Origin of the sequence: Photorhabdus sp. S10-54 (genome assembly GCF_963878145.1) — a bacterium.
In the GTDB taxonomy this organism is placed as follows: domain Bacteria; phylum Pseudomonadota; class Gammaproteobacteria; order Enterobacterales; family Enterobacteriaceae; genus Photorhabdus; species Photorhabdus kayaii.
The window spans coordinates 1-101,723 of sequence record NZ_CAWNXG010000017.1 but is presented as its reverse complement, the minus strand read 5'-3'; the positions used below and the strand labels follow the sequence as shown (position 1 = coordinate 101,723).

Annotated in this window: 87 protein-coding genes and 4 pseudogenes; 31 read left to right on the top strand and 60 right to left on the bottom strand. The window is 39.8% G+C overall.

The window, feature by feature from the left end; all coding sequences use genetic code 11:
- Positions 1-443: 443 nt before the first annotated feature.
- The 4 genes from AACQ83_RS11770 to AACQ83_RS11755 all read left to right on the top strand — a co-directional run bounded on the left by AACQ83_RS11770 (position 444) and on the right by AACQ83_RS11755 (position 6,069).
- Positions 444-1,397 carry a methyltransferase gene (locus AACQ83_RS11770; RefSeq protein ID WP_112877850.1) on the top strand — a complete coding sequence of 318 codons (954 nt, stop codon included), beginning with the start codon at positions 444-446 and terminating at the stop codon, positions 1,395-1,397.
- A gap of 579 nt (positions 1,398-1,976) precedes the next feature.
- The gene (locus AACQ83_RS11765; RefSeq protein WP_112877849.1) at positions 1,977-2,930 is read left to right on the top strand and encodes a methyltransferase; all 954 of its coding nucleotides are present in this window, start codon (positions 1,977-1,979) and stop codon (positions 2,928-2,930) included.
- Positions 2,931-3,546: 616 nt separating this feature from the next.
- The gene (locus tag AACQ83_RS11760; RefSeq protein ID WP_112877848.1) at positions 3,547-4,500 is read left to right on the top strand and encodes a methyltransferase; all 954 of its coding nucleotides are present in this window, start codon (positions 3,547-3,549) and stop codon (positions 4,498-4,500) included.
- A 612-nt stretch (positions 4,501-5,112) separates the two neighbouring features.
- Positions 5,113-6,069 carry a methyltransferase gene (locus tag AACQ83_RS11755; RefSeq protein ID WP_112877847.1) on the top strand — a complete coding sequence of 319 codons (957 nt, stop codon included), beginning with the start codon at positions 5,113-5,115 and terminating at the stop codon, positions 6,067-6,069.
- 281 nt (positions 6,070-6,350) lie between these two features.
- On the opposite strand, the gene fdoI is transcribed toward AACQ83_RS11755, so the two are convergent.
- Genes fdoI through fdnG form a run of 3 tightly spaced genes read right to left on the bottom strand, consistent with a single transcriptional unit; the run spans position 6,351 to position 10,976 of the window.
- The gene (fdoI, locus tag AACQ83_RS11750) at positions 6,351-6,992 is read right to left on the bottom strand and encodes a formate dehydrogenase cytochrome b556 subunit (protein WP_112877846.1); all 642 of its coding nucleotides are present in this window, start codon (positions 6,990-6,992) and stop codon (positions 6,351-6,353) included.
- On the bottom strand, positions 6,989-7,918 hold the full coding sequence (fdxH, locus tag AACQ83_RS11745; protein ID WP_112877845.1) for a formate dehydrogenase subunit beta: 930 nt from the start codon (positions 7,916-7,918) through the stop codon (positions 6,989-6,991). The genes fdoI and fdxH overlap by 4 nt, the downstream gene beginning before the upstream one ends.
- 10 nt (positions 7,919-7,928) lie before the next feature.
- Entirely contained in the window at positions 7,929-10,976 is a 3,048-nt protein-coding gene (fdnG, locus tag AACQ83_RS11740; protein ID WP_146747896.1) for a formate dehydrogenase-N subunit alpha, read from the bottom strand.
- 181 nt (positions 10,977-11,157) lie between these two features.
- Between fdnG and fdhD the strand changes: the two genes are divergently transcribed.
- Positions 11,158-11,988 (top strand): formate dehydrogenase accessory sulfurtransferase FdhD, encoded by an 831-nt coding sequence (gene fdhD, locus AACQ83_RS11735; RefSeq protein WP_112877842.1) that lies wholly within the window; start codon positions 11,158-11,160, stop codon positions 11,986-11,988.
- Positions 11,989-12,095: 107 nt separating this feature from the next.
- Here the strand turns inward: fdhD and AACQ83_RS11730 are convergent, their stop codons facing one another.
- A complete protein-coding gene (locus AACQ83_RS11730) occupies positions 12,096-12,860 on the bottom strand; it encodes a transferase (RefSeq protein ID WP_112877841.1) in 765 nt (254 codons plus the stop codon).
- Between the two features lie 915 nt (positions 12,861-13,775).
- On the opposite strand from AACQ83_RS11730, the gene AACQ83_RS11725 reads away from it, so the two are divergent.
- The 5 genes from AACQ83_RS11725 to AACQ83_RS11705 all read left to right on the top strand — a co-directional run bounded on the left by AACQ83_RS11725 (position 13,776) and on the right by AACQ83_RS11705 (position 21,468).
- A complete protein-coding gene (locus AACQ83_RS11725) occupies positions 13,776-14,696 on the top strand; it encodes a carbohydrate kinase family protein (RefSeq protein WP_112877840.1) in 921 nt (306 codons plus the stop codon).
- A gap of 47 nt (positions 14,697-14,743) precedes the next feature.
- Positions 14,744-15,961 carry an MFS transporter gene (locus AACQ83_RS11720; RefSeq protein WP_112877839.1) on the top strand — a complete coding sequence of 406 codons (1,218 nt, stop codon included), beginning with the start codon at positions 14,744-14,746 and terminating at the stop codon, positions 15,959-15,961.
- A 210-nt stretch (positions 15,962-16,171) separates the two neighbouring features.
- Complete coding sequence (gene fic / locus AACQ83_RS11715; RefSeq protein ID WP_112877838.1) at positions 16,172-17,284, top strand: protein adenylyltransferase Fic; 1,113 nt, start codon at positions 16,172-16,174, stop codon at positions 17,282-17,284.
- 465 nt (positions 17,285-17,749) lie between these two features.
- Positions 17,750-20,731, top strand: coding sequence for an N-6 DNA methylase (locus tag AACQ83_RS11710; RefSeq protein WP_112877837.1), 2,982 nt, complete (start codon positions 17,750-17,752; stop codon positions 20,729-20,731).
- Entirely contained in the window at positions 20,728-21,468 is a 741-nt protein-coding gene (locus AACQ83_RS11705) for a hypothetical protein (RefSeq protein ID WP_112877836.1), read from the top strand. The genes AACQ83_RS11710 and AACQ83_RS11705 overlap by 4 nt, the downstream gene beginning before the upstream one ends.
- A 435-nt stretch (positions 21,469-21,903) precedes the next feature.
- Here the strand turns inward: AACQ83_RS11705 and AACQ83_RS11700 are convergent, their stop codons facing one another.
- Positions 21,904-22,767: a YicC/YloC family endoribonuclease gene (locus AACQ83_RS11700; protein ID WP_112877835.1), complete on the bottom strand. Its 864-nt coding sequence runs from the start codon at positions 22,765-22,767 to the stop codon at positions 21,904-21,906.
- 126 nt (positions 22,768-22,893) lie between these two features.
- On the opposite strand from AACQ83_RS11700, the gene rph reads away from it, so the two are divergent.
- The gene (rph, locus tag AACQ83_RS11695) at positions 22,894-23,607 is read left to right on the top strand and encodes a ribonuclease PH (RefSeq protein WP_112877834.1); all 714 of its coding nucleotides are present in this window, start codon (positions 22,894-22,896) and stop codon (positions 23,605-23,607) included.
- Positions 23,608-23,691: 84 nt separating this feature from the next.
- Positions 23,692-24,333 carry an orotate phosphoribosyltransferase gene (gene pyrE, locus AACQ83_RS11690; RefSeq protein ID WP_112877833.1) on the top strand — a complete coding sequence of 214 codons (642 nt, stop codon included), beginning with the start codon at positions 23,692-23,694 and terminating at the stop codon, positions 24,331-24,333.
- A gap of 59 nt (positions 24,334-24,392) precedes the next feature.
- Here pyrE and slmA read toward each other — a convergent pair whose 3' ends face one another.
- The 3 genes from slmA to coaBC form a co-directional block, all read right to left on the bottom strand.
- The gene (slmA, locus tag AACQ83_RS11685; RefSeq protein ID WP_112877832.1) at positions 24,393-24,992 is read right to left on the bottom strand and encodes a nucleoid occlusion factor SlmA; all 600 of its coding nucleotides are present in this window, start codon (positions 24,990-24,992) and stop codon (positions 24,393-24,395) included.
- Between the two features lie 117 nt (positions 24,993-25,109).
- Positions 25,110-25,568: a dUTP diphosphatase gene (dut, locus tag AACQ83_RS11680; protein WP_112877831.1), complete on the bottom strand. Its 459-nt coding sequence runs from the start codon at positions 25,566-25,568 to the stop codon at positions 25,110-25,112.
- On the bottom strand, positions 25,546-26,763 hold the full coding sequence (gene coaBC / locus AACQ83_RS11675; protein WP_112877830.1) for a bifunctional phosphopantothenoylcysteine decarboxylase/phosphopantothenate--cysteine ligase CoaBC: 1,218 nt from the start codon (positions 26,761-26,763) through the stop codon (positions 25,546-25,548). The genes dut and coaBC overlap by 23 nt, the downstream gene beginning before the upstream one ends.
- 196 nt (positions 26,764-26,959) lie before the next feature.
- Here coaBC and radC point away from each other — a divergent pair, with 196 nt between their 5' ends.
- The 7 genes from radC to AACQ83_RS11640 all read left to right on the top strand — a co-directional run bounded on the left by radC (position 26,960) and on the right by AACQ83_RS11640 (position 33,180).
- Positions 26,960-27,652: a RadC family protein gene (gene radC / locus AACQ83_RS11670; protein WP_112877829.1), complete on the top strand. Its 693-nt coding sequence runs from the start codon at positions 26,960-26,962 to the stop codon at positions 27,650-27,652.
- Positions 27,653-27,891: 239 nt separating this feature from the next.
- Complete coding sequence (gene rpmB / locus AACQ83_RS11665; protein WP_011148921.1) at positions 27,892-28,128, top strand: 50S ribosomal protein L28; 237 nt, start codon at positions 27,892-27,894, stop codon at positions 28,126-28,128.
- An 11-nt stretch (positions 28,129-28,139) separates the two neighbouring features.
- Complete coding sequence (rpmG, locus tag AACQ83_RS11660) at positions 28,140-28,307, top strand: 50S ribosomal protein L33 (protein WP_010847629.1); 168 nt, start codon at positions 28,140-28,142, stop codon at positions 28,305-28,307.
- A gap of 297 nt (positions 28,308-28,604) precedes the next feature.
- Positions 28,605-29,726, top strand: coding sequence for a glycosyltransferase family 4 protein (locus AACQ83_RS11655; protein WP_112877828.1), 1,122 nt, complete (start codon positions 28,605-28,607; stop codon positions 29,724-29,726).
- Between the two features lie 188 nt (positions 29,727-29,914).
- A complete protein-coding gene (locus tag AACQ83_RS11650) occupies positions 29,915-30,925 on the top strand; it encodes a glycosyltransferase family 9 protein (protein WP_112877827.1) in 1,011 nt (336 codons plus the stop codon).
- On the top strand, positions 30,906-32,024 hold the full coding sequence (locus tag AACQ83_RS11645; RefSeq protein ID WP_112877826.1) for a glycosyltransferase family 4 protein: 1,119 nt from the start codon (positions 30,906-30,908) through the stop codon (positions 32,022-32,024). The genes AACQ83_RS11650 and AACQ83_RS11645 overlap by 20 nt, the downstream gene beginning before the upstream one ends.
- On the top strand, positions 32,005-33,180 hold the full coding sequence (locus AACQ83_RS11640; protein WP_112877825.1) for a glycosyltransferase family 4 protein: 1,176 nt from the start codon (positions 32,005-32,007) through the stop codon (positions 33,178-33,180). The genes AACQ83_RS11645 and AACQ83_RS11640 overlap by 20 nt, the downstream gene beginning before the upstream one ends.
- A 33-nt stretch (positions 33,181-33,213) precedes the next feature.
- Here AACQ83_RS11640 and rfaL read toward each other — a convergent pair whose 3' ends face one another.
- Complete coding sequence (gene rfaL, locus AACQ83_RS11635; protein WP_240000782.1) at positions 33,214-34,431, bottom strand: O-antigen ligase RfaL; 1,218 nt, start codon at positions 34,429-34,431, stop codon at positions 33,214-33,216.
- 119 nt (positions 34,432-34,550) lie between these two features.
- On the opposite strand from rfaL, the gene mutM reads away from it, so the two are divergent.
- Positions 34,551-35,360 carry a bifunctional DNA-formamidopyrimidine glycosylase/DNA-(apurinic or apyrimidinic site) lyase gene (gene mutM, locus AACQ83_RS11630; protein WP_112877823.1) on the top strand — a complete coding sequence of 270 codons (810 nt, stop codon included), beginning with the start codon at positions 34,551-34,553 and terminating at the stop codon, positions 35,358-35,360.
- 73 nt (positions 35,361-35,433) lie between these two features.
- Here mutM and coaD read toward each other — a convergent pair whose 3' ends face one another.
- Genes coaD through waaA form a run of 3 tightly spaced genes read right to left on the bottom strand, consistent with a single transcriptional unit; the run spans position 35,434 to position 37,967 of the window.
- The gene (gene coaD / locus AACQ83_RS11625; RefSeq protein ID WP_112877822.1) at positions 35,434-35,916 is read right to left on the bottom strand and encodes a pantetheine-phosphate adenylyltransferase; all 483 of its coding nucleotides are present in this window, start codon (positions 35,914-35,916) and stop codon (positions 35,434-35,436) included.
- On the bottom strand, positions 35,916-36,689 hold the full coding sequence (locus AACQ83_RS11620) for a glycosyltransferase family 2 protein (RefSeq protein ID WP_112877821.1): 774 nt from the start codon (positions 36,687-36,689) through the stop codon (positions 35,916-35,918). Before AACQ83_RS11620 ends, coaD begins: the two co-directional genes overlap by 1 nt.
- Positions 36,690-37,967, bottom strand: a complete 1,278-nt coding sequence (waaA, locus tag AACQ83_RS11615) for a lipid IV(A) 3-deoxy-D-manno-octulosonic acid transferase (protein ID WP_112877820.1) — start codon at positions 37,965-37,967, stop codon at positions 36,690-36,692.
- A 229-nt stretch (positions 37,968-38,196) separates the two neighbouring features.
- Here waaA and rfaQ point away from each other — a divergent pair, with 229 nt between their 5' ends.
- From rfaQ to AACQ83_RS11595, 4 genes are all read left to right on the top strand, one after another.
- Positions 38,197-39,261 carry a putative lipopolysaccharide heptosyltransferase III gene (gene rfaQ / locus AACQ83_RS11610; RefSeq protein ID WP_112877819.1) on the top strand — a complete coding sequence of 355 codons (1,065 nt, stop codon included), beginning with the start codon at positions 38,197-38,199 and terminating at the stop codon, positions 39,259-39,261.
- The gene (locus AACQ83_RS11605; RefSeq protein ID WP_112877818.1) at positions 39,258-40,391 is read left to right on the top strand and encodes a glycosyltransferase family 4 protein; all 1,134 of its coding nucleotides are present in this window, start codon (positions 39,258-39,260) and stop codon (positions 40,389-40,391) included. The genes rfaQ and AACQ83_RS11605 overlap by 4 nt, the downstream gene beginning before the upstream one ends.
- The gene (locus tag AACQ83_RS11600; RefSeq protein WP_112877817.1) at positions 40,388-41,491 is read left to right on the top strand and encodes a glycosyltransferase; all 1,104 of its coding nucleotides are present in this window, start codon (positions 40,388-40,390) and stop codon (positions 41,489-41,491) included. Before AACQ83_RS11605 ends, AACQ83_RS11600 begins: the two co-directional genes overlap by 4 nt.
- A 267-nt stretch (positions 41,492-41,758) precedes the next feature.
- The gene (locus tag AACQ83_RS11595) at positions 41,759-42,730 is read left to right on the top strand and encodes a polysaccharide deacetylase family protein (RefSeq protein ID WP_112877816.1); all 972 of its coding nucleotides are present in this window, start codon (positions 41,759-41,761) and stop codon (positions 42,728-42,730) included.
- A gap of 202 nt (positions 42,731-42,932) precedes the next feature.
- Here AACQ83_RS11595 and rfaC read toward each other — a convergent pair whose 3' ends face one another.
- From rfaC to rfaD, 3 genes are read right to left on the bottom strand one after another with little or no spacing between them, the layout of a single operon-like run.
- Complete coding sequence (gene rfaC, locus AACQ83_RS11590) at positions 42,933-43,901, bottom strand: lipopolysaccharide heptosyltransferase RfaC (RefSeq protein ID WP_112877815.1); 969 nt, start codon at positions 43,899-43,901, stop codon at positions 42,933-42,935.
- Positions 43,901-44,950 carry an ADP-heptose--LPS heptosyltransferase RfaF gene (gene rfaF, locus AACQ83_RS11585; protein ID WP_112877814.1) on the bottom strand — a complete coding sequence of 350 codons (1,050 nt, stop codon included), beginning with the start codon at positions 44,948-44,950 and terminating at the stop codon, positions 43,901-43,903. The genes rfaC and rfaF overlap by 1 nt, the downstream gene beginning before the upstream one ends.
- A gap of 10 nt (positions 44,951-44,960) precedes the next feature.
- Positions 44,961-45,899 (bottom strand): ADP-glyceromanno-heptose 6-epimerase, encoded by a 939-nt coding sequence (gene rfaD, locus AACQ83_RS11580; protein ID WP_112877813.1) that lies wholly within the window; start codon positions 45,897-45,899, stop codon positions 44,961-44,963.
- A gap of 233 nt (positions 45,900-46,132) precedes the next feature.
- On the opposite strand from rfaD, the gene kbl reads away from it, so the two are divergent.
- A complete protein-coding gene (gene kbl, locus AACQ83_RS11575; RefSeq protein ID WP_112877812.1) occupies positions 46,133-47,329 on the top strand; it encodes a glycine C-acetyltransferase in 1,197 nt (398 codons plus the stop codon).
- Positions 47,330-47,338: 9 nt separating this feature from the next.
- Positions 47,339-48,364 carry an L-threonine 3-dehydrogenase gene (gene tdh / locus AACQ83_RS11570; protein ID WP_112877811.1) on the top strand — a complete coding sequence of 342 codons (1,026 nt, stop codon included), beginning with the start codon at positions 47,339-47,341 and terminating at the stop codon, positions 48,362-48,364.
- A 133-nt stretch (positions 48,365-48,497) separates the two neighbouring features.
- On the opposite strand, the gene AACQ83_RS11565 is transcribed toward tdh, so the two are convergent.
- Positions 48,498-49,409 carry a divergent polysaccharide deacetylase family protein gene (locus AACQ83_RS11565; RefSeq protein ID WP_240000781.1) on the bottom strand — a complete coding sequence of 304 codons (912 nt, stop codon included), beginning with the start codon at positions 49,407-49,409 and terminating at the stop codon, positions 48,498-48,500.
- Between the two features lie 4 nt (positions 49,410-49,413).
- Complete coding sequence (envC, locus tag AACQ83_RS11560; protein ID WP_112877809.1) at positions 49,414-50,721, bottom strand: murein hydrolase activator EnvC; 1,308 nt, start codon at positions 50,719-50,721, stop codon at positions 49,414-49,416.
- 481 nt (positions 50,722-51,202) lie between these two features.
- Here envC and AACQ83_RS11555 point away from each other — a divergent pair, with 481 nt between their 5' ends.
- The 4 genes from AACQ83_RS11555 (at position 51,203) to cysE (ending at position 54,074) form a co-directional block, all read left to right on the top strand.
- Entirely contained in the window at positions 51,203-51,640 is a 438-nt protein-coding gene (locus AACQ83_RS11555) for a rhodanese-like domain-containing protein (RefSeq protein WP_112877808.1), read from the top strand.
- 69 nt (positions 51,641-51,709) lie between these two features.
- On the top strand, positions 51,710-52,186 hold the full coding sequence (secB, locus tag AACQ83_RS11550; protein ID WP_112877807.1) for a protein-export chaperone SecB: 477 nt from the start codon (positions 51,710-51,712) through the stop codon (positions 52,184-52,186).
- A complete protein-coding gene (gpsA, locus tag AACQ83_RS11545; RefSeq protein WP_112877806.1) occupies positions 52,186-53,208 on the top strand; it encodes an NAD(P)H-dependent glycerol-3-phosphate dehydrogenase in 1,023 nt (340 codons plus the stop codon). The genes secB and gpsA overlap by 1 nt, the downstream gene beginning before the upstream one ends.
- 44 nt (positions 53,209-53,252) lie before the next feature.
- Entirely contained in the window at positions 53,253-54,074 is an 822-nt protein-coding gene (gene cysE, locus AACQ83_RS11540; RefSeq protein ID WP_112877805.1) for a serine O-acetyltransferase, read from the top strand.
- 98 nt (positions 54,075-54,172) lie between these two features.
- On the opposite strand, the gene AACQ83_RS11535 is transcribed toward cysE, so the two are convergent.
- The 39 genes and pseudogenes from AACQ83_RS11535 to cpxR form a co-directional block, all read right to left on the bottom strand.
- Positions 54,173-54,871, bottom strand: coding sequence for a class I SAM-dependent methyltransferase (locus AACQ83_RS11535; protein WP_112877804.1), 699 nt, complete (start codon positions 54,869-54,871; stop codon positions 54,173-54,175).
- Between the two features lie 163 nt (positions 54,872-55,034).
- The gene (locus AACQ83_RS11530; protein WP_112877803.1) at positions 55,035-55,223 is read right to left on the bottom strand and encodes a hypothetical protein; all 189 of its coding nucleotides are present in this window, start codon (positions 55,221-55,223) and stop codon (positions 55,035-55,037) included.
- Between the two features lie 265 nt (positions 55,224-55,488).
- A complete protein-coding gene (gene trmL, locus AACQ83_RS11525; RefSeq protein ID WP_112877802.1) occupies positions 55,489-55,977 on the bottom strand; it encodes a tRNA (uridine(34)/cytosine(34)/5-carboxymethylaminomethyluridine(34)-2'-O)-methyltransferase TrmL in 489 nt (162 codons plus the stop codon).
- Between the two features lie 218 nt (positions 55,978-56,195).
- Positions 56,196-57,215 (bottom strand): UDP-glucose 4-epimerase GalE, encoded by a 1,020-nt coding sequence (gene galE, locus AACQ83_RS11520; RefSeq protein ID WP_112877801.1) that lies wholly within the window; start codon positions 57,213-57,215, stop codon positions 56,196-56,198.
- 206 nt (positions 57,216-57,421) lie between these two features.
- Entirely contained in the window at positions 57,422-58,879 is a 1,458-nt protein-coding gene (gene wbaP, locus AACQ83_RS11515; protein ID WP_240000780.1) for an undecaprenyl-phosphate galactose phosphotransferase WbaP, read from the bottom strand.
- Positions 58,880-58,966: 87 nt separating this feature from the next.
- On the bottom strand, positions 58,967-60,400 hold the full coding sequence (locus tag AACQ83_RS11510; protein ID WP_112877799.1) for a phosphomannomutase: 1,434 nt from the start codon (positions 60,398-60,400) through the stop codon (positions 58,967-58,969).
- A complete protein-coding gene (locus tag AACQ83_RS11505) occupies positions 60,393-61,829 on the bottom strand; it encodes a mannose-1-phosphate guanylyltransferase/mannose-6-phosphate isomerase (RefSeq protein WP_192881015.1) in 1,437 nt (478 codons plus the stop codon). The genes AACQ83_RS11510 and AACQ83_RS11505 overlap by 8 nt, the downstream gene beginning before the upstream one ends.
- 17 nt (positions 61,830-61,846) lie before the next feature.
- On the bottom strand, positions 61,847-63,010 hold the full coding sequence (locus AACQ83_RS11500; RefSeq protein ID WP_112877798.1) for a glycosyltransferase family 4 protein: 1,164 nt from the start codon (positions 63,008-63,010) through the stop codon (positions 61,847-61,849).
- A complete protein-coding gene (locus AACQ83_RS11495; RefSeq protein ID WP_112877797.1) occupies positions 63,003-64,049 on the bottom strand; it encodes a glycosyltransferase family 4 protein in 1,047 nt (348 codons plus the stop codon). The genes AACQ83_RS11500 and AACQ83_RS11495 overlap by 8 nt, the downstream gene beginning before the upstream one ends.
- A gap of 13 nt (positions 64,050-64,062) precedes the next feature.
- On the bottom strand, positions 64,063-65,331 hold the full coding sequence (locus tag AACQ83_RS11490; protein ID WP_112877796.1) for an O-antigen polymerase: 1,269 nt from the start codon (positions 65,329-65,331) through the stop codon (positions 64,063-64,065).
- Positions 65,332-65,921: 590 nt separating this feature from the next.
- A pseudogene (locus tag AACQ83_RS11485) lies at positions 65,922-66,892 on the bottom strand (IS630 family transposase).
- Positions 66,893-66,946: 54 nt separating this feature from the next.
- Complete coding sequence (locus AACQ83_RS11480) at positions 66,947-68,029, bottom strand: glycosyltransferase (protein ID WP_112877795.1); 1,083 nt, start codon at positions 68,027-68,029, stop codon at positions 66,947-66,949.
- 242 nt (positions 68,030-68,271) lie between these two features.
- Positions 68,272-69,120, bottom strand: coding sequence for a glycosyltransferase (locus AACQ83_RS11475; protein ID WP_112877794.1), 849 nt, complete (start codon positions 69,118-69,120; stop codon positions 68,272-68,274).
- 624 nt (positions 69,121-69,744) lie between these two features.
- The gene (locus tag AACQ83_RS11470; RefSeq protein ID WP_112877793.1) at positions 69,745-70,314 is read right to left on the bottom strand and encodes a hypothetical protein; all 570 of its coding nucleotides are present in this window, start codon (positions 70,312-70,314) and stop codon (positions 69,745-69,747) included.
- Between the two features lie 1,089 nt (positions 70,315-71,403).
- On the bottom strand, positions 71,404-72,420 hold the full coding sequence (locus AACQ83_RS11465) for an NAD-dependent epimerase/dehydratase family protein (protein ID WP_112877792.1): 1,017 nt from the start codon (positions 72,418-72,420) through the stop codon (positions 71,404-71,406).
- Positions 72,417-73,277 (bottom strand): NAD-dependent epimerase/dehydratase family protein, encoded by an 861-nt coding sequence (locus AACQ83_RS11460; RefSeq protein WP_112877791.1) that lies wholly within the window; start codon positions 73,275-73,277, stop codon positions 72,417-72,419. The genes AACQ83_RS11465 and AACQ83_RS11460 overlap by 4 nt, the downstream gene beginning before the upstream one ends.
- A gap of 30 nt (positions 73,278-73,307) precedes the next feature.
- Entirely contained in the window at positions 73,308-74,621 is a 1,314-nt protein-coding gene (rfbH, locus tag AACQ83_RS11455; RefSeq protein WP_112877790.1) for a lipopolysaccharide biosynthesis protein RfbH, read from the bottom strand.
- A gap of 124 nt (positions 74,622-74,745) precedes the next feature.
- A complete protein-coding gene (gene rfbG / locus AACQ83_RS11450; protein WP_112877852.1) occupies positions 74,746-75,816 on the bottom strand; it encodes a CDP-glucose 4,6-dehydratase in 1,071 nt (356 codons plus the stop codon).
- A 5-nt stretch (positions 75,817-75,821) separates the two neighbouring features.
- Positions 75,822-76,598: a glucose-1-phosphate cytidylyltransferase gene (gene rfbF, locus AACQ83_RS11445; protein WP_112877789.1), complete on the bottom strand. Its 777-nt coding sequence runs from the start codon at positions 76,596-76,598 to the stop codon at positions 75,822-75,824.
- 11 nt (positions 76,599-76,609) lie between these two features.
- Positions 76,610-77,587 (bottom strand): FAD-binding oxidoreductase, encoded by a 978-nt coding sequence (locus tag AACQ83_RS11440; protein ID WP_112877851.1) that lies wholly within the window; start codon positions 77,585-77,587, stop codon positions 76,610-76,612.
- Between the two features lie 1,055 nt (positions 77,588-78,642).
- Positions 78,643-78,825 (bottom strand): hypothetical protein, encoded by a 183-nt coding sequence (locus AACQ83_RS11435; protein ID WP_112886943.1) that lies wholly within the window; start codon positions 78,823-78,825, stop codon positions 78,643-78,645.
- A 37-nt stretch (positions 78,826-78,862) separates the two neighbouring features.
- Positions 78,863-79,822: a DMT family transporter gene (locus tag AACQ83_RS11430; protein ID WP_112877788.1), complete on the bottom strand. Its 960-nt coding sequence runs from the start codon at positions 79,820-79,822 to the stop codon at positions 78,863-78,865.
- Between the two features lie 433 nt (positions 79,823-80,255).
- Positions 80,256-82,130: a polysaccharide biosynthesis protein gene (locus tag AACQ83_RS11425; protein WP_112877787.1), complete on the bottom strand. Its 1,875-nt coding sequence runs from the start codon at positions 82,128-82,130 to the stop codon at positions 80,256-80,258.
- Between the two features lie 9 nt (positions 82,131-82,139).
- Positions 82,140-82,751, bottom strand: coding sequence for a sugar transferase (locus tag AACQ83_RS11420; protein ID WP_112877786.1), 612 nt, complete (start codon positions 82,749-82,751; stop codon positions 82,140-82,142).
- Positions 82,752-83,909, bottom strand: a complete 1,158-nt coding sequence (locus AACQ83_RS11415) for a DegT/DnrJ/EryC1/StrS family aminotransferase (protein ID WP_112877785.1) — start codon at positions 83,907-83,909, stop codon at positions 82,752-82,754. It abuts the gene before it with no gap.
- Positions 83,910-83,919: 10 nt separating this feature from the next.
- Positions 83,920-84,930: a glycosyltransferase family 2 protein gene (locus AACQ83_RS11410; protein WP_112877784.1), complete on the bottom strand. Its 1,011-nt coding sequence runs from the start codon at positions 84,928-84,930 to the stop codon at positions 83,920-83,922.
- Positions 84,931-84,966: 36 nt separating this feature from the next.
- A complete protein-coding gene (locus tag AACQ83_RS11405; protein WP_240000779.1) occupies positions 84,967-85,113 on the bottom strand; it encodes a hypothetical protein in 147 nt (48 codons plus the stop codon).
- Positions 85,106-86,344, bottom strand: a complete 1,239-nt coding sequence (locus tag AACQ83_RS11400; RefSeq protein WP_112877783.1) for a glycosyltransferase family 4 protein — start codon at positions 86,342-86,344, stop codon at positions 85,106-85,108. Before AACQ83_RS11400 ends, AACQ83_RS11405 begins: the two co-directional genes overlap by 8 nt.
- On the bottom strand, positions 86,341-87,411 hold the full coding sequence (wecB, locus tag AACQ83_RS11395) for a non-hydrolyzing UDP-N-acetylglucosamine 2-epimerase (RefSeq protein ID WP_112877782.1): 1,071 nt from the start codon (positions 87,409-87,411) through the stop codon (positions 86,341-86,343). The genes AACQ83_RS11400 and wecB overlap by 4 nt, the downstream gene beginning before the upstream one ends.
- A gap of 5 nt (positions 87,412-87,416) precedes the next feature.
- Positions 87,417-88,505, bottom strand: coding sequence for a glycosyltransferase (locus tag AACQ83_RS11390; RefSeq protein ID WP_240000778.1), 1,089 nt, complete (start codon positions 88,503-88,505; stop codon positions 87,417-87,419).
- Positions 88,506-88,516: 11 nt separating this feature from the next.
- Entirely contained in the window at positions 88,517-89,389 is an 873-nt protein-coding gene (locus tag AACQ83_RS11385; RefSeq protein ID WP_240000777.1) for a hypothetical protein, read from the bottom strand.
- A 346-nt stretch (positions 89,390-89,735) separates the two neighbouring features.
- Positions 89,736-90,845 (bottom strand): D-glucuronyl C5-epimerase family protein, encoded by a 1,110-nt coding sequence (locus tag AACQ83_RS11380; RefSeq protein ID WP_112877779.1) that lies wholly within the window; start codon positions 90,843-90,845, stop codon positions 89,736-89,738.
- 1 nt (position 90,846) lies between these two features.
- A complete protein-coding gene (locus tag AACQ83_RS11375; RefSeq protein ID WP_112877778.1) occupies positions 90,847-92,070 on the bottom strand; it encodes a lipopolysaccharide biosynthesis protein in 1,224 nt (407 codons plus the stop codon).
- Positions 92,071-92,075: 5 nt separating this feature from the next.
- Positions 92,076-93,146 (bottom strand): DegT/DnrJ/EryC1/StrS family aminotransferase, encoded by a 1,071-nt coding sequence (locus AACQ83_RS11370; protein ID WP_112877777.1) that lies wholly within the window; start codon positions 93,144-93,146, stop codon positions 92,076-92,078.
- Positions 93,147-93,160: 14 nt separating this feature from the next.
- Positions 93,161-93,748: an acyltransferase gene (locus tag AACQ83_RS11365; RefSeq protein WP_112877776.1), complete on the bottom strand. Its 588-nt coding sequence runs from the start codon at positions 93,746-93,748 to the stop codon at positions 93,161-93,163.
- 18 nt (positions 93,749-93,766) lie between these two features.
- Positions 93,767-94,816: a Gfo/Idh/MocA family protein gene (locus tag AACQ83_RS11360; protein ID WP_112877775.1), complete on the bottom strand. Its 1,050-nt coding sequence runs from the start codon at positions 94,814-94,816 to the stop codon at positions 93,767-93,769.
- 14 nt (positions 94,817-94,830) lie between these two features.
- Positions 94,831-96,141 carry a nucleotide sugar dehydrogenase gene (locus AACQ83_RS11355; RefSeq protein ID WP_112877774.1) on the bottom strand — a complete coding sequence of 437 codons (1,311 nt, stop codon included), beginning with the start codon at positions 96,139-96,141 and terminating at the stop codon, positions 94,831-94,833.
- Between the two features lie 392 nt (positions 96,142-96,533).
- A complete protein-coding gene (cpxA, locus tag AACQ83_RS11350; RefSeq protein ID WP_112877773.1) occupies positions 96,534-97,904 on the bottom strand; it encodes an envelope stress sensor histidine kinase CpxA in 1,371 nt (456 codons plus the stop codon).
- Positions 97,901-98,596 carry an envelope stress response regulator transcription factor CpxR gene (gene cpxR / locus AACQ83_RS11345; protein WP_112877772.1) on the bottom strand — a complete coding sequence of 232 codons (696 nt, stop codon included), beginning with the start codon at positions 98,594-98,596 and terminating at the stop codon, positions 97,901-97,903. Before cpxR ends, cpxA begins: the two co-directional genes overlap by 4 nt.
- 157 nt (positions 98,597-98,753) lie before the next feature.
- On the opposite strand from cpxR, the gene cpxP reads away from it, so the two are divergent.
- Positions 98,754-99,248 carry a cell-envelope stress modulator CpxP gene (gene cpxP / locus AACQ83_RS11340; RefSeq protein WP_112877771.1) on the top strand — a complete coding sequence of 165 codons (495 nt, stop codon included), beginning with the start codon at positions 98,754-98,756 and terminating at the stop codon, positions 99,246-99,248.
- A 217-nt stretch (positions 99,249-99,465) separates the two neighbouring features.
- On the opposite strand, the pseudogene AACQ83_RS11335 reads toward cpxP, so the two are convergent.
- From AACQ83_RS11335 to AACQ83_RS11320, 4 genes and pseudogenes are all read right to left on the bottom strand, one after another.
- Positions 99,466-100,077 (bottom strand): annotated as a pseudogene (locus tag AACQ83_RS11335) (phage integrase).
- Between the two features lie 227 nt (positions 100,078-100,304).
- Positions 100,305-100,578: pseudogene (locus tag AACQ83_RS11330) on the bottom strand (ISKra4 family transposase); the annotation flags it as partial.
- A 102-nt stretch (positions 100,579-100,680) separates the two neighbouring features.
- Positions 100,681-100,956 (bottom strand): annotated as a pseudogene (locus tag AACQ83_RS11325) (type II toxin-antitoxin system RelE/ParE family toxin).
- A complete protein-coding gene (locus AACQ83_RS11320) occupies positions 100,949-101,191 on the bottom strand; it encodes a type II toxin-antitoxin system ParD family antitoxin (RefSeq protein WP_112877769.1) in 243 nt (80 codons plus the stop codon). The pseudogene AACQ83_RS11325 and the gene AACQ83_RS11320 overlap by 8 nt, the downstream one beginning before the upstream one ends.
- Positions 101,192-101,723: the final 532 nt, after the last annotated feature.

Here is a 101,723-nt window from a genome sequence, read left to right as displayed (position 1 = left end):
ATCTGGTATCTTTCTGTTTCGGTCAGTTGTGTATAGGCCATAGTGCATTTTCCTTTGGCGAGAAAGATGCCTACTATAGCAACTGACCGCCCTTCTGAAAAATTGCACTTATTAGTCGAATCTGCCATTGATAACTATATTAAACGATTCTATTTTATCTTGGAAATTTCTGAGAAGAGTTAATTGTGATCTTTGTCATTTATTTTTGTCGAATTTAATATAGTCTGATAGTTAACAATTCTGTTTAAAAATGCGTTATTAAAGTAAGTTGAACAATGGGAAAATAAGGAGAGTGGAATTTTTATTATCTCACTATGAAAAGGTAACAAAGCTAATAATCACATATTAGTTATCGAAATATCCAATTATTCATTATGGTATTTAATGTACTTTAGATAAAACACTTACTCTATTTATAAGATAAAGACATAAAGGATAACTCAATGCTAGCCGAACTTATTACATCATATAGAAAATCAGCCGCAATCTACGCTTTTGTTGATACCGGCTTATCTATTCACTTTAGAAATGGAGCTTATGTAGATATAGACGAACTTTCCCGTCAATGTGGTATTGATTATTCGCGACTTGATCGATTATGTGATTTCTTAATTGAAATTGGGGTATTGGTTAACCACGGTCATAAAGTCACCCTTTCTGATGAATGCAGTGCACTTGCCGATCCTGAAAGTATGGAGTCATTAATTGTAAAATGGGAACTGAGTCCAGATTGCTGGAACGCTTGGTCAATGTATCCAAGATCTTTACTTGAAAATGATGGAAAACCGGCATTTGAAATAACGCATGGAAAATCATTCTTTGAATATTTAGCTAGTAATAAATTACTCAAAGTAAATTTTGATTCTTCAATGTCAAAAATCTCAGATAACATCATTGAAAAGATACTTGATATTTATGATTTTAGCCAGTACGACAGAATATTAGATGTTGGAGGAGGAGAAGGAAATCTTTTGGTTAAAATGGGCGAAAAGATAAAAGGAAAACATTACGCTGTATTAGATAGATATGATAAGATTCCTGTTTTGGAAAATATAGATTTTATCGATGGGGATTTTTTAAAATCAATTCCATCTGGTTATAATTTATATATTTTAAAGAATATTATTCACGATTGGTCTGATAAAAATGCAATATTAATTTTAGAAAATTGCCGTAAGGCAATGGATAATGGTTCAACTGTTTTATTGATAAGTTATACGAAGAAACCACAATCTAAGGTGTTGATATATTTAGATATGTTAATGGATGTAATATTTTCAGGAAAAGAGCGTTATTTGACGGAATTAGAGCATTTGGTTAACCAGGCAGGATTGGTTATTAAAGATGTTAAAGATATCGATGAATTATCTTCAATTATCCAGCTAGGGGTAAAATAATTTAAATATAATTATATGGATATTGTTTCTCTGAAAATATATATAATAAGTATGTCGTGTAAATATTTGATGACATACTTTTTTATATCAGTAAAATATATGAATATTAAAGTGTAAATAAAAATAATTTAAATAGCATAAATAACAATATTAAATCATTTTATTTGATTTTTAAAACCCCTTAAAAGAGTTAATTGTAATCTTCATCATTTCTTTTTATCATGTTTAATATCGTCTGATAATTAACAATTTCAACCCTAAAAATACATAACCAAAGTAAGTTAACCAATTGGAAAATAAGGAGAATGATATCTTCATTATATTACCAAGAAAAGATAGTAAAGTTAATGATTTCATTCTGGTTATCAGAATACCTAATAAATCATCAGGTATTTTCTGAATTTTAGATAAAACAATTCATCTTTTTATACCCTATGGATTTCAAGATGCATCGCGACGGCAAGGGAGTGAATCCCCGGGAGCATAGCTAACTATGTGACTGGGGTGAACGAGTGCAGCCAACAAAGAGGCAACTTGAAAGATAACGGGTATATAAGATAAAGATATAAAGGATAACTAATGCTAGCCGAACTTATTACATCATATAGAAAATCAATTGCCATCTATACTTTTGTGGATACAGGTTTGTCTGTTCACTTTAAAAATGGCACTTATATGGATATCAACGAACTTGCCAGCCAATATGGTATTGATTATTCTCGACTTAATCGATTATGTGATTTCTTAATTGAAATCGGGGTATTGGTTAGCAGCAATGATAGAGTTGCACTTTCTGAGGAATGTAGTGTGCTTGCCGATCCTGAGAGTATGGAATCATTAATTGCAAAGTGGGAATTTAACTCAGATCTTTGGAATGCTTGGTTAATGTACCCAAAATCCTTACTTGAAAATAATGGTAAATCGGCATTTGAAATAGCGAATGGAAAACCATTCTTTGAGCATTTGGATAGTAATAAATTGCTCAAGTCAAAATTTGATTCCTTAATGTCAAAAGATTCAGATAAAATGATTGAAAAATTATTTTATATTTATGATTTTAGTCAACACGATAAAATATTAGATGTTGGAGGAGGAGAAGGGAATCTTCTGATAAGAATGAGTGAAAAGGTAAAAGAAAAACATTACGCTGTATTGGACAGATATAATGCACTTCCTGATTACGACAATATAGATTTTATAGATGGAGATTTTTTTAAATCAATTCCGGCAGGTTACGATTTATATATTCTAAAGAATGTTATTCATGATTGGCCTGATAATGACGCAATACTCATTTTAGAAAATTGCCGAAAGGCAATGGGTAATAATGCAACTATTTTATTAATAACCTTAATGAAAAAACCACAGTCTAAAATAATTAAATATTTTGATATATTAATGGATGTATCATCTTTAGGGAAAGAGCGTAACTTAACGGAATTCGAATATTTGGCTAACCAAGCAGGGCTGGTCATTCAAGATGTTAAAGATATCGACGAATCATATTCAATTATCCAACTAGGTGTAAAATAAATTATAGATAATAGTGGAGCTTCACCAAATATAATGATATGGATATTGTATGTCTGATAACTCTATAACAAGTATGGCATTAAAATATTTAATGCCATATTTTTATTCTATATCAATAAGATATTGAAATAGAATTTGGATTTAAATGTTGATAACAAGGGTAGTTTAATAGCTAAAATATCAAAATTAAATTATATTTCCTTATTTGATTTTAAATTATTCTGAAAATATTTAATTGTGATCTTCATCATTTATTTTTATCAAATTTAGTATAGTATAATAATTTGTTTCTAAAAATGGATAATTAAAGCAAGTTAATTGATTGGAAAGTAAGGGGAATAAAATATTTATTATTTCATAGGAAAAAGATAACAAAAATAATAATCACAATTTGGTGAAAATATGTTGTTGAAATACCTAGTTAATCGTCATGGTATTTCCCGAGTTTTATATAAAACACTTCATTTCTTTATTAGATATACCCAATGGATTTCAAGATGCATCGCGACGGCAAGGGAGTGAATCCCTGGGAGCATAGGTAACGATGTGACCGGGGTGAGCGAGTGCAGCCAACAAAGAGGCAACTTGAAAGATAACGGGTATAAAGGATAACGCTATGCTAATCGATCTTATTACATCATGTAGAAAATCAAACGCAATTTATGCTTTTGTTGATATGGGTTTGTCTGTTCACTTTAAAGATGGAGCCTGCGTAAATATCAGCGAACTTTCCCGTCAATATGGTCTTGATCATTCTCGCTTTAGCCGGTTATGTGAATATTTAATCAAAATAGGGGTATTGGTTAGCCGCAATGAGGGAGTTGCACTTTCTGAGGAATGCAGTGCACTTGCCGATCCTGAAAGTATGGAATCATTGATGATAAAGTGCGAAGTTAGCCCAGAATACTGGAACGCTTGGTCAATGTATTCAAAATCCTTATATGAGAATAATAACGAAACGGCATTTGAAATAGCGCATGGAAAACCATTCTTTGAATATTTGGATAATCATGAATTGTTCAGATCAAATTTTGATTCTTTTATGTCAAAAAACTCGGACAAAATAATAGAGAAAATACTTGATATTTATGATTTTAGTCAACATAACAGAATATTAGATGTTGGAGGAGGAGAAGGAAAGCTTTTGGTAAGAATAAATGAAAAAATAAAAGGAAAACATTACGCTGTATTGGACAGATATAATGAAATTCCTGTTTTAGAAGATATTGAATTTATAAAAGGAGATTTTTTTAAATCAATTCCATCTGGTTATGATTTATATATTTTAAAGAATATTATCCATAATTGGTCTGATAATAACGCAATACTAATTTTAGAGAATTGCCGAAAAGCTATGGATGATAATGCAACTGTTTTGTTGATAGGCACGGTGAAAAAATTAAAATTAGAAATAATTGACTCTACGGATATATTAATGGATGTACTATTATTAGGAAAAGAGCGTTATTTGAATGAATTAGAAGATTTGGCTCACCAAGCAGGGTTTGTCGTTAAAGATATCAAAGATATAAATGAAAAATATTCAATTATAGAGCTAGGTGTAAAATAAATTACAGATAATTATGGAACTTCACAAAAAATAGTTATATGGATATTGTGTCTCTGAAAACAGGTATAACAAGTATGGCATCAAAATATCTGATTCCATATTTCTAGCTTATATTATTGAATTAAACTTAGTGCCTATCCCAATAGGACTATTGGGATAGGCTGTTAATTAACAATGGGTAGGATATGACTACCTTTCATTGATGATCTTTGAAGAGGAACTCATTGACGTTTTTTTCCTGTTGCTGAAATAGTACGTTTAAAAAATACCTTATAGTTTTTCAGGTTTTATAATTACTTCTTCTATAAATGAATGTAAATAGTAATATATATACTACGTGATTTTTTTATATTTAATTATCAATAATTCTGAGAAGAGATAATTGTGATCTTTGTCATTTCTTTTTATCCAATTTAATATAATCTGGTAGCTTGCTTTTAACAATACGGAAGCAAAGTGAATTGTATCTTTACATGAAAAGGTAACAAAGTTAATAATTACATTTTGTTTTAAATAGGTTGTTGCGATATCCAATCTATCATCATGCTATTTCTTGGATTTTGGATAAAATACTTAATTTTTTCATAATATACAGATATAAAGGATGGCTCAATGCTAACTGAACTGATTGCATCAAATAGAAGATCAGCTGCAATTCATGCTTTTGTTGATACCGGATTATCTACTCACTTTAAAGATGGAGTTTATGTCGATATAAGCGAGCTTTCCCGTAAATCTGGTGTTAATTATGCTCGGTTTAGTCGATTATGTGATTTCTTAGTTGAAATGGGAGTATTGGTTAGTAACGATAATAAATTCAGGCTTTCTGATGAGTGTCATGTTTTTGCCGATCCTGAAAGTTTTGAGTCATTCATGATAAAGCTTGAAATTTGCTCATATTACAGTAACGCTTGGTTAATGTATGGAAAATCCCTATTTGAAGATGATGGCAAATCGGCATTTGAAATGGCACATGGCAAGCCATTCTTTGAATATTTGGATGGTAACAAGTTTCTCAAATCAAATTTTGATGCTTTAATGACAAGACTCTCAAATTTAATCGTTGAGAAGTTACTTGGTATTTATGATTTTAATCAGCACAATAGAATATTAGATGTTGGAGGGGGAGAAGGGAAGCTTTTAGCAAGAATAAGTGAAAAGGTAAAAGGAAAACATTACGCTGTATTGGATAGATATAATGAACTTCCAGTTTCTGATAATATAGATTTTATCAATGGAAATTTTCTAGATTCAATTCCATCGGGTTATGATTTGTATATTTTAAAAAATATTCTCCATAATTGGTCCGATAGTGATTCAATACTTATTTTGGAGAATTTCCGCAAAGCAATGGATAAAAATTCATCTCTATTATTGATAAATATGGTGAAAGAGCCAGAATTTTCTAGATCTTTCGATATATTAATGGATATGTTATTTTTAGGGAAAGAACGTAGTTTTGCTGAATTCGAATATCTGGCTAACCAAGCTGGACTTATCGTTCAAGAGACTAAAGTTATAGATCAATCATATTCACCATATTCATTTATCAAACTACGGATAAAATAAATTGTAGGAACTACAGATTATTCCCAAAGATGATTATATCATATTGTGTTTTTGAGGAGTGGATATATAAAATAAAGCATCAAATTTTTTTGATGCTTTTTTAGATTAAAGAGATATATAGATTAAAATAGAAAGTGAATTTAATTTAAAGATTGATGATAAAATAATAAATTAAATAAAAATATTAAACCTAATATTTAATCATTTTTTGCATTATTCGTACTTAATCAACAATAAGCAGGATATGATTATCCTGCTTTGATGATTATATTCGAAACGCATTAACGTTTCTCTTCTTGTTGTTCCTGTTTCATTACTTCACGATACCAACGTGGGTGATGTTTCTTCGCCCATCCACGGGTTACCCAACCTTCAATCATTGCCCGAAGAGTTCCTTTCACCCAGAATGCCGCATAAGCGTGAATCATAATCGTCAAGATTAAACCAATAGCTGACATTGAATGAATTAGAAGCGCAATTCGAATTATCGGAATAGAGAAGAGATCAGCAAAATAGGGGCGCCAAATAATAACACCACTGACAGCGAGTAATATCAGGAAAATACTGATAGACCAATAAATCCCTTTTTGACCTAAGTTATACTGACCAATATCACCTGCTTCCTCATTTTTTACAATCTTGTGGATGTTTTTTAGCCATATAATGTCATCTTTGTCGATAAAGTTATGTTTAAAATACCTGAAAAACATAAAGATAAATAAAATAAACATCGCTGAACCGACAAATGGATGCAAAATCCGTGACAATTGCGGCGTACCGAAGATATTCATCAGCCAGTTAAAAGAGGGGAAAAAGAATCCTAATCCACTAATGGCGGTAAATAGAAAACAGAGCACCACCGCCCAGTGGTTTACTCGCTCAACCGGTGAGTGGCGGATAATAATATCTTTCCTGCCTTTCATCGCTGCTCCTTCCCATTGGCTGATTTCTGTGAAAGCTCGGTATCACGACGCGCATTTTCCTCGTCTTCTTCCGTTACCCGGTTCGGACCAATTCCCACATAATGGAAGAGGCTGGCAGCGAATGTGGCAGCAAATCCCACTGCGGCCAGCGGTTTCCAGATACCTTTCCAGAAGGTGACGGTCGGGCTAATAGCGGGATTGTCCGGTAGGCCATGATATAGCTGTGGCTTGTTAGCATGGTGCAGTACATACATCACATGGGTACCCCCAACACCATCAGGATCGTACAGACCTGCATTCTCATAACCGCGGCCTTTCAACTCACTCACCCGTTCAGCCGCCAAATCCTTCATGGCTTTTTTACTGCCAAAATGGATTGCGCCGGTCGGACAGGTTTTCACGCAGGCAGGCTCTTGACCAACGTTAACGCGGTCAACACACAGAGTGCACTTATATACCCGGTTATCTTCTTTGTTGATCCGCGGCACATTGAACGGACAACCCGCGATACAGTAGCCACAGCCGATACAGTGTTCTGACTGAAAATCAACAATCCCATTTGCATACTGGATAATCGCCCCTTCGGCTGGACAAGCTTTCAAGCAACCCGGATCAGCACAGTGCATACAGCCATCTTTACGAATCAGCCATTCCAGTTTGCCGTTCTCTTCAACTTCTGAGAAGCGCATCACGGTCCATGATTTAGCGGTTAAATCCGCCGGGTTATCATAAACACCAACGTTATAACCGATCTCGTCACGGATATCGTTCCACTCAGAACAGGCCACCTGACAAGCTTTACAACCGATACAGGTTGTCACATCAATCAGTTTTGCAACGCCCTCTTGGTCATCCCGCACCCGTGGTGCAGGAGTAAAAGAATTTGTGGCAGATCGACGAATGATGTCTTGAGTTTGCAATGACATGATTTCTCCCTTACACCTTTTCTATATTAACCAGGAACGCTTTGAACTCAGGCGTTTGTGTGTTCGCATCACCAACAAATGGTGTCAACGTATTGGCAATAAAGCCTTTCTTCGCAGCCCCTTCAAAGCCCCAATGAATCGGAATACCGATAGTATCTACTTCACGACCGTGTACATTCAGGGTACGAATACGTTTGGTGACAACCGCTTTCGCTTTGATGTAACCACGATTAGAGCTAACCTTGACGGTATCACCGTGTTTGATGCCTTTCTTTTCCGCCAGTTTTTCACCGATTTCCACAAACTGTTCAGGTTGGATAATCGAGTTCAACAATGCATGTTTTGTCCAATAGTGGAAATGCTCTGTCAAGCGGTAAGTCGTTCCTACATAAGGGAATTTATCTGCCTTACCCATTGCTTCAAAGTCGCTTTTGAACACTCGGGCTGCCGGGTTGGATACCACATTCGGATGTAACGGATTGGTCCCCAATGGTGTTTCAAAAGGTTCATAGTGTTCAGGGAATGGTCCTTCAGCCATCTTATCAATAGCAAACAGACGCGCCATACCTTCCGGTTGCATGATAAAGGGACCAACATCCGTTTCCGGCGCAGCCACGCTGTAGTCAGCAGTATCGACACCACCCCACTTAATACCATCCCACGTCAGTAACTGACGTTTCGGGTCCCACGGTTTACCCTGCGGATCAGCCGATGCGCGATTGTACAAAATACGACGGTTTAACGGCCATGCCCATGCCCAACCTAGTGTATTACCCAATCCTGATGGATCAGCGTTATCACGACGGGCCATTTGGTTACCTTCCGGCGTCCAGCTTCCAGTAAAGATCCAACAACCACTGGCGGTCGTGCCATCATCACGTAGCTGCGTAAAAGAGGTTAATTGCTGACCTTGTTTCACGATGACGTTGCCATCAATATCAATCAGATCAACTAGTGCCCGGCCATTACTCTCTTGAGCCACCTCTTCTGATGTGGGGCTGTGCGGGTTGAAATAATCCCAAGTCATGTTCAGCACTGGCTCTGGTGACGCACCACCTTCAGCGCGGTACATATCCCGCATACGTTTGAAGATTCCGGAAAGGATCTCGCCATCACCGATGGCTTCTCCCGGCGCATCAGCCCCTTTCCAGTGCCACTGCAACCAGCGACCAGAGTTAACAATTGAACCGTTTTCCTCTGCAAAACAGCAACACGGCAGGCGGAAAACTTCGGTCTGAATTTTGGATGAATCGACTTCGTTAAATTCACCGTGGTTCTGCCAGAAAGTTGAAGTTTCAGTATTAAGCGGATCGATAGTGATCAGGAATTTCAGTTTCGACAGTGCATCAACGACTTTATTTTTATTCGGGAAAGAAGCTACCGGGTTAAAGCCCTGACAAATATAGCCATTCACTTCACCTTTCGACATCATGTCAAAAAATTGCAGAACATCATAACCTTTGTCCCACTTCGGCAGCCAGTTAAAACCCCAGTCGTTATCTTTACGGGCATTATCTCCGTAGAAACTCTTCATCAGACTGATAAAGAATTTTGGGTAGTTACCCCAATAGTTAACTTGACCCGGCCGCATTGGTTTTGGCGTATTTGCTTGGAGATAAGTTTGTAAATCAGCCTGCTTCTCTGAGGGGAGCGTCAGATATCCCGGCAAGCTTTGCGACAATAACCCTAAATCAGTTAATCCCTGAATATTCGAGTGACCACGCAATGCATTAACCCCGCCACCTGCCATCCCCATATTGCCCAACAGTAGCTGGATTATTGCCATAGTCCGGATGTTCTGTGCACCCACTGAGTGTTGAGTCCAACCCAGTGCGTACAGGAAAGAAGCGGTCTTATCCTTAACACAAGTTTCTGCAATATATTCACAGACTTTCAGGAAATCCTCTTTTGGCGTACCGCAAATATTACTGACGACATCGGGCGTGTAACGACTAACATGCTCTTTTAATAAATTCCATACACAACGTGGATGTTTAAGTGAGATATCACGTTGAGCAAAGCCGTTTTCATCCAGTGCATAGTTCCAACTGGTTTTGTCGTATTGACGTTTTTCTGCATCGTAACCACTGAACAGACCATCATCGAACGAGTAATCTTCACGCACGATCAGACTGGCGTTGGTATACGCCTCAACATATTCATGATTAATCTTATCGTTGGTCAGTAGGTATAAAATGACACCTGACAAGAAAGCAATATCAGTACCAGAACGGATTGGAGTATAGAAATCCGCTACAGATGCTGTACGGGTAAAACGCGGATCAATCACAATTAACTTAGCGTTATTATGGATTTTGGCTTCCATTGCCCAACGGAATCCCACAGGATGCGCTTCGGCAGCGTTACCACCCATAACGACGATCAGATTCGCGTTCTTAATATCAACCCAGTGGTTGGTCATCGCACCGCGACCAAATGTTGGAGCAAGACTTGCTACCGTTGGTCCGTGTCAGACACGTGCTTGGTTGTCTACGGCGAGCATGCCGAGAGCGCGACTAAATTTTTGCGACAGATAACCTGTTTCGTTACTGGAAGCAGATGCACACAGCATGCCGGTCGTCAGCCAACGATTGACTGTCACACCCTCTTGATTGGTTTTAATGAAATTGGCGTCACGGTCTGCTTTCATTAACTTAGCGATGCGATCAAATGCCTCATCCCAAGTAATACGTTGCCATTTGTCAGAACCTGCTGCACGATATTCTGGGTATTTCAGGCGGCTTTCGCTATGAATAAAATCAACCAAGCCAGCCCCTTTAGGACAGAGTGCACCACGGTTTACCGGGTGATCAGGATCACCTTCAATATGGAAAATAGTTGCTTTCGCATTTTTTGCGCCATCGCCAAGGCTGTACATCAACAGCCCACAGCCGACAGAACAGTATGTACAGGTATTTCGGGTTTCACGTGCACGCAACAATTTATAATTACGTGTTTGTGCAAGGGCTGCGGTTGGTGAAAAGCCCAATGCTGCTACCGTCGTACCTGCCATACCGCCAGCGCAGATCTTAAAGAACTGCCTTCTGCTGACTTGCATGGAAATCTCCTCACTCACATTGTTTTAAACAATACCCATTCCATCATGGGAAAAATTTCAAATGTGTTCTTTCTTATTAAAACCACTTTCCGTAGCGGGATCAGATTTATTGCCTGACAAATAGTATAGACTCTTTTTTCCGTACAATTATTGTGCCGTAACACTATTAGGAATTCATCTAATGTATAACGTAAAACTAGGGAAGTTGTTACCATTTGGTGTGATTGAGGGCGCAAAAAGAACGAACGTGCAACAAAAACACTGTCCTGACATATTAAAAGCTGATTGGATTGCAGAAGAAGTTCCTGTTGCTTTAGTTTATAACGGTATTTCGCATGTTGTGATGATGGCCAGTCCCAAAGATCTCGAATATTTTGCTATTGGGTTTTCACTTTCCGAAGGCATCATTGAATCTCAACACGAGATTCGTGGTATTGATATTATCGCTCATTGTAGCGGTGGAATTGAGTTGCAAATAGAACTTTCTAGCCGCCGTTTTGCGGGTTTGAAAGAGCGCAGACGTAATCTGGCGGGACGAACAGGTTGCGGCATCTGCGGAACAGAACAACTTTCTGATATTTTTCGCCCGATCACCCCGTTGCCTTTCACTCAAACCTTTTCATTGAGCCAGCTTGATCATGCTCTCTCTCAACTGACTAGTGTCCAAGATATCGGTGCATTGACAGGTTGCACTCATGCAGCAAGTTGGATCAATTCGGAAGGCAAATTATTGGGCGGATGTGAGGATATAGGTCGGCACGTTGCACTGGACAAGATGCTAGGCATGAAGGCAAAAACAGGCTGGCAGCAAGGCGCTGTTTTGGTATCCAGCCGTGCCAGTTATGAGATGGTACAAAAGTCAGCCATCTGTGGTGTTGAGATTTTATTGGCTGTTTCAGCAGCAACTTCATTGGCGGTAGAAATCGCTGACCGATGTCATTTAACCTTGGTTGGTTTTTGTAAACCCGGAAAAGCGACGATTTATACCCATGCTGAGAGATTAATAAGTTAAATGAGCCAGAAATATGTAGTATCAAGAGTTCCCATATTCCCCCTGTGATTAAGATGAAAAGTTTATTTTCATCTTAAATCAACAGCGATTGCCTCAATAATACTAAATCACGCATGCAAGTTGTGAAACATCCATAGGTTGGGTTCAATGTAATAACCCATTTGTTGTTGTATATCCACTTCTAGCGGTACTAAACCTCCAGGAATAATATACTGCCCACTTTGCGGAAATTTCATTCCTGTCCATTCTTGCCATTTATCGAGCGTGGCATTTATATACATTGAGTGCATAGCCGGTCGAATAATCTTTGCTCCCAGGCGCCAGTGTGTCCGAATCCAAGGATCAAAAGGTTCATTGTTGTCATTCTTCCATCCACAGTATTGTACAAAATCCTGCAATGGGTAATTTTGTTTCAACGTCGGCCTGACAGGAACAACTAGCCCTTCCAGCCCCGCATCAATAGCCGCCAGCTTTAAGCTACCAATAAGTAATGCCGGTAAATTCTTGCCGCGAAATTCAGGAGATATCGTTACCGACAGTGCTGACAACATTTTTGTTACTGCTTTTCCTCGAGCAATCATACCCCTGCGAAAAACTTCATCCCAACCATTATCTGGCAGTTGTTCTAATGAATCGGCTTCCCAAGGGAAAGGCACTGAATTAGCAACACCAATTAATCGCTGCTTTTCCCCTTGTTGCAAAATAGCAAATTGCTGAAAACGGCTGAAATCTGGCTCAAATAATTCATCCCATTGCTCCTCTATTGAAGAATGCTGCATGAATAAAGGCCAGTTTTTATGGAAAATTTCATCAGAAGCACTCTTTAAATCAGGTCGTTGTTTTGCAGATTGAATAATAATGTCTGTTTTCAAAATAGAATTTCCTATAAAAGTAATTTGTAGGGTTGATAAATAATTTGTTAATTAATAATCTAGTTATATAGAACAACAATAAAACTTATTATTATAAATAGATAAATAATAATGACTAATAACCAACTAAATAAAATTTATATTTATGTTCAACTAGTTAGGTTTCTATTTGTCATGATGTGTTTGATTTGTGTATCAAGAATATAGAGATTATAAAAATCTATCTTATACCGATAGAACAACAATGAAAATACAATAAGGTCGATTCATTGTTTATCCCAATATACCCGTTATCTTTCAAGTTGCCTCTTTGTTGGCTGCACTCGCTCACCCCGGTCACATAGTTTGCTATGCTCCCGGGGATTCACTCCCTTGCCGTCGCGATGCATCTTGAAATCCATTGGGTATAGAGCTATTTTATTTGCCGTTGTTGATCATAAAAGTGTGTTTGGGCAGTAATCAGATAAAAATGTTACTTTTGAACGCATTTCGTATTTAAATACGGCCGGCCGGAAAAGTGCTAATACTTTCATCGATTAAATAACTTCTTATAATTATTGGGACGCTTTACTTTTTCATTCATTTTGGCTCTCATCATGAGGTAAATTTTATGAATTAATCAATTTTTTCCATGAATTTTCATATATCTTGATAATAATGGTTATGTGTCACTATTTCACACAGGGATTGTTATTGCTCTATGACCGATAAATTGGAGATCAATCACGTTGGTATCACATAATTGATACAGGTTAACTTTTATTGAACCCGATTAATGTTAAAGTATAAGTGTTTCTTATATATGTAAATTCGGCAATCATTGCTGCAAGTTTTCATTCCTAAGCGATTTATCTGTTTCTTTTCCAATTTTGATATGACTATGGCTGATATTTAGGCCGGTAAGAGGAGAGCCTGATGGCGGGTTTACTACCGATTACTGTAATTGGTGCGGCGGCGGGAGATATTATTCTTAGTTTACCGAGGCTTCCCCGTAGTGGAGCAGATCAGGAAGCTAAAGAAATTGATCGGCAGATTGGTGGTTCTGGTTTTAATGTTGCTCGGGCTTTGGTTCGCCTACAAATCCCTGTGATTAATGGTATACCGGTTGGTAACGGATGCTGGGGGGAGCAGATCACCAAAGAGATGCAAGACCTTGGGCTTGAGGTCACATTGACCCATTCATCTCTTGATAATGGTTGGTGTTTGGCAATGGTTGAACCGGACGGTGAAAGAAGTTTTGTCTCCGTGAGTGGTTGTGAAGTGGACTGGAGTACGGCAATGCTCTCTTCTATTGTTTTGCCGGAAAGGGGATATATCTACTCTAGTGGTTATGTTATGGCGAGTAAATCGACGGCGATTTTGTGTAATTGGTTACTGGCGTCACCATCCGGGCAAACGTTATTACTGGATTTTGGCCCACGGTTACCAGAAATAGATTCCGCTTTTCTTAATGCATTACCTGCTGACCGGACCATTCTGACACTTAATCGTGATGAAGTTGCTATATTGTGCGGAGAAGGTGATCCTGTCGCCCAAGTTAGCCGTTATTCCAGCGAAAGAAAAATCACTATTATCTGCCGGTTAGGTTCACAGGGTACGTGGATATGTCTGCCTTATCGTGAGCCAGAATATGTTGCTGCTTATAAAGTGAAAGTGGTGGATACCATTGGCGCTGGTGATGCCCATAGTAGTGGTATGCTTGCGGGATTATCTCAGGGAATGTCGCTGAGAGATGCTGTTGAACTTGGCAATCGTGTTGCTGCTATTGTCGTCAACCGTTCTGGTGCTGCTGGTGCACCAACAATAAAAGAACTAGAGGAGTTTGTGTTTGAATAATTATTTTCAGACTCTGCGCCTCTTAGGTTTTAAGGGGCGTAGTTAAAATGAGTGCATTACTTCCAGGTTGGAAACGCAAAACGGCTTTATTTTTATCAGCTCAAACAATTTCTTTGCTAGGTTCTTCCATTGTCCAGTTCTCTATCGTTTGGTATATCACCCTGAGTACTTCATCGGGAGAAATGCTGGCTATTTCGGTACTCTGTGCATTTCTTCCTCAGGTGTTGATCTCTTTATTTGCCGGTGTTTGGGCGGATACTTATAGCCGTAAGCTGCTCAGTATTGCCTCTGATGCGTTAATTGCATTAGTAACGCTTGGTTTGGCAATCTCTTTTATGTTCGGATTTAAGAGCATTGAGTTGTTATTTGTCGCACTGATTGTCCGCTCGTTCGGGACGGGCATCCAGATGCCGGCTGTTAATGCTATTATTCCGCAACTTGTGCCGAAAGAGAAATTGCTGCGGGTCAATGGTATTCATACTTCTTTGACTTCACTGATGATGTTGGCATCTCCTGCTATCAGTGGCTTTTTATATTCTCAAACTTCAATGGAAAATATTTTTTTAGTAGACGTAACGACTGCTATTATCGGCATCAGCATTGTTGCGTTTATTCCTATTCCTAAAATTGCTTCTGATTCCATACCGGATAATAAATTTCAGGCAATCTTAGCGGGTTTCCGTTATCTGCAAGAGAATAAATTAATCAGAAATCTTTTGATTTTTTTGATTTGTGTCTGCTTTTTGATTAGTCCGGCTGCATTTTTGACACCTTTATTAGTTAATAGGACATTTGGGGAAGAGCCGTGGCGTTTAGCCATTAATGAAATGACATTTAGTGCTGGCGCGGTTTTAGGTGGATTACTGATTTCTTTCTGGAGTGAATATAAAAATAAAATGCGTATAACGGCGATAGCTTGCGCGTTTTTTGGCATATTTATGATCGCTCTTGGTAATGCCTATTGGTTCCCACTTTATTTAGTACTGAATGTCTTTTTAGGTGTGGTAACACCTTGTTTTAACGCACCGATAACAGCGGTTTTTCAGGAAAGAGTCGAACCTGAGATGATGGGCAGGGTATTTAGTTTAGTTCAGATCGCTTTGTCTTGCTCTCTGCCATTAGGTATGGTGCTGTTTGGCCCAATTGCTGACTATATTAGTATTCAATCTCTTTTAATGATATCTGGTGGATTGATATTACTGACGGGTGCGCTGTTTTTTATGTTTAACGGAGAAGGCAGCCGAGAAAGTAGCAGCGCAGTTTAATCAGGCTTAAGCAACCAGTCGTTCGACTCGTTCTTGTAGACTGGTTGCTCCATTCATGCTGTGTTATTCGCTATGATTTCCGTATGTCGATTCTATCGACATGAAGCCTTTACATGTCGAAATTTTTCGATTTTATCAACATGAATCCTTTACGTGTCGATGTCGTCAACATATACTCGCAACGTGTCGAAAAAAATAGGAAATATAAACATGACATGGCAGCCCGATGCGCCTTTTAATGCTATTCCCTTATTGCCACCAACCATAAAGGTGATGGAGTCCATTGCAGTATTAAAAGCCTGTATACCTGCCAGAGCTGCACTGGCAGAGCTTAAGCAAGCTGGTGAATTGTTGCCTAATCAGGGCTTACTCATTAACTTGTTGCCACTGCTGGAAGCAAAAGACAGCTCAGAAATCGAAAATATTGTTACTACTTCAGACAAACTGTTCCAATATGCACAAGAAGACAGTCTGGCTGATCCTGCAACGAAAGAAGCACTACGCTACCGTACTGCACTTTATGAAGGGTTCATACAATTAACTCGGCGGCCACTATGCACGAATACAGTTATTGAAGTTTGTAGTCGACTAAAAGCTGTTGATATGAATATTCGCAAAGTTTCTGGTACAACGCTGAGTAATCAGGCAACGGGTGAGATTATTTATACGCCGCCAGAAGGAGAATCTCAGATACGTGATTTACTCAGCAATTGGGAGCAATTTCTTCATGCAGAAGATGGAATTGACCCATTAATCAAGATGGCTATTGCTCACTACCAGTTTGAGGCTATTCATCCATTTACTGATGGCAATGGACGTACCGGCCGTATCATTAATATTCTTTATCTTATTGAACAGCAGCTTTTGACATTGCCAATTCTTTATTTAAGTCGCTACATTGTACAACATAAGAGTGATTATTATCGGCTACTTTCCCAAGTTACCGCTGTTGGCAAATGGGAAGAGTGGATTATCTATATGTTAACCGCAGTAGAGCAAACGGCTAAATGGACTACGGATAAAATTGTAGCGGTAAGAGAACTAATTGAACATACCAGTGAGTATATAAAGCAAAGTCTGCCTAAAATTTACAGTCATGAGCTGGTACAGGTGATATTTGAACAACCTTACTGCCGTATTAGTAATTTGGTTGAGTGTGATATTGCGAAACGTCAAACTGCTTCGGTCTATTTAAAACAGTTGGTCGACATTGGGGTATTACAAGAGAAAGTTGTTGGTAAAGAGAAATTATTTATCCATCCAAAGTTGATACGTTTGATGACACAAGACAACAATGGTTTTACGCATTATGTAAGTGGCTGATAGAGGAGGGTTTGTCAGCGGTCTGAAGCCATTATTTACAATGGCTTTATCTGGGTGAGACGATCAGAGATCGCCTGATGAATCTGAATGTTGAATATGATGTTTATATACCCGTTATCTTTCAAGTTGCCTCTTTAGTTGGCTGCATGCGCTCACCTCGGTCACATCGTTAGCTATGCTCCCGGGGATTCACTCCCTTGCCGTCGCGATGCATCTTGAAATCCATAGGGTATATATTGATTTTATTGTTTTTTGTATTCTGTTATGTACGCGTATAAGTACACGGCAAAGTAAGGTAGAGCCTTTTCTAAGTGTTTACATTCACGAGCTTAAGAGAGACCCTGTAGCGTTCTTTTGACCCTAAGCGTGATTTTCACTAAATAAACCTGTCGTTCTAGAATCCAATGGTTTAGGATAAAGCTATACATTGTCAAGGTTAAATTTGAATCGGAGCGTCAGACATTTATGGGAGCATCAATCACTGCAATAAATGTTGCTGCTGCCTTGAGTGTACCTGAGGATAAGGTATTAGAGCTTAGACCAACTTTATTATCTCCAGAGCATTTGGATTTTATTGGCTTAGTGCGCGCTGGTGAGCAACATAAATTTGTGCCTAACGCAGTCGTTTTGCACGATGAGCAGCCATTCATTTATATCATTGATGATCAAAAGACGAGCAGCGTGTCTGAAAGAGAATTGCAAGATTCTATACGTTTTCTGGGCCTTCGGGCTGACGCTCCTTATGCAGCTGTTGTTAGACCCGGTATTGTTCAAGTCTATGCTTTGTCTAACATACGCAATGATCAGCCGCCGTTATTTGAGGTTAACCAGCTAGAACCTGGTATCCTTGCTCGATTGATGACAGGTGATGTTCTAGTTAACTCTAAAAGTGGAGTTAACTTCGGCGCACATGAACTCATGCTCGAATTGCTCAACTCAGTTACAGACCATCTTGTTCACGCCAAAGGCATAGACCCAAGCGAGGTTTTGGCTCTTGTTGGTCGGGCGCTATTTATGCGGTTCCTAGGGGATCGAGGAATTATTCCTGAAGTTAGTCCATTACCAGATGTAGATAAGATTCAGGACTGTTTCAGTACAGCAAAATCTGCATTTGCGGCTTGTCGTTGGTTAGACAAAACTTTCAATGGTGATCTTTTAGAACTCCCAGATAAAGGCTCTATCGAGTATTTCCAGTGTTTAGACTCTCGTACTGCGGTTCTTAATGATCTGACCGCCATTATGCATGGGGATCGGCCACTTGGTAAGGGAGTTTATCAAACTCAGTTTTCTTGGGGGGACTTACATTTTTCTTATTTGCCCGTGGGGTTATTAAGTCAAGTATATGAGGTATTTTCTCACCGTTTCGATAAACGTGCCGCAAAGAGAGATAGTGTCTATTATACACCACACTACATTGCTGAAAACTTAATAAATCATGCTTTTAAGTCGCTTGGAACTGATGCGTATAAGTCGCGCGTTCTTGATCCAGCTTCCGGGGGGGGAGTTTTCCTTTTATCAGCGTTTAGACGCTTAGTTAAGGAGAATTGGCAAGCTACGGGGGTACAACCTAATACGCGTGTTATTCGCAATATTCTCAATAATCAATTAGTTGGTTTTGATATTAACCCTGCTGCAAGACAACTAACAGCATTAGCGATATATTTAACTGCATTAGAACTTGATCCTGAAGCCGAAAAATTAAAAGATTTAGTTTTTACTCCTTTACAGGATGCGGTTCTTATAGCCGCCGAAAAATGGGACAAATATCATCCTGAATTAAATCTTGGTAGCCTTTCACCAGAATCACTTGAATCTTATGAGGGAAAATTTGATTTAGTTATAGGAAATCCACCTTGGACTGCAACTAAAAATTCAATACGTCGTGATGTTCTTAATTCGATAGTTGCTACGCATATGACTGAACGTGGACTGGAAGCGGTGCCCAACCCTGATGGTGTACCTGATCTTCCATTTGTTTGGGCATCTACTCGGTTAGCAAAACCTAATGGAATTCTTGCATTCGCACTTCATGGCCGTCTCCTTACGAAAATTTCTTCAATTGGTCATGCGGCTCGTGTTAGCCTTTTTCAAGGGATAGAAGTGAACTATATCCTGAATGGAATGGAACTGCGTAATACTTTTGTATGGCCGAATATGTCGGCACATTTCTGTTTGCTGGTTGCTCGTAATAAACGCGCACATAAAGGGAGCCAATTTCATGCTGTCACACCTGTTGAAGATCCTGCACTGAATCGAGTTGGCCGTATTCGTGTTGACAGCAAAGATGCATGGACATCAGATGTGGCGATGATTGAGAAGACTAGTCATTTATTTAAGACCTTGGCTAAGGGAAATGCTTTAGATATTGAGTTAATAGAACGAATTGAAAATCTATATCCAAAAAGTATTGCAGATTATCTAAAAGATCTAAATATACCTGCTACTCATGGTTATCAAACCAAACAAGTTGACGTCCCCGGAGTTGATTCTGCTTTTCTTTATGGTATGAAAAATATGCCGAAGCCGCAGGATGCCAATTGGTATATCGCCCCAGTTGATACTTTTTCAGATTTTCAATTTCAACGTGTTCATAGATTGCGCGAGCAAGAAAACTATGATGCTCCTTTAGTATTATTGAGAGAGTCGCCTAGTTCTAAAGATAATTGCCCAATGGCAATCCTTACATTTCAAAATGTAGCTTATAATCGTTCTTATATCGGATATAGTTGTAAGAAATCACCTGAGCCAGAATTACTAGCAGTATATTTATCTACTTTGTTTAATAGTCGATTGTTTTTGTATTTCACATTAATGACGAGTAGTAAAATGGGTTGTGAGAGAAGCACTCTACAGAAGGTTGAGGCAGAAATGTTTCCATTTTGCCCGTTGAATGAATTGAGTGAAGAACTTAAAAATCAATTAGTTTTAATTAAGGAAGCGTTCCTTACAAGCAGTGATGATGTTGAGAATTTAGTAGAAACTTTTATTCGAAAACTATATCACCTAAGAGTTGGAGATGTTAACCTTATTAACGATAGGCTTTCTTTAGGCCTGCCATATAAAGCTATTCGCACTAATGCCGTAAAAGCTGTGGATAAAAAGATTATTGAGCGATTCAAGCAGATTTTACAAACGACACTGCTGCCATTTGATATGAGCGATACACCATTATGTATTGAAATATTGGACGTTGGTGTTTTTTCTCCATGGGTTTTTATACGACTTGGCGAACAAGAAAAGAGTGAAATCCCAAGTTCTGAACACCTAATGACTACAATAGGAATGGGAGATTTCTTGGATGCTTCATTAGTTGAAATTCCGTTTAAAGACTCGTTATATTTAGGAATTCTCAATCAACGGCGATATTGGTCAAGTACATCAGCAAGAACATTAGCTCTTGATTTGATTAAACGTGGTCATCCAGTGTTGAATAGGGGATACAAATGACAGGGCTCGTCGGAAATCCTTTACCATACGTGACTACACAAAATGGTTTTCCCGTGCAAGTCCCACCGAATATTATTCGTGTAGTTGCACAAGCTATAAAGTATGTTTGGGCGGAAATTAATGCAAACCCTGCAAAGCATCTTGTCAGTATAAGTCCGGGAGCTCCTGAAGAGGATGTTTATACTGATGCCATTTGTAATCTGCTATTGCAGATGTTAGAAATGGAAATACCGATAGTTCCTGGTTTCTCTGGTGATACTTTCGAAACCGTTTGTCGGGGAGAAAATGTTCCTAATTACAATGGAAAGCTTCTTAATAAGCAGCCAGATCTCATTATACGTCTTTCCAATAATCCTCTTTCGATAACCCGTAGGCTCGTTGGAATTTATATCGAGAGTAAGGTTGTATGTATGGCAAAACCAATGTATCTGTATACAACTGAGGGGATGTCGCGTTTTGTTGGTGGTGACTACGGATGGACTATGCAGGCCGGAATTATGTTGGCTTACCAAAAGCCGAAGTTTCGCGAAATATCATCACTTGAAACACAATTAGCTAAAGAAAAAGAACTTCAAAGTAATGAGTCTAATGGAAAGTATTTAAAGACGTCTAATATATTTACGCCAATAACAGCTGTGAGCACACATAAACGGCAATGGAAATATTTAAATGGCGGTGATCCCGGTGAAATCAGTATTTGGCATATGTGGGACTTAATCGTACCAAAAATGCCATAAGTATTTTGCTGAATTTAAAAAGCATTCAAGCCATTATTGCGGTTATTTATCCATAGTTTCGTTAAAGAGTCCTTTATATTATTCCAGTATTAACCCGTCGGTTAATATGTAAAAATTGCAGTGATTACTTTTTAGGAGTCACTGCAATTTTTATTATTACGGAGTTGGTAGAAGAAGTGTTTTTACAAACTGCAATGCTTGTTGATCTCGTTGCTCAAAGTATCGTGCTGCATGAGAAGATAGCCATACCTCGTTAAAGTATTGGATATGGTTTTGCTTGAACTACACTCCCATCAGGGTAGACATGTTCCTATGTTAGAAAACATGCGCTTTAGTGATACGTGATGAGACATTATGATAAAAGAACAGCCCGATTTTACGGGCTGTTTGAGAGGGTTCTACTAATGGTGAGACAATGTGAGATCGTCTGAAATATCACTCAATATTCTGAATCTGCTCCCTCATCTGCTCGATTAGCACCTTCAATTCAATGGCGGAGTTAGTGATATCGGTGTTGATAGATTTGGAGGCAAGTGTATTAGATTCGCGGTTGAATTCCTGCATCATAAAATCCAGGCGGCGGCCGACCGCTTCTTTTTTCTTTAGAATATTACGGGTTTCTTTGACGTGGGCATCGAGGCGATCCAACTCTTCTGCCACATCAAGACGTTGGGCCAGTAAAACTAACTCTTGCTCAAGACGGTTATTTTCGAGCTGTACTTGTGCTTCTTCTAATTTGGTTTGCAGGCGTTCCCGCTGCCATTGCATGATTTCAGGCATTTGTTGGCGAACTTTACTGACTTCTTCGGTCACCACGTCCAAACGTTGTTCAATCATAATTTTGAGTGCATTGCCTTCGGCTTCACGGCTTTGAATAAAGGCATCCAGTGCTGTATCCAGTTCTTGCAACAATTGAGTGCTGATAGCATCTAAGTCTTGCTCTTCTGCTGCCATAACGCCAGGCCAACGCAGAATATCAACAGGATCGATTTCACCTTCGTTGCTCTGTTGTTTGACCCAGTTCGCCGCATTGACTAGCTGTTTTGCTAAAGTTTCATTCAGGATAAGTTCGCCTTGAGAGCGTGAGTCCAGTTCAAAACGTAAGTTACACTCAACTTTTCCGCGAGTCAGACGGGAACGAATTCGTTCACGGATCACCGGTTCCAAGCTTCTGAATTGTTCTGGTAGGCGGATATAAGTTTCTAAATAACGTTGATTAACGGAGCGCAGTTCCCAAGCCGCATTTCCCCATTCACTTTTGATATCTCGCCGTGCAAAAGCAGTCATACTACGGATCATGATTCGTTCCCAATTTAAACAAAAGATTAAGAGATTATAACGCTCGTTGTAGATGCAGGATAGGAATTAGCCCTGTTAGGCCGTATAATGCGCCCCCAATAATGATTTAACAACGGAGATAACACTATGCGCCCAACAGGAAGAGCGGCAGAACAAGTGCGTCCTATCACTATAACCCGTCATTATACTAAGCACGCGGAAGGTTCGGTTCTAGTAGAGTTTGGGGATACTAAAGTGTTATGTAATGCCTCCGTTGAAGAAGGAGTTCCTCGTTTCTTGAAAGGTCAGGGGCAGGGCTGGGTGACGGCTGAATATGGCATGTTACCGCGTTCTACTCATACCCGAAATGCCCGTGAAGCAGCTAAAGGCAAACAGGGCGGCCGTACGATGGAAATCCAGCGTTTAATTGCCCGTTCGCTACGCGCCGCTGTTGATCTGAAAAAACTGGGTGAATACACCATTACACTGGATTGTGATGTTATTCAGGCTGATGGCGGTACCCGTACAGCTTCTATTACTGGTGCTTGTGTCGCGCTAGCTGATGCGTTGAATAAAATGGTTGAAGCAGGCAAGCTGAAAGAGAGTCCTCTGAAATCAATGGTTGCCGCGGTCTCTGTTGGCATTGTGGATGGTGAAGGTCGTTGTGATCTGGAATATGTGGAAGATTCCGCCGCTGAAACTGATATGAACGTCGTGATGATGGAAGATGGCCGGATGATTGAAGTGCAAGGCACTGCGGAAGGCGAACCATTTAGTCATGATGAGTTGTTATCCTTATTGGCCCTTGCCAAGGGAGGATTAGAGGATATTTTTGACGCGCAGAGAAATGCATTAAAATAATAAATTGATCAGGCGACGTGATAGTCGCCTTTTTTATGCCTGTTGTATGGCGATAACTATGACTCAAAAAGAGGAGAGACACCAATGAAAGCCTATCAGCGCGAATTTATCGAGCTTGCGCTAAAAAAACAGGTACTGAAATTTGGGGAATTTACCCTGAAATCAGGACGTAAAAGCCCGTATTTTTTTAATGCCGGGCTGTTTAATACTGGGCGTGATTTGGCGTTAATCGGGCGTTTTTATGCAGCAGCATTGTTGGATAGCGGTATTCAGTGCGATTTGTTATTCGGACCTGCTTACAAGGGTATTCCAATTGCAACGACAACGGCGGTGGCACTGGCAGATCATCATAATATTGATATGCCATATTGTTTTAACCGTAAGGAAGCTAAAGATCATGGCGAAGGCGGTACTTTGGTTGGTAGCCCACTTAAAGGCAATGTTGTTCTGGTTGATGATGTTATTACCGCAGGTACAGCTATCCGTGAATCGATGGAGATTATCAAGCAACATAGTGCGACGCTTGCCGGAGTGATGATTTGTCTTGATCGTCAGGAACGTGGGAACGGTGAAATCTCGGCAATTCAGGAAGTTGAAAGGGATTATGGTTGCAAAGTGTCTTCTATTATTACCTTGAATGATTTGATTAATTATTTGAGTGGTCAGCCAGAGATGAAAGCTCATCTGGATGCAGTAAAAGCCTATCGTGTGCAGTACGGTATCTGATAGATAAGCTTCAAAAAAAGCCCTCGCCCAATAACGGGCGGGGTGAGTAGTAGAATAACTTATTGTAGCTGAGCCAGTAATAATGGCCAGCGTGCTTCAAATTCCTGGGTTGGACGATAGTGGAACTCAGAGCGTACAAAACGTGAAAGCATCCCTTCACAAAATGCGAGTAACTGAGAAGCTAATAACGACTCATCATAACTGAAACCTTGTCCATCACGTAATTTTTTCTCTTTTAAAACTTGACGGATCTGTACTTCAATTCGTTCAAATAATTGATTTATGCGCCCTTGCAGCCGGTTTTGTTCAAACATCAGGGCATGACCTGTCATGATGCGGGTCAGACCTGGGTTTTTTTCTGAAAAACCCAAAATCAGGATCAATATCAGGCGAATACGAGTTATGGTATCTTTTTCATCTTGCAGAATCAGGTTAATCCGTGAAATTAATGAATCTTCAATGAACTCTATCAGGCTGTCAAACATCCGGGTTTTACTAGGAAAATGCCGGTATAGGGCAGCTTCGGAAACGCCTACGTTGGCGGCCAGTTTAGCAGTAGTGATGCGATGGCTACCATCACTGGATTGCAACATATGCGCCAGCGCCTGCAAGATCTCCTCGCGTCTGTTTCTTTTCTTTGTATTTTCGTTTTCTGCCATGTCAGACAAGACCTTTGTTAAGAACAGCAAAACAAATAAATCAGTAATTCTTTGCTCAATGGCATTTTGAGCAAAGAATATGATAATGGGTTAAATGGTATTAGGTTTTACAGAGATTTATTGGCGACCGGAATGACCAAAACCACCGCCGCCTCTTTCGCTGGCTTCAAAATCTTCTACCAGATTAAATTGAGCCTGAACGACGGGTACAAAAACCATCTGAGCGATACGTTCGCCTGGTTGGATAGTGAAAGCTTTATCACCACGATTCCAGACGGAAACCATTAGCTGACCTTGGTAATCAGAATCGATCAAACCCACCAGATTACCCAGAACGACACCATGTTTATGTCCAAGGCCTGAACGGGGCAGAATAACGGCTGCCAGTTGTTCATCACCAATATGAATAGCAAGCCCGGTTGGAAGCAGTTCTGTTTGGCCTGGAGCTAGTTCTATCGCGTTGTCAAGGCAAGCGCGTAAATCTAAACCTGCGGAGCCTGGCGTGGCGTAAGTTGGCAAAGGAAATTCCTTCCCGATACGTGGGTCAAGAATTTTAACGTCGATTTTTTTCATCATAGCGTCTGACTATCTCGTCTAATAAATGGTGGCTAAGTAATAACTTATTACTATGAGGTAAGCGGATTTCTCCCTCATGCCAGAACAAATGTAATGCATTAGTATCACTGTTAAAGCCGTGGCCGGTAAGGGATACATCATTTGCACAAATCAGATCCAAATGTTTTTGGTTCAGTTTTTTTCGTGCGTATTCTTCCACATTCTGGGTTTCAGCCGCAAATCCAACCACAAAAGGGCGGTTTTCTTGTATTGCTGCTACATTGGCAACAATATCCGGGTTTTTGATCAGGGTAAAAGTGATCTCATCACCCTGTTTTTTAATTTTTTCTGAGGCAATCTGTTTAGCGCGATAGTCTGCAACCGCAGCACAACCAATGAAGATATTCTGTGAACCCGCTATTGCCTGTACTTGTTCGTTCATTTCCAGAGCGCTGGTGACGTCGATTCGTTTGACTCCCGGGGGTGTCGGTAAATTAACGGGGCCAGTGATCAGGGTGACTTCTGCACCACGTGTTGCCGCAGCTTGGGCGATAGCAAACCCCATTTTGCCGGAGCTGTGATTACTGATAAAGCGGACGGGATCCAGCGCTTCACGGGTTGGTCCGGCGGTAATAGCAAGTTTTAGGTGAGCTAAATCTTGGCTTGCTTGAAAATGTTGTTCAGCGAGTTCGACAATCTCCGTAGGATTTAGCATCCTGCCGGGACCAACGTCACCACAAGCTTGGCTGCCGTTATCCGGTCCCCACAGGAGAACGCCCCGTTCTTCAAGGCGCTTGAGATTATGTTGTGTTACCTGAGCTAGAAACATTTGTTGATTCATTGCGGGTACGGCGGCAATTGGGGCTGGGGAGGCCAAACAGACCGTTGTTACGAGATCATTTGCCATACCGACTACCAGGCGCGCCAGTAAATCAGCGGTAGCAGGGGCGAGAATAATCAGATCAGCCCATTTACCAAGTTCAATATGCCCCATAGCAGCTTCTGCTGCCGGATCTAACAAGTCATCGGAAACGGGATAACCAGAAACCGCCTGCAACGTCATTGGTGTAATAAACGCTTCTGCTGCTGGTGTCATCACTACACGTACTTGAGCGCCGCGATCACGCAGGCGGCGTACTAGCTCGGGCGTTTTGTAAGCGGCTATTCCTCCGCTGATACCGAGCACAATCTGTTTGCCGGAAAGTCCTGCCATCATGATTGTCCGAATATTAAGTTGCAAGGGTCAAGATTTTATCACAAGAGATTACAGAGTTGAGCAGAGTCTGAACTTTGATTGTAAAAAAGGATAAATTTGCGAGCGGCTACGCAGCTCCTGAATATGATATTCGCCCTGATGTTTAAGGCATGGAATACTGTTTGTATCAGGTGAAATAGGGCAGGGAGATGAATATATGGAAGTTGATATCGCTGAAAATACAGGAGAAATATATTCAAATTTAGCTCCCAGAGAAAAATTGTTGGCTTATGGCTCGGTTTCTCTGACAGATGCTGAGTTACTGGCTATTTTTTTACGTACCGGAACCAGAGGATTGCCTGTTTTACGAATGGCTGAATTTCTACTAAAAGAATTTGGGTCTCTGTACCATTTACTCTCTGCTGACTATGACACTTTTTGTGCTCATAAAGGGATGGGATTAGCCAAATATGCACAATTACAGGCTATTGCAGAATTGGCAAAGCGTTTTTTTTCCAGCCAGTTCGTACATGAAGATATTATGAGTAGTCCAAGTGTGACTCAAGAGTATTTGCAAAACCTATTATCAGGGCGTGATAGGGAAATATTTGTTGTGTTGTTTCTCAATAATCAAAATAGAGTCATCTGTCATGAGGAAATGTTTAAAGGCACAATCAATAAAGTTGAAGTTCATCCTCGTGAAATTGTCCGATCGGCGATAAAGGTGAATGCTTCATCCATTATTTTGGCCCATAATCATCCATCAGGTCATGCGGAGCCAAGTTTGGCAGATAAGATTGTTACAGATAAAGTGATTGATGCCTGTAATTTGGTTGGTGTAAAAGTGCTGGATCATCTGGTTATTGGCCGGCAATGTTGTGTTTCATTTGCTGAGCGAGGATGGATTTAGCTAACTTTTTCAAGATCCTTATGGATCTTTGGTTGTGCGGGACTTGAGCGTCAGCGATTGAGGGCGTATACTACGCCACCTTTGAGGATCTTTGGTTTGGCGAGAAGAGCCTATCTCAGCACATTTTCTGAGTAAATGTGAGTCTTTTCAGTGGAATTTGCTGAGATGGGCTCCTAAGCCTGACGAGGCGGCCATACCCAATACAAAGCTCGAGCTGATTTGATTTTTGGAGAATAGACATGTCCCGAGTCTGCCAAGTTACTGGCAAACGCCCGATGAGTGGTAACAACCGCTCTCATGCATTGAATGCGACTAAGCGTCGTTTTCTGCCTAACCTGCATTCCCACCGTTTCTGGGTTGAGTCCGAGAAGCGTTTTGTGACTCTGCGTGTATCTGTTAAAGGTATGCGTGTGATTGATAAGAAGGGTATCGATGCAGTTTTGGCTGAGCTTCGTACCCGCGGTGAGAAGTACTAAGGAGCTGAAAAATGGCTAAAGGTATTCGCGATAAAATTAAGCTAGTTTCTTCGGCTGGTACTGGTCACTTCTATACCACTACGAAGAACAAGCGTACTATGCCTGAGAAACTGGAAATGAAAAAATTTGATCCAGTTGTTCGTCAGCATGTTATGTATAAAGAAGCCAAGATTAAATAATTTTGGTTGATTTGATAAAAACCCGGCCTAGGCTGGGTTTTTTGTTGTCTGAAGAGTTTTAACAGATATTCACTGATTCTTCTCTACATTTCATATATACCCTATTGATTTCAAGATGCATCGCGACGGCAAGGGAGTGAATCCCCGGGAGCATAGCAAACTATGTGACCGGGGTGAGCGAGTGCAGCCAACAAAGAGGCAACTTGAAAGATGACGGGTATATATCCTGTTATTCGTAGACGTAAGATACTGTTTCGCTATACTAACGCCTTCCGGTAGGCTGGATATGAAACCGAAATGACTAAAGAAAAATTAAATATTTTACATACAGAATCATCTTGTGGTTGGGGTGGTCAGGAGATCCGAATCCTGACGGAATCCCAAGGAATGATAAAACGTGGACACAAGGTGGTTATTGTCTGTTGTCCTAGTTCTAATATCTACCGTGAAGCAAAATCTTATGGTGTGCCGGCCGTAGCCCTGCCGATTGAAAAAAAGCGGCTGTCCTGCTTTCTTGCTATGCGTCGTTGGTTGAAAAAAGAAGGCCGTCAATTTGACGTTATTAATACACATAGCTCGACGGATGCATGGTTGGTTGCTGTGGCTTGTGCAACGTTAAGGCATATGCCGCCAATGGTTAGAACCAGGCATGTTTCTACTCATGTTTCTAATTCAATATCAACTCGTTGGTTGTATCTGAAAGCGTGCCGGCATATTGCGACTACAGGTGAGAAACTACGCCAACATCTGCATGCCAATAATCGTTATCCATTACAGCATATGACATCAGTGCCTACCGGCATCGATTTAGATCGTTTCCGACCGGAAGATAAGAAAGTTTGCCGTCAACGGATTGGGATTCAAGATAGACCGACATTAGGTGTTGTTGCGACCATGAGAACCTGGAAAGGGCATCGCTATCTGTTGGAAAGCTGGAAAGTTCTGCACCAGAAATATCCTGATTGGCAACTGTTGTTTGTTGGTGATGGTCCACAACGTAAATCATTGGAACCTTTAGTAAAGCGAGAAGGTTTGTCAAACAGTGTCATTTTTTTAGGTAACCGTCAGGATGTTCCTGATTGTTTGAATGCGATGGATTTATTTGCATTACCTTCTTTTGGTAATGAAGGCGTGCCACAAGGCATTATGCAAGCAATGGCGTGTGGGATACCTGTTGTATCAACCTCCGTTGGTGCAATTACCGAAGCGGTAGTTGATGGTGAAACGGGTTATATCGTGGAACCCAGAAATACAGAGTTATTGACGAAAAGTTTAGAGTTGTTGATTCATAATAATGAATTGCGTTTGCAATTCAGTCATTCTTCATTAGAGCGTGCAATGGCTTTATTTGGCATGGATAATATGTTGGATAAAATGGAAAATATCTTTTTTCACAGCATTAAAGGTAAAAAACGTTAACATTATTTAGGATTTATTCTGGTCCTTATTCTTTGGCTTATGGTTTTAGGTAATGTTCAACTTATTGATATTAAATTACTTTAAAGTTGATTATTAGTTAAATCACCTTGTTGTGGTCAATCGTATACAAAATGGTTTTTTTGTATATTTTGTTGAATCTTATGGCAGATTAATTAGATAATTGTCTTATGCAGACCAAGAATATTCTGGTCATTGTTATAGCACGTTTCGGTGATACCTTACTGGTAACGCCGGTGATCCGTGCTTTAAAGCAGAAATGGCCTAATGCGAATATTGATGTTATGGCTCATAAAAGGACTAAACAGATCCTTGAAAATACAAGTGATATCAATAAATTGACTGCTTTTTCGAAAGGTAAGGCAAAATGGTGTGGTTGGTTTACCCGTAAACATTATGATCTGGCTTTAGTATATAGTGACGATAAACCTTTATTGCAGTATGCGAAACGTAAATCACGCTTAACGGTTTCATTTTCAGATAAGTCCGCGTTGCGATCTGATTGGCTGGCTGTGGAAAAGCCAAAGGTGTTGATGCCAGCTCAACAGGAACGGGCCATGCTTGCTAGCGCGGTAGATGTTGAGGTCAATGACTGGCGGTTGAATTATTGTGTGAGTGAAAAGGAGTTACACTTTGCTGGTGGTTTTATACGGCAATATCATTTAGAGAACAAGCTCCTGATTGGTTTTCAGTTACAAAGTTTCCCGGCAAAAGCTTATCGTGATTGGCCGATTGAACATTTTTACCAATTAGCGCAACACATTTGTAGCCGTTATCCCCAGTCACATATTATGTTATTAGGCAGTGTTGACGGTAAAATTGCTGCACAGTCACTGGCAAAAAGGTTAGGGGCTGAAAAGTGTACTTCATTGGTTGGTAGACTGACAATGCGACAGAATGCAGCAATAATGAGTCAACTTGATTTGTACATTGGTGTTGATACAGGGCCGACACACTTAGCCGGCGCGATGGTTGCTATGTATCATAGTTTCCACCCAGGCCGCTTTTTGGCACCTCAACAGCATTCGCATTTGGTGGTTATTGAACATCCGGTTCACTATATGCAAGCCACACGCAAAGACTCGATGTCTGCAATATCTGTTGAACAAGTCTGGCAGGCAACGCAAAAGTTACTAGAAACTAAGTTGTCAGGAAGAAAAGATGAAAATAGGTTTGGTTGATGTCACGGTAACTATGTCTTACGGTGGTATTCAGACGGCAGTCTGGGAACTTGCGAAAGCGTTGGCTGATGCCGGTCATGAGATCCATATTTTTGGTGGAAAGGGTGATGTTCAACCAGAACTCAATGGGAGAGCAATCCAGGTTCACACTTTTCCATTTATTCCCAGGGAGAAAGTCATTAACATTGGTCGACGTTTTCAACGTATTATTGAACGTTACTCATTTGCTCGCCATGCTCGCGATACAGTTGTTACTGAGGATTTTGACTGGGTTATTCTGACTAAGCCATTTGATTTTTTCTGGCCTCGAATGATGCCAAAAGAGAGCCGTACTAAATTTTGCTATATGAGCGGCGGCACCAGTTTTTTCAAGGGTGACAGAAAGCTGAGTAAGCGAATTTCAGCTTGGGTGGCATGCAGCCATTTTAATGCCTGGCAGATTCAGCACCATTTTAAACAATTCCCGAAGGTGGTTTACAATGGTGTTGATATTAATAAATTCAGGCCGATAGACTCTTCTGTCAGAACTCGTCTTGGGATCAGTGATAAAACATTTTTGCTGACCTTTGCCGGCAGGTTGGTTGGCTGGAAAGGCATGCATGTTGCTATTGATGCAATGGCTCAGCTACAGGATAAAGATGTTAAATTGCTGATCATCGGGTCAGGTGAAGATCTGAAACGCTTAGAAAAGCGGGTTGCGCTATTACGGCTGGAAAAACAGATAATTTTCCATCCACCGGTAGGACATGATCAGTTGCCTGAATATTATGCTGCTGGTGATGCCGGGATTTTCCCCAGTATTGGTGATGAAGCGTTTGGTATCACAATTGCGGAAGCGATGGCGTGTGGCAGACCGGTGATTGCTAGTTATATTGGAGGCATACCTGAAGTTGTCGGTAACGAAAATAATTCGGGTATTTTAGTCACGCCAGGCGATGCTTCAGCAATTGCCGATGCGGTTAATTTTTTATTGTCTCAACCAGACAGGGGGCAAAAAATGGGAAAAGCAGCTCGTCAACGGATTGAAACAATGTATACCTGGGAGCATTCGGCAAATCGTTTACTGAAAGCGATAAATAATGAAGATTGCTTATATTGATCCCTACCCGGTTCCTGATTATCGGGTAGCATCATTGCAAATTTTGCAGAATGTTGATGCGTTTGCTCGCCAAGGAGCCTGCGTATATCTGGTTACGCCTGAAGGTAAAAATACCGCAGAAGAGATCTTGGGGCGCCCATTATCACCATCAGTTAGACTGATATCTTTACGCAATATCCGGCGTAAATGGTATTTTCCATTCAATACCCAAAAAATGTTCTATTTCCAGGTTTCCCATTGGTTGAAGAGAAATGGGGTAGATGCCGTTTTTACCCGTAATCTGAAAATGGCAAAGTATTTATTGTGTGAACATCCAGAAATTCCGCTATTTTTTGAAAGTCATGAGATTTTTGCCCAATCATTTAAAGAATCGCATGATTTAAGTGAAAATAAAAATCAGCGTAAATATCAGAAGCTGAGAGAAATTGAACACTTTGTTTATCGTCAGTCCAGGATTATTTTCGTTCTGACGTCGTTACTCAGTGATGATATTATTAGTGAATATAATGTCAGCACGCTAATAGTTATTGCGCCAGATGGTGTGGACATGTTGGCAGTCGAGTCGATGTCATTAGATAAACGTGTATCAGGCGACGGTGAATTACCAACTCAGATCCTTTATTTGGGCAGCTTGCATCGTTGGAAAGGTGTTCCAACGGCGATCAAAGCGATGGCTTACCTTGAGAATGCAGTATTGAATATTGCTGGTGGTGAACCAGGGCAAATTCAGCAATTGCGGCAGATTGCTCAGCAAATGGGGGTTGGCGATAAAATCAATTTTCTTGGGTTTATTCAACCTAAATTACGTTTTCAGATAATTGCAGATAATGATATTTGTCTGTTGCCATTAACTAAAACCAGCATTGGCAGTCGCTATACTTCGCCACTAAAATTATTTGAATATATGGCGATGGATAAGCCTGTGGTTATCTCTGATTTTCTTTCTATTCGTGATGTGGCTGATGAAAATGCGGTCAGTTTTGCTGACAGTGAGAATGCAGAAAGTTTTGCTCAACAGATTCAGTTACTGAGGGATAATCCAGAAAAAGTTAAGTCACAAGTTAGTTATGCAAAAATGTTGGTGATAGAGCGTTTTAATTGGGAGCAGAGAGCAAAGCTTATTATGCAGACAATATCAAAGGATATTTCTGCATAATAATCGGTTTGATAATATAGCTGAGATATCTGGTTAATCGTTTTTCTGCTGATATAGAGCAATCATCAGGCCGAATAGAATACCTATTTCATTGATATAGGTATTTTCAAAGGCTCCTCGGACAATAAACAATCCGATAAATCCCGTCAGTAGAATAATACTGGCCTGCTTTATTACACCATTGTTACGGCTAATAATATGGCTACTTGTGTACAGCGCTGAGAAGGTCATCAGTAAAGTGGTAATCAAACCAATGATTCCACCGGCAAACCAGAGTGCCAGAAAGATATTGTGGGGGCCGATGGATGTGCGATATATCCAGTCTGGATAGTCAGCAACTCGTTCATTGTAGACCTTATGATAGACTTTATTGCCATAACCGTAGCCTTTAATCGGGTTCTCTAGAATCAACTCAAAAGCAGTCCCTTGTGTGCCATTTTTATAACGATGGCTGCTATCAGTTTGAGTAAGTTTCCAAAATAATAATTGAGTATTTTCATTAGTTATTATCGTAGTGTGAGAAAGCACAACTGAAAAACTAAGGATTAAACTCGCTATTATGGTCAGCTTCCATTCCCGATTAATGATGATGATAAAAGCAGTGATGACGGCAATGGCGACCCAAGCGCCACGAGCTAAGGTACCTAATAACAAAAACAGACTGATAGCGGAAGCAACAGCCAGTATCAGCCAACTCACTAAGGTATGTTTCTTCCACAATGCCCAAGTACAAAGTAAGACCGGAAAATAGAAAATAAAACCGTAAGAAAATTCTCGGTGGTTGAAGTTAGTAAAAGGCATTTCACCTTTATTGTAGTTAATAATGTATTTGCCAATATCAGTTAGGCATATTGCTAGCATACCAATGGCAAATGAGTACAGAATCATCTTGGCAATACTTTCTTTATTTTCTTTGTACAGTACCACAGGAAAAGTAAAACTGAACAATAATAGCCCATTTAAGATAGGTTTATTCATCTCTTGAAAACTCAATGCAGGATTGACGGAAATTGCTACTGAATAGAACATTGCTACGATGAATAATAGAATGGATAGAAACAGTGAATTACGCATGGAGCGCATCACTTGACGAAAATCTGTCACTAGGTAGGTTAGTGCTGTAATGCCAATAAGCACGATAACCAGATTTTTATATCTCGTTATATCAGGTAGATAAACAAGGGCTATATAAATCCCAATGATGGATAAATTCCATAATGACCTTTTATCATGACTTTTAATATTAAACATATTCATCAATCTGCTTTCATTTCTGTTGAGTTTAGTTGGAAATAATACATGAAAAGATTATCTTAATCTGCTCAGATGCAATAGAGTTTAAGCAATATACATAGTTAGGAGTTATCACCATGCCAGAACTACCAGAAGTAGAAACCAGCCGGAGGGGAATAGAGCCACATCTGGTAGGGAATGTGATCCAGTATGCGGTAGTCAGGAATGGTCGGTTACGTTGGCCGGTGGCGGAAGAAATTATGAAGTTGAGTGACCAGCTTGTGCTTAGCATTCAACGCCGGGCCAAATATTTGCTGATTGAACTGGCAAGTGGTTGGATTATTGTCCATTTGGGGATGTCGGGCAGCTTGCGTATCTTGCCAGAGGAACGCCCTGCGGAGAAACACGATCATGTGGATTTAGTGATGGCAGATGGTAAGGTTTTGCGTTATACCGATCCCAGACGATTTGGTGCGTGGTTATGGAGTGATGATCTTGAGCGGTGCTCGGTATTGGCTCATTTAGGGCCTGAGCCACTTTCTGATGATTTTAATGGTTCTTATCTCTACACCCGATCAAGTAATAAAAAAACCTTGATTAAACCTTGGCTAATGGATAACAAACTGGTTGTTGGCGTTGGTAATATCTATGCAAATGAAGCGTTGTTTACTGCCCATATTCAGCCAGATCGTCCCGCGCATACTTTAACTGAGCGTGAAGCTAATTTACTGGCGGAAACGATTAAGACGGTTCTACAACGCTCTATTGAGCGGGGTGGTACGACACTCAGAGATTTCCTGCAATCTGATGGTAAACCGGGCTATTTTGCTCAGGAATTGTTTGTTTATGGCAGAGCAGGAGAACCATGCCGAATTTGTGGTGAAAAAATAGAGAGTATTAAGCTTGGGCAGCGCGGTACTTTCTTTTGCCGTCACTGTCAGTATTAGTTGATATCGGATAGTTAGGAGGCGTTGCATAGGGAATATTCTACTTTGTGCCGCCTCCAGTGAACGGAGTAAATTACTTGCCCAGTTTTTTTAGCATGGCTTGGGCGACAGGTTCTGGCAGGAATGATGAGATATCGCCATCGTGGAGAGCGACATCTTTAATCAAGGATGAAGAGATAAACGAGAGATTTTGTGATGGCAGCAGAAAAACGCTCTCTAATTCTGGCATAAAGTGGCGGTTCATATTGGCAAGCTGCCATTCATACTCAAAATCAGATACTGAACGAAGGCCACGGATAAGGATATTGGCTTGCTGTTTTTTGGCGAAATTAGCCATCAATTCACAAAAACCTACCACCTCTACATTATCCAAATGTGAGGTCACCTCTTTTGCCAGGGTAATGCGCTCATCCAGAGTAAACATAGGATTCTTTCTGGCACTGTTGGCAATAGCAAATAGAACATGGTCAAACATATCTGCGGCGCGGGTGACGATATCGATATGACCGTAGGTAACAGGATCAAATGTTCCGGGATAAATGGCTTTGGTTTTCATCAATTTTTACCCTTTTGTTGTCTCTTTTCCCACAATGCGACGTACTTATTAAACGTATATTGAGCATTGACAATAGCCAATACTAACCCTTGTTTACCATCAAGAAAGCCAGCTCGCAACAGCCAGGTTTTAAAAAAAGCCCCAAAAGTGTGACTGAAAATTGAGAAATAACCGCACTGTTTACCTTGTTCATAGCGCTGTTCTGCCCAGGCTTTAGCATAATTTAGCTGTTTTCTCTGAAATTCCATCAAATCACGGCAAGTAAGATGAAGTAAATCCCCTTGCAAAATAACGACTGGAGCGCCATGAGTTTCAAGGGATTCATGAACTTGATTATCATTGTATTGATAACGATCACGGGCGTAGAGACGAATGACCCTATCTGGGTACCAGCCGCTGTGTTTCATAAAGCGGTCAAGGAACAAGTTACGGCGGGCACAACTGTAGACTTTATTGTTATCAATATGTGCCAGAGTCTGTTCTATGGATGCTCTGAGTTCTGATGTTACGCGTTCATCAGTATCGATCATAAAAATATAATCGCCAGAAGCGTATTGCTGAGCTAGCTGACGCTGACGACCAAATCCCGGCCAGTGAGTATTGGAGAATACTTTTGCACCCATTGCCTGTGCTATTTGGCAGGTATCGTCTGAACTACCAGAATCGAGTACGATGATTTCATCAGCCCAACGGACTGAGGTCAGACAATCTGCTATCAGATCCGCTGAATTCTTAGCGATCATGACAACGGAAAGACGTTTTTTGTCACTCATTCAGTGGCTCCGAGGTGGGAGATAGGGTTCCAGCAGTTTAAGTAGACGTTGAAGAGCCCCCTGATTTTCATGCAGTACTTCTGCTGCGTGGCGACCATAATACAGACGATAATCTTCGTCAGTCAGTAAACTATTGATCTCGGTGAATAAAGAGTGGCTGTCCGTAACGGTAATCAGACCATTAGCCTGATTCAGCTTGGTGCAGATATCCTTAAAGTTAAAGGTATGAGGACCCATCAGCACCGGAATAGCATGGGCTGCCGCTTCTAGCGGGTTGTGGCCGCCACGCTCAACCAGGCTGCCACCAACAAAAGCCAGATCGGCAATACCATAGAGCAGCATCAGTTCTCCCATCGTATTGCCGATAACTACCTGAATATTGGCGTCAGGGATTTTATCAGAACTGCGAAGAATATAGCTGAGTCCGGCTTTCTTTGTTAATTCTTCAGCTTTAATAAAACGTTCAGGGTGGCGTGGTACTAGGATCAGCAGCAGGCTTGGACATTGTTTCAGTAACTTGCAATGAGCATCTAGCATAATACTCTCTTCTCCATCATGGGTGCTGGTGGCTATCCAGACAGGACGGCGAGCAGCCCATTGGCGCCGTAATGTCACTGCTTTGGCTGCCAATTCAGGTGTTACTGAGATATCGAATTTCAAACTGCCAGTGATAGTCAGTTGAGAGCGTTTTAGACCCAGCTCAACAAAACGTTCACCATCTTCCGGATTCTGAGCGGCAATTAAGGTAATGCTGCGCAAAATTGTTTTTATGAAATTCCCTACTTTTTGATATCCCTCAGCGGAACGTGCAGACAAACGGGCATTAGCAATGACCAGAGGAATGTTACGTTGGTGAAGTTGGAAAATCAGATTAGGCCAAAGTTCTGTTTCCATAATAATGACTAACTTTGGATTAACTTGATTGAGAAAGCGCTCCATAGAACCGGGGAGATCGTATGGCAAATAGACGTGATGAACATCATTTCCCAGAGCAGAAAGCACTCTTTCTGAACCCGTTGGCGTCATCGTTGTCACGGTAATCGGTAAAAAAGGATAGTGATGGCGCAAGGCTCTGACTAAAGGGATGGCGGCCAACGTTTCACCAACGGAAACAGAATGGAGCAGGATGCCTCCAGCGGCAACTTTACCGGCACAGAAACCGTAGCGTTCACCCCAGCGCTGACGGTAAGCAGGGGCTTGGCGGCTGCGGAGCAATAAACGCAACCAAATCAGAGGTTGGATAAGGTAGAGAAGTACCTGATATAAACGCAGTAACATTCTATCAAATTCACTTATATAAATTAGTGTCAATAGTATCACATTGCTTCAAAGAAAGTATGAAAATGCGTATGGCTTCTAGGATCTGAACAGAATTGGAGAGGTAAATTAGGATTTTTGCGTAAGATCGTGCTTCTATTATATGTGAAGGTAGAGTGGATTTTTTGCAGCTTCTGCACATGGTTGCGGCAGTTTTCTCTTTTATCTGTATCTTTATACTGGGAATGCAATGAGTAAATTACACACTCAATTTGACCGTATTCTAATAATAAAGTTACGACATCATGGTGATGTATTATTAATTACACCAGTTATTAATACCCTTAAGGATAATTATCCAGCGGTGGAAATTGATGTTTTACTCTACAAAGAAACCGAACCAATATTGGCTGATTTTTCTGCTGTGGCTAATCTATTTTCTATAGATAGACAATGGAAGAAACAGGGAATTAAAACACATTTGGGTCATGAATGGAGATTGCTTAAACGATTAAGGCATCGTCAATACGACCTGGTTATTAATCTTACTGATCAATGGTATAGTGCATTTTTGACCCGATTTACTGGCGCAAAAGTGCGTATTGGGTTTGATTTAGCAAAACGACGCAGCCTATTTTGGAAAAAATGTTTCACAAATCTTGTGCTGACAGAGCATAGTCAGTTTTTGCATATTGTTGAGCAAAATTTGTCAGCTCTTTCGCTGTTAAATCTTCCGTTAATCAACACTACAGTGACGATGAGTTACCGCCAGCAGGATAAAGAGGCTGTTTTGATGCTTCTTGATAAGCATGGTGTAGATCAAAAATATATTGTTGTGCAGCCAACATCCCGCTGGTTTTTTAAATGTTGGGATGAAAAAAAGATGAGCGAAACGATTAATGCATTGCAGTCTGATGGTTGGGCAATCGTTGTTACCTCCGGGCCAGATCGTAAGGAGGAAGAGATGGTAGAGAAGATTTTATCAAATTGCCCAAAAGAGAGAGTGATTTCTTTTGCCGGCCAATTAACTTTGCCTCAACTTGCAGCGCTGATTGATGGGGCCAATTTATTCATCGGGATGGATTCTGTTGCTATGCATATGGCAGCTGCGTTAAAAACACCGGGTATCGCTTTATTTGGGCCATCAAAGTTAGTATTCTGGCGTCCGTGGGAAGCGAAAGGTGAAGTTATTTGGGCTGGTGATTATGGTGATTTACCTGATCCTGATGATGTTGATACTAAAACGGATATACGTTATCTGAATGTCATTCCCAGTGAGATGGTTATTGCTGCCGCCCGGAGAAATTTATTATGAAATTAGTACGTCTTGCGATTGTTCGGCAGAAATATCGTCCGGATGGTGGTGCAGAACGTTTTGTCTCCCGTGCCTTAGAGGCTTTAGGGAATGAAAATTTGGAGCTTAACGTTATTACGCGTTCCTGGCAGGGAGACGTTAATCCTGATTGGCATGTTCATTTAGCAAATCCTCATAAATGGGGGCGCATCAGCCGTGAGAGAGGATTTGCCAAAGCTGCCAAAACAATATGGGAACAAGAGCAATTTGATCTTGTTCAAAGTCATGAACGCATTGCCGGTTGTGATATTTATCGTGCGGGTGACGGTGTTCATCAGCGCTGGCTACAGCAGCGTGCGCGTGTTTTATCTCCTTGGCGGAGCAAATTACTTTTTACGAGTCGTTACCATCGTTATGTGATGGATGCTGAGCAAAAGATGTATTCTGCACCGGAATTAAAAATGGTTATTTGTAACTCGGAAATGGTAAAAAGGGAGGTCATGACGGATTTTGGGCTTTCTGAGGAAAAAATATCGGTTATTTATAATTCGATAGACAATAAACAATTTTTCCCGGCAACGGAATCTCAGAGAACACAATTAAGGAAAGAGCATAACCTTCCCTTGCAGGCTAAATGTTTAATTTATGTTGGTTCGGGGTTTGAGCGAAAGGGATTAAAAGCCGCGATTCAGGCAGTGAGTGCAACTGATGCTTATTTAATAGTTGTGGGGCAGGATAAAGAAGAGAAGAAATATAAGCAGTTAGCTAATTCACTGGGATGTAATGAGCGCATTAGGTTTATGGGAGTCCAGAAAAGGACATTGCCTTTTTATCAGCTTGCAGATGGTTTGTTGCTACCGACCTTATATGATCCGTTTCCAAATGTGATACTGGAGGCAATGGCTTGCGGGCTTCCGGTAATAACCAGTACGACATGTGGTGGTGCTGAATTTATTACCTCTGGGAATAACGGGTTTGTATGTGATGCTTTGGCTGTTTCAGATATTACGGAAGCTATTCAGAATACGCCTTCGGATCATTTGAATAATAAAATGTCAGAATTAGCGAGAACAGGAATACTCTGTTATACACCGGAACATTTATCACAACAGCTCATTGGATTATACGAAAAGGTGCTCTCATCATCATGAAAGGACATATATTATTTATCATTGATGGATTACCTGGAGGCGGTGCGGAAAATGTCACTATCCGGCTTTGTGATGGCCTGCAACAGAGAGGATATGATGTTACGCTGCTCTCTTTGGCAGAGAAATGTGAATATTCAGTACCGAGTGGTATTGAACTGATCATTGATGTTGATGGATACAGAGGGCCTTTTAGAAGACAGACTGAGATTTGCCGTAGGGCTAAATCTATGGATAAGGTTTTAGAAAAAGTTTTTCTTCGCAAGGGAATCCCTACGCTGATTGTCTCAAACTTGCATAAAACTGATCGTATTGTCGTGCAATCAAAAGTGTTAGCGGGGTTAAATGTATGGTTTTGTATTCATGGCGTATTTTCAAACTCATATCTTGGTAATAAGACGGGATTATCTCGCTGGATCAAGAAACAAAAAATCAAGTGGACATATAATAACCGGAATTTAATTTGTGTATCTGATGCTGTAGGGAAAGATTTAAAGAATAATTTGTTACTTACGCCTAATGAAATAGTGACGATTTATAACCCTTTCAACATCCCAGATATTAAAGAAAAATCTCTGCAAAATAACCTATATTCGGATGAAACCTATTTATTACATGTTGGTAGATTTCACCGGGTTAAGCGGCATGATCGTTTATTAGAAGCGTTTGCAAAAGCAGATATTCCATGTAAATTATTGATTGTTGGCCACGGAGATGAGGCTATTACTCAACAGATAAAGCAGAAGATTGTGGATTTAAACTTACAGTCTAAAGTTATTTTAACGGGATTCCTTGAAAATCCATTACCTGTTATCCGTGGAGCTAAAGCGGTTGTTTTGAGTTCTGACAGTGAAGGATTAGGGAATGTGTTAATTGAATCGTTGATTTGTGATACCCCCATTGTCAGCACGATGTGCCCAGGTGGCGTTAATGAAATTATGGTTGGTGAGTTGGAAAAATATAAATCAGAACTGACAGTTGATTCGTTTGCAGAAAAAATGAAGTTTGTCTATTATGAACCGCCTGTAATTACCAAGGATATGTATAAGAAGTTTGATTTAGATATTATTTTGGCAAAATATTTATCCTTAATGAAGAAGTAAGAATGGTTATATGTACTTTTCAAGTTTGGTTATTAGGATAAGTTAATGGATAAAAAAAGTTCCAGAAATTAAGAGAACTTAATAGAAGAAAAAACAATTTCCCGAAAGTTCTAACATTTCATAGCGTTTTTTTATTGATAAGATTAGATACGAAATATAGGATTTAATGAGATATAGAACTGCTATATATATGATAAGATAATTGCACTATTTCATAGATCTGCGTACTATAAAACCATCATTTTATTCTATTGTGGGCATATTCTGATGACTCGACCTGCATTTATTATCACTATTGATACTGAGGGTGATGACCTGTGGCAAAATCACGGTCAGATCTCGACAAAAAATACTCATTATTTACCAAGATTTCAGCGCTTATGTGAACGTTTTGGTTTTAAGCCAGTTTGGTTGACGAACTATGAAATGGCAATGGATGATTTATATATTGAATTTGCTAAAGATGTTATTGCCAGAGGACAGGGGGAAATTGGTATGCATTTACATGCCTGGAATAATCCACCACTTGTTCCTCTTACCGACGATGACATGCATTATAAACCTTATCTGATTGAATTTCCAAAAGAACAAGTTAGAGCCAAAATTGATCTGATGACTAAGTTATTGGAAGACAAACTACAGATTAAAATATTAAGCCATCGGGCAGGTCGTTGGGCATTTAATGAATATTATGCTGAATTGCTGGTGGAATATGGTTATCAAGTCGATTGTTCAGTAACACCACGGGTTAATTGGCGTTTCACCAAAGGCGATCCTAATGGCAACGGTGGAACTGATTATCGTCACTTTCCATCTTATGCCTATTTTGTGGATTTGCAGAATATTGCTAAAGAAGGTGACTCTTCTTTGCTGGAAGTTCCTATGAGTATTCAATATAAGCACTCTGCGCTGATGAATTTCCTTAAACAGAAATATGATAGCTTACGAGGGAAACAGCGTTCTCCATCTGTTAACTGGTTAAGACCAAAAGGAGGCAATTTGGAACAAATGAAAAAAGTTGTCCAACAGACATTAGCAGAAGGCAGTGATTATATTGAATTTATGTTGCATTCATCTGAATTTATGCCTGGTGGTAGCCCGACATTTAAAAATGAAGAACAGATTGAATTACTTTATCAAGATCTGGAGGCACTCTTTAACTACTTACAGCCACAGGTTCGAGGAATGACATTGGCTGAATATTATCAATTTAAGAAGTCATCACGATTAATAAAATAGAGATTCACTTATACCCTATGGATTTCAAGATGCATCGCGACGGCAAGGGAACGAATCCCCGGGAGCATAGATAACGATGTGACCGGGGTGAGTGCAGCCAACAAAGAGGCAACTTGAAAGATGACGGGTATAATTTTGGGCAGATAATACTGCCCAAATTGGGTGAAATAGGCGTCTGCCAGAAACGCCTCAGATTTAATAATTAATCAGCTATATTTTTTTGAAGATGAGCTAATACTTTCGATGGTGTAATACTTTTGATATTCCCATCTTCCGCTTTTAAAGATATTTGTTCCTTGCCATAACCACCAATGAGTCCTGGATCTGTCGGACCAAACAACGTGATATTAGGGCGATCCAATGCGGCAGTGAGATGGCTCAGGCCAGTATCAACGGAAACAACCGCTTTTGCACCGGCCAACTCTTGGGCGACTTGTGCCAAAGTCAGCTTTGGTAATACTTCCACATGAGAGAAGTTTTCCGCCAGTCTCAGCGCACGTTGGTATTCATGTTCTGCGCCCCAAGGGAGCTTAATTTTCATACCCGTTGGCTGAATTTCAGCAATAAGTTGTCTCCAATGGCTTTCCGGCCAATGTTTTTCATCGCGAGTGGTGGCATGGAGAAAAACCAGATAATCGCCCTGATTTTCTAATTTCTGCTTTAAAAAGTGACTGGCAATCCCATAATCGCCCTGTGCCGCCGGTTTGGTATAACCCAGGCTGACAGCAAACAGTTTTCGAATGCGCTCTACGGCGTGCTGTTGCTTGCTGACCGCATGACAGCAATCATAAAAAAAACTCGCTAATGGCTCACGGATACTTTTGCGGTTGTAACCATGTTTAGGACCATAAGCGAGTCGGGTTACCAGAAATGCACTTTTTAATAACCCTTGAGCATCGATGATGGCATCATATTGATGTAATTTTAATTTTTCTTTGAATAAACGACGTTCTGCACGAATTTCTGGGCTAAACCAGTTTTTACGCCAGCGGCGAATAGCAACAGGAATAATTTGATCAACCGCACTATGCCAGCCGGGGATTTGAGCAAAACCTTCCTCTACTACCCAATCAAAACGGACGTCAGGTAAGTTTCTTTCTGCATCAGTCAGTGCAGGGAGCGAGTGGAGGACATCGCCCATAGAAGAAGTTTTGACCAATAAAACCCGCATTAACTCTGGTTCTCCGCTTGTAATAATTTTTCTAGAGAAGTGATAACTTGCTCTGGCTGAATATCAATCAGACTCTGGTGATAGCCATGTGCACTGTCACCTTTTCTGACTTTATGATAGCCAGTAATAAGACGGATAACTTCCGCTTTATCGGATAATGGTGGAGTAAAATCTGGGCTACTTGGGCCGTAAAGCGCAACCAGAGGGCGATTAAGTGCTGCGGCAACATGCATCAAGCCAGAATCGTTGGTCACAATGGCATCACAGGCCGCGATAATATTGACTGCCTGTTCAAGAGAGGTTTGTCCGGCAAGATTGATACAGTGTTCACAGGCTTCTTTAGTCAGTGAGTTGCGGATATCCTCTCCACCTTCGTGATCTTTGACAGAGCCAAAGAGCAGAATTTGATACCCCTTTTTAGTAATAAGCTGTTGAGCTAACGCGGCATAGTGATAATGCGGCCAGCGTTTCGCCGGGCCAAATTCTGCGCCGGGGCAAAAACCGATGATAGGCCGATGATCAGAAATATTGAATGCCGCGGTGGATTCAGCAATATCTTCGTCACTGACATCCAGTTGAGGCCAAAGTAATGGTTGAGGCAGCTCTGCCGCACTACTGGGTTTTGCATCGTAAGCCAATGCGGCATAGCGTTGAACCATTAATGGGAAGGCTTCTTTATTCAATGTACGAATATCATTGAGCAATCCATATCTCATTTCACCACGCCAGCCAGCACGCAGAGGAATATTGGCGAAGAAAGGCACCAAGGCAGATTTGAAAGAATTGGGTAGCACATAAGCGCGATGATATTTACGTTCACGCAGGGCGATCCCCAAACGGCGGCGTTCACCCAATGCCAGTGCGCCATGTCCTAATGGCATAGCTAATGCTTGATTGACCTCCGGCATTTTGTCCAGCAGTGGGCGGCACCAGGCTGGAGCCATCACATCAATTTCTGCATTAGGATGCAAAGCCTTTAACGTCCGGTAAAGGCTTTGCGACATCATCATGTCACCCACCCACGAGGGGCCGATTACCAATATTTTCATAGTGAGTAGATTACTTATCCTGATTGAGCCAATGCATATATTCCGTTACCCCTTCGGCAACGGTTTTGAATGGCTTATCATAACCCGCCGCGCGAAGTTTGGTCAGATCTGCTTGCGTGAAACGCTGATAACGACCTTTCAGATGTTCAGGGAAATCAATATGCTCAACAGTGAGAGATTTATCTTTATGGCATTCAACAACCGCATCTGCAACCGCCTGGAAAGATTCAGCACGACCCGTTCCACAGTTATAAATACCGGAAACGCCGTTTTTCCAGAACCAAAGATTAACCGCAGCGGCATCACCAACATAAATAAAATCACGTTGAAAGCCTTCACTGCCGGCGAATAGTTTTGGGTTTTGTCCCTGATTGATTTGATTATTCAAATGAAAGGCAACGCTAGCCATACTGCCTTTATGCCCTTCACGTGGTCCATACACATTGAAATAACGGAAACCACAAATTTGTGAATCAGCTTGAGGCAGGATCTCCCGGACATATTGGTCGAATAGAAATTTAGAGTAACCATAAATATTGAGCGGTTTCTCATATTGACGTTCTTCGATAAAATTATCAGTACGGCCGCCATAGGTTGCTGCTGAGGAGGCGTACAGGAAAGGAGTGCCGCGTTCAAGGCAATAATGCAGCAATTCTTTGGAATATTGATAGTTATTATCCATCATATATTTGCCATCCCACTCGGTTGTGGATGAGCAAGCGCCTTCATGGAAAATAGCGTCAATATCACCGAAGTCATCACCGGCCAGAATACTGGCAATAAACTCTTCCTTGTCCATGTAATCAGCAATATCCAAGTCAGCCAGATTGATGAACTTAGTACCATCTTTCAGATTATCTACGACCAGAATATCTTTATATCCTTCGTCATTTAGTGCTTTGACAATATTGCTACCAATAAATCCAGCACCGCCAGTGACAATAATCATCCGACTCACCTCTACAATCGGGTTAATGAAGCAAATTGCTTCTATAATAACATCTAACATCCATGACGACAGCAGCTTAAGCAGGGGAATATACTGAAATATTATGGTTATTCAGGTTGCATGGCGTGACGGGTACAGCAAAGTTAATATTATCTGCCTGATAGAGTCGTCAGTTGCCTGATCAATGAGTAAAATGTGTAATGACCCTTCATTTATAAATCAGGAGAAAATAAATGTCAGCATCATTTTATCAGCAAATTAATGAACAATTAGAACAGGCCCATTCTGAAGGGTTATTTAAAAATGAACGTATCATCACTTCTGCACAAAATGCTGACATTGCTGTAGCCGATGGCAGCTATGTTATTAACTTCTGCGCAAATAACTACTTAGGTTTGGCTAATCACCCTGATCTTATTGCGGCTGCTAAAGCGGGAATGGATAGCCACGGTTTTGGTATGGCATCTGTTCGCTTCATTTGCGGGACTCAGGATACTCATAAAGAGCTGGAGAGAAAACTGGCGGAATTTTTGGGTATGGAAGATGCCATTCTTTATTCTTCTTGTTTTGATGCTAATGGCGGTCTATTTGAAACGCTGTTTGGGCCGGAAGATGCCATTATCTCTGATGCGTTGAACCACGCTTCTATTATTGATGGTGTCCGTTTATGCAAAGCGAAGCGTTATCGCTATGCTAATAATGATATGCAGGAACTGAGAGCACAATTAGAGCAAGCGAAAGCAGATAATGCACGTCATATTGTGATTGCAACCGATGGTGTGTTCTCAATGGATGGTGTGATTGCTGATTTGAAGTCTATCTGTGATCTGGCTGATGAATTTGATGCAATGGTTATGGTGGATGACTCCCATGCTGTTGGTTTTGTTGGCGCTCATGGCCGTGGTACTCACGAATATTGTGACGTAATGGATCGCATTGACATCATTACCGGTACACTCGGTAAAGCGTTGGGTGGTGCCTCCGGTGGCTATACCGCAGCGCGTAAAGAAGTTGTTGAGTGGTTGCGTCAGCGTTCACGTCCATATTTGTTCTCTAACTCACTGGCGCCAGCGATTGTCGCGGCATCCATTAAGGTGCTGGATATGCTGAAAGAGGGAGATGCATTGCGTGATCGTCTGTGGAAGAACGCTAACCTGTTCCGTGAAAAAATGACAGCAGCAGGTTTCACTTTAGCAGGGGCTGACCACGCGATCATTCCGGTCATGTTAGGTGATGCAAAATTGGCACAGGAATTTGCCGCAGAATTACTGAAAGAAGGCATTTATGTTACCGGTTTCTTCTATCCGGTAGTCCCTAAAAATCAGGCCCGTATCCGCACGCAAATGTCAGCAGCGCATACGGAAGAGCAAATTGAACGCGCAGTTGCGGCGTTCACGCGAATTGGTAAGCAATTGAACGTAATTGCATAAGGCATCTCTATGAAAGCATTGTCAAAGTTAAAAGCAGAAGAAGGCATCTGGATGACTGATGTGCCTGAGCCAGAGTTGGGGCACAATGATGTGATGATCAAAATCCGTAAAACGGCGATTTGTGGTACGGATGTACACATCTATAACTGGGATGACTGGTCGCAAAAAACCATTCCTGTACCGATGGTTGTCGGTCATGAGTATGTTGGTGAAGTCGTTGCTATTGGTCAGGAAGTAAAGGGTTTTAAAATTGGTGACCGAGTGTCTGGCGAAGGGCATATTACTTGTGGTTACTGCCGTAACTGTCGTGGCGGCCGCACTCACTTATGCCGTAATACCATTGGCGTAGGGGTAAACCGCCCCGGTTGTTTTGCTCAATATCTGGTTATTCCTGCATTTAATGCATTCAAAATCCCAGATAACATCTCTGATGAACTGGCTTCTATTTTTGACCCATTTGGCAATGCTGTTCACACCGCGCTTTCATTTGATCTGGTTGGTGAGGATGTGCTGGTTTCTGGTGCAGGCCCCATTGGTATTATGGCTGCGGCAGTCTGTAAACATGTTGGTGCGCGTCATGTTGTTATCACAGATGTTAACGAATATCGCCTTGAGCTGGCACGTAAAATGGGAGTCACCCGTGCGGTGAACGTCAGCAAGGAAAGTCTGACCGATGTCATGGCAGAATTGGGCATGACGGAAGGCTTTGATGTTGGCTTGGAAATGTCCGGCGCTCCGGCGGCGTTTCGTACCTTATTAAATACCATGAATCACGGCGGCCGTGTGGCGTTGTTGGGCATTCCTTCATCAGATATGGCAATTGATTGGAATCAGGTGATTTTCAAAGGCTTGTTTATCAAAGGTATTTATGGCCGTGAAATGTTTGAAACCTGGTACAAAATGGCGACATTGATTCAGTCTGGTTTGGATTTGACTCCCATTATCACTCACCGGTTCTCTATTGATGATTTCCAGAAAGGCTTTGACATCATGCGTTCAGGGCAGTCTGGTAAAGTTATTCTGAACTGGGATTAATCAGTAAAGTTACTACTAAGATTGACAGGCGCTTTTAGTTTTTGAGCGCCTGTTTAAGGCATTAGCAATATTGCAAGCTATTATCGAATAAATAGAAATAACAAGATAATTGGCTATTTCTTAAAATGAGCTTCTATTCTGTTTTATCCTGAGACTTATCTCCAGTTAGTTTCTGGATATATCGGCTCACCGTGTTCACAATAGGATTATCAATCAGAGTGTCGCCAATAACCGCCAGATAATCTTGGCTGGTAACTGTAATGGGGGCCTCTTTTATTTCACACAGCTTGCCCCATTTATGGTGATTACCCCCAACAGGTTTGCCGCTTAACAACCTACTTGGGCTGACTAACTCAATATCCGCAGGAAGCGTTGGCAGCATCTGTTGTAATGCGCGAATGGTTGTTGAATGAGGATGGCCGATAGCAATAGCGGAACCATTTTTACGAGCAATGGAAATCGCGCGATTTAACTGATGGCGGGTTTCTGCTTCTGATTGCACATCATCCAGAAAAATATCACGGCGGATAACGCGAACAGGTGTGCCTTGCGCGGCCTTTGTTGCCTGAGTATTGCCAATCGTCACGCTGTCGAGAAAATAGAAGTTATAACGAGACAGTGATCGCATCACTTTCTGCATTCCCGGCAAGCTTGAAGTCATCGCGCTGCCCATATGGTTATTGATTCCTACAGCATAAGGGACTTTTTGTATTGCACGTTGGATGATATGGTCAATTTCTTCACTGCTCATGGTTGGCTGGAGAGTATCCGGTTCTAGCAGTTGCTTACTTAAAGGTGCCATTGGCAGGTGGATTAAGATTTCCCGTCCTTGTTTATATGCTTTTTCAGCCATTGCCCTGCCATGTGGTGAATCCGGCAAAATGGCGATAGAGATTGCAACAGGCATCTGCAATATTTTGTTTTCATTATGAGGACGGTAGCCAAAATCATCGATAACAATAGCCAGACGGGCAGCACTGGCTTGTAGGCTCAAAAGTAACAGGGCGGTAGTACCAATGAGTTTTGCGAACTTGCGTTGTCTCACCTGATTATCTCCCAAGCCACGGTTGTGGGTTTACCGCTCTTCCCTGACGGCGAATTTCAAAATAGAGTGCCGGTTGCTGCTGACCGCCACTGTTACCGACTAACGCAATAGGTTGTCCGGCACGAACTTGCTGACCGACACTGACCAGGGCACTCTGATTATAGCCATAGAGACTCATATCACCTTTACCGTGCTCTATAACGACAACCAGCCCATAGCCTTGCAACCAGTCAGCCAGCAGCACCCGGCCATCGGATATCGCTTTGACTTCAGTACCTTCTGTGGCCGAAATTACCATGCCTTTCCAGCGTAATTCGCCTTGCAGCGCTTCACCAAACTCATGTATCACCTTACCGTGGACAGGCCAGATTGCCTGACCGGCCGGACGGCCAAGGCCACCGGTACGCGCCATTAGTGCGCGCTCATCTTCAGTTGGCTTGTAGCTGGAACCTTTTTTCTGTGCTTGCTTCTGTTTCGCTGCAATCTGAGCACGGACCCGGGCAGCTTCTTTGGCTTCTCGTTCAGCACGTGCTTTCGCTTCTCGTTCTGCCTTAGCGATTTTATCTCGCAGACGGGTTTCATTTTGTTTTAGTTCAGCGAGATTTTTTTGGTCTTTCTTTAAGGAAGACTCCAGCTCAGTCAGGGTTTTCTGCCTGGCGTTGCGGGCTACTTCCATTTGTTGTTTCTGTTGTTGTTGCTCAGTCAGAACTTGCTTTTGCTCTTCCTGTTTCTGTTGCTCCAGTTTTTTTTGTTCAGTTAAATCAACGGCGGTTTGTTCAAGTTGCACAATGGTGTCCTGACGGGCTTGATTAAGGTAGCTATAATAAGCGAGTATACGCTCTCCTCTCTTACCCTCCTCTCCTCTGAACATGAGTTCAAGCCCTTGATGTTGCCCTTGACGAAATGCGGCATCCAGTTGGCGTGCCAGCATATCTCGTTGCGCTTTTTGTTGTTTTTCCAGTTTTTTGATATTGGAGACTAGAGCGGTAATCTCTTTATTCAGCTTACTGAGTTGAGTTTGAGTGTTGTGTAGGGATTGACCAATTTTGGAAATGGTATTTTCCTGATCTTTTAGCTGATTTAGCAAAGAACTACGTTTTTGCTGCTGTTGTTGCACACTTTTCTCTTTCTCCGCGATGTCTTGTTGGAGATCTTTCAGTTGATTTTTATTGGCGATAATTTGATTTGCAAAGGTATTAAAGCTGAAAATAACAAATAGGAAAGCATAGAACAATGAGGCACAGATATTATTTCGCCATGAGTTCTGATTGCGCCGATAATTACGGCTATGTATTTCCTTGTTGTCAGCCATTTCTGTAAATATACCTTGCTACTGTATGCACTAGATTATTTCATGATGAACAAAGAGTTACCAGATGCTACGCTGATTTTTTACACTTTCAGATAATGCTGTCTTAACATCGAAATTGAATAATAATATACCCAATGGATTTCAAGATGCATCGCGACGGCAAGGGAGTGAATCCCCGGGAGCATAGATAACGATGTGACCGGGGTGAGCGAGTGCAGCCAACAAAGAGGCAACTTGAAAGATAACGAGTATAAACATATTAGCCTACTTATCGTTGAAATGCCTGCATACATTTAGTGTGACAGGGCAGATGCTGGTCATGTACTTAATATGCTTCATTTTCAGGATATTTTTATTTTTTCTCGAAACTCTCCGCAAAATTTGCATTGAGCTTGTGCTATTTGGCTGTAATTGACGCAACACAAAGGTATACTCTGGAGCCTTAGATATTTGTTATTAACCAACGGGAGTTGTTGCCCCCATGCTGCAAGAAATCATGCAATTTATTAACCAGCATATGACCTTAAGCCTCATCTGGATTGCACTGCTGGTTGCCGTTATTGTGACTACAACGAGAGGTTTCTTCTCTAAAACCAAAGAGATAACTCGTGCTCAAGCTATTAATCTGATCAATAAAGAAGAAGCCATCGTCGTGGATTTACGTTCCCGTGAAGATTTCCGCAAAGGGCATATTATTGGTTCATTAAACCTGACTCCTTCTGAAATTAAAGACAACAATTTTGCTGAGTTGGAAAAACATAAAAAACAGCCTGTCATTGTTGTTTCTGCGAATGGCACTGAATCTCGTACTCCGGCAGAAAATCTTATCCATGCTGGTTTTGAACGCGTATGTTCCTTGAAAGAGGGCTTGGTTGGTTGGACAGGTGAAAACTTGCCGTTGGCGCGTGGTAAAAAGTAATCATTTTGGGCGTGAATGGCGACATTCACATAAAAAATCTAATAAGGACATCTAAAGGTAACAATTATTATGTCAGAACAAAGCAATACAGAAATGGCTTTCCAGATCCAACGTATCTACACCAAAGATATCTCTTTTGAAGCACCAAACGCACCGCAAGTGTTTCAGCAGGAATGGCAGCCGGAAGTAAAACTGGATCTGGATACCGCTTCCAGTGAGTTAGCTCAAGGGGTTTATGAAGTTGTTCTGCGTGTGACTGTAACGGCGACTTTGGGAGAAGAGGCGGCATTCCTGTGTGAAGTACAGCAAGGGGGTATTTTCTCTATTGACGGTATCGAAGGAACTCAGTTGGCTCACTGCTTGGGGGCATACTGTCCGAATATCCTGTTCCCATATGCTCGTGAATGCATCACTAGCTTAGTTAGCCGTGGTACCTTCCCACAACTGAATCTGGCTCCAGTAAATTTTGATGCCCTGTTCATGAACTATCTGCAACAGCAGGCAGAACAGTCTCAGGGTGGTGAACAAACTGAACAGGAAGCTTAATGAATAGTACTGTTTCTATGACAGTGATCGGTGCCGGCTCATACGGCACCTCATTAGCCATTACGCTGGCTCGTAATGGTCATAATGTTGTACTTTGGGGGCATAATCCAGAGCATATTGGGGCATTGCAACAGGCGCGTTGTAATCAGGAATTTCTGCCGGATGTTTCCTTTCCTGATAGTTTATTGCTTGAAACAGACCTCATAAAAGCACTAACAGCGAGCCGCGATATTCTTGTTGTAGTGCCTAGCCATGTGTTTGGTGGAGTGCTGAAGCAGGTAAAGCCACATCTACGGCCTGATTCACGCATCGTCTGGGCAACTAAAGGCTTGGAAGCGGATACTGGTCGGTTATTACAGGATGTGGCCCGTGAGATATTAGGCAATGAAATACCGCTAGCGGTGCTCTCTGGGCCAACATTTGCTAAAGAGCTAGCGGCTGGTTTGCCCACTGCGATTGCTATTTCCGCGACGGAATCTGCTTTTGGCGATGAACTTCAGCAATTATTCCACTGTGGCAAAAGCTTCCGGGTTTATAAAAATCCTGATTTTATTGGAGTTCAACTCGGTGGCGCCGTAAAAAACGTAATTGCCATTGGTGCGGGAATATCTGATGGTATGGGTTTTGGTGCTAATGCTCGTACTGCCTTGATTACTCGTGGATTGGCGGAAATGAGTCGCCTTGGTACAGCGCTTGGTGCTGATCCTTCAACCTTTATGGGCATGGCGGGATTGGGCGATTTGGTCTTAACTTGTACTGATAACCAATCACGTAACCGTCGTTTTGGCATGATGTTGGGGCAGGGAATTAGTGTCGAAGAAGCCCAATATCAGATTGGACAGGTTGTTGAAGGTTACCGCAATACCAAAGAAGTACGTGCGTTGGCTAATCGTGCCAATGTAGAAATGCCGATTGCAGAACAAATCTATCAGATACTCTATTGCAATAAAAATGTGAAAGAAGCTGCTCAGGCATTATTAGGAAGAGCCAGAAAGGATGAGAGCGATGATGTGCGCTCTTGAATAAAAATCTAATGAGATAGGTTCTAAATGTGAGAGTAAAAAATATGTCGCTAGAGGAATTGGACGAAGTTTGGAAGAACATAAAAACAGAAGCGAGAGCGCTGGCTGAATGTGAACCGATGTTAGCCAGTTTTTTTCATGCAACGTTACTCAAACATGAAAATCTTGGTAGTGCCTTGAGTTATATGCTGGCTAATAAGCTGGCTACGCCAATTATGCCGGCTATTGCTGTTAGAGAGATCGTAGAAGAGGCTTATAGCTCAGATCAAAAGATGATTGTTTCTGCTGCTCGCGACATCATAGCAGTACGTTTACGTGATCCCGCTGTGGACAAATATTCAACTCCTCTGCTTTACCTCAAAGGGTTTCATGCTTTGCAGGCCTATCGTATTGCCCATTGGATATGGGGAGAAGGACGTAAAGCACTGGCTATTTATCTGCAAAACCAAATCTCGATGTCTTTTGGCGTTGATATTCATCCGGCAGCAAAGATTGGCTGTGGCATTATGCTTGACCATGCTACAGGCATTGTGATTGGTGAAACGGCGGTAGTGGAAAATGACGTATCTATCCTACAATCTGTCACCCTTGGTGGTACTGGTAAAACAGGGGGTGATCGTCATCCAAAAGTCAGGGAAGGGGTGATGATTGGAGCAGGTTCGAAAATACTGGGTAATATCGAAATTGGTCGTGGTGCCAAAATTGGCGCAGGTTCAGTTGTACTTCGTTCTGTTCCACCACATACAACAGCCGCTGGAGTGCCAGCCCGTATTGTCGGTAAACCTGAAAGCGAAAAGCCATCATTGGATATGAACCAACACTTTAATGGTATCAACCACGGTTTTGAATATGGTGATGGTATTTAATTTTTCCAAATATGGGTATGAATGATATTCATCATATTTTCACATATTAAATGTGAAAATATGATCTAGAATACTTAACTTATTAAATCTTATATAAATTATTTTTTTGCTACACCTATTATAATATAGTGCCAATGTTTAGGAACTATTTTATTTAGAACTTTATTATCTAACACCCCTAAAAATCTTCTTTGAGATTCACTCCTGCCAAATGTAGCAAGGAAGCCTAATGTTGTATAATTAACATTTGAAAATGCTGACAGATAATCTGTCATTTCATTGACGGTGACATAACCCCAGGCATTTCCCCACTTAATATAATTTCTTCTAAAAAATTTATGCAATGGCGATGCAACCAAATTTTCTGCAAACCAAAACTCACCACCCTCTTTTAATGAGTGAAAGATTTGATTAATAGCTTCTTTTTGTGCTGTTTTATTTGAATTATAGCCGATACTGCCTAATACTGATTTAAACATAACGATATCAAAATGGTTCTTATATTTAATATCCAATGCACTCAATTTTTTATATTGAATGTTATCTTCTATATTATAACGTTTATGTTTCTCCAGTGTCTTTGGTGTAGGGCCATTTAGATCGGTACATAGGACATTTGCACCATTTAATGCAGCCCACAACGATAACCCACCATTTTCACTGCCTATTTCTAGAGTATTAGCTGATTTTAATTCTAAGCTAGAATTATCTTGCCAATATTTTAAGGCATGGCTCCAATTGTATATGTCCCATTCTATGACATCTTGGAGAAATTCTTTTGAATTTTTTGCTTTCATAGAGTAACCAATATATATCAATGAAAATGAGTTGTCTTAATACTAACTTTATTGAATTATTATGATCTAAATAGTTTTAAAAAAACAGTAGATCATTTGAAGAAATTAGCCCGATTTGAGTTATATGAGTCAATTTTTAAAGAGATAAAATCACTCAATCGGGTTATTCTATACTAATCATAGCACCTACGTCCCGTAATAAACGATGATTTAGCGCAAAAACTTGTTCAGAAAAACCCAGGATAAAAGCTACGTCTAATGTCTTCCTATTTTCCTCTACCCATGCTTTTGGCGGATATGGTATTGGCTGGCTGGAAAGCTTACCTGCTGGGTTTAAGTAGCGCTTATTCATCTCATTTAATATGTTCCTGTGATTACAGATTGCTACATTCCTGAGCTGATAACCATCGTAGTTAATTATTTTACGTACCACACTTCATCCGAGAACATGACAAAAATGGGTGCTTGGCTCATCGTGAATCTGGTGTAGAGTAGAAAACTATTCTTCACCAGACCCACATAAAGAAGAAAAAATTGCCGCGATACGATAAATAAATAACACGTTGGGCTATTGTAAGAAAGTGTAGCGATATTAGTCACGCTTATTTAATGACACACTAATTTTTTATGATAGCGCCTTGATAATCTAATTGTCGCCAGGCTTCGAAAACGACAACAGCGACTGAATTGGAAAGATTCATACTGCGGCTGTTTGCCAGCATTGGGATACGGATTTTTTGTTGTGGTGGCATATTATCCAGTACGTAAGGCGGTAGCCCTCTGGTTTCCGGCCCGAACATTAAATAATCCCCGGCTTGATAACTTACCGCACTATGTGCCGGCGTTCCTTTCGTTGTGAGAGCAAACAAACGAGCAGCAGATCCTTCTATTAACTTTTCATTCTCTAAAAAAGCGTAATAATCATGATGTTGTTTAACATTGGCAAACTCATGATAATCCAGCCCGGCTCGACGTAGCCTTTTATCGTCCCAGGTAAAACCCAAGGGTTGAATCAAATGCAATTGGAAACCGGTGTTAGCACAAAGACGAATAATATTACCGGTATTAGGTGGGATTTCAGGTTCAAATAATACGATGTTTAGCATATGCCCCCCAGAAACAAGGGGCACAGATTAGCAGAAATCAGGAGGGGATGCAGGGGGATCTCTGTGTCGATATTTTCATCTCTGATTTATCGGTTGGAAGATTTCTCAGAAACGACTTATCTCTGGAACACATGTATTTGCTTTATAGGAAGTGGATAATCACTTGGATTTATTCTTAATCTGCCTCTTTTGAGATGCCGGGCAGAGTAACATCTACCTTACTCAAAGCTAAAACCATGAGGGTTATTCTTCTGCCAGTTCCAGCTATCACGCATCATATCATCTATATTGTGTGTTGCTTGCCAACCAAGAATATCGCGGGCTTTGGATGGATCAGACCAACACTCAGCAATATCTCCAGGGCGTCTATCTGTGATTTTATGTGGAATCTCTTTACCTGATGCCTTTTCAAAAGCATGAAGTAGTTCAAGTACAGAGTAGCCAGAACCTGTTCCTAAATTAAAAACTTCATAGGATTGCTGTTTATTCAGATAGTCAATGGCGGCAATATGGCCTTCAGCCAAATCCATCACATGAATATAGTCACGAACACCAGTGCCATCTTTGGTTGGATAATCGTTGCCGTAGACTGATAAACATTCCAGACGACCAATAGCAACTTGAGTGATATAAGGCAACAGATTATTGGGAATACCGTTAGGGTCTTCACCAATCATACCTGATGGGTGTGCACCAACAGGATTGAAATATCTTAGACTAGTAATTTTGAAACTTGGTTCGGCTGCGGCAAAATCTTTTAGAATTTGCTCAACCATCAGCTTGGAAGTGCCATAAGGATTAGTTGTACCACCAACTTTGGCATTTTCCGTGAGTGGTACAAATTCAGGATCGCCATAAACTGTTGCAGATGAACTGAAAATCAGTTGATGTACGTCATTGGCACGCATGGCCTGCAACAGAACTAGGGTACCAGTGACATTGTTTTGATAATATTCAAGAGGTTTTCTGGTGGATTCACCAACCGCTTTTAACCCGGCAAAATGGATGACTGTGTCTATTTTGTTTTCTTGGAAGATTGTATTAAGTAAATTTAAATCAAGTATATCACCTTGATAAAACCTCACTGATTTACCAGTGAATTTTTCAACTCTACGAAGAGATTCTGGTGATGAATTGCAAAGGTTATCAATAACAACAACATCAGTTCCTCTTTCCAGAAGCGCTAATGCTGTATGTGAGCCGATATAGCCGACTCCGCCGGTGATTAATGTAACCATTTGGACCCCCTGATAAATTTTTTAACCGTAGTATTTGGTTTAGTTGTATGCGAGCTTAAAAGTTTACTTTTCAAATATTTTTATTAAGAAACTGAAAATAAGCCGTTCCTTGTCAGAAGAGCAGATAAAAAAGCAGGCTTCAAACCTGCTTTTTCAGTGATACTATGCATTTATGAGATACTATGGTACATAGTTTTATCCCACGACTAATAGGCACCATCTCGTTTAAGCACCACATTGATTGTTTTAAATAAAATCGCAATATCATTCCAGAGTGCCCAATTTTTTACATACCAGCTATCAAGATATACGCGAGTTGTATAGTCAATATCGTTACGTCCACTTACCTGCCATAGCCCTGTCATACCAGGTTTTGCCATGAGGTAATATGACTTGTCATCTCCGTAACGTTCAAGTTCTTCCTGAACGATGGGTCTTGGGCCAACGAGACTCATCTCTCCTCTTAGTACATTGATCAACTGTGGAAGCTCATCAAGACTGGTCTTACGCAGGAAGTGGCCGATAGGGGTGATTCTTGGATCATTTTTGAGCTTGAAATCCTTTTTCCATTCTTCCATAGCGTTCTGATCTGTCTTGAGCAGATTTTCCAGCACTTCTTTAGAATTGATAATCATAGAGCGAAACTTCAAACACTTAAATCGGCGCCCTCCTTGCCCTATACGTTCATGACCGTAGAAGGGGGATGCCCCATCACGGGAAACTTTCCAGCCGATAAAAAGAAATAGAGGGGAAAGGAGTATCAACAAAAGGGAAGAAACGACAATATCGAAACCACGCTTAAGAATACTCGACGATCGTCTAGCCAAATTGTTCTTAACCCTTAGCATCAAAAGTTCATGGCTAAAAGAGTGAGACATATCTGTGCCATAGAGTGGCACTCCACGTAAGGTTGGGATCACTGAGATATTACGAACACTATGAGCAGAGAGATAACGCAGCCACTCGTCCTGTAGTTCATTCTGTTCATATTCAAGAGCGATGAAGATCTTATGTTGATGGTACTTTTCAAGCAATTGCTCAGGAGTGAGATGGAAGAGCGGAAGAGTTTCCACCGGACTGACAGCACAATTATTGTCTGGAGTAACAAAGCCTATAACCCCAAAGCCAAGTAAAGGTTCGCTGCATATAGCCAGATAAGCTTCACGAGCGTTATTTCCACTGCCGATGATGATAGTTGGCATACTCCAGTATCTAAGCTTAATTAATAACAGTTTAGTCAGCCATCGGCAAAATGGCAGAGCAAACATGACAATCAGCCAGAACATTGCCCACTGGTAGCGAGAAAAATTCCATTTAGAGATAGCCACTATTGCTAAATCGGCCACAGCCACTCCGATGATCATCAATAGAGTTTCCCTTAGTTCATTCCAGAATGGCTTGTGATAAGTGTAATGTCGCAAATGTCCCCAGGACCAGAGAAGAGTAGCGAAGGTAATTGCCAGAAAACTCCATGCCCTGGCCACATCCGATCCGTTTTTAAAGACAAGGGAGAATGAAACATCGGTACGAATACTTTCAAACCACCATGAAAGCGCAAAAGCGCCAGCCATAGTTAGAAGGTCACTTGCCATCAGAGAAAAACGGTTAACAGATGCTGAATAGTTTCCATATTCGAGATGTCCGTCCTTGGAGTATCGGATCATTTCTTTTGAATCCATAATATAATATTTACCTAAATTCGAAAGAGTATTCGGCAAAGGGCCAAGTAAGCGCTCTGCCGTAAGTTGCAATCATTTTTGGGTTGCAAGTGAGTCTAGACAGGTTTTGACAATCTCTTTTGCTCTATTTACATTTTCGGCTTCAGCATAGCAGCGTAGTTCTGGTGCGTTACCGGATGGGCGCAAGTGCACAATAATATTGTTATCAAGGGTCATTCTTAAACCATCAGTGAGATCAAGATGAATAATTTGGTGGTTATCAAGACCCAATAAAGTTAGTAGTTGTTCCGGTGCCTGAATCCCTTTATCCAAAATAGTGCGGCTCAATGTTGCGGGGAATTCTTTAAGCCTGTCAGAATGCGTATAACGAGGGGGCAGATCATCCACTAATGAGGCAATCCCTTTATCTTTGCTTGCACTCAATGTGATAAGCACGGGTAAAAGCGCATCGCGAGTAGGAAGAGCTGCCAATACTTTGTTTCCTACATCAATATCACTGCCCAGCAAAAAGCCGCCATTAGCCTCAAAACCGGCAATACGTTTAAACTGATGTGAAAGAGGCGTAAACTCCGCAATAACATAGGGAGAGCCGATTTTGGTCAAGACAATATTGGAGAAACGGCCACAACTCTGTACTGCACTGTTGCAGCTTACGGGTACTGCTAGAGCCTCAATGTTTAATGCATCGGCACACAGTAGTCCCAAAATGTCACCTCTCAGCCACTCTCCGTGCTCATCTGCTAACAACGGGCGATCCCCATCACCGTCGGTCGAGAAGATGGCATCCAAAGCAAGTTCATCTGACCAGTTTCTAGCTTTAAGCCGATCTTCCTCAGCGACAGCCTCTGTATCAATGGGAACAAATTGATCAGTACGCTCAAGGGAAATAACTTCCGCACCCAATGATCTGAAGAGAGGAGCATAAAGATCGCGCCCAGCACTGGAATGTTCATAGATACCAATACGTTTTCCTGCCAGCAAATCTGCGGAAAATAGAGAGCGGTAACGATTTATATATGCTTCTGAGGCATCTGATAAGACAGTCAGTGATGTCATTTCAGTAAGAGGTTCAAAAATAACCTCTGCCGATAGGATAGCTTCTTCGTCTGCTTTAGTGATTTCTCCATCGGGGCGATAAAACTTGAGTCCATTACGGTCAAAGGGGATGTGACTGCCGGTAACCATGATGCATGGCATGCCATCTTGCATTGCCTTATAGGCAAGCGCAGGCGTTGGTATCACTCCATAATAGACAGGTTCAATGCCAACTTGGAGAAGGGCTGTCGCACAAGCTATGACCATATCAGGACTGCTAGGACGGTTGTCGATAGCTAATGCAACTTGGGTTACCTTATATTGCTTCTGCATTACCGATACGAAGGCGTGGGTAAAAGCGGCGCATACATCTGGGATAAAATCAACAACTAGTCCACGGACTCCACTAGTACCAAAGACGACACCACTGGCGGCAATGACCTCCTGGCTACTCAGTTTTTTGCTATTCATTTTCTTTTATTTCCACTCTGCCATAACGATCACTGAGGCGGACAACATCGTCATCCCCTAGATAAGAACCAGATTGGATCTCTATCACTTCCAGCGGAACTTTCCCCGGATTTTCGAGAGTATGGACAACGCCCACAGGTATATAGGTAGATTCATTCTCGGTAACCAAATAAGACCTGTCCCCCTGAGTTACTCGGGCAGTCCCTGCGACCACGATCCAGTGCTCTGCACGATGATGATGCATCTGGGTAGACAAGCTTTCTCCTGGCCTCACAGTAATGCGCTTGACCTGATAACGTTGCCCTTTATCAATGGCATCGTATCTTCCCCAAGGGCGATAGACTTCCTGATGTAAACGATGCTCTGAACGCCCGGAGTCTTTCAGATTCTCGACAATCTTCTTTACATCTTGTACTTGAGATTGATCTGTAACCAGAACAGCATCTTTGGTCTGAACCACAACCAAATTTTTTACGCCGACAAGACTAACCAAGCTGTTTTCAGAGTAAACGTAATTGCTGCTGCTATTGTGTTGCAATACATCCCCTCTGAATACATTACCATCATCATCCTTTTCCGATATGTCCCACAAGGAGGACCAAGAACCGACATCGGACCAGCCGGCAGACAGAGGAACGACAACGGCATCAGCCGTCTTTTCCATAACTGCATAATCAATCGATTCACTTGGACAGGCGAGAAATGCCGACCTATCTATTCGCACGAAATCGAGATCGGGATTAACAGTCCCTACCGCTGCCACACAGGCTGAATGAATATCGGGTCGGAACGTTTTGAGTTCGGTCAAAAATCGGCTGGCACGAAACAGAAACATGCCGCTGTTCCAGTAATATTCGCCACTCTGTAAATACTGTTCTGCGGTCATTGCATCTGGTTTTTCGACAAACTGTGCCACGGTAAAGGCATCCTCCTGCTTGGATCCACGGCGAATGTAGCCATATCCGGTTTCTGCATGGGTAGGTATGATACCGAAGGTGACAAGTTTACCTGCCTCTGCATGAGGGATCGCCTGTCTCACCACATCAATAAAAGTCTTTTCATCCCGAATCACATGATCTGCCGCCAGCACCAATAACAGGGGATCTTCACCTTCGTTTACGGTTTGAAGAGCGGTAAGCGCTGCCAGTGCAATCGCTGGTGCCGTATTGCGCCCAGCTGGTTCGAGGATAATGTTATGTGCCAGTTTGCCCAGATGTCGCAACTGCTCAGCTACCAAAAAACGATGATCTTCGTTGCAGATCACTAAAGGGGATTCTGTTGATAGTTCATTTAGGCGCTGTACTGTTGTCTGCAACATGGTGAACTCACCATCAAGATTAAGAAACTGTTTTGGGTATAACTCGCGGGAAAGAGGCCATAACCGACTGCCTGAACCACCGGCCATGATTACGGGAACAACTGAACGCATAACAATATCTCGATTGGTTAATAATGAATTTGCTTTCTTGCTTGAAACTGTTGCCATTTGTCTTCTACAAAGGAGGTAAATTCCTGAGCAAACCTTGTTTCTGAGAAACGTTCGGCATTTTTACGGCAGGATTGTGGTTGGATCAGGCTAGTGTTACGTTCAAAACGCTCCACAGCTGCACGGAGCGATGTCACATTTTGCTCTTCGAAAAATAATCCTGTAGGATTATCATTTCCTAATGGTCGAACTGTTTCGAGAGCTCCGCCTTTACCAAAAGCAATCACAGGAGTGCCACAGGCTTGCGCTTCAACGGGTGTAATACCAAAGTCTTCTTCAGCTGCAAATACAAACGCTTTGGCGCGTTGCATATGAGACTTAAGCACATCAAATGGCTGATAACCTAGCAAAGTGATATTGGGATGGCCATCAGCCAAGGTAGCGATCCGTTTGTATTCGCTGCCATCACCTATCACGACCAATTTTTGGTCCGGCATCTGAGTAAAGGCTTCAACAATTAGATTCATTTTCTTATAAGGCACCATGCGTGAAGCGGTGAGATAAAAATTTTCCTTTTGTTCAACGTAAGGAAAATCATCTACGGCAACTGGTGGATAGATAACAGTCGCATCACGACCATAAACTTTTTTGATTCGTCTGGCGATAAAATGAGAATTAGCAATGAAATGGTCAACACCATTAGCAGTACGGTAATCCCATAGCCGTAATTTATGTAACAGCCATTTGGTGATCCACCCTTTAATTCCTTTATTTAATCCTGATTCTCTTAAATATTGGTGTTGTAGATCCCATGCATAGCGCATTGGAGAATGAACATAGCTGATATGTAATTGATCGGGTCCCGTGAGTACCCCTTTGGCGACGGCATGAGAACTTGATATTATTACATCAGCATTACTAACATCGAATTGCTCTACAGCTAACGGCATTAATGGCAAGTACTTCTGATAAAATTTCTTTGCTTTTGGCAATTTTTGTACGAATGATGTGGTTGCTGTCTTATTTCCAAAGTTTATTCTCTGTTCATTAGTCAAAAAATCGACTAAAGAGAACAGAGTTGCCTCAGGATATAAACTCAATATATTCGCTGATACTTGTTCAGATCCTGCATAACTAACTAGCCACTCATGTATTAATGATACTTTCATGTAACTTTCAGCCATTAATTAATAAATTGTACGTTTTTCTCGCGGTTTCATTCCATGAGAATTGCATTGCACGAGCAACAGACATTTGCGAGAGGTTCTTAGAAAATTGAATATTTTGCATTACTTCAATCATAGCATTGGTAATAGCATTTATGTCGAAGGGGTCTACCAGAATTGCTGCATCACCAACCACTTCTGGTAGAGAGGTAACATTGCTCGTTATAACTGGTAATCCACAAGCCATTGCTTCTAACGGAGGTAAACCAAATCCTTCATAAAGAGGAACATAAATAAATGCAGCAGCACAGTTATATAAATTAACAAGGTCTACATCATCTACGTAACCTGTAAAATGAACCCGTTCAGGGATGTTTAATATTCCTGCATCTTTGAAAATTCTATTATTTTTTGCGCCGGCGATAACAAGATGTACATCATTTAAACTAGATGATGCTCTTTTCCATGCTGATAATAGGCGATAAATATTTTTCCTTGGTTCTATGGAGCTGACAGTCAGAATAAATCTTTCTTGAGGCAATTCATATTTTTCATATATATAAGATAATTTTGCTTTGTCTGTAATAGCCACAAACTGCTTATCAACACCGTTATAAACGACATGTACTTTGCTACTTGGTATATTATAAAAGTCGAGCAATCTATTTTTTGTATATTCGGAAACGGCAATAATCGTATCACAATTTTTAACTATCCTGGGAGTAATAAATCGATATAGAGTAGAAAATGAACGAGTTGTCCACTCAGGATGTTCAATAGATGCCAAATCATGAATTGTAACTACATGCCGGCATGATAGATATAGAGAACCGGTATTAGATGGTGACCATAATACATTACTTTTTTGCCGAAACGCAGATAAACGGTATGGCAGATATAACTGTTCCCATAAATGCCCTTTAACACCGGTCATCGGAGTTAGAGGATGAATAGTTGTAAAAGTATCTTTTCCCCAATGTTCCAATACAGAAGATAAATAACGTTGAACTCCAGTTATTTTTCCACTTAATATTTTTGTGTTTACAAAAACATTCACATCATACCTCAATTTAATATTTTCTTTTAATTCTCAGTTTCCAATTTACAACATAGTAAAAAATAAAAACGAAAAATAGGTTTGGAACAGAATAAATGGACATGTTGTAAAAATTAACAAAGAAAATAAGAATAGTTGTTGCATAAATATAATTCAGAGTAAAAAATGATATACTTAATGAACTGCTTTTTTTTATAAAGAGAATCATATGAGTAGTCAGATAACCAGAGATAAAAGAGAGCACTATGACTCCTACCCAAGAAAAACTTACATATCCCCACATATATACTGGTAATCTTAAACCACCGGAGGTAATCTGAGATATATCATCCACTCCGTTTAATATTTTTAGACTATACACAGATGGATTCCATTCATAGCCAAATGGAATTAAACCACCAATAAAGGTTTTTCCATAAGTAAATATATTATCTACGACAAATCTCGATAGAAAATTTAACTGATCTGGAACATCTGGGGCACCAGCCATTGCTCCTTCCAAAAAGCTATCAGCATCACTATATGCAAATCCCAGTAACCACCATAAAGCAGCGCCAAATACATATATAAAAATATATACAGAAAATACTATGCAGAATATAAAACGACTTTTGTAGGCAGCATAAATCAAAACTGGAGTTAATATAGAAAAGCCGATAAAACCTCGTTGCAAACTTAATGCAATGCATATAAATCCAAGTAAAACAACAAACGACAACTTATAATCAAATTTATCTATGATAAGTAGAATAGCCAATGGCAAAAAAACAGGAATTATCGAATTTCCTATCCTAAAAAAAATGGCAACTCGTTGATATGTTTCTTGATATTCACCTCGAAAGAATTTTGCTGCGAGAGGATCACTTGCAAACATAGGAGTAAATCCCATGCTGATATAGCTAATTATCATTAAAAAACATGCAAATAATAATATGATAAATGTTCTATTCTTTAGTTTACTGTCTACATCATAATAGTCCCCTTGCATATGATAGAAAGGTACAAGTGGTAAACTAATCGCTGGGGTTTTTTTTGCAATTATAACGCCTATTAGAAAAGAAATTGCTCCAATTACATTAATTTCTGTATATAAAGAATAAACCTCATATTTTGAATACAATTCATTGAAAAAAATAAAAGGGGCAATATAAGCAATAAGTATTAAGGGAAATCCCAAATGGGCATATATGTTCTTTCTGTTAAACCATATAAGGTATAGTGACAGCGTAGGAATACTAAGCGAAATAATATTCAATAGAGATGATAAATTCACATCTAACATATGGATTTCTCAAAATAAATATGATGATTTAGTTATAGTGGTAAAGTAAACAGCCACAAGTTTGTAGTAAAACCTGCTATTGTCTTTCTAAATTTGCCTGAGTTCAGGCCAGCATTATAATGATTTGGAGTTGGTTATAATATTTCGGAATGTATTAAGTAGTAGCTAGCTTGGTTTTGGTAAAATTCCAATACCTATTCCCGGTATCCATTCTTCTTTTAAATTTCTAGAAAAATTTTCCATAGAGTTGTTGCTCCAAATAGCTGCTATAATGATTCATGTACTAGGTGATTTAGTGACACTAAATCAGTTACTTGAAAGGATAGCTGGTAATGATAGTGACCTCCTTCAAGGATAATATTAATATGGTGGAAGACCGAATTATAGACGTTTCATTCTGAGGAATATGGGCATTGTGAATAAAGTGTCTTTTATAAAACTATAATACATTTAATTTAAAATTCATAGAAAATGGTTAATTGGATGAAAGTGGGATGTTATCTCATCATTTATTCCTAACGTTTTTAATAGGAATGACAAAGACATGCATATATAAATAATTTTTCATAATTGTGATACACCTTCTTTTATTATTCTCTACTTTTCCTATAGGGAAATGAACTCAAAAATATTTTGACTTCTTCGAGCAACTGCCACATATGCTGACAGCAATGATTACGTGTCACCGTTTCATGTAGGGATTGCCACAGGCGTTCAATTTTATTCAGCCAGGGAGCATAAGCAGGTAAAAATAATAGGTTAAATTTTGGATGGCGGACCAGCCAATCACTGACCATCCTGCTTTTGTGAGTGCTATAATTATCCAGAATTAACGTGAGGGTTTCAGCGTGGCAATATTGGCGATTAAGCTCCTTCAATACATTGATAAATAATCGAGAGTTCTTATTTAATCCGCCAACATAAGTGATTTTTCCCGTTTGAACATTCAAGCAACTCACTAGGTAACGTTTTTGATTTTTTCATAGCGTCACCATGCGTTTTTGATGTCCTTTTAAATACCTGTCAGCATCGATTTTTGGGTTCAGTTCGATATCGACTTCATCTTCATAAAAAACGGGATGTTTTTCCGAACACGTTGACAACTCCTCGGTAATTTTCGTCATTTTTTCATGGTATTTGAGATCGGGTAATTTAAGAATCGGGGCCGCCCTTCTCCAAACAGTACCCATTTTATGTAAGTAACGATAAAAGGTGCTGATTGATAATTTTATATTTAATAATGCATTGATTTTAACTATAAAAAGTTCAAGACTCCAACGAGAACACAAGCAACGCAATTGCTGGGGGGAATGTTGCAATAAAAAAGATAGTAAAAGGATAAAGCGGGATTAAATTCTAGACAGCAGATCTGCCCGCCGGCAAGCTTTTTAACCCTTCCAGACCATATAAAGTAAAACAGTTTATCCCGCGATTGACAGAACGACCAGCACAAAGGGTTCTTGCGACCTGAGATACAGACATCGCCTCGATGTAGCATCAACATAGCCATGAGTCTGCGAGCATAATCTTTATCTCGGGTGTTCTGGATAATTTTTTTCATCTGGCGTCATTCATTACGAGGTATCAGTTCTATGATGGGCGTAACTTAGTCCATTTAGTGGTTTGGGATTTTTTGCAATTGATCAGGTCGCAAAAAAATCAACTTATAAAGCTCATCAACTCTTGAGTTGTCTTTTTTATATCTTAATGAGTTCTCAAATCCTTTTTTAATCACTTCTTGTCTGTAGCCAAAGTTAAATAATTTTTCAATTGCATTCAAATATTCTACTGATAAGAACGGATCACCTATTTTTATTCCAGAGTTGCCAAGAATTTCAGCAAGGGCAGATTCTCTTGTTGAAATAACGGGGCATCCATGACTCTGGGCTTCAATGACAACTCTTCCAAAACCTTCATAGATTGAAGCATTAACTAAGCAGAATGCATTTTCATACAATTGGAAAAGCTCGACATCAGATACATTATAATATGAAATACAGAATTCATACTCTGATGTAATATCTTTACTAATGCCAACTGTATATAATTTTAATCCAAAGTTTGTGTATGCTTCTTGTGCAACCTTTAATACCGTTTTAAAATTCTTCCTCGGTTCTCCACTTCCGACATATAAAATATAATTTTTGCTATCTGATATGTTAAACCAAAAACTATCATTCCTCCTTAGGGGATTTGTCAGAAAAAATTTTTTATCTCCAATCTCATATGAACTATCAAAGACATTCGGAATTAAAATTGGTTCAGATTTATTTTTGATAATTTTCAGAGTTTCTTGAGTAAACTTGGAAGGAACTATATAATTTTTTACTCTTATAAATTTAACTTGAAGATAACTTAAATAATCTTTAAATGACGATATATGAGCCTTAAACAAATCACGGTTCCGAAGGTCATGAACAATCAGCGCATATCGTTTAATAAATAGAAATAATGAATAAAATGTACAAGACTCGTCAACAATAATGTAGAAATTTTTCCTTGAAAGGAAGAACAGAGAAAATGGATAGTATATATAGTTAATAATAAAACGTCCTATTTTATATTTAGAGTCTGGGACGTAATAAAAACCGGCGTTTATTGATGTTTTTTGGTTTAACATATCAATAAGATCTTGATTATATTTTCCCACTCCTGTTTTTTCATTCCTTTTTTTTACACCAAGAAAAACAACTTTCATTCAATTTATCTCTCTTTACCTCTTTATATTAAAGAAAACGAATATTTCTAGAGAATTCAGATATCTGGCTTATTCTCTATTTTCAAATATTCAGCAATAATCTCCAGCTCCTATATTTAGAAGTGAGATATAATTTCTATCTGGTCTGAGCTTTTCATTGTGACTTTGATGATGTATTGATATATTAAATTTCTTGTATGTGTAATTTATAGGTTTTTAAAATTAATCCATTTATATATATTTTACATCTCAATTTTGTCTTTCTGGCATGAAAGAATTTTTTCTCTAGAATAATTATTGATTCTTTCTATATTCTCTCTGTCAAGCTTGTTTAAATCTTCGTGTTTCTTCATTGATAACAACCAATTATAATGAACTCTGTTAGCAACATGATAAAAACCAGCGCTACCAGCTAAGAATCCTTTTCGAAGGAAGTAATTAACAAAAAAACATTTCAGTGATTGCAATATTAAATAGTACGGAGGACGATATTTAGATTGTTTAGCGTGGACATCAGTGTAACTATCATGAAGACGTTGAACTGCGCTAGCAGTATGTGATATAAAATGGTGAATAAAAAAATTACTTGGCATTTGATAAATTCTTTCTTTTGCCACTGTTGGTTTTCCATATTCGTGCATTCTATTTCCAGAAAAATCAATTGCGTCTTTTTTAAAAATACGATTTGCTCTGCTAGACAGTGAATTGTTGCAAAACTGACCGTAATAGTAATCTTTTTTTACTATGGATATGATATCAGCCAAGTCATTATCAATGACATGCTTTATTTTCATTGAGGTATCTTGACTTATCATCTCATCTGCATAGGCCCAATAAACCCAAGGGGTTTTCACTGTATTAAGTATTTTTTCTGTAGTTATTTCATTCTCATTCCATCCAGGATTAGGGTTTTTATTTAAAAAAACTTGGCAACCATATTTTTTAGCAATTTCAATCGTTTTGTCTGTGCTATAATTATCAGCTACTAAGACATGCCCAAATGGTTTTAGGTTTTTAATTACACGTTCAATTCTACTTTCTTCATTATAAGTAAAAACAACGAAAGTTAACTCGTTCATGAAATTATTCATTTAATACTTCCTATTTAAACTAAATAACTTTGCAAAATAGTCTCTCACTTTGAGAGAACTCAATCCAGTTTTAGTGATCTGATTAACCGTTAAATCAAAATAGGATCACTAACTAAAAGGTGGCTTACACACTAAAATTTCGAGACCAGCATTATGATGAAAAAATGGCTTTAAATACAGCTCATTTTGTCAATTTAAAGCCCATCTCATTCGGGCTTTTACGAAGATTAAGTGGGTATTGGCTAATATATAGAGGCTAACTGATCCCTTAAAGGGCAGACAAAAGATTTAAATTTATTTATCAGTTTGCTAAAAAGGTTAAAATGGACTTATCCGCAAACTGAAACTTTGACTCTGATAGTTGACAATTGATCCGTAAGAGTCTGTGGTCCAATGGTTATCAGCTAGCCCAAAGTTGGATTTATTGTTTTGGCTGACCTATTTCCCTTGACTGAATAAAAGAAAAATTGCTGTAGTTATCTTTACATGATCACAATTGCTCGCAATCATCAATGTCATTACATGTGGCAATTATTGCTAAAAATGGAACAGTTTATGGTTGCTGTTTCACTTTCCCTTGGAAGCTAGTCTAGTAAAACAAGGGTGTAGCGATAATATATATAGCTATTTGAGTGATTTATGCGTATTAATCATAATATACATAACCACACAAAACTGACTGAAGATAATTCCTAATGCTATAGTAATAAAGACATCCATTTTTGTTATAGTATATATGGATAACATCACAGCCATAACTGTAAACCCTAATACACCTGATGTTGCAAAAATTGACAATTTACCATCTTTAATGTTATATAAATGATTATAAGTGCCTATAATAGCATTACCGCCTTCTTGGAGTACACCAACTGGGAGTAAAAATAAATATGGATAAAAATTATCTTTCTCGGCAATATGAAAAAATATCATACCAGCAGGAATTGATAGAAATGATAATACAATACAAACAAGAAAAATTAGTTTAATGTGTTTATTAATATATTGACCTTCTGTGTAGTATATTCTTGGAATCCCAATCTGATTTATAATTGATAATACTGCACCTGTAGCTGTACCTGCCAAATTGGTAATAAATGATAAAATACCTAACTCACTAGTATTTCCTAAATATGCTAAATACGGCCTATATCCCTGTAACTGTCCCACATTCATAATACCTGAAGTACCCATCAGCATTATTCTTTGGATAGCAACTTTCAAAGAGTAGTAATCTTCATTATTTTCATTAGAATAATGGAATCTTATAAAGATAAGATATGAGGATATTATCAGAACTGAAATGGAATATATTATAAGAGAGACAATAATAGAAAAAATTGTTGAACCATAACATTTATAAACACAATAAAAAACTATAACTTTCATTATAACATCAAAAACTAATAATATTGAGGATATAACTTGTTTATTTGCAAGCTGATATATATTTTTCACCAATGTATATATATAGGTTGATAATGATAGTAGACAACAACTTATTATATGCAAAGTCAATGGTTCATTTGATTTAAAAAAAGTAATAAAATAAAAAAGGCAAAATGAAGAAATAATTCCACAGCCAAATGCTGATGTAAAAAATAAGAATCTAAAAAATGGTAACTTTTCTATGATAAAACTACGAGCTATTGATGATAACTGACGCTGTATGGATAAATCGGCACCAAAAAATACAGCAACATTGCCAAAACATGATATAGTGCATATTAGATAATAAAAACCTATTTGTTCATCATTATATACTCTAATCAAGAAAAAATAGAATATCAGCATTAATATAACTGATAATAACCTAAGAAGTGTCAGACTAAAGATTTTACCACTTAAATTAATCATGTTAGAGATAGTTGTATGCCTAATTAGTTTGAGGATTTAAAATCTGGGAATTGTTATTAATGCGACAGGCAGATTTATTAACTTTTTCTCGGAGAGTAACATTAAAAAAGCGATAAATGGTTTCGTGGAATACTCTGGGAGATGCAAAATAACGTTCGTCCATGAACTTCCTGAGTCGCTCAATCTGATTCAAGTTAGGGTTGTAAGGTGGTAGTTAATGTAGCCCAATATTGAGTACAAATACGATATCTTTTACCCGTTCAACACGGTAGAAATCTACCCCGTCCAAGGCAATGCGGGATATTCACGAATGACGATATCCCTCAATATACCTGCAAATCGACGTTTATGATATTAAAATGAGGGCAGTTTCTCAGTTTTTGAGTATCAAAAAAATACCTGCTTCGGGTTACTACGGTTGTGGCATTAGAGAGAAGCACACCAATCAAACATCTTCTTGACCCCCTCTTTAGAGGTTACTTTCGGCATCCACTCCACATAGTGAGATATCTTCGATACGTCAGCCACAAATACTTTTTGATCACTTTCTCGTGGAGCTAATTTCTCATAGTTAAGAGTAGTTCCAGAAATCTCTTGAAGAAGATTAAACAACTCAATAAGTGATAAGCTATTAATGAATCCACCGCCAATATTGAAGGCTTGTCCAGATATTTTTGGTATACGTATTAAGGTAGAAAAATATAACGAAATCATATCCTCTGCATGTAATACGTCGCGAACCTGCTTGCCATTTCCTGATATAGTGAATACAGAACCATTTCCACGGCTAGCAGCTAATGCTTTCTGACAAAACCAGCCTACCCATCCTTGGTCATAAGTAGCAAATTGACGACCACCATACATAGATGAATGTCGGAAAACGACTGTTTTTAAACCAAATATTCTAGCATAGTCTAGCATATACTGATCAGCAGCTCCTTTAGAGCAGCCATAAGGAGAATGAAAGTTCAACTGAGTCGATTCGTCAAAGCCGTTTGGCTTTTCAACACACCCATAACGGGTCTCAGTTTCATGATATGTGTATTGTTCTAAGTCGCCATAAACTTTATTTGTAGAGGAATAAATGATCCCACAGTCAGGATTATACCTGCGAACAGCTTCTAATAAGTTAAACGTCCCACCAACATTAACCTCAAAATCCATTTGGGGATTATCGATAGAAGTCGTCATGGCAACCTGACCAGCCAGATGGAAAATGTTATCTGGCATATATTTAGTAATAACATGAGTTACATCATTTTTATTACGTATATCACCATGTACGAATGTTAATTTACCCTGAGATTGCAACCAGTTAAGATTATCGATCGAACCAAAGCGTGATAAATTATCAAAAACTATTACATCAATGCCTAACTTAAGTGCATTGGAAGCCAGATTACTACCTAAGAAACCACAGCCACCAGTGACCAATAATTTCATATTCTTTCCTTTTCAATCATATCATTGACTGCATTTTCTAGTGAGAATTGGGGGTGCCACCCTAGCGAAGATAGAATTTCTATTTTTGCGCAACTGTACATTAATTCATTCTCTCGCATAGGTAGAGCACCAAATTCAATACTAGATCTGCTATGTGTTTTTGCTGCAACAGCCTCTACAAATGTTCTTACTGGAATTGCTAAACCAGAGCCTATATCTAGGCTCTGTCCATTACTAATTTTATCCAAGTTGGATATCAGGATTTGAAAAGCACCTATCAAATCTTTGATATAGATAAAATCTCGCAACTGAGTCCCTGCTGTCAGTTTGAGAGGGAGGTTACGTATACATTGGTGAAAAACATAAGTGGTAAACTTGGTAATATCATCAAATGGGCCGAAAAAATGCTCTAGTCGGGCATTGATGAATTTACATAAACCTGTAGAGGTTAAGTATTTCGCTAAATCAACGAATTGATTTTTCGTTAATGCGTATGCACTCACTTCAGGGGGAAGAGATGTTCCACAATTAATAAACGTATATGCTCTTTCCTTTCCTAGACACTCAAGCAAAATTATCGGAAATGTAAAATTTGCATTGATAAGATCTTGCAACTGCTCATTTTTACGACCATAAAGCGCCGCTGTATTAATGACAATATCAGGACTAAAACTTTGGACGGCATCACACCATTTTGTTGTATCATCGAGATTGATTAGCTGTACTTTATCAACACAGGAGAGTCGAATCAGAGAAGAGTTTGTTCGAATAGTGCCTGCCACTTCGTGTTCGGGAATAAAGGCATTAGCTAGTTGACTACCTAAATAGCCACTAATTCCAGTGATTAATATACGCATGAATAAACGGGGAAAATTCCCCGCCTCAACTTAAAAATTAACCCCAAAGAACTCTTCAAACTTAGCAATGACATAATCTAGGTGGTCTTTGGTCAAGCCAGGATAAATACCAATCCAGAAAGTTTGATTCATAATGCGGTCGGTATTGGTCAACTCACCAACCACACGATAATTACGGTTAGCAAAATAGGGTTGACGGGTCAGGTTACCGGCAAACAGCAAACGCGTACCAATTTTAGCTTCGTCTAGGAACTTGACCAGTTCAACACGGTTAATGCCACTGGTCTCTTTCAGCGTAATCGGGAAACCAAACCAGGAAGGCTCAGAGTTTTCGGTTGCTTCCGGCAACTCAAGGAACTCAGCACAGTTTTCCAGACCTGCTTTCAGATAGGTAAAGTTGGTCTTACGTTGTTCAACAAACTCTTCAACGCGCTCTAGTTGAGCCAGGCCACAGGCTGCCTGCATATCGGTGATCTTTAGGTTATAACCCAGATGAGAGTAGATGTACTTGTGATCATAACCTTGAGGTAATGACCCCAGTTGCTGACCAAAACGCTTACCACAAGTGTTATCGCAACCTGGTGCACAATAGCAATCACGTCCCCAATCGCGGAAAGATTCAATGATCGTCTTCAGTTCGCCTGACTTGGTAAACACGGCACCGCCTTCACCCATCGTGATATGGTGCGCAGGGTAGAAGCTAACGGTACCGATATCACCGAAAGTACCGACCATTTTGCCATCATAACGGGTGCCCAGTGCATCACAGCAGTCTTCGATAAGCCACAAGTTATACTTATCGGCGATACGGCGTACTTCGGCTAGATTAAACGGGTTACCCAAAGTATGGGCGATCATGATAGCTTTGGTCTTATCGGTCACTGCTGCTTCAATCAGTGTCGGATCGATATTGTAGGTCGGAATATCCACATCGACAAAGACGGGGATAAGACCGTTCTGAATAGACGGGTTAACAGTGGTCGGGAAACCGGCCGCTACAGTGATGACTTCATCACCCGGCTTAAGTGCACGTTTACCCAGCTTATGGGAAGTCAGTGCGGTTAACGCCAACAGGTTGGCAGATGAACCTGAGGAGGTGGTCAGCACATGGGGTACGCCAATATATTCCCCCAGTTTTTTTTCAAAGGCATCATTGAAACGCCCAGTGGTCAGCCAGCCATCCAGAGAAGCCTCAACCATTAGTTGTAGTTCTCGGGCACCGATCACTTTGCCGGAAGGTGGTACTACGCTGGCGCCAGCTACAAAAGGTTTAGGAGCCATCGCTTCTTTTGCATACTGGGCAACCAGCGAGGAGATCTGTTCACGTAATGCTTGAGAACTCATTAATTCATTTCCTATCAATGGGTTGTATTATCTGTCTTTGCTGGCCTCAGGGCTGCTGACAAATGTTAAAGGGCGATATGTTAAGGATACAGCCCCTAAAAGTCATGTGTCTTTAACAGATTTATTACACAGCCATATAATCACGAATTTCCCGCAGTGAGACTTCGCGCATATTTTCACCCGCCAGCCATGCCTTATGCCAGTTGATGATACGTTCCAGTGTGTTGACCAGATCCCAGCGGGGATGCCAGCCCATTCTCATCTTAGCTTTGGAGCAGTCCAGTTTTAGGTAATGAGCTTCATGCGGGTGTTCTGTGCCATCGAGTTGCCAAGTGGCATCCGTCCCCCATAGTTGAACCATCGTTTCAACAATAAACTGTACCGGCTTGGCATCATTGTCATTAGGGCCAAGATTCCATCCCTCAGCAAAGGCGCATCCGTTCCGGTAAAGGTGCTGAGCTAATAGCAGATAGCCGGAGAGTGGCTCCAATACATGCTGCCACGGACGAATAGAGTGCGGATTACGGATCACAACAGGTTCGTTATTTTGAAAAGAGCGTAGAATATCTGGGATCAGTCGATCCTTGGCCCAATCACCTCCGCCAATCACATTACCGGCACGCACCGATGCCAGCGCGACTCCATGATGCTCATAATCTTTGGGATTAAAGAAAGAGTTACGGTAGGCAGAAGCTACCAGTTCTGCACATCCTTTGCTATTGGAATAGGGATCATAGCCGCCCATAGCCTCGTTTTCACGATAGCCCCAAACCCATTCCCTGTTTTCGTAGCATTTGTCACTGGTAATGTTGACAACTGCCTTAATACCGCCAACCTGCTTGATAGCTTCCAGCAAATAGACTGTCCCCATTACATTAGTGGAATAGGTCTCAATAGGATTATCGTAGGAGAGTCTTACTAGTGGTTGAGCAGCCATGTGAAAGACTATCTCGGGTTTGAAGTCAGTTATGGCTTCACGCAGATGGAAAAAATCACGGATATCCCCTTCTTCAGAAAGCAGACCTTTATGGACGTTCACCACTTCAAACAGACTGGGTTCAGTTGGTGCAGGTAGTGAATAACCGCGAACAATCGCTCCCATCTCTTCAAGCCACAGGGAGAGCCATCCCCCCTTAAAACCGGTATGCCCTGTGAGAAAAACACGTTTTCCGCGCCAGAAGTTCGCTTCAATCACAGTGTTTACTCCCAAATTTTCCATGGAGCCTGTCTCTTCTCCCATAATGCTTCGAGATAATGTTTGTCGCGCAGAGTATCCATGGGCTGCCAGAAGCCTGTATGTTCATATGCCATCAACTCGCCCTGTTCTGCTAGGGTCATTAGTGGTTCTTGTTCCCAGGTAGTGGCATCATTATCGATGAGATCAATCACTTTTGGGCTGAGTACAAAGAAACCACCATTGATCATGGCACCATCGCCTTTTGGCTTTTCTTGGAAAGAGCGGATTTGTTTATTCTTGTTGATATCAAGCGCACCAAAACGTCCCGGCGGGAAGGTGGCGGTAAGGGTAGCCAGTTTTCCGTGATTGCGATGGAAATCAATAGTGGCCTGAATATTAACATCGGAAATACCATCACCATAGGTAAATAGGAAAGCTTCATCGTCCTTTATATAATCTGCCACCCGCTTCAGACGTCCTCCTGTCATAGAGGTATCCCCGGTGTCAACCAAGGTGACATTCCAAGGCTCAGCTCGTTTCTCATGCACTTCCATCCGATTCTCTGCCATATAGAATGTTACGTCAGACATATGCAGGAAATAGTTGGCAAAATACTCTTTGATAACATATCCCTTGTAACCACAGCAGATGATAAAGTCATTAATACCATGAGCAGAGTACATTTTCATGATGTGCCATAAGACTGGCTTTCCACCAATTTCCACCATTGGCTTTGGTTTTACCACTGTCTCTTCGCTCAGACGGGTACCCAAGCCCCCGGCCAAAATTACTGCCTTCATGATTTCCTCATTTATTTAGATACGGTGAATGCATCAGAGAAGAAGTGCTTCCCAGGCAATCCATTTTTTATAAAATCAGCTCTTGCTGCTTCGATCATAATTGGAGATCCACAGGCATAAACGGCAAATGCTGAGAGATTATCAAAATCCTCCATTACAGCCTTATGGACGAATCCTCTTCTTCCTGACCATTGAGAATCTTCACCAGATAACACGGGTACATAATGTATATTCTCATGCTTGGTAGCCCACTCTATCGGAAGGTCTGAATAGAAATCAGCCCCGTTGTTCATTCCCCAATAGATATGGATGTCACGTTTGGAATTTTGTTCGATAAGTTTTTCCACCATGGACTTAACTGGAGCAAACCCAGTACCGCCAACAAGAAAGATAATTGGTCGATTATCGTTTCTGACGAAGAAAGTTCCCAGCGGTCCCTCTAATCTCATCAGAGTATTCACCGCTAGCTCATTGAATAAAAGACTACTCATAACTCCATCGGCGACCCGTCGAATATGTAATTCGATCCCTTCTGAAACAGTAGCATTGGCAATGGAATAGCTTCGTACCACGCCTTGATAATGAAGATTAATATATTGACCAGGTAAGAATGCAAAAGATACGGTAGGCGGCAGTCTGAATTTAATGATCATATATTCATCTGCTACTGTGCTGGTTGAGCTCACTTTGCAGGGTACAATCTTTTTCGTTAGCTCAGCGAGTTCTGGATAATATTCAGCTTCTATGACAATCTCGTCAGAGCTGGGCTTACATTGACAAGTCAAAAAACGTTCGCCAGCCTTATATACACGTTCTTGTTCATCGGAAACTTCACCAGCAAGTAGAAGTGATTCGCACATGCCACATGAACCATTCTTACAGCTATATTCTAGTACTACGCTAGATTCCAGTGCGGATTCAAGAATTGTTTTATTTTTTACTGCGCTGAATTCAATCTGAGAGGGAGTCAATTTAACTGTGGTACCCATCATTTACTACTCGAAATATTGTGCATTTGTGAATGACAAAAACTTTTGAATCTTGGCAAAAAACTCGGACTTGACTCAGGGAAAGATTACGAAATATCTTGTTTGTGCCGTAAGGACATCAGACAGATAGCATGTACTCATTACGGCTTTCTTTATGTTCCCGTTTTCATCTTGTTCTTTAATATTTTTGCATTTTTAAAGTGCACCAAGTCAGTGATAGCAGGGGCTTTCACGCTATTTTCTTGGTCAATGAATATCTGGGTTAATCCTTCAAGTGTGTTCTAAGTCTCGTAACTAACTTTATTCCTAAGTTATTTCCATTGTTCAAAAGGCGCTTGAAGCTTATTTGGTCTTTAAGGAGTTGTAATAAGTAAGAATATCTTGTATTTCTAGTCAACACCAGTACTGATAATGAATGATTGGTTTGTCATATACAGGGAAGAGGTTGTTTAAATACGCTCGTCGTTAGTAGGCATAATACTAATGCCAGAACTACCAGTTAAGATGATGTTCTTCATATTAATTTAACAAAATAATTTATGTTATTTTTGAGTCTGGGTTAATTTTAAGAGAATCATTAAATGAGATTATTTAATGATTTTTTCTTAACTTAACATGCGGAAATTTTCTTAACTACGAGCTACGATAAAGCTTGAATTGATATCTTAAGAATCATTAGATAAGGCTACCGCACTAGGTTTCTGGCTCCCAGAGTGCCTGTAATATTCGGTAATCTTATCTATTGCACTGATTTTCCAATACTTTTGTCTGTCTTAACAAAAAGTAATGGGGGATAAGATTTTGTAACTAGTTGTGGGGAGATTAGACTGTAAACTTATCTGGGTCAAGCTTAACAGCCAACTTGTTTAACTAATTGGTAGAATACAGTTAGCTGGAATCTGTATTACTGCTCATGGAATGGCGGTTAGATTTTACCAACAACGTACTATGACGCCTTGCTTTTCAACAGGTTTCCTTCTATTCCATTCGCTTCGGGATGTGGCAGTATTTTCGTGATGTCCGTTCGGTAGTAAAGCTTAATTGTGACATCATGCTTATTTAGCATTGTGATTGGTGGGATAATTATGTTCCCATCCTTCAACCCATATAGGTAAATCCAGTAGTGATTGTTGTTTGAAAGTCAGGGAAGGAGCAATGGTTGGTGTAGGTTCGAGAATACTTGGCAATATATTATTGATCGCCAGTAGAGCTTTAGTGGTTTTCTTTAACGATAGCATTAAAACGAACTTAAACTTGCTGCGAATAGAATCGCACTTATTTAAGCGTCAAAATCAGTTTTTTGATATTCAGTGGATTGACAGCAGTCAGGAATGAGCCAGCAGAGACGCCTACACATAGGAGCAATAGATTTATAGAGACGGGTTCATCTACCAGTAAACAAGCAAAAATCACTGCCCAGATAGCATAAGTGATGTTTAAACTCATAGCACGGATGGGTTGAAGCATGCAGATTGCTTTGTAGTAGAAGAGGTACGATAGCGTGGCTACCAGAGAAGTGAAGAATAATAAGGGGTATAATTCTATATTTGAGAAGATGTGTACAATACCAGGAAAGGAGTGAACGAATAATATGATAATAATTAAATAGCCTACGGAGGATGATAATTGTCTGATGAAATAAGCGATATCAGCAGGTATATCTTTATTCATGCCATAAGAGCTGATAACAACTTCGGAACTCCAGCCTAGTGCGCATATAAAAGCAAAAATAAAGCCTATCCAGCCAGATATTGTCTGAGTTGATGCTGAATAACCTAGTATCATGGTACATATAACAGCTAGTATTAATCCCAATATACCGATAAGGTGAATACGATCTTTAAGTAGAAAAAAAGAAATTAACGCACCAATAGCAGGGTAAGTTGCTGAAATAGTTGCTGTGTAGCTAATACCAATGTATTGAATAGCTAAAATATAACAAGACATGCCAATTGGGCCGCCAAATATAGCCGCCAGTATAATTATTCCATTTTTCTTGTTTTTGGGGATAAGGCGTATCGTTCGGTATTTTCCTTTAACTACAAGATATATAAACATATATCCGCACGAAATCGTATCATTCAAGAAAGCGAGTACGATGGGAATGAAAAAACAACAGGAAAGTGCGGTGTTTTTTAGTAATAATGCGAAAAGTACGCCACTTAGACCCCAGAAGACACCAGAGGAGAGTCCATAGGCATTGGCTGTTATTTTACGGTTGGTGAATATAGCCATTTGGATACTGTTTCATAAATTTATAGACTCATGCTAAGAGGTTAGCTCAATAATTTCCAGATGTTTAACCATTTTCCTTTGTTGAGGGAATAAATGAAGGAAGTATAATGCATATGATATATCTAATAATGAGGTTTTTGTTGGCTTTTTATTTTAGTTTCCTGAATTATATAATTTTTAATTGCTCGTGTGTTAAATATTTCATAGGATTATTGTTTTTCCATAGGGCTAATATTGGCAATATGGTTGGTTTTGTTGGTAGTTGATATATGGATATACTAGGTCTATTTAGTGAGAAGATTTATACCCAATAGATTTCGAGTTGCAGCGCGGCGGCAAGTGAACGAATCCCCAGGAGCATAGATAACTATGTGACTGGGGTGAGTGAAAGCAGCCAACAAAGCAGCAGCTTGAAAGATGAAGGGTATAGATATTATTTTAGAAGATCGTAGATGTAATCTTTAGGATGAAAATCAATAGGCGCATTGATAAGGATCTTTCTAATATTTTCAAAATCGTAATTTTCACAAGATGTTTTTAGATCATTTAATAGTGGATTTAATTTATCCCAAGTCAGAAAAACTTCATTGGCTGTCATTATTCTTGGGTGGCTGGTGCCAGAAACGTTATCACCAATTAAGAGTTCTTCATAAAGTTTTTCACCGGGTCTTAATCCGGTAATTTTAATTTCGATATCGCCATGAGGATTGGTTTCATCTTTCGCTGTCAGCCCGGAAAGATGGATCATTTTTCGGGCGAGATCATAAATTTTTACTGACTCTCCCATGTCCAGAACAAAAACATCGCCATTATTGCCCAGTGCGCCTGCCTGGATGACTAATTGGGCGGCTTCTGGGATCGTCATGAAGTAACGGGTAATTTCTTTGTGGGTGAGGGTTATCGGTCCACCACTTTTTATCTGTTTTTCGAACAGAGGAACAACGGAACCGGATGAGCCAAGAACGTTGCCAAAGCGAACCATTGAGAATTTTGTGTGGCTGTTCTCTTTAGCAAAGGCTTGTAATATCAGTTCTGCGAATCTTTTTGTTGCGCCCATTGTATTTGTCGGGCGGACGGCTTTGTCGGTAGAGATTAATACAAATTTTTCAACTTTTTGGTTAATTGCTGCTTTGGCAAGTGAGAGGGTGCCAAAAATATTGTTATTAATGCCCTCTATGGTATTCATTTCTACCAGTGGAACATGTTTATATGCCGCCGCGTGGTATATGGTGTTAATGTTAAATTTATTGATTATTCTATTTATTTTGTCTGAATCTTTTATGTCGCCTAAAATTGCAGTAATGGTTATATTTAGATCTCTATCTGAATTTATCTTTTGTAACTCTTTTTCTATTGAGTAGAGGCAGTATTCGGTTAATTCAAATAGGACTATCTGAGAGGGAGACTGAGTGATGATTTGTCGGCATAACTCTGATCCGATTGAACCGCCGGCACCGGTAATAAGAACATTTTTGTTTTTGATGTTTTTACTGAGTAGGCTTTGTAATGGGTCAACTTGTTCTCTTCCTAATAGATCATTAATGGAAACACGTTTCAGTGTGTTTATTTGGGCTTTGCCTTCAACCAGATCATTGAAGCTTGGAATGGTGAGGATTTCACAATGTTCTTTTTGCAGTTTTTCTAGTATTTTTTTTCTATTAGATATTGATGCACTGGGTATGGCTAATAATATTTTCTTTATATGATATTTTTCTACTAAAATCGTTATCTTCTCTGGCGGGAAGACATAAACCCCATGAATCGATAAATGATGTAATTTATCATTATCATCAACAAAAGCAATTGGGTTGAATTCTCTATGTTCTCTTAATATGGGTAAGAGTTGCCGGCCAGATTCTCCTGCCCCATATATGATAACCGGAGCGCCTTTATATTTTATTAAATTACGTAGCGTTCTATAGACAAATCTTGTGCCGCAGAGCGAGATAACTAAGAAAGAAAAATAGATAATGGGTACGGTTCTGGGCAAAAATGCTTGTTGATATAAGGAAATTGCGGTTAATAGTAGAGTAGATAGAAATGAACCAATAATAGCCCATTTCAATATACTCATGTTGACATATTTTAATATCGATCGATAAAAGCCAATTCTTAAGAAAATGAATAGTGTGAAAGGTATGGTGAATATAATCGTTAACCAATGTTGTAAGCTGAAAATGGGCACTTCTCTATCAAGGCGTAACCACATGCTTAGCCAGTATGAAATAATGATAATAAATATATCTACAATCAGAAGAACGATGGTCTTTATTAGTCTATCTTGGTAGAAAAACATTCTCTTGTTCATAATAGTTAATTACCTAAAAACTACTTTGTAAATGGTTTTAAAAATAATCTTTAGATCATAGAAAAATGACTTTTTATCAATATATTCCAGGTAGTATTTGGCTTTTATCGGCATAATAATGTCGATATAAGCTTGATGAGGGTCTTTATATTGGCTTAATATCTGGTTTTCATCGATCATTTCGATGGAAGCCAAATCTGTTATGCCGGGTTTTACCGATAATATTTTGTTTCTGATATCATCTGGATATTTGTCCATAAATTGTGGCACTTCAGGTCTTGGTCCGACTAAGCTCATTTTTCCTCTAACAACATCAATTAGTTGAGCTAATTCATCAATTTTATATTTGCGTATAAATTTTCCAGAGTGGGTAATACGGAGGTCATGACCAATAGTAAGTTGTCCTTTTTGCTCCGATCCAGTGGTCATGCTCCTAAATTTGTGAATATAAAAATCTTGATTATATTGGCCCACTCGTTTTTGTCGGAAAAAAATGGGTCCTTTCGAATCCATTTTTATCCAGATAGCAATAGTGATTAAAATAGGGAGTAACAGGATGAGTCCAATGAGAGAAGAAATAAAATCAAAAAGCCTTTTTATCGCTAAATAATATGTCATCATTTATGCCAAGATCTCTTTAATTGTTTTGATAACGTAGATTTGGTCTTCTTTTGTCATTTTTGTGTATAAAGGAATGGATACAATTCTCTTAAAATTTTCTTCTGCAACTGGGAAGTTGTTTTCATTAAGAGAATAGGTATTTTTCCATATAGGCTGTTTATGTAGTGGAATAAAATGGACAGAGCAGCCGATGTTTTTTTCTGCCATTTTTATAATAAAGTCATCTCTGGATATGTTGACTTCATCATTTAATCTAATGGTATATAAGTGCCACGCGTGTTGGCTATTAGGTTCTTTAGGTTTCGTGGGTAAGGTAATGGGCAGATCTTTTAATTCATTATCATAGAGTTTAGCCATTTCCTCTCTTTTCTTATGAAAAGTATCTATTTTCTGTAGTTGGTGGATGCCAATGGATGCACAAATATCTGGCATGTTATATTTATAGCCTGGCTCAATCACTTCGTAATACCAGGCAGGTATTTTGGATTGATATCTATCAAAGGCGTCTTTGCTAATGCCGTGGAGACGCATTGTTTTTGCTCTTTTTATGATATTTGGATTTCTGGAGACTAGCATGCCGCCTTCCGCCGTCGTCATGGTTTTATTCGCGTAGAAGCTGAACACGGTGACATCGGTGTCTAGCGTGCCAATTTTCTTTCCCTTGTATAAAGTCGGAAATGAGTGGGCGGCATCCTCAACTATTCGTAGATTAAATTTTTTAGCGATTGCAATGATGGCATCCATATCACAGGATAAACCAGCAAAGTGTACCGGTATAATGGCTTTAGTTTTGGTAGTTATTGCTTTTTCTATTGCTGTTGGATCAATATTCAGGCTGTCAGGTAAGGAATCAACAAAAATGGGATGAGCCCCCAGATAACGGACAACTTCCGCTGTTGCGGTGAAGGTATAGGTAGGCACGATAACTTCATCACCCGGCTTAATACCTATGGCTTCCAGCGCTAAATGCAATCCCGCTGTTGCTGAATTTACCGCAATGGCCTCAACATCAGAATCTAAATATTGGGCAAAATCTTGTTCAAATCTTTTGGTTTTAGGTCCGGTGGTTATCCAACCCGTTTTAAGTGAATCAATAACTTCATTAATTTCTTCTTGACCAATTTCTGGGAGTGCGAAAGGGAGAAAAAAAGAGTTCATGTAATAATCCTTATCTTTTGTTTTTTACGTGGAATTTCTTATTGAATATAATTTTCATTATTCCAATGAGATACCCTGATCCATAAGATAAATGTATGCACAGAAATATTAATGGTAAGAAAATATAGTTTTTTTTATTTTTTAAATGGGCTTTTATTGTTACCAATAAAGTTAAGAAGAAATAAATAAAAATACAACCTATATATAGATGTAAAAATATTGAGCTAGTGAATGAGAGGACTAATCCTAGGATTAACCCTAAGACAAAAATTGGTGGTATTAATTGCCGAAATGATGTTATTTTTTTCAATTTGAAATTGACTAGTGGTTTAAATAAACCGTATTGGTAAAACATAGAACAGATTTTTTTAATTGAGTCTCTGGGGTAATAATCAATAATAATATCTGGGGAAAGATATATATTACCTCCATGCTTTATAATTCTATTGTTAAATTCATCATCTTGGTTTCTGATTAAATCCTCATCAAATAACCCTATTTTATCGAATATTGTTCTTTTGAAAAACCCAAAAGGTACCGTATCAACTTTTTTTATATTATTAATGCCAATTCGAAAATAGGAGTTACCCATTCCAAAGCGACTACTTAAGGAATATGCAATATTATCGGCAATGGTTGTAGAATTACATGGTTTTGTATTGAAAATTCCACCTATATTATCAGCATCAAGTTTTTTTGATAAACTATATAGTTTGGATAAATAGTTACTGGGATAGCTGGAATGAGCATCGATTCTGGCTATATATTCCCCTGATGAATTTTTTATACCAATATTCAGAGCAGCAGGGACATGTTTCGCAGGGTTGTATAGTAATTTTATGAAGCCATACTTTTTAGTGTAACTCTGAATTATCTTTAAAGTATTATCTGAGCTATAACCATCTATAAAAATAATCTCTAATTGCCCGGTAGGGTAATCTTGTTTTAGAAGTGATTCAATACACCCCTTTATATATTTTTCTTCATTTAATATAGGGCAAATAACTGATATGTTTATCATGGTTGAATAATCACTCTATTTGGATAGTAATGATAGCTATTTAAATGTAATCCCTATATTTTGTTCAAATCCTCCGGTTTTAGGTCCGGTGGTTATCCAATCGGTTTTAAGTGAGTCAATAACTTCATCAATTTCAGATTGCCCAATTTCAGGTAATGCAAAAGGAAGGAATTTATTATTCATGATTGATGATTGCCTTTATGAAATTGTCTGCTAATACAGAATAAGCGTGATTTTCTAAAGCGTAAATTTTGCCTCGTTGCCCCATTTGGTTTAATTCGTCAGTTGATAGCTCGTTGAGTTTTAATAAGGCCTGAGCAATGTCTTCTGGCTCGCCTGATTTAACTGTAATACCGCAATTCACGTCAGAAACGGGATCATTACTGGCGTCAATTGCACATAAAATAGGTTTGCCCGCCATCATGTAATCAATAAGTTTATTCGGGCTGATGCCAAATCTGAATAATGATTGCTTTTGTAACCCTATATAGGCAATTTCAATTTTATTGAGTAGTGTTGGGATTTGAGTTTTGGGGATAGGATCAAAGAATATAATGTTATTTATGCCCAGTAATTTAGATTCCTCAATTAAATTATCCTTTTCAAGTCCCGTGCCGACTAATAAGAATGTCATCGGTTTATCATGAAGAAGTGAAGCGGTTTTGAGCAGTTTTTCTAGCGCATTTGGGCGTCCGTGGGCGCCGCTATAGCATACAATTTTATGCCCTTTATTTTTCTCTGTTACAATAAGTTTTTCTAGTGAACTGTTTAACGGAGTAGGTTGATTTATCCAATCCTCTACAACCACGCCATTAGGGATAATATGTAATTTATTGAGATCTAATCCATGTGCTTTCGTATGTTCTTGTACATTTGGGAGCATGGAAATAACTATATCCGCATATTTATAAGCCGCGTTTTCAGCAAGTTGGCATAATTGAATAAATGGATGTTTAGGTGACATTCCACCTAATTCTATGGGCGAAAGAGGCCATAAATCATGCAGTTCAAAGACCAGTTTTGCATTAGCTTTTTTGGCGAGACGTTTTGCAATCCATATATCCATAGGATATGTACTTGAAGCAATGACAATATCAGGTCGATATTTTTTGATTAAATTATGGCTATCAAGCCAAATTTGTCGTAAAAAAGAGAAGATATTTTTGACTCTGGATAATCCATTTCCGTTATAGCTCGGGGTGGGATACCAGATATATTCTAAGCCGTTAATATTTTCGGTGGTTTTTTTATTATTTATCAGTTTAGGTTGTTTTGTCCGAACATGAGAATAAGAGGCTGCGAGTAAGGTAATATTATGTCCCGATTTAACCCATTCTTGCCCTAAATGATATGGACGAAACTCCATACCTAGGTCCGGCGAACCCGCATAATGGTTTATATAGACGATATTCATAGTAATTTTTCTAATTCGTCAGCAATGCGTGTTGCAGCGATACCACCACCATACATGGATTGAACCGAGCTTATATCAATACCCATCATGTCATGAACTGATTGGGTTATTTTGTTACTTTCAGCCTCTGAGAGTTTATTCACGTCTGCTGCAATTAATTCTACCCATTCAGTTTGATCCCTCACGGTGACACAAGGTTTCTTGAAGAAGAAAGCCTCTTTTTGGAGTCCACCGCTATCGGTAATAATCAGGTCGGTGTTTTTGAGTAGCCAGATCATCTCTAAATATCCCACTGGCTCAATTAAATGGACATCTAACTGTAAGCCGTATTGTGCTAACACTTTTTTAGTCCTTGGATGAATCGGCATAACAACAGTAGCAATCCTTCTATGTATGTCGTTTAAGGCGTTCACTATTTCAGTTAGACGTTCCTGATTATCGGTATTTTCAGCACGATGGAGCGTGGTTAATATGAAGTTTTGTATGGAATCCAGTCCATTGGGTTTTTTGGCTGTTTGGCTGAAATATAAAGCGGCATCTTCCATGACATCACCGACTTTTCTGATATGAACGGGCTTTGAATTGAAGCCTTCTTTTTGTAGATTATTGACGGCGGTGTCTGTTGGACAGAAGAGAATTGAGCTGACATTATCGGTTAATATTCTATTGATCTCTTCGGGCATTTGCATATTAAAACTGCGTAGACCGGCTTCAACATGGATAATGGGAATATGTAATTTAGATGCGGCTAATGCGCCCGCTAAAGTCGAGTTTGTATCACCATATACCATAACGGCATCCGGTTTTTCTGTGATAAGGACTTTTTCAACTTCGATTAACATCTTTCCGGTCATTTCACCGTGCGAGCCGCCATGAATATTGAGTGTGTAATCCGGTTTGGGAATGGCTAATTCATTAAAAAATATATCAGACATATTACTATCAAAATGTTGACCGGTATGAATGATAATTTCTTTAAATTTATTATGATTTTTTAAAGCGCGAGATACCGGGCTGGCTTTAATGAATTGCGGTCTGGCGCCTAATACGGTAATAATTTTTTTCATATCGATTAACGTCCAATTTGTTGATAAAATTTGGTTAGTTTATTTTGTTCAATATCCCAATTGTATTTTTCATTGACTGCCAAGAGACCACTGTTACCCATTTCTTCTGCTATATCAGGGTTATTTGATAAGTAATCTATCGCATCAGCTATTTGCTTAGGGTTTAATGGGTCGACACAAATGCCACAATGGTTTTTTACAACAATATCTTTCCATAATGTGAAGTTTGAAGCGATAACAGGGATGCCGGCACTCATATATTCGAATATTTTATTGGGTTGGGCATCAATATGATTGGGGAGAGGGTGATATAGAACGATACCCGCAATAGATTTAGATAAAAGTTCCTTGGTTTCTATGCGATTTAAAAATCCCAGAGCATCTATTTTGTGCCAATTTTTCATGCTTTTTATTTTGTTCTCTAAATCTGTGTCAGAAAAATTGCCCGCTAATTTCATTTTTGTATTCGTCGTGAGGTGAGAGAGGGATTCAACCATCTCGGCTATACCTCTAATGTCGGAAATGCCGCCGACATAGCAGACTTGTTTTTCTTTTTCGTGCCAGTTGGCATGTTTATTATGCAACTCGCCTAATATGGGATAGTTATTAATGTCTATGGTGTTGTTATTGAGTTTTAAGAATTTGTCTCTTATTGATGGTGTAGCTGTAATAATGCCATCAAATTTAGGTGCAGAATACTTTTCGTAGAGGGTAAATAACTTAGAGATAATAACTCGGGTAAATTTATTTAAATAAGGCTTGCTAAAAATTTGTTTAGGGACATCTTCATGGGCATCAAAAATGACTATTTTACCTTTCTTTTTCAGTTTTAATCCGATAGGGATGAGTTCCGGATCATGAAAATGATATAAGTCAGCGTCTAGTTCTAATGCTTTTTTATAAACTTTATCGGTTGTTTTAAAGATTCTATTTAATCGGCCGGGTAATATACCGACATCGATGATAGCAATGTTATTCTTGACTTCATTATCTTTACCATCTGCGACAATAAGCGAGACCTCATGTTCTTTTTGTAAGGCATAACATTCTTTTAGGAAAATACGGATGTCGAAACGTGAATGTACCGAGGTCATGTGTGTAATTTTCATAAGGATATTTTGTTAGTTTTTGTAGGGAATAAAAATAATAATATGCTTAATGCCAGCAGCCCATAGGTCAGTAGCAGTGCTGTAATTGCTGAGTTTGATATTGTGTATACAAAGGGTAGATAGAGTGTCGTTGAAAATTCAAATGGAACCTTTTTTGAGCTTAGGTTCATGGCAAAGATTAATATATTAAATATAAAAAAGTTTATTATTAAACCCAGTGTACCGTATCTGGCGATACCGTCTCCAATAAAGCCAGTATTCGCTGAACCTGAGGTACCATAATAGATTTGAGAAACTATTTGAGGAGCTTCTGTCGTAAATTCACTATTGTTGTTGTAGATATAATCATAAAAGTAATAGGTATTTAATGTTGGTGTGAAGAATACTCTGCGTAGCCAATGTATCAGTGGATCATAAAAATCGAAAATAAAATATAATATCCCGGCAGCAAGGAATAAATAGAGAATTATATTTATCACCGAGTTACTTATCGATCTTGTTCCTTTTATATAGAAGAATAGAATGATAACGGCGAGATTCATGAATGCTATGCTTTTTAATCCTGAGGAGCTGTAGATTAAATAGGAAATCATAATGCTTATTGTAATGAGGACATATTTAATCGGACCTCTGATATAGAGTGAAGCTAATAATAGCAATGGTGAGATAACATATCCCCCATTGGTGATGATGTACATAGTGAGTAGCGGCGTGTTGTCTTTAAAGTGCTGTCTCACGGAATAAACTTTAAATATATTAGGAGGTATTAAACTTAATCCAGGATTACTCATGACGAATAAGAGTACAATAATACCACATCCTATTATCAGTATTTTATATAAATCCCACGGGATTTTTAGTTTCGGCATGGTTATTCTATCTATTATCCGAAAGAATAATATAGATGAGAAAAATAATATGTTTATTGTGCATACGAAAATGATTGAATAGACAGAAGCTGAATTAATCAGTGGGAATATAATTGATACCGGTATAATGTAAGTGATATAGATTAACCATAAAAAAACCATCACGGGATTTTTTTGATTGTTGAGTAAAATGAGTGGTAGAAATGATATCCAACAGAAAAAAATACTTAAGTAACCTTGTGGGGTAATATTATATCCTCTTACCTCATGGAATGTATCTAATATAAGCACTGAATTCAGGTAGATAATAACCTGATAGATAAATATTTTCAGGATTATTTTAATATTATTTTGCATTTTTGCTGATAAAAAAGTAAATGGATGATAATACTAAGATAGACAGAAAATACATAGTGATGAATTGATAGTATGCCCAACTTGTAGGGCCATGTTTTATGTAATAATACCCGCTATTAGCGGCGGAGTTATTCCAATTATTATATAAGTCTATTATTTTTTTATTTTTAAAATTTTGATTTCTATCTATTAGATCTTTTAAAAGAAGGGTATGTATTTTATGATATTTAATGTTGCTTGGATTGCCAATTAAATCATAGCTGGACCATTCGTTTTTTATGTCGAACTTAAATATATTATGACTGATTGATTGATATAATTTATCGGATATTTTGGTATTTTCATCTATATTTAGATAATTTTCAAAAGATTCAATACCATAAGTAGAGTAGACCATACCGTTTAATACAAAAGCTAATTGGTCTGAATTGGCTTGAGGATCAACATACTCTTCAATCCAGGGCATATTATCTAATGTTGTTAAACTTCCGCCTTTATGGATAGGCGCGAGTGATGATTGATATAGTAATTTCGAAGTCAGCAAATATTTATCATCACCAAAATAGTCATAAGCTCTTAATAAGAGAATAATGGCATAGGCATCAGTTAGCCCAGACCACCAAGGGGCATAGAGTTTATTATTTTTGTAGCCTTTATATGACCAATCAAAATCATATAAGTAATGACTTTCACCATGAAATAATTTTATATTATTAAATAACCAATCGGCTGAAAATTTAAAATTAGTAATTAATTCATTTTGATTGAATTGAGGTGGCGGTACATTCCATCCCGGTAAGGATGAATCGGTTCGCCATAATATATTGGTGTTATCTTTATTATTTAAGCCTAAAGAAGAGTATATCAGACCATAGTGGACAACATAAAATGGGGATAAGAATGGCTCTGGAATATGAGGTGAGTGAGATAAAGGAAAACCATTGCTATTAAATTCGCGTTGAGTGAATTTCCCTTTCATGACTAGGTTTCTCACATTGCCATTGAATTCGTCTAGCTCATAAGCATATTTATTGAATGTATAGCTGACAATCATCACGATAATGATATAGGGAATTATTTTTATTATGATTTTCTTCATGTTAACCTTCTTTATGCATGAAAGATAATTTTAAAATATAAGCCGTACTTGTCATATAAAGAACAAAACTTGTGAGTGAAAATAATAACAGGGTAAGGTAAATATCGCCTAATAGATATCCAGCAAGGAGGGCGATTAATCTTAATATAATCGATATTGTTTGAATAAATAAATTGCTTTTCTGATGTTCATAAATGGATAAATATATCGATAACGATGAATATATTATTTGTCCGCATAAGTGCGGTATTAAACATAATAGATATTTACCTGATTCAAGCCATTCTTCACCGAAAATAAAGCTTATGATCGGTATGCCCGTGAAGTATGTCACTATAGCGAATAAAATAGCAATGAGCGTTAGACAATAAAATGTCTTTTTTATCTTTAAGAAAGGTGATATAAGTGTGTCTTTTAAGTATCCTTGTAATATAGACGAAACGGTTTGGGTTAATAGTGTAATTGGAGCGCCTGATATTCTGGATGCAATTAAATAAAATCCTGCCGATTTTAGCCCATAGGTGGACATGATAAATAATTGGGGCAGCTCATTACTAAACGTGTTAATTGAAGCCGCAGGAAAATCATAAACTGGAAATCGATAATATTTCTTAGCCAGTAGTCTTATTTTTCTAAGTTCATGTTTGCTGATAATTAAACGATATTTGGATCTTTTACTTAAAAATAGGACACCTAATGATTGACCTAATATTTGGCCTAAGATGAGACTGCTTGCGCCTAAATGGGCAATGCCGCCAATGAGTTGGGTGCTAATCATGGCAACTGTTTGCGTTATTTTAGTGATAGAGAGTGCATAGTATTGTTTTTCTCTTATACTATTGAAACTCACTGCCCGATAAAACCCATAAGTGATAATACCTAGTGGGATATAGTATATATAGTTTCCTATAATTATTTTTTCTGGTGTTTTAGATATTGCAAAAACAGTGATAACTATTAGGCTAATGGTTATTGGAATAATGCAAGATAATGTGACTAATGAATTAATTTCACGATTTTTTTCTGATGAACTTATTGAAAATTCATAACGAAGACAAGCACCAACGGCAAAAACACTTAAAAGCGATGAAAAGGAAGCATAAATACCTAATTCTTCCGGTGAAAATAGTCTTGTTAATACTGGCGTTGATAGTAATAATAATATCTGGCTGAATAATGATGAGAGTAATAAGCCAGATATATTCCTCAATAATTTATAATTCATGGATTTTAAATTGAACTGGCAATTTTATTAATTAAATCTACGGATAAATAAGGATGCATCGGCAAACTAATGACTTCTTGTGCGATTTCGTCTCCTATAGGCAGAGCAATATGGCTGGCCACCGCCGGTTGTTTATTGAGTGGAATAGGGTAATGCACGGCGGTTGGAATGCCTTGTTCTTTTAATTTGTGTTGTAATGCATCGCGGTTTTTAACCCGGATAGTATATTGGGCATAGGCGGAGAGATTATGTGGCTCAATATATGGCGTGGTCAGGATGCCGATGTTATTCAATGCCTGATGATAGTTTTCTGCCACCGTCTGACGTAATGCCATTTCTTCCTCAAATATCTCCAGTTTGGGCAGCAGAATAGCTGCTTGCAGAGTATCTAAACGGCTGTTCACCCCGACTCTGACATGATGATATCGTCGGTCTTGCCCATGACGGGCTATTTGACGAATAATTTTCGCCAGCTCTTCATCATGGGTGAAAATAGCGCCGCCATCGCCGTAACACCCCAACGGTTTGCTGGGGAAGAAACTGGTACATGAAATAGTCGTTAAGTTACAGGAGCGTTTGCCTTTATAAGTCGCGCCAAAACTTTGGGCCGCGTCTTCTATGACGGTCAGGTTATGTTTTGCTGCGATGGCATTAATTTCGTCAAAATCGGCACATTGGCCGAATAAGGAAACCGGAATAATCGCTTTGGTTTTCGGGGTAATTGCGGCTTCGAGTTGCGCCGGATCTAAATTATACGTGGTGGGCTTGACGTCAACATAAACCGGCACCCCGCCCAGTAACGCAACAGTTTCAGCGGTGGCAATGTAGGTAAAGCCGGGGGTAATCACTTCGTCGCCGGGTTTAATGCCAATCGCCATTAAGGCAATTTGCAAGGCGTCGGTGCCATTGGCGCAGGTAATACAATATGGCGCTCCGGTGTAGGCAATCAGCTTTGCTTCTAATTCGTCGACTTCGGGCCCTAAAATATATTTTCCGTGTGTTAATACTTTCTGGATATTCGCGTCAATTTTATCTTTAATTTTAAGTTGCTGTGCTGCCAGATCGGTAAATTGCATGCCTTTATCCTTGCTTATTTAATTCGCACGACAATATGGTTATTGAGTTGATAAACATGATGAGTATGAGGGCAGGCGGTAGTGGCTTGCCCGTGCAGCGGTAAATCGAGTTGTTCACCAAATTCACTCATCCAGCCAATTTGTTTGGCCGGCACACCTACCATCAGGGCATAATCGGGAACATCTTTATTTACTACCGCGCCGGCGCCAATAAAGGCATAAGCGCCAATGGTAGTGCCGCAAATAATGGTACAGTTGGCGCCTAAGGTGGCGCCTTTTTTTACCCGCGTATTTCGATATTCACTTTTTCTTTCAATTAATGAACGGGGGTTATAGACATTGGTGAACACCATGCTGGGGCCACAAAATACCCCATCTTCCAGATGAACATTGTCATAAACCGAGACATTATTTTGTATTTTGCAGTGATTGCCGATGGTGACTTTATTGCCAATAAAGACATTTTGTCCTAAAGAACAACCTTCGCCGATTTGCGCGCCAGAACAGATATGGGTGAAATGCCAGATACGGCTGTTTTTCCCGATTTGCGCTCCTTCATCAACAATGGCACTGGAATGTATCATTACGTGTTCTGCTGACATGAAACCGGTTCCATTGATTTAATAGGTTAAAGGTAAAGAGATGGTTTTATTATCTCTGGCGGATAAATAGGCGGCGATAAGCAGTTCTAAGGATTTTAAGCCTTCCCGGCCATCGGTTATCGGTTTGGCGTCGCCTTTCATCACCTCAATGACATTTTTATAATAAAGCGGGTGACCAAAGCCATAAACGGAAGTGGTTTCGTAATTGGCGGCTTTGACTTGTTGGTCATACTCTTTTTCGTCAGCGAAATGCCATTCCTGGATTTCATTGACGGCTAAACCCCCCACTCTGACCGTGCCTTTTTCCCCTAAGAGGGTGATTGAACCTTCGAGATTTTGCGGATAAGTGCACATGGTAACGGCCATCGAGCCTAATGTGCCATCCCGCCAGCGGATATTGAGTACCCCGGTATCTTCCGTTTCGATATCTAAGTGGGTCGAGGTCATGGCCTGAACATCTTTGACCGGGCCGATTAGCCATTCAATTAAATCCACATAGTGGCTCGCCTGATTCATGAAGGCGCCGCCATCAAATTCCCAGGTGCCCCGCCAGGCGGCCTGGTCATAATAGGCCTGGGGACGGGTCCAGAAAACATTGAGGTGGACCAGGTGGATTTTGCCAAACCGTTTTTCGCTGACTGCCCGTTTCAGTAATTGCAAGGTGGCATTTAAGCGGTTTTGTTTGACGACAAAGAGGTGTTTTCCGGCTTTATCCGCGGCCTTAACCATGTTTTCCCCATCAGCTAATCGGGTGGCCATCGGCTTTTCGGTGACGACGTGAAAGCCTTTATCAAAACAGGTTATCGCCTGTGCTGGGTGAAGGCCGGATGGAGTGGTCAGGATAATGATATCCGCTGTGATGTTATCTAACATCGTATTTAAGTCGCTGAAACCCGGGACGCCGGTTTTTTCTACTGCTGTGTTTAATGCGTCTTGATCGTTATCACAGACGGCGACTAATTCGGCCGCTTCTTGATGTATTTCCAGAGAATTGAAATGATTTTTAGCGATCCGTCCACAACCGACTAAAGCAAATCTTATCTTTCTGTCGTTGATCGTGCTCAGCATAATCTTATCCTAAGTTAAGCTTTGATAATGTTTGTGTGATTGGGGGAGTATTTACCACGAGTATCGACGACTAATTTGGCGTGATTGATAATTAATTCATAATCAAATTTATCGTGATCGGTGGCTAAAATAACGCAGTCGAAGGTTTTGAGACTATTTTCCGTGATGGGCTGACTGATTAAATTAAAATGATGTTCACGCATTTTCGGAAAGACCGGGACATGCGGATCGGCATATTCAATATTGGCCCCTAATTCGCTTAATTTTTCCATAATATGTACTGAGGGGCTTTCTCTCATATCATCCACATTCTTTTTATAAGCGATGCCGAGGATTAATATGCGGCTGCCATTAATGGATTTATTCGCTTTATTCAGCGCTAATACGGTTTTGGTGACCACATAATCGGGCATGGAGGAATTGACTTCACCGGAGAGTTCAATAAAGCGGGTATTAATACCATATTCTCGGGCTTTCCAGGTTAAATAGAAGGGATCAATTGGAATACAGTGCCCGCCTAATCCGGGGCCGGGATAATAGGGAACAAAGCCGAAAGGTTTGGTTGCTGCGGCTCTAATCACTTCGTGGATATCAATGCCCATTTTATCGGCAACGAGTTTCATTTCGTTGACTAAGCCGATATTGACCGCCCGATGAATATTCTCCAGGAGTTTTGTCATCTCTGCCGCTTTAGTTGAACTGACGGGAACCACTTGGTCAATGGCGTGTTGATACACGGCGATACCGGCTTTTAAGCAGTTTTCAGTATGACCGCCAATGACTTTAGGGATGGTGCGGGTTTCGAAATCAGGGTTACCCGGGTCTTCGCGTTCCGGTGAATAGACCAAAAAGATGTCTTCACCGACGGTTAACCCGCTCTCTTCAACTCTGGGTAATAATTCTTCTTCGGTGGTGCCCGGATAAGTAGTACTTTCTAAAGAGAGGACTTGCCCGGCTCTTAAATACGGTTTTACCCTATCGGTGGTGTTAATCACGAAACTAATATCGGGTTCACGGTATTTATTTAACGGCGTGGGGACGCAAAGAATAATGGCATCGCATTGAGCGATGTTGGTGAAATCTGTGGTGGCTTCAAAACCGGTATTTATCGCGTGACTGATTTTGGCGGAGGGAATATGTTCAATGTAACTTTGGCCTTGATTGAGTTTATCTGTTTTTTCTTTATCAATATCGAAACCAATCACTTTAAAGCCGATATCGTTATATCGGAGCATTAACGGTAAGCCAACATAACCCAGGCCAACAATGGCAATGGTGGCGGTTTTATTATCAAATTTCTCGGTGAGAATGTTGAGTGAGGACATATTTTGCCTTTTAAGTAAAAATAAAACTTATGAAAATAAATTACATTTTGTTTTTAATAGGGTGCTATCTATTGCCATAAGTTTTATTTGGCAGGTGAAACTTTAACAAGCTTTTTAAATAGATTGTGTAAGATATATTACTGAAATAATAAATAAGGTAATAATAAAGCTACCGCACTAGGTTATTGGCTCCCAGAACTCCATAGAACGTTATAATTTTATCTACTGTTTTGATTTTTCAATGCTTTTGTCTGCTGTAATAGAAAAGCAATGAAATATAAGGTTTTTTAATGAATAACAGGGGAGGTTAAACCGTCAGACTCATTGGGTCAAGTATAAATAAAATTTATTTATTTAATAAATTTGTATAATAAGCTTAGCGGAAATCTGTATTACCGGCCATGAAGTGGTAGCCAAATAACCAAGCGTAAGCCGCCGAGTGGGCTGTCCTCAGCACGAACCCAACCGCGGTGCTGGTTAATTGCGGTTTCAACAATGGCTAAGCCAAGGCCAGTGCCACCGGATTCTCGATCGCGGGCTTCGTCTGTACGGTAGAAAGGGCGGAATATGTGTTCACGGTCTTCCGGGTTGACGCCTGGGCCGTCATCATCAACGGTAATGGTGATCCCTTGATTATCGGTGTGAAATACGACCGCAATATGGTGGTGGGAGTAGCGTAAGGCATTACGCACGATATTTTCAAAAGCACTGCTAAGTGCTAATGGGTTGCAGTAAATTGCCCAGGAACTCGGTGGTAAGGTTACTTCAAGGGTTTTATCCATCTGTTCAGCTTCGAAGCGGGCATTGTCAAGAATATCGTTCCATAAATCTGTCATTTTGATGTTTTCTCTCAACAGTTCATTTTTATGCTGACTGCGGGAGAGTACTAACAGATCGTTAATCATGCTGTCTAGCCGTTGGGCTTCTGTCTCTATTCTTTCCAGTTCTTTATTTTCACCATGACGGCGGCGAAGTAATGCTGTTGCAAGTTGTAAACGGGTGAGAGGCGTGCGTAGTTCATGGGAGATATCGGAAATTAACCGTTGTTGTGCGGTGACCATTCTTTCCAATACACTGATCATCTGGTTGAAGCTGTTACCGGCGGCCAGAAATTCTTGTGGGCCGGCTTCCAGTTCTGGATGCTGGCGTAAATTACCTTTAGCAACATCGTCTGCGGCATTTTTTAATTTACGGGCAGGCTTAGCCAAACTCCATGCCAGCCATAATAGGAGTGGCGCACTGATTAACATGGTGGCAGTTAATAATAATAGTGGCCGGTCAAACATCAGATTAATAAAATCCGATTGTGGGCTATTCGCTGGACGAACTAAATAAAGCTGATAATGATCTTCTCCATCTCGAATGGAAAAGGGCCCTAGCATTTCAGAGCGGCCATATTTTTTCTTTTTAGGATGATCAGCGTTATCTGATTGTCCAATAAAGTTACGGACAACTTGCATTTCACTTCTTTGTGCGCCAATAACGCGCCCTTCGCTGGTGACCAGTATTAGGCGCTGACTTGGGGGGGCCCATTTTTCAATCGCGCGAAATAAACGGCGCCACCAAAGTAAATCGTTAGCGGGATCTTGAGCTAATTCAGCTTCGATATGTTGTTCCAGCATGACTCCCTGCCGGTATTCATTTTCCAGCAGAGAGGTCAGTTGTCTGGAATCCAGTTTCGGCACCATTAATACCAACATTAGGACTAACGCCAGAGTAAACCAAAAAATTGCGAAGATGCGTGCCGTCAAACTGTTTATCATGTCGCAGAAACCATTAAATATCCTCGGCCACGTAAGGTCTTAAACCAGGGGAGTCCATCTTCCCGCTCAGGCAATTTACGGCGTAGGTTAGAGATATGCATATCAATTGCGCGGTCAAATGGCGTGAGTCGCTTACCTAATACTTCTTGGCTCAAGTGTTCACGGGAGACAACTTGACCTAAATGTTGAGCTAATAGATAGAGTAAAGTAAATTCGGTACCGGTTAAATCGAGAATTTGATTAGCAAAGTTGGCTTCCTGTCGGCCAGGGTTCAATTGTAGGTTATCGACCTGAAGCGTGGGTGGGCCATTGTCTGTTTGCTGTTGTTCACTCCAGTTTGAGCGGCGAAGAATAGCACGTATACGTGCCACTAGCTCACGATCATTAAATGGTTTGGCAAGATAGTCATCTGCCCCTAATTCTAGTCCCAGAACACGATCCAAATCACTTCCTCGCGCTGTCAGCATGATGACTGGAGTTTGATGGTGTAGACGAAGCTCCTTTAATGTCGTAATGCCATTTTTACGCGGCATCATAATATCGAGTAGTAATAAGTCGATAGAATCGTCAAGGAATTTTAATGCCTGCTCTCCGTCATGAGCGACAACAACGTTAAATCCTTCCATTTCAAGTAATTCTTTTAATAGTGATGTCAGTTCACGGTCATCATCAACTAATAGGATTTTATGCATCGATTACTTCCTCCAAGAGCAAAAATACGATAACAAACTTTGCTATTCCACGACTTTACGTTCTTTTACAAGCCTCTGACGCTAGTTTGCAGCCGCGTAGGTATAGTTGTCCACATTGGACCTAATAGCATCGTTCGGGGAAACGAGGAATTGTTTAATGCGTAACATAGCAGCGTTAGTTTTAGCGTCAATATTTGTTCTTAGCTCGACTGCATCTTTAGCTGGAACAGCAAGTACAATGCACGCTGCTACGGTACCTGGTCATTGTGCACCTTGTGAGTATAAAAATGTAGGAAGTTATCATTATCGTAATAATAACGATATTGGTGATAACGACCATATGTTTAGCGGTATCACTTTAACTGAGCAACAGCGTCAACAGATGCGTGATTTGGTAGGGCAGAAACATCAACCGCACTCATCGATGTCAATGAGTCCCACAGAGCGAGAAGAGATGCGTAAGCTGGTCACTGCGAAGGATTTTGATGGAGTGGCTGTAAAGGCTCTGATTGAAAGGATGATTAGATGTAATGTGGAACACCAGGTTGAAATGGCACGAATCCATCACCAGATGTACCAACTGTTGACGCCTGAGCAACAAGCACAATTGGAACAACATTATCGGCAGCGTATGTCTCAGTTACCGAACTGATTTGTAGTACCCATAGAAGCAAAGTAGTAGCAAACGAGAATTTTTCCTTGCCATAGACACCATCCCTGTCTTTTCCCCCGCCTTTTGGCGGGATTTTTTTATCTGACTAAGATTAATTCACTTAAAATCAATCAGATAAAATTTTTGTAAGCAACTGTAAGTAGCGTGGAAATTTTTAAGTGTGGGCACTTTTGAGTGCTACGGTTGCTTGTTACTGCTAAATTTCCATGCCGCCATTCAGTGGGTTTAACGTGATTGCAAATTGCAAATAGTCGGGTGCTAGATGAGCATACGCCATAGTTTGTTGTATATTGGCATGACCGAGTATTTGTTGCAGTGCAACAATGTTTCCACCTTTCATCACAAAATGACTTGCGAATGTGTGGCGTAGAACGTGTGTTGCTACCGCTAAAAACTTCAAGTTTTTGCAATGTCGTTATCATTCCTGATAGACGATACATATCCCGATTTATCGTTGCGCTTTGATCCCATCAGCCAGACGATTACTGCGGTGTTCCAATAAAACATGCTTGTTGAGACGGTTTATAGATGGATCATTTAACTGCCTGATTGTCTTCATCAGTTGTCGTTTTTCTATAGTGCTGTTCTCTGCGGTTTGTCCGTGATATAGCCACCATAAGTTCAGTAAATCACTAAGGTCTTGTCTATCAGTTCTTGTACTGAGTTTTTGAGCATTTGCCATTGAATGACGTTCGAAGGCAATAGCTTCTGTCTTCTTGTTGAATGTTCTCCTGATGCGATTTCCTTGTCGCCCAAGAGGTCTAATGTCCACCATATAACGACCATCATCGAGCTTCTTAATTGGCATAGTGAAGCCCTCCGATGCAACAAATTGATTGACTGTCGATCCAGTCGATTAATTCCTCATGTAGTGTTAGCCAGTTTTCCGGTCTGAGTGGTGTGACGTTTTGATGTCTGCGCCATCAGGGGAGAGCGTTGGGCTAATTTGCCCAGATTCTGGGGCAATCTTTCCCGTCATTAGCCAGAGTGTGTATTTTTCAAATTTGGGGTGATTGGTAATTTGTAGGGCGGCACTTATGCTGCAACAGTTTCTGTAGAATAGTTACCCTTTCTTCACTTAATTTTATACTTGGATATCAATGCTCAAATTTGGCTTTTAAATCACCATTTAATACCTTTGTTCGAGTCTGTAGTAAATAATGTGCCCCCCGTTGGCGCCATTGCATTTGCTGTTTTTTCACCATGTGCTAGATATGACTTCATTGATCGTGGATTCAACGAACGTAGAAGAAATAGGTTCTCCATATCGGTACATTTCCCCATAATTTAGGATCATTACCAGATTATTGATAAAGTCCAGCAGATTTTTGATGTTGTATCAGTGATGGCAGCTCGCAGGACGAGACAGCTACGCTGGCTTGATGCACAGCACAACGTAGCACCCGCCCGCTCAAAGAAGATGACGGGGGTGATTCATCTGTTGATGAAGGATACGCGCAATCAGAATATCGGTATCCCGGATAGTATAGAAAACCGTGTGGCGGTGAAACGCAACCCACATTACACCTGGGACAGATAGGTTATATGTGGCATCTCTGCTAGCGTGTCAAAAAATGCTTCCAGTGCCTCCGTATAATGGTCAGCCTGAGCTTCACCGAGCTGCAAAAGTTGTATAATCATAAATCCCAGCAAAATCTTCAGCAGCCTGATCCGTGAGCTTATACATTATGTCTGCGTTTCCGTTGTTCCGCTATATCCCGTAGAGTCAGCGAGCTTTCCCCACTTTCCAAGCCAGCAATAACCGCCTTGCGTACAATCTCATCGTAAGCTTCTTGTTGCTCCAGCAAACGCAGCGCCGAACGTATAACTTCACTGGCATTTCCATAACGGCCACTTTCAATCATGTGCTGTACGAACCCGTCAAGCTGTTCGCCCATACTGACAGTAGTAATTTTTCTCATATCTCACCAATGTATTAATAGTTAATACATCATGTATACAGCAGATCAGGCCGCATTACCAACGTTCTGCTTAGTCCGTCCTACCAACCCGATCAGCAATGCCAATAAATTTTGCAGACAATGGTTGCGTTAACTAATTGCCATTTGAGGAGATTTGGCAATAGCTTTTTGCAATGGATAAATCACTGATCTATCGGTCAGAAGAATGGGATTGCACAAATGAATGTTTTTGTTCTTATGGTTGATGTAGAGAAAAGTTGGCAGTTATTGCAGCTACCCGGTCACTACCTATATTTATGATAATTAAAGATTTAATTGCTATATATTTTATTTAATATAGTTGATTTATGTAAAGATGGCTTGTATATAAATTTTTTGGCAAGGTGAAGTGACATGAATATTAGTTAACCTGAACTCTGGATAAAAAAATGGAACTAAGTGCCTGTTCCAAGATCAAAATTTTCGACCAAGAAAAAAACGATCTTATTAGGAACAGGCATGGATAAACTAGTTGAACTCTTCTGCGATGTCG

What these genes read in the sequence shown, in the direction of transcription:
- AACQ83_RS11770 (WP_112877850.1), top strand. Translation starts at nt 444, where the DNA reads ATGCTAGCCGAACTTATTACATCATATAGAAAATCAGCCGCAATCTAC.
- AACQ83_RS11765 (WP_112877849.1), top strand. Translation starts at nt 1,977, where the DNA reads ATGCTAGCCGAACTTATTACATCATATAGAAAATCAATTGCCATCTAT.
- AACQ83_RS11760 (WP_112877848.1), top strand. Translation starts at nt 3,547, where the DNA reads ATGCTAATCGATCTTATTACATCATGTAGAAAATCAAACGCAATTTAT.
- AACQ83_RS11755 (WP_112877847.1), top strand. Translation starts at nt 5,113, where the DNA reads ATGCTAACTGAACTGATTGCATCAAATAGAAGATCAGCTGCAATTCAT.
- fdoI (WP_112877846.1), bottom strand. Translation starts at nt 6,992, where the DNA reads ATGAAAGGCAGGAAAGATATTATTATCCGCCACTCACCGGTTGAGCGA.
- fdxH (WP_112877845.1), bottom strand. Translation starts at nt 7,918, where the DNA reads ATGTCATTGCAAACTCAAGACATCATTCGTCGATCTGCCACAAATTCT.
- fdhD (WP_112877842.1), top strand. Translation starts at nt 11,158, where the DNA reads ATGTATAACGTAAAACTAGGGAAGTTGTTACCATTTGGTGTGATTGAG.
- AACQ83_RS11725 (WP_112877840.1), top strand. Translation starts at nt 13,776, where the DNA reads ATGGCGGGTTTACTACCGATTACTGTAATTGGTGCGGCGGCGGGAGAT.
- AACQ83_RS11720 (WP_112877839.1), top strand. Translation starts at nt 14,744, where the DNA reads ATGAGTGCATTACTTCCAGGTTGGAAACGCAAAACGGCTTTATTTTTA.
- fic (WP_112877838.1), top strand. Translation starts at nt 16,172, where the DNA reads ATGACATGGCAGCCCGATGCGCCTTTTAATGCTATTCCCTTATTGCCA.
- AACQ83_RS11710 (WP_112877837.1), top strand. Translation starts at nt 17,750, where the DNA reads ATGGGAGCATCAATCACTGCAATAAATGTTGCTGCTGCCTTGAGTGTA.
- AACQ83_RS11705 (WP_112877836.1), top strand. Translation starts at nt 20,728, where the DNA reads ATGACAGGGCTCGTCGGAAATCCTTTACCATACGTGACTACACAAAAT.
- AACQ83_RS11700 (WP_112877835.1), bottom strand. Translation starts at nt 22,767, where the DNA reads ATGATCCGTAGTATGACTGCTTTTGCACGGCGAGATATCAAAAGTGAA.
- rph (WP_112877834.1), top strand. Translation starts at nt 22,894, where the DNA reads ATGCGCCCAACAGGAAGAGCGGCAGAACAAGTGCGTCCTATCACTATA.
- pyrE (WP_112877833.1), top strand. Translation starts at nt 23,692, where the DNA reads ATGAAAGCCTATCAGCGCGAATTTATCGAGCTTGCGCTAAAAAAACAG.
- slmA (WP_112877832.1), bottom strand. Translation starts at nt 24,992, where the DNA reads ATGGCAGAAAACGAAAATACAAAGAAAAGAAACAGACGCGAGGAGATC.
- dut (WP_112877831.1), bottom strand. Translation starts at nt 25,568, where the DNA reads ATGATGAAAAAAATCGACGTTAAAATTCTTGACCCACGTATCGGGAAG.
- coaBC (WP_112877830.1), bottom strand. Translation starts at nt 26,763, where the DNA reads ATGATGGCAGGACTTTCCGGCAAACAGATTGTGCTCGGTATCAGCGGA.
- radC (WP_112877829.1), top strand. Translation starts at nt 26,960, where the DNA reads ATGGAAGTTGATATCGCTGAAAATACAGGAGAAATATATTCAAATTTA.
- rpmB (WP_011148921.1), top strand. Translation starts at nt 27,892, where the DNA reads ATGTCCCGAGTCTGCCAAGTTACTGGCAAACGCCCGATGAGTGGTAAC.
- rpmG (WP_010847629.1), top strand. Translation starts at nt 28,140, where the DNA reads ATGGCTAAAGGTATTCGCGATAAAATTAAGCTAGTTTCTTCGGCTGGT.
- AACQ83_RS11655 (WP_112877828.1), top strand. Translation starts at nt 28,605, where the DNA reads ATGACTAAAGAAAAATTAAATATTTTACATACAGAATCATCTTGTGGT.
- AACQ83_RS11650 (WP_112877827.1), top strand. Translation starts at nt 29,915, where the DNA reads ATGCAGACCAAGAATATTCTGGTCATTGTTATAGCACGTTTCGGTGAT.
- AACQ83_RS11645 (WP_112877826.1), top strand. Translation starts at nt 30,906, where the DNA reads ATGAAAATAGGTTTGGTTGATGTCACGGTAACTATGTCTTACGGTGGT.
- AACQ83_RS11640 (WP_112877825.1), top strand. Translation starts at nt 32,005, where the DNA reads ATGAAGATTGCTTATATTGATCCCTACCCGGTTCCTGATTATCGGGTA.
- rfaL (WP_240000782.1), bottom strand. Translation starts at nt 34,431, where the DNA reads ATGTTTAATATTAAAAGTCATGATAAAAGGTCATTATGGAATTTATCC.
- mutM (WP_112877823.1), top strand. Translation starts at nt 34,551, where the DNA reads ATGCCAGAACTACCAGAAGTAGAAACCAGCCGGAGGGGAATAGAGCCA.
- coaD (WP_112877822.1), bottom strand. Translation starts at nt 35,916, where the DNA reads ATGAAAACCAAAGCCATTTATCCCGGAACATTTGATCCTGTTACCTAC.
- AACQ83_RS11620 (WP_112877821.1), bottom strand. Translation starts at nt 36,689, where the DNA reads ATGAGTGACAAAAAACGTCTTTCCGTTGTCATGATCGCTAAGAATTCA.
- waaA (WP_112877820.1), bottom strand. Translation starts at nt 37,967, where the DNA reads ATGTTACTGCGTTTATATCAGGTACTTCTCTACCTTATCCAACCTCTG.
- rfaQ (WP_112877819.1), top strand. Translation starts at nt 38,197, where the DNA reads ATGAGTAAATTACACACTCAATTTGACCGTATTCTAATAATAAAGTTA.
- AACQ83_RS11605 (WP_112877818.1), top strand. Translation starts at nt 39,258, where the DNA reads ATGAAATTAGTACGTCTTGCGATTGTTCGGCAGAAATATCGTCCGGAT.
- AACQ83_RS11600 (WP_112877817.1), top strand. Translation starts at nt 40,388, where the DNA reads ATGAAAGGACATATATTATTTATCATTGATGGATTACCTGGAGGCGGT.
- AACQ83_RS11595 (WP_112877816.1), top strand. Translation starts at nt 41,759, where the DNA reads ATGACTCGACCTGCATTTATTATCACTATTGATACTGAGGGTGATGAC.
- rfaC (WP_112877815.1), bottom strand. Translation starts at nt 43,901, where the DNA reads ATGCGGGTTTTATTGGTCAAAACTTCTTCTATGGGCGATGTCCTCCAC.
- rfaF (WP_112877814.1), bottom strand. Translation starts at nt 44,950, where the DNA reads ATGAAAATATTGGTAATCGGCCCCTCGTGGGTGGGTGACATGATGATG.
- rfaD (WP_112877813.1), bottom strand. Translation starts at nt 45,899, where the DNA reads ATGATTATTGTCACTGGCGGTGCTGGATTTATTGGTAGCAATATTGTC.
- kbl (WP_112877812.1), top strand. Translation starts at nt 46,133, where the DNA reads ATGTCAGCATCATTTTATCAGCAAATTAATGAACAATTAGAACAGGCC.
- tdh (WP_112877811.1), top strand. Translation starts at nt 47,339, where the DNA reads ATGAAAGCATTGTCAAAGTTAAAAGCAGAAGAAGGCATCTGGATGACT.
- envC (WP_112877809.1), bottom strand. Translation starts at nt 50,721, where the DNA reads ATGGCTGACAACAAGGAAATACATAGCCGTAATTATCGGCGCAATCAG.
- AACQ83_RS11555 (WP_112877808.1), top strand. Translation starts at nt 51,203, where the DNA reads ATGCTGCAAGAAATCATGCAATTTATTAACCAGCATATGACCTTAAGC.
- secB (WP_112877807.1), top strand. Translation starts at nt 51,710, where the DNA reads ATGTCAGAACAAAGCAATACAGAAATGGCTTTCCAGATCCAACGTATC.
- gpsA (WP_112877806.1), top strand. Translation starts at nt 52,186, where the DNA reads ATGAATAGTACTGTTTCTATGACAGTGATCGGTGCCGGCTCATACGGC.
- cysE (WP_112877805.1), top strand. Translation starts at nt 53,253, where the DNA reads ATGTCGCTAGAGGAATTGGACGAAGTTTGGAAGAACATAAAAACAGAA.
- AACQ83_RS11535 (WP_112877804.1), bottom strand. Translation starts at nt 54,871, where the DNA reads ATGAAAGCAAAAAATTCAAAAGAATTTCTCCAAGATGTCATAGAATGG.
- AACQ83_RS11530 (WP_112877803.1), bottom strand. Translation starts at nt 55,223, where the DNA reads ATGAATAAGCGCTACTTAAACCCAGCAGGTAAGCTTTCCAGCCAGCCA.
- trmL (WP_112877802.1), bottom strand. Translation starts at nt 55,977, where the DNA reads ATGCTAAACATCGTATTATTTGAACCTGAAATCCCACCTAATACCGGT.
- galE (WP_112877801.1), bottom strand. Translation starts at nt 57,215, where the DNA reads ATGGTTACATTAATCACCGGCGGAGTCGGCTATATCGGCTCACATACA.
- wbaP (WP_240000780.1), bottom strand. Translation starts at nt 58,879, where the DNA reads ATGATCCGATACTCCAAGGACGGACATCTCGAATATGGAAACTATTCA.
- AACQ83_RS11510 (WP_112877799.1), bottom strand. Translation starts at nt 60,400, where the DNA reads ATGAATAGCAAAAAACTGAGTAGCCAGGAGGTCATTGCCGCCAGTGGT.
- AACQ83_RS11505 (WP_192881015.1), bottom strand. Translation starts at nt 61,829, where the DNA reads ATGCGTTCAGTTGTTCCCGTAATCATGGCCGGTGGTTCAGGCAGTCGG.
- AACQ83_RS11500 (WP_112877798.1), bottom strand. Translation starts at nt 63,010, where the DNA reads ATGGCTGAAAGTTACATGAAAGTATCATTAATACATGAGTGGCTAGTT.
- AACQ83_RS11490 (WP_112877796.1), bottom strand. Translation starts at nt 65,331, where the DNA reads ATGTTAGATGTGAATTTATCATCTCTATTGAATATTATTTCGCTTAGT.
- AACQ83_RS11480 (WP_112877795.1), bottom strand. Translation starts at nt 68,029, where the DNA reads ATGAAAGTTGTTTTTCTTGGTGTAAAAAAAAGGAATGAAAAAACAGGA.
- AACQ83_RS11475 (WP_112877794.1), bottom strand. Translation starts at nt 69,120, where the DNA reads ATGAATAATTTCATGAACGAGTTAACTTTCGTTGTTTTTACTTATAAT.
- AACQ83_RS11470 (WP_112877793.1), bottom strand. Translation starts at nt 70,314, where the DNA reads ATGGGTACTTCAGGTATTATGAATGTGGGACAGTTACAGGGATATAGG.
- AACQ83_RS11465 (WP_112877792.1), bottom strand. Translation starts at nt 72,420, where the DNA reads ATGAAATTATTGGTCACTGGTGGCTGTGGTTTCTTAGGTAGTAATCTG.
- AACQ83_RS11460 (WP_112877791.1), bottom strand. Translation starts at nt 73,277, where the DNA reads ATGCGTATATTAATCACTGGAATTAGTGGCTATTTAGGTAGTCAACTA.
- rfbH (WP_112877790.1), bottom strand. Translation starts at nt 74,621, where the DNA reads ATGAGTTCTCAAGCATTACGTGAACAGATCTCCTCGCTGGTTGCCCAG.
- rfbF (WP_112877789.1), bottom strand. Translation starts at nt 76,598, where the DNA reads ATGAAGGCAGTAATTTTGGCCGGGGGCTTGGGTACCCGTCTGAGCGAA.
- AACQ83_RS11440 (WP_112877851.1), bottom strand. Translation starts at nt 77,587, where the DNA reads ATGGGTACCACAGTTAAATTGACTCCCTCTCAGATTGAATTCAGCGCA.
- AACQ83_RS11435 (WP_112886943.1), bottom strand. Translation starts at nt 78,825, where the DNA reads ATGCTATCGTTAAAGAAAACCACTAAAGCTCTACTGGCGATCAATAAT.
- AACQ83_RS11430 (WP_112877788.1), bottom strand. Translation starts at nt 79,822, where the DNA reads ATGGCTATATTCACCAACCGTAAAATAACAGCCAATGCCTATGGACTC.
- AACQ83_RS11425 (WP_112877787.1), bottom strand. Translation starts at nt 82,130, where the DNA reads ATGAACAAGAGAATGTTTTTCTACCAAGATAGACTAATAAAGACCATC.
- AACQ83_RS11420 (WP_112877786.1), bottom strand. Translation starts at nt 82,751, where the DNA reads ATGATGACATATTATTTAGCGATAAAAAGGCTTTTTGATTTTATTTCT.
- AACQ83_RS11415 (WP_112877785.1), bottom strand. Translation starts at nt 83,909, where the DNA reads ATGAACTCTTTTTTTCTCCCTTTCGCACTCCCAGAAATTGGTCAAGAA.
- AACQ83_RS11410 (WP_112877784.1), bottom strand. Translation starts at nt 84,930, where the DNA reads ATGATAAACATATCAGTTATTTGCCCTATATTAAATGAAGAAAAATAT.
- AACQ83_RS11405 (WP_240000779.1), bottom strand. Translation starts at nt 85,113, where the DNA reads ATGAATAATAAATTCCTTCCTTTTGCATTACCTGAAATTGGGCAATCT.
- AACQ83_RS11400 (WP_112877783.1), bottom strand. Translation starts at nt 86,344, where the DNA reads ATGAATATCGTCTATATAAACCATTATGCGGGTTCGCCGGACCTAGGT.
- wecB (WP_112877782.1), bottom strand. Translation starts at nt 87,411, where the DNA reads ATGAAAAAAATTATTACCGTATTAGGCGCCAGACCGCAATTCATTAAA.
- AACQ83_RS11390 (WP_240000778.1), bottom strand. Translation starts at nt 88,505, where the DNA reads ATGACCTCGGTACATTCACGTTTCGACATCCGTATTTTCCTAAAAGAA.
- AACQ83_RS11385 (WP_240000777.1), bottom strand. Translation starts at nt 89,389, where the DNA reads ATGCCGAAACTAAAAATCCCGTGGGATTTATATAAAATACTGATAATA.
- AACQ83_RS11380 (WP_112877779.1), bottom strand. Translation starts at nt 90,845, where the DNA reads ATGAAGAAAATCATAATAAAAATAATTCCCTATATCATTATCGTGATG.
- AACQ83_RS11375 (WP_112877778.1), bottom strand. Translation starts at nt 92,070, where the DNA reads ATGAATTATAAATTATTGAGGAATATATCTGGCTTATTACTCTCATCA.
- AACQ83_RS11370 (WP_112877777.1), bottom strand. Translation starts at nt 93,146, where the DNA reads ATGCAATTTACCGATCTGGCAGCACAGCAACTTAAAATTAAAGATAAA.
- AACQ83_RS11365 (WP_112877776.1), bottom strand. Translation starts at nt 93,748, where the DNA reads ATGTCAGCAGAACACGTAATGATACATTCCAGTGCCATTGTTGATGAA.
- AACQ83_RS11360 (WP_112877775.1), bottom strand. Translation starts at nt 94,816, where the DNA reads ATGCTGAGCACGATCAACGACAGAAAGATAAGATTTGCTTTAGTCGGT.
- AACQ83_RS11355 (WP_112877774.1), bottom strand. Translation starts at nt 96,141, where the DNA reads ATGTCCTCACTCAACATTCTCACCGAGAAATTTGATAATAAAACCGCC.
- cpxA (WP_112877773.1), bottom strand. Translation starts at nt 97,904, where the DNA reads ATGATAAACAGTTTGACGGCACGCATCTTCGCAATTTTTTGGTTTACT.
- cpxR (WP_112877772.1), bottom strand. Translation starts at nt 98,596, where the DNA reads ATGCATAAAATCCTATTAGTTGATGATGACCGTGAACTGACATCACTA.
- cpxP (WP_112877771.1), top strand. Translation starts at nt 98,754, where the DNA reads ATGCGTAACATAGCAGCGTTAGTTTTAGCGTCAATATTTGTTCTTAGC.
- AACQ83_RS11320 (WP_112877769.1), bottom strand. Translation starts at nt 101,191, where the DNA reads ATGAGAAAAATTACTACTGTCAGTATGGGCGAACAGCTTGACGGGTTC.